The 114,120-nt window shown below is 70.5% G+C and carries 106 protein-coding genes and 1 riboswitch (2 of these 107 cut by a window edge); of the genes, 45 read left to right on the top strand and 61 right to left on the bottom strand.

The window, feature by feature from the left end:
• Positions 1–723, bottom strand: the 5' portion of a protein-coding gene (locus OHA77_RS34395; protein ID WP_406313475.1) for a CaiB/BaiF CoA transferase family protein. The gene continues 435 nt to the left of window position 1, outside the view; the window shows 723 of its 1,158 coding nt (coding positions 1–723); it begins with the start codon at positions 721–723; the stop codon falls past the left edge of the window.
• 235 nt (positions 724–958) lie between these two features.
• Here OHA77_RS34395 and OHA77_RS34390 point away from each other — a divergent pair, with 235 nt between their 5' ends.
• On the top strand, positions 959–1,531 hold the full coding sequence (locus OHA77_RS34390) for a uridine kinase (protein WP_406313474.1): 573 nt from the start codon (positions 959–961) through the stop codon (positions 1,529–1,531).
• Here the strand turns inward: OHA77_RS34390 and OHA77_RS34385 are convergent.
• The 5 genes from OHA77_RS34385 to OHA77_RS34365 form a co-directional block, all read right to left on the bottom strand.
• Positions 1,521–3,677, bottom strand: a complete 2,157-nt coding sequence (locus OHA77_RS34385) for a hypothetical protein (RefSeq protein ID WP_406313473.1) — start codon at positions 3,675–3,677, stop codon at positions 1,521–1,523. The two genes, OHA77_RS34390 and OHA77_RS34385, sit on opposite strands and share 11 nt — an antisense overlap.
• Before the next feature lie 84 nt (positions 3,678–3,761).
• On the bottom strand, positions 3,762–4,415 hold the full coding sequence (locus tag OHA77_RS34380; protein WP_406313472.1) for a histidine phosphatase family protein: 654 nt from the start codon (positions 4,413–4,415) through the stop codon (positions 3,762–3,764).
• Between the two features lie 42 nt (positions 4,416–4,457).
• Complete coding sequence (locus OHA77_RS34375; RefSeq protein WP_406313471.1) at positions 4,458–6,314, bottom strand: hydantoinase B/oxoprolinase family protein; 1,857 nt, start codon at positions 6,312–6,314, stop codon at positions 4,458–4,460.
• Positions 6,315–6,553: 239 nt separating this feature from the next.
• Entirely contained in the window at positions 6,554–8,590 is a 2,037-nt protein-coding gene (locus OHA77_RS34370; RefSeq protein WP_406313470.1) for a hydantoinase/oxoprolinase family protein, read from the bottom strand.
• Between the two features lie 157 nt (positions 8,591–8,747).
• Positions 8,748–9,194 (bottom strand): hypothetical protein, encoded by a 447-nt coding sequence (locus OHA77_RS34365; protein WP_326824047.1) that lies wholly within the window; start codon positions 9,192–9,194, stop codon positions 8,748–8,750.
• 146 nt (positions 9,195–9,340) lie between these two features.
• Here OHA77_RS34365 and OHA77_RS34360 point away from each other — a divergent pair, with 146 nt between their 5' ends.
• Entirely contained in the window at positions 9,341–9,970 is a 630-nt protein-coding gene (locus tag OHA77_RS34360) for a thymidine kinase (RefSeq protein ID WP_406313469.1), read from the top strand.
• On the opposite strand, the gene OHA77_RS34355 is transcribed toward OHA77_RS34360, so the two are convergent.
• Positions 9,940–10,617, bottom strand: coding sequence for a DsbA family protein (locus tag OHA77_RS34355; RefSeq protein ID WP_406313468.1), 678 nt, complete (start codon positions 10,615–10,617; stop codon positions 9,940–9,942). The genes OHA77_RS34360 and OHA77_RS34355 overlap by 31 nt on opposite strands.
• A 101-nt stretch (positions 10,618–10,718) precedes the next feature.
• Entirely contained in the window at positions 10,719–11,873 is a 1,155-nt protein-coding gene (locus tag OHA77_RS34350) for an RNA-guided endonuclease InsQ/TnpB family protein (protein ID WP_406313467.1), read from the bottom strand.
• Between the two features lie 25 nt (positions 11,874–11,898).
• On the opposite strand from OHA77_RS34350, the gene tnpA reads away from it, so the two are divergent.
• Complete coding sequence (gene tnpA, locus OHA77_RS34345) at positions 11,899–12,327, top strand: IS200/IS605 family transposase (protein ID WP_406313466.1); 429 nt, start codon at positions 11,899–11,901, stop codon at positions 12,325–12,327.
• Between the two features lie 63 nt (positions 12,328–12,390).
• Here the strand turns inward: tnpA and OHA77_RS34340 are convergent, their stop codons facing one another.
• The 16 genes from OHA77_RS34340 to OHA77_RS34265 form a co-directional block, all read right to left on the bottom strand.
• Positions 12,391–13,695: an ISAs1 family transposase gene (locus OHA77_RS34340; protein WP_406311517.1), complete on the bottom strand. Its 1,305-nt coding sequence runs from the start codon at positions 13,693–13,695 to the stop codon at positions 12,391–12,393.
• Positions 13,696–13,992: 297 nt separating this feature from the next.
• Complete coding sequence (locus OHA77_RS34335; protein WP_406313465.1) at positions 13,993–14,655, bottom strand: 2'-5' RNA ligase family protein; 663 nt, start codon at positions 14,653–14,655, stop codon at positions 13,993–13,995.
• Positions 14,652–15,011, bottom strand: a complete 360-nt coding sequence (locus OHA77_RS34330; RefSeq protein ID WP_406313464.1) for a hypothetical protein — start codon at positions 15,009–15,011, stop codon at positions 14,652–14,654. Before OHA77_RS34330 ends, OHA77_RS34335 begins: the two co-directional genes overlap by 4 nt.
• 468 nt (positions 15,012–15,479) lie before the next feature.
• Complete coding sequence (locus tag OHA77_RS34325; RefSeq protein WP_406313463.1) at positions 15,480–15,713, bottom strand: DUF2283 domain-containing protein; 234 nt, start codon at positions 15,711–15,713, stop codon at positions 15,480–15,482.
• Between the two features lie 531 nt (positions 15,714–16,244).
• Entirely contained in the window at positions 16,245–16,571 is a 327-nt protein-coding gene (locus OHA77_RS34320) for a hypothetical protein (RefSeq protein ID WP_406313462.1), read from the bottom strand.
• Positions 16,572–16,733: 162 nt separating this feature from the next.
• Positions 16,734–17,630, bottom strand: a complete 897-nt coding sequence (locus OHA77_RS34315) for a hypothetical protein (protein WP_406313461.1) — start codon at positions 17,628–17,630, stop codon at positions 16,734–16,736.
• 165 nt (positions 17,631–17,795) lie between these two features.
• Positions 17,796–18,125, bottom strand: coding sequence for a monovalent cation/H(+) antiporter subunit G (gene mnhG, locus OHA77_RS34310; RefSeq protein ID WP_406313460.1), 330 nt, complete (start codon positions 18,123–18,125; stop codon positions 17,796–17,798).
• A gap of 133 nt (positions 18,126–18,258) precedes the next feature.
• Complete coding sequence (locus OHA77_RS34305) at positions 18,259–18,519, bottom strand: monovalent cation/H+ antiporter complex subunit F (protein WP_326824054.1); 261 nt, start codon at positions 18,517–18,519, stop codon at positions 18,259–18,261.
• 26 nt (positions 18,520–18,545) lie between these two features.
• Positions 18,546–19,100 (bottom strand): Na+/H+ antiporter subunit E, encoded by a 555-nt coding sequence (locus OHA77_RS34300; protein ID WP_406313459.1) that lies wholly within the window; start codon positions 19,098–19,100, stop codon positions 18,546–18,548.
• A complete protein-coding gene (locus OHA77_RS34295; RefSeq protein ID WP_406313458.1) occupies positions 19,097–20,686 on the bottom strand; it encodes a Na+/H+ antiporter subunit D in 1,590 nt (529 codons plus the stop codon). Before OHA77_RS34295 ends, OHA77_RS34300 begins: the two co-directional genes overlap by 4 nt.
• 160 nt (positions 20,687–20,846) lie before the next feature.
• On the bottom strand, positions 20,847–21,665 hold the full coding sequence (locus OHA77_RS34290) for a Na(+)/H(+) antiporter subunit C (protein WP_406313457.1): 819 nt from the start codon (positions 21,663–21,665) through the stop codon (positions 20,847–20,849).
• Positions 21,662–24,451 carry a Na+/H+ antiporter subunit A gene (locus OHA77_RS34285; RefSeq protein WP_406313456.1) on the bottom strand — a complete coding sequence of 930 codons (2,790 nt, stop codon included), beginning with the start codon at positions 24,449–24,451 and terminating at the stop codon, positions 21,662–21,664. Before OHA77_RS34285 ends, OHA77_RS34290 begins: the two co-directional genes overlap by 4 nt.
• Before the next feature lie 141 nt (positions 24,452–24,592).
• Complete coding sequence (locus tag OHA77_RS34280) at positions 24,593–25,294, bottom strand: carbon monoxide dehydrogenase subunit G (RefSeq protein ID WP_406313455.1); 702 nt, start codon at positions 25,292–25,294, stop codon at positions 24,593–24,595.
• A 287-nt stretch (positions 25,295–25,581) separates the two neighbouring features.
• Positions 25,582–26,643, bottom strand: coding sequence for an acyl-CoA desaturase (locus OHA77_RS34275; protein WP_326824060.1), 1,062 nt, complete (start codon positions 26,641–26,643; stop codon positions 25,582–25,584).
• 284 nt (positions 26,644–26,927) lie between these two features.
• Positions 26,928–27,314 carry a VOC family protein gene (locus OHA77_RS34270; protein ID WP_406313454.1) on the bottom strand — a complete coding sequence of 129 codons (387 nt, stop codon included), beginning with the start codon at positions 27,312–27,314 and terminating at the stop codon, positions 26,928–26,930.
• 144 nt (positions 27,315–27,458) lie between these two features.
• A complete protein-coding gene (locus tag OHA77_RS34265) occupies positions 27,459–27,644 on the bottom strand; it encodes a hypothetical protein (protein WP_406313453.1) in 186 nt (61 codons plus the stop codon).
• A gap of 186 nt (positions 27,645–27,830) precedes the next feature.
• Between OHA77_RS34265 and OHA77_RS34260 the strand changes: the two genes are divergently transcribed.
• The 4 genes from OHA77_RS34260 (at position 27,831) to OHA77_RS34245 (ending at position 32,601) form a co-directional block, all read left to right on the top strand.
• Positions 27,831–28,697 carry a polysaccharide deacetylase family protein gene (locus OHA77_RS34260; RefSeq protein WP_406313452.1) on the top strand — a complete coding sequence of 289 codons (867 nt, stop codon included), beginning with the start codon at positions 27,831–27,833 and terminating at the stop codon, positions 28,695–28,697.
• 174 nt (positions 28,698–28,871) lie between these two features.
• A complete protein-coding gene (locus OHA77_RS34255) occupies positions 28,872–30,305 on the top strand; it encodes a cytochrome ubiquinol oxidase subunit I (protein WP_406313451.1) in 1,434 nt (477 codons plus the stop codon).
• A gap of 10 nt (positions 30,306–30,315) precedes the next feature.
• Positions 30,316–31,257 carry a cytochrome d ubiquinol oxidase subunit II gene (gene cydB, locus OHA77_RS34250; RefSeq protein ID WP_406313450.1) on the top strand — a complete coding sequence of 314 codons (942 nt, stop codon included), beginning with the start codon at positions 30,316–30,318 and terminating at the stop codon, positions 31,255–31,257.
• Between the two features lie 156 nt (positions 31,258–31,413).
• On the top strand, positions 31,414–32,601 hold the full coding sequence (locus tag OHA77_RS34245) for an MFS transporter (RefSeq protein WP_406313449.1): 1,188 nt from the start codon (positions 31,414–31,416) through the stop codon (positions 32,599–32,601).
• A gap of 57 nt (positions 32,602–32,658) precedes the next feature.
• Here the strand turns inward: OHA77_RS34245 and OHA77_RS34240 are convergent, their stop codons facing one another.
• Positions 32,659–33,828, bottom strand: a complete 1,170-nt coding sequence (locus OHA77_RS34240; RefSeq protein WP_406313448.1) for a hypothetical protein — start codon at positions 33,826–33,828, stop codon at positions 32,659–32,661.
• A 301-nt stretch (positions 33,829–34,129) separates the two neighbouring features.
• Between OHA77_RS34240 and OHA77_RS34235 the strand changes: the two genes are divergently transcribed.
• The 3 genes from OHA77_RS34235 to OHA77_RS34225 all read left to right on the top strand — a co-directional run bounded on the left by OHA77_RS34235 (position 34,130) and on the right by OHA77_RS34225 (position 38,646).
• Positions 34,130–35,188, top strand: a complete 1,059-nt coding sequence (locus tag OHA77_RS34235) for a LacI family DNA-binding transcriptional regulator (RefSeq protein ID WP_406313447.1) — start codon at positions 34,130–34,132, stop codon at positions 35,186–35,188.
• 453 nt (positions 35,189–35,641) lie between these two features.
• Positions 35,642–37,507, top strand: coding sequence for a PQQ-dependent sugar dehydrogenase (locus OHA77_RS34230; protein WP_406313446.1), 1,866 nt, complete (start codon positions 35,642–35,644; stop codon positions 37,505–37,507).
• A gap of 89 nt (positions 37,508–37,596) precedes the next feature.
• Positions 37,597–38,646, top strand: a complete 1,050-nt coding sequence (locus OHA77_RS34225; RefSeq protein WP_406313445.1) for a hypothetical protein — start codon at positions 37,597–37,599, stop codon at positions 38,644–38,646.
• A gap of 104 nt (positions 38,647–38,750) precedes the next feature.
• Here the strand turns inward: OHA77_RS34225 and cutA are convergent, their stop codons facing one another.
• From cutA to OHA77_RS34195, 6 genes are all read right to left on the bottom strand, one after another.
• Positions 38,751–41,138, bottom strand: coding sequence for an aerobic carbon-monoxide dehydrogenase large subunit (gene cutA, locus OHA77_RS34220; protein ID WP_406313444.1), 2,388 nt, complete (start codon positions 41,136–41,138; stop codon positions 38,751–38,753).
• 148 nt (positions 41,139–41,286) lie between these two features.
• Positions 41,287–41,760: a (2Fe-2S)-binding protein gene (locus OHA77_RS34215; RefSeq protein ID WP_406319920.1), complete on the bottom strand. Its 474-nt coding sequence runs from the start codon at positions 41,758–41,760 to the stop codon at positions 41,287–41,289.
• A 132-nt stretch (positions 41,761–41,892) separates the two neighbouring features.
• Positions 41,893–42,762 carry an FAD binding domain-containing protein gene (locus tag OHA77_RS34210; RefSeq protein WP_406313443.1) on the bottom strand — a complete coding sequence of 290 codons (870 nt, stop codon included), beginning with the start codon at positions 42,760–42,762 and terminating at the stop codon, positions 41,893–41,895.
• The gene (locus OHA77_RS34205) at positions 42,759–44,162 is read right to left on the bottom strand and encodes a uracil-xanthine permease family protein (protein ID WP_406313441.1); all 1,404 of its coding nucleotides are present in this window, start codon (positions 44,160–44,162) and stop codon (positions 42,759–42,761) included. The genes OHA77_RS34210 and OHA77_RS34205 overlap by 4 nt, the downstream gene beginning before the upstream one ends.
• Before the next feature lie 193 nt (positions 44,163–44,355).
• A complete protein-coding gene (locus OHA77_RS34200) occupies positions 44,356–44,577 on the bottom strand; it encodes an RNA-binding S4 domain-containing protein (protein WP_326824076.1) in 222 nt (73 codons plus the stop codon).
• Positions 44,578–44,588: 11 nt separating this feature from the next.
• Positions 44,589–46,151 carry a PucR family transcriptional regulator gene (locus tag OHA77_RS34195; RefSeq protein ID WP_406313440.1) on the bottom strand — a complete coding sequence of 521 codons (1,563 nt, stop codon included), beginning with the start codon at positions 46,149–46,151 and terminating at the stop codon, positions 44,589–44,591.
• A 201-nt stretch (positions 46,152–46,352) separates the two neighbouring features.
• Between OHA77_RS34195 and OHA77_RS34190 the strand changes: the two genes are divergently transcribed.
• The 5 genes from OHA77_RS34190 to OHA77_RS34170 all read left to right on the top strand — a co-directional run bounded on the left by OHA77_RS34190 (position 46,353) and on the right by OHA77_RS34170 (position 53,710).
• Complete coding sequence (locus OHA77_RS34190) at positions 46,353–47,243, top strand: DUF2877 domain-containing protein (protein WP_406313439.1); 891 nt, start codon at positions 46,353–46,355, stop codon at positions 47,241–47,243.
• A complete protein-coding gene (locus OHA77_RS34185) occupies positions 47,233–48,645 on the top strand; it encodes an FdrA family protein (RefSeq protein ID WP_406313437.1) in 1,413 nt (470 codons plus the stop codon). Before OHA77_RS34190 ends, OHA77_RS34185 begins: the two co-directional genes overlap by 11 nt.
• A gap of 64 nt (positions 48,646–48,709) precedes the next feature.
• The gene (locus tag OHA77_RS34180) at positions 48,710–50,119 is read left to right on the top strand and encodes a DUF1116 domain-containing protein (RefSeq protein WP_406313436.1); all 1,410 of its coding nucleotides are present in this window, start codon (positions 48,710–48,712) and stop codon (positions 50,117–50,119) included.
• Between the two features lie 229 nt (positions 50,120–50,348).
• The gene (locus tag OHA77_RS34175; RefSeq protein ID WP_406313434.1) at positions 50,349–52,379 is read left to right on the top strand and encodes a protein kinase domain-containing protein; all 2,031 of its coding nucleotides are present in this window, start codon (positions 50,349–50,351) and stop codon (positions 52,377–52,379) included.
• Between the two features lie 89 nt (positions 52,380–52,468).
• A complete protein-coding gene (locus OHA77_RS34170; RefSeq protein ID WP_406313432.1) occupies positions 52,469–53,710 on the top strand; it encodes an MFS transporter in 1,242 nt (413 codons plus the stop codon).
• 93 nt (positions 53,711–53,803) lie between these two features.
• On the opposite strand, the gene OHA77_RS34165 is transcribed toward OHA77_RS34170, so the two are convergent.
• The 3 genes from OHA77_RS34165 to OHA77_RS34155 all read right to left on the bottom strand — a co-directional run bounded on the left by OHA77_RS34165 (position 53,804) and on the right by OHA77_RS34155 (position 58,725).
• Complete coding sequence (locus OHA77_RS34165) at positions 53,804–55,399, bottom strand: bifunctional 3'-5' exonuclease/DNA polymerase (RefSeq protein ID WP_406313430.1); 1,596 nt, start codon at positions 55,397–55,399, stop codon at positions 53,804–53,806.
• 35 nt (positions 55,400–55,434) lie between these two features.
• The gene (locus OHA77_RS34160) at positions 55,435–56,943 is read right to left on the bottom strand and encodes a metallophosphoesterase family protein (RefSeq protein WP_406313428.1); all 1,509 of its coding nucleotides are present in this window, start codon (positions 56,941–56,943) and stop codon (positions 55,435–55,437) included.
• Positions 56,944–57,156: 213 nt separating this feature from the next.
• Complete coding sequence (locus OHA77_RS34155) at positions 57,157–58,725, bottom strand: FAD-binding oxidoreductase (RefSeq protein ID WP_406319919.1); 1,569 nt, start codon at positions 58,723–58,725, stop codon at positions 57,157–57,159.
• A 46-nt stretch (positions 58,726–58,771) separates the two neighbouring features.
• On the opposite strand from OHA77_RS34155, the gene OHA77_RS34150 reads away from it, so the two are divergent.
• The 4 genes from OHA77_RS34150 to OHA77_RS34135 all read left to right on the top strand — a co-directional run bounded on the left by OHA77_RS34150 (position 58,772) and on the right by OHA77_RS34135 (position 62,374).
• Positions 58,772–59,338, top strand: coding sequence for a TetR/AcrR family transcriptional regulator (locus tag OHA77_RS34150; protein WP_406313426.1), 567 nt, complete (start codon positions 58,772–58,774; stop codon positions 59,336–59,338).
• Positions 59,335–60,831, top strand: coding sequence for a glycerol-3-phosphate dehydrogenase/oxidase (locus OHA77_RS34145; protein ID WP_406313425.1), 1,497 nt, complete (start codon positions 59,335–59,337; stop codon positions 60,829–60,831). Before OHA77_RS34150 ends, OHA77_RS34145 begins: the two co-directional genes overlap by 4 nt.
• A 186-nt stretch (positions 60,832–61,017) precedes the next feature.
• Positions 61,018–61,956, top strand: a complete 939-nt coding sequence (locus tag OHA77_RS34140) for a sucrase ferredoxin (RefSeq protein WP_406313424.1) — start codon at positions 61,018–61,020, stop codon at positions 61,954–61,956.
• A 103-nt stretch (positions 61,957–62,059) separates the two neighbouring features.
• On the top strand, positions 62,060–62,374 hold the full coding sequence (locus tag OHA77_RS34135) for a WhiB family transcriptional regulator (RefSeq protein WP_012893126.1): 315 nt from the start codon (positions 62,060–62,062) through the stop codon (positions 62,372–62,374).
• Positions 62,375–62,557: 183 nt separating this feature from the next.
• Here the strand turns inward: OHA77_RS34135 and OHA77_RS34130 are convergent, their stop codons facing one another.
• From OHA77_RS34130 to OHA77_RS34105, 6 genes are all read right to left on the bottom strand, one after another.
• Positions 62,558–62,824, bottom strand: coding sequence for a hypothetical protein (locus OHA77_RS34130; protein WP_326824091.1), 267 nt, complete (start codon positions 62,822–62,824; stop codon positions 62,558–62,560).
• A gap of 51 nt (positions 62,825–62,875) precedes the next feature.
• Positions 62,876–63,250 carry a hypothetical protein gene (locus OHA77_RS34125; RefSeq protein WP_326824092.1) on the bottom strand — a complete coding sequence of 125 codons (375 nt, stop codon included), beginning with the start codon at positions 63,248–63,250 and terminating at the stop codon, positions 62,876–62,878.
• A 161-nt stretch (positions 63,251–63,411) separates the two neighbouring features.
• Positions 63,412–64,530, bottom strand: coding sequence for a ribosome small subunit-dependent GTPase A (gene rsgA, locus OHA77_RS34120; protein WP_406313423.1), 1,119 nt, complete (start codon positions 64,528–64,530; stop codon positions 63,412–63,414).
• Between the two features lie 340 nt (positions 64,531–64,870).
• Positions 64,871–66,127: a serine hydroxymethyltransferase gene (gene glyA / locus OHA77_RS34115; RefSeq protein ID WP_406313422.1), complete on the bottom strand. Its 1,257-nt coding sequence runs from the start codon at positions 66,125–66,127 to the stop codon at positions 64,871–64,873.
• A 34-nt stretch (positions 66,128–66,161) separates the two neighbouring features.
• Positions 66,162–66,243: riboswitch (ZMP/ZTP riboswitch) on the bottom strand.
• Positions 66,244–66,261: 18 nt separating this feature from the next.
• Positions 66,262–67,227, bottom strand: coding sequence for a YihY/virulence factor BrkB family protein (locus OHA77_RS34110; RefSeq protein ID WP_326824095.1), 966 nt, complete (start codon positions 67,225–67,227; stop codon positions 66,262–66,264).
• Between the two features lie 79 nt (positions 67,228–67,306).
• Positions 67,307–67,705, bottom strand: coding sequence for a YccF domain-containing protein (locus OHA77_RS34105; protein ID WP_326824096.1), 399 nt, complete (start codon positions 67,703–67,705; stop codon positions 67,307–67,309).
• 105 nt (positions 67,706–67,810) lie between these two features.
• On the opposite strand from OHA77_RS34105, the gene OHA77_RS34100 reads away from it, so the two are divergent.
• The 5 genes from OHA77_RS34100 (at position 67,811) to OHA77_RS34080 (ending at position 71,657) form a co-directional block, all read left to right on the top strand.
• Entirely contained in the window at positions 67,811–67,936 is a 126-nt protein-coding gene (locus OHA77_RS34100; protein WP_326824097.1) for a hypothetical protein, read from the top strand.
• A gap of 86 nt (positions 67,937–68,022) precedes the next feature.
• On the top strand, positions 68,023–68,106 hold the full coding sequence (locus OHA77_RS34095) for a putative leader peptide (protein ID WP_350917820.1): 84 nt from the start codon (positions 68,023–68,025) through the stop codon (positions 68,104–68,106).
• Between the two features lie 148 nt (positions 68,107–68,254).
• Positions 68,255–69,937 (top strand): nitrite/sulfite reductase, encoded by a 1,683-nt coding sequence (locus OHA77_RS34090; RefSeq protein WP_326824098.1) that lies wholly within the window; start codon positions 68,255–68,257, stop codon positions 69,935–69,937.
• Between the two features lie 174 nt (positions 69,938–70,111).
• Entirely contained in the window at positions 70,112–70,840 is a 729-nt protein-coding gene (locus OHA77_RS34085; RefSeq protein WP_406313421.1) for a phosphoadenylyl-sulfate reductase, read from the top strand.
• A gap of 61 nt (positions 70,841–70,901) precedes the next feature.
• The gene (locus OHA77_RS34080) at positions 70,902–71,657 is read left to right on the top strand and encodes a sirohydrochlorin chelatase (protein ID WP_406313420.1); all 756 of its coding nucleotides are present in this window, start codon (positions 70,902–70,904) and stop codon (positions 71,655–71,657) included.
• A gap of 32 nt (positions 71,658–71,689) precedes the next feature.
• On the opposite strand, the gene ehuA is transcribed toward OHA77_RS34080, so the two are convergent.
• The 5 genes from ehuA to OHA77_RS34055 form a co-directional block, all read right to left on the bottom strand.
• Positions 71,690–72,454 (bottom strand): ectoine/hydroxyectoine ABC transporter ATP-binding protein EhuA, encoded by a 765-nt coding sequence (gene ehuA, locus OHA77_RS34075; protein WP_326826868.1) that lies wholly within the window; start codon positions 72,452–72,454, stop codon positions 71,690–71,692.
• 25 nt (positions 72,455–72,479) lie between these two features.
• The gene (gene ehuD / locus OHA77_RS34070; protein WP_326824103.1) at positions 72,480–73,136 is read right to left on the bottom strand and encodes an ectoine/hydroxyectoine ABC transporter permease subunit EhuD; all 657 of its coding nucleotides are present in this window, start codon (positions 73,134–73,136) and stop codon (positions 72,480–72,482) included.
• The gene (gene ehuC, locus OHA77_RS34065; protein WP_406313419.1) at positions 73,133–73,891 is read right to left on the bottom strand and encodes an ectoine/hydroxyectoine ABC transporter permease subunit EhuC; all 759 of its coding nucleotides are present in this window, start codon (positions 73,889–73,891) and stop codon (positions 73,133–73,135) included. Before ehuC ends, ehuD begins: the two co-directional genes overlap by 4 nt.
• A 14-nt stretch (positions 73,892–73,905) precedes the next feature.
• Positions 73,906–74,844, bottom strand: coding sequence for an ectoine/hydroxyectoine ABC transporter substrate-binding protein EhuB (gene ehuB / locus OHA77_RS34060; protein WP_406313418.1), 939 nt, complete (start codon positions 74,842–74,844; stop codon positions 73,906–73,908).
• A gap of 398 nt (positions 74,845–75,242) precedes the next feature.
• Positions 75,243–75,938, bottom strand: coding sequence for a DUF1707 domain-containing protein (locus OHA77_RS34055; RefSeq protein ID WP_406313416.1), 696 nt, complete (start codon positions 75,936–75,938; stop codon positions 75,243–75,245).
• A gap of 253 nt (positions 75,939–76,191) precedes the next feature.
• Between OHA77_RS34055 and OHA77_RS34050 the strand changes: the two genes are divergently transcribed.
• Positions 76,192–77,640 (top strand): ankyrin repeat domain-containing protein, encoded by a 1,449-nt coding sequence (locus OHA77_RS34050; protein WP_406313415.1) that lies wholly within the window; start codon positions 76,192–76,194, stop codon positions 77,638–77,640.
• Between the two features lie 102 nt (positions 77,641–77,742).
• Here OHA77_RS34050 and OHA77_RS34045 read toward each other — a convergent pair whose 3' ends face one another.
• Entirely contained in the window at positions 77,743–78,351 is a 609-nt protein-coding gene (locus OHA77_RS34045) for a hypothetical protein (RefSeq protein WP_326824108.1), read from the bottom strand.
• A 203-nt stretch (positions 78,352–78,554) separates the two neighbouring features.
• Here OHA77_RS34045 and OHA77_RS34040 point away from each other — a divergent pair, with 203 nt between their 5' ends.
• Positions 78,555–79,115: a hypothetical protein gene (locus OHA77_RS34040; RefSeq protein WP_326824109.1), complete on the top strand. Its 561-nt coding sequence runs from the start codon at positions 78,555–78,557 to the stop codon at positions 79,113–79,115.
• A gap of 66 nt (positions 79,116–79,181) precedes the next feature.
• Here the strand turns inward: OHA77_RS34040 and OHA77_RS34035 are convergent, their stop codons facing one another.
• Both OHA77_RS34035 and OHA77_RS34030 read right to left on the bottom strand, forming a co-directional pair.
• On the bottom strand, positions 79,182–80,351 hold the full coding sequence (locus OHA77_RS34035; protein ID WP_406313414.1) for a hypothetical protein: 1,170 nt from the start codon (positions 80,349–80,351) through the stop codon (positions 79,182–79,184).
• A complete protein-coding gene (locus tag OHA77_RS34030) occupies positions 80,348–80,881 on the bottom strand; it encodes a sigma-70 family RNA polymerase sigma factor (protein ID WP_326824111.1) in 534 nt (177 codons plus the stop codon). Before OHA77_RS34030 ends, OHA77_RS34035 begins: the two co-directional genes overlap by 4 nt.
• Before the next feature lie 221 nt (positions 80,882–81,102).
• On the opposite strand from OHA77_RS34030, the gene OHA77_RS34025 reads away from it, so the two are divergent.
• Both OHA77_RS34025 and glgX read left to right on the top strand, forming a co-directional pair.
• Positions 81,103–81,531 (top strand): OsmC family protein, encoded by a 429-nt coding sequence (locus OHA77_RS34025; protein WP_406313413.1) that lies wholly within the window; start codon positions 81,103–81,105, stop codon positions 81,529–81,531.
• A 437-nt stretch (positions 81,532–81,968) separates the two neighbouring features.
• Entirely contained in the window at positions 81,969–84,089 is a 2,121-nt protein-coding gene (gene glgX, locus OHA77_RS34020) for a glycogen debranching protein GlgX (protein WP_406313412.1), read from the top strand.
• On the opposite strand, the gene OHA77_RS34015 is transcribed toward glgX, so the two are convergent.
• Positions 84,086–84,472 carry a hypothetical protein gene (locus OHA77_RS34015; protein WP_406313411.1) on the bottom strand — a complete coding sequence of 129 codons (387 nt, stop codon included), beginning with the start codon at positions 84,470–84,472 and terminating at the stop codon, positions 84,086–84,088. The genes glgX and OHA77_RS34015 overlap by 4 nt on opposite strands.
• A gap of 156 nt (positions 84,473–84,628) precedes the next feature.
• Here OHA77_RS34015 and OHA77_RS34010 point away from each other — a divergent pair, with 156 nt between their 5' ends.
• The 3 genes from OHA77_RS34010 (at position 84,629) to OHA77_RS34000 (ending at position 86,889) form a co-directional block, all read left to right on the top strand.
• Complete coding sequence (locus tag OHA77_RS34010) at positions 84,629–85,363, top strand: pyrimidine reductase family protein (RefSeq protein WP_406313410.1); 735 nt, start codon at positions 84,629–84,631, stop codon at positions 85,361–85,363.
• An 87-nt stretch (positions 85,364–85,450) separates the two neighbouring features.
• A complete protein-coding gene (locus OHA77_RS34005) occupies positions 85,451–86,488 on the top strand; it encodes an ATP-dependent DNA ligase (RefSeq protein WP_406313408.1) in 1,038 nt (345 codons plus the stop codon).
• A 47-nt stretch (positions 86,489–86,535) separates the two neighbouring features.
• Positions 86,536–86,889 (top strand): hypothetical protein, encoded by a 354-nt coding sequence (locus OHA77_RS34000; protein WP_326824117.1) that lies wholly within the window; start codon positions 86,536–86,538, stop codon positions 86,887–86,889.
• A gap of 27 nt (positions 86,890–86,916) precedes the next feature.
• Here the strand turns inward: OHA77_RS34000 and ligD are convergent, their stop codons facing one another.
• A complete protein-coding gene (gene ligD / locus OHA77_RS33995) occupies positions 86,917–87,918 on the bottom strand; it encodes a non-homologous end-joining DNA ligase (protein WP_326824118.1) in 1,002 nt (333 codons plus the stop codon).
• A 344-nt stretch (positions 87,919–88,262) separates the two neighbouring features.
• On the opposite strand from ligD, the gene msrB reads away from it, so the two are divergent.
• Entirely contained in the window at positions 88,263–88,664 is a 402-nt protein-coding gene (msrB, locus tag OHA77_RS33990) for a peptide-methionine (R)-S-oxide reductase MsrB (RefSeq protein ID WP_326824119.1), read from the top strand.
• Positions 88,665–88,916: 252 nt separating this feature from the next.
• Here the strand turns inward: msrB and OHA77_RS33985 are convergent, their stop codons facing one another.
• The 3 genes from OHA77_RS33985 to hemG form a co-directional block, all read right to left on the bottom strand.
• Positions 88,917–89,546: a hypothetical protein gene (locus OHA77_RS33985; RefSeq protein WP_406313406.1), complete on the bottom strand. Its 630-nt coding sequence runs from the start codon at positions 89,544–89,546 to the stop codon at positions 88,917–88,919.
• 174 nt (positions 89,547–89,720) lie between these two features.
• Complete coding sequence (gene hemQ, locus OHA77_RS33980; RefSeq protein ID WP_326826869.1) at positions 89,721–90,362, bottom strand: hydrogen peroxide-dependent heme synthase; 642 nt, start codon at positions 90,360–90,362, stop codon at positions 89,721–89,723.
• Between the two features lie 73 nt (positions 90,363–90,435).
• Positions 90,436–91,884: a protoporphyrinogen oxidase gene (gene hemG / locus OHA77_RS33975; RefSeq protein ID WP_406313405.1), complete on the bottom strand. Its 1,449-nt coding sequence runs from the start codon at positions 91,882–91,884 to the stop codon at positions 90,436–90,438.
• Between the two features lie 150 nt (positions 91,885–92,034).
• Between hemG and OHA77_RS33970 the strand changes: the two genes are divergently transcribed.
• The gene (locus OHA77_RS33970; RefSeq protein WP_406313404.1) at positions 92,035–93,042 is read left to right on the top strand and encodes a DUF4349 domain-containing protein; all 1,008 of its coding nucleotides are present in this window, start codon (positions 92,035–92,037) and stop codon (positions 93,040–93,042) included.
• Between the two features lie 103 nt (positions 93,043–93,145).
• On the opposite strand, the gene hemE is transcribed toward OHA77_RS33970, so the two are convergent.
• The gene (gene hemE / locus OHA77_RS33965; protein ID WP_326824123.1) at positions 93,146–94,183 is read right to left on the bottom strand and encodes a uroporphyrinogen decarboxylase; all 1,038 of its coding nucleotides are present in this window, start codon (positions 94,181–94,183) and stop codon (positions 93,146–93,148) included.
• Positions 94,184–94,888: 705 nt separating this feature from the next.
• On the opposite strand from hemE, the gene OHA77_RS33960 reads away from it, so the two are divergent.
• The 6 genes from OHA77_RS33960 to OHA77_RS33935 all read left to right on the top strand — a co-directional run bounded on the left by OHA77_RS33960 (position 94,889) and on the right by OHA77_RS33935 (position 100,973).
• Positions 94,889–95,485 carry a DUF3000 domain-containing protein gene (locus OHA77_RS33960; protein WP_326824124.1) on the top strand — a complete coding sequence of 199 codons (597 nt, stop codon included), beginning with the start codon at positions 94,889–94,891 and terminating at the stop codon, positions 95,483–95,485.
• A complete protein-coding gene (locus tag OHA77_RS33955; RefSeq protein WP_406313402.1) occupies positions 95,482–96,708 on the top strand; it encodes an HRDC domain-containing protein in 1,227 nt (408 codons plus the stop codon). Before OHA77_RS33960 ends, OHA77_RS33955 begins: the two co-directional genes overlap by 4 nt.
• A gap of 223 nt (positions 96,709–96,931) precedes the next feature.
• On the top strand, positions 96,932–98,074 hold the full coding sequence (locus OHA77_RS33950) for a Gfo/Idh/MocA family oxidoreductase (protein WP_326824126.1): 1,143 nt from the start codon (positions 96,932–96,934) through the stop codon (positions 98,072–98,074).
• A gap of 52 nt (positions 98,075–98,126) precedes the next feature.
• Positions 98,127–99,257, top strand: a complete 1,131-nt coding sequence (locus OHA77_RS33945; RefSeq protein ID WP_406313401.1) for a dihydrodipicolinate synthase family protein — start codon at positions 98,127–98,129, stop codon at positions 99,255–99,257.
• A gap of 26 nt (positions 99,258–99,283) precedes the next feature.
• Positions 99,284–100,144 (top strand): sugar phosphate isomerase/epimerase family protein, encoded by an 861-nt coding sequence (locus OHA77_RS33940; RefSeq protein ID WP_406313400.1) that lies wholly within the window; start codon positions 99,284–99,286, stop codon positions 100,142–100,144.
• 82 nt (positions 100,145–100,226) lie between these two features.
• Positions 100,227–100,973, top strand: a complete 747-nt coding sequence (locus OHA77_RS33935) for a hypothetical protein (protein ID WP_326824129.1) — start codon at positions 100,227–100,229, stop codon at positions 100,971–100,973.
• 88 nt (positions 100,974–101,061) lie between these two features.
• Here the strand turns inward: OHA77_RS33935 and OHA77_RS33930 are convergent, their stop codons facing one another.
• Positions 101,062–102,360 carry a hypothetical protein gene (locus tag OHA77_RS33930; protein ID WP_406313398.1) on the bottom strand — a complete coding sequence of 433 codons (1,299 nt, stop codon included), beginning with the start codon at positions 102,358–102,360 and terminating at the stop codon, positions 101,062–101,064.
• A gap of 130 nt (positions 102,361–102,490) precedes the next feature.
• Here OHA77_RS33930 and OHA77_RS33925 point away from each other — a divergent pair, with 130 nt between their 5' ends.
• Both OHA77_RS33925 and OHA77_RS33920 read left to right on the top strand, forming a co-directional pair.
• Entirely contained in the window at positions 102,491–103,207 is a 717-nt protein-coding gene (locus OHA77_RS33925) for a TetR/AcrR family transcriptional regulator (protein WP_406313397.1), read from the top strand.
• Positions 103,208–103,440: 233 nt separating this feature from the next.
• Positions 103,441–104,001 carry a cysteine hydrolase family protein gene (locus OHA77_RS33920; RefSeq protein WP_406313396.1) on the top strand — a complete coding sequence of 187 codons (561 nt, stop codon included), beginning with the start codon at positions 103,441–103,443 and terminating at the stop codon, positions 103,999–104,001.
• Positions 104,002–104,246: 245 nt separating this feature from the next.
• On the opposite strand, the gene OHA77_RS33915 is transcribed toward OHA77_RS33920, so the two are convergent.
• On the bottom strand, positions 104,247–105,554 hold the full coding sequence (locus tag OHA77_RS33915) for an aspartate aminotransferase family protein (RefSeq protein ID WP_406313394.1): 1,308 nt from the start codon (positions 105,552–105,554) through the stop codon (positions 104,247–104,249).
• Between the two features lie 19 nt (positions 105,555–105,573).
• Here OHA77_RS33915 and OHA77_RS33910 point away from each other — a divergent pair, with 19 nt between their 5' ends.
• On the top strand, positions 105,574–105,702 hold the full coding sequence (locus OHA77_RS33910) for a hypothetical protein (RefSeq protein ID WP_406313393.1): 129 nt from the start codon (positions 105,574–105,576) through the stop codon (positions 105,700–105,702).
• A 105-nt stretch (positions 105,703–105,807) separates the two neighbouring features.
• Here OHA77_RS33910 and OHA77_RS33905 read toward each other — a convergent pair whose 3' ends face one another.
• A complete protein-coding gene (locus tag OHA77_RS33905) occupies positions 105,808–106,758 on the bottom strand; it encodes an NADP-dependent oxidoreductase (RefSeq protein WP_406313392.1) in 951 nt (316 codons plus the stop codon).
• Positions 106,759–106,806: 48 nt separating this feature from the next.
• On the opposite strand from OHA77_RS33905, the gene OHA77_RS33900 reads away from it, so the two are divergent.
• The 3 genes from OHA77_RS33900 (at position 106,807) to OHA77_RS33890 (ending at position 108,991) form a co-directional block, all read left to right on the top strand.
• The gene (locus tag OHA77_RS33900; RefSeq protein WP_406313390.1) at positions 106,807–107,430 is read left to right on the top strand and encodes a TetR/AcrR family transcriptional regulator; all 624 of its coding nucleotides are present in this window, start codon (positions 106,807–106,809) and stop codon (positions 107,428–107,430) included.
• Between the two features lie 197 nt (positions 107,431–107,627).
• The gene (locus OHA77_RS33895; RefSeq protein WP_406313389.1) at positions 107,628–108,203 is read left to right on the top strand and encodes a PadR family transcriptional regulator; all 576 of its coding nucleotides are present in this window, start codon (positions 107,628–107,630) and stop codon (positions 108,201–108,203) included.
• Positions 108,200–108,991, top strand: coding sequence for an SGNH/GDSL hydrolase family protein (locus tag OHA77_RS33890; RefSeq protein ID WP_406313387.1), 792 nt, complete (start codon positions 108,200–108,202; stop codon positions 108,989–108,991). Before OHA77_RS33895 ends, OHA77_RS33890 begins: the two co-directional genes overlap by 4 nt.
• 65 nt (positions 108,992–109,056) lie before the next feature.
• Here OHA77_RS33890 and OHA77_RS33885 read toward each other — a convergent pair whose 3' ends face one another.
• The 4 genes in view from OHA77_RS33885 to OHA77_RS33870 are tightly spaced (at most 12 nt apart) and all read right to left on the bottom strand, a layout consistent with a single transcriptional unit that may run on beyond the window.
• The gene (locus OHA77_RS33885) at positions 109,057–109,959 is read right to left on the bottom strand and encodes a carbohydrate ABC transporter permease (protein WP_326824138.1); all 903 of its coding nucleotides are present in this window, start codon (positions 109,957–109,959) and stop codon (positions 109,057–109,059) included.
• Positions 109,956–110,855, bottom strand: coding sequence for a sugar ABC transporter permease (locus tag OHA77_RS33880; protein WP_326824139.1), 900 nt, complete (start codon positions 110,853–110,855; stop codon positions 109,956–109,958). Before OHA77_RS33880 ends, OHA77_RS33885 begins: the two co-directional genes overlap by 4 nt.
• Positions 110,855–112,225 (bottom strand): ABC transporter substrate-binding protein, encoded by a 1,371-nt coding sequence (locus tag OHA77_RS33875; protein WP_406313386.1) that lies wholly within the window; start codon positions 112,223–112,225, stop codon positions 110,855–110,857. Before OHA77_RS33875 ends, OHA77_RS33880 begins: the two co-directional genes overlap by 1 nt.
• 12 nt (positions 112,226–112,237) lie before the next feature.
• Positions 112,238–114,120, bottom strand: partial view of a glycoside hydrolase family 127 protein gene (locus tag OHA77_RS33870; protein ID WP_406313385.1) — the 3' portion only. Its footprint extends 13 nt past the window's final position; 1,883 of the gene's 1,896 nt are visible here — the last part of the coding sequence; the start codon falls outside the window, past its right edge; it ends in the stop codon at positions 112,238–112,240.

Here is a 114,120-nt window from a genome sequence, read left to right as displayed (position 1 = left end):
GAACGCCCCGTAGGGGGCGATGGAGGCGTGGTGGTTGCCACCGGCCGCCGGCACCTTGCCGCCGACCGTCCAGGCCGTGCCGTGGTAGGAGTGCACACCGGTCACCGCGGCCAGCAGCGAGGTCCGCACGACCTTGCCCCGGCCGGTGCGCGTCCGCTCGTAGAGGGCGGCGACCACGCCGTAGGCGCCGTGGATGCCGCCGAGCAGGTCGGCGATCGAGGCCCCCACCCGGTAGGGCTCGTCGGCGGACGGGCCGGTGATGCTCATCAGCCCGGCCTCGCCCTGGACGATCTGGTCGTAGCCCGGTCGGCCGCCCTCGGGGCCGTCATGGCCGAACCCGGTGATCGACAGGACGACCAGACGCGGGTTGAGCTCGTGCAGCCGCTCGACGGTGAAGCCCAGCCGGTCGAGCACGCCGGTGCGGAAGTTCTCGATCAGCACGTCGCTCTGCCGTACCAGCCGCTCGATGAGGGCCTTGCCCTCGGCGGACTTGAGGTCCACGGTGATCGACCGCTTGTTGCGGTTGGCCGCGAGGAAGTAGGTGGAGATGTCGGCCTCGGGGCCGACGAACGGCGGCCCCCAGCTCCGGGACTCGTCACCCCCCGCGGGATGTTCCACCTTGATCACATGGGCCCCCAGGTCACCGAGCATCTGTGCGGCGTGCGGTCCCGCCAGCGCGCGCGAGAGGTCGAGGACGACGATGTCGCCGAGGGCTCCGTGCAAGATCAACCTCCAGTGGTGGTCGCGAGCTTAGTCGAACCTGAGCGGAGAAGACGCCTCCCCGCCATCGGCCCGCCGGGCGGCCCGCAGCGTTTCAGGTCCGGGTGCGGCATGTCGGAGATCTTCCCAGACGTGCCCCTTCCCTCTCCAGCCCGTTCCCCCCTGAACCGCTGTGGACACCCTTAAACCTGACGTACGGGTGTCACCTGCCCTCTCTGGAGACTGTCACCATGGGCAGGTGGGAGTAATCGTCTCCGTTGAGGAGCTCGCCGGAGCGGTCCGGCGACTGCCGCCGTCCTGCGGTCCGGTCCGCGTCGTCGCCGTGGACGGGCCGGGCGGCTCGGGCAAGACGACCTTCGCCGACCGGCTGGGCCGGGCACTGGACGCCCAGGTGATCCACAGTGACGACTTCCCGGTGCCGTGGGACGAGCCGCCCGCGGCCTGGTTCACCCACGTGCGGGAGCAGGTGCTGGCCCCGCTGGCGGCGGGCGAGCCGGGCGGATACCGGCGCTACGACTGGGTCCGCGGCGCCTTCGCCGACTGGGTGGACGTGCCGGTCGCGCCGGTGCTGCTCCTCGAAGGGGTGAGCACGGCCCGGCGCACGGCCCCGGCCGCCCTCGCCGTCTGGGTGGAGGCGCCCCGGCCGTTACGGCTGGCCCGTGTCCTGGCCAGGGACGGCGCCGCCCTCGCACCGCAGTGGCAGGCCTGGATGCGCGCCGAGGACGAGTGGTTCGCCGCCGACGGCACCCGCGCCCGTGCCGACCTCCTCCTCGACGGGGCCGCCGTCCCCGGCGAGTTCGTCAGGATCTAGGGTCCGCCGTGCAGGGGGCGTCGCCGCAGACCTCGACCACCAGACCGTCCCGGAGGAAACGGGCCTTCTGCACGCGGGCCTCGATGTCGTTGCGCGGGTCCTCGTGGGGGTCGCGGCCGTACTGCGGGCCGAGCGGCGGGGTGTTGGTCACCGGGGGCACGGGGGTCCCGCTGTCCCAGACGACCAGCGCCGAACCGGCGTACGGCCCACGGGGCAGCGAGCGGAGTCCCCAGTACGGTGCCAGGTCGGGACTGCGCCCGTCGGCGAGCGCGGGCCGGCGGATCCGTGCCCCGATCGTCCGGGCCTCCACCTCGGCCGTCACCGTGGAGACCTGGTGGTCGCCGAAGGCGGCGTGCAGCAGCACCCGGTGGCGGGGGGAGCCGGGCAGCGGGTCGTCGGTCAGGTGCTCGGCGTAACCGTTGGTCTCCGCGCGGTCCCAGAGCATCTGCAGCAGCCCGAAACAGACCTGCTGCGTCATCCGGTCGGGATAGGCGCGGTCCATGAGCTGCTGGAACGGCTGGAAGTCCACGCTGCGGTTGAGCAGCGTGCTGTAGTTCATCCCCGCGACACCGAGCACGGCGTTGCGCACGTCGGGCGAGACGGCGACCAGCGCGCCGCCCGCGATGGCCCCCTGGCTGTTGCCGTCGTAGGCGAGATCGGCCCGCCGGTCGATCAGTGATCCGCCCCGCCCGTCCTGGAAGGCCGGGTGGCCGGCGAACCCGTCCCGGGTGATCATCGCCCGGCCCAGGAGGACGAAGTTCAGCAGGCTCTGCTGGAGCCGGTCGGTGACCGTGCCGAACCGGGAGAGGTCGCCGAACACGCTCGCCACGTGCTGGACGTCCTCGTCCGCCATGCCGATCCACTTCGTCGCGCAGAACATGAAGCCGTGCTCGGCGGCCATCGCCCGCACGTTGCCGGCGCGTACCTCGGTGGCCCTGCCGAGCAGGCCGTGGCCGTACAGGGAGGGCCGCGCGGGCCGGGTGAACGCCGAGCGCGGGATCTCACACTGGTACTGCGCCTTCACCGTGTCGCCGAGCGGGCGCGGCAGCCCGTCGGGGCCCCGGTTGAGGTTCGAGCCGGGAGGGCCGCCCGGACTGTCGAGATAGTTCGGGACCAGGATCTCACCGGCGACCTCACGGGCGATGGAGGAGTCCTGCTCGGGGGTGAGGTCGGTGACGGAGGTGACGGTGAACTTCGGCGAGCGGCCGCCGAGCGCCCGCAGCGTCCGGTCCCGCATGGTCAGCACGGGGCCGGCGATGCCCTGCTCGCTGGCCACGGTGAAGTCCCAGGCCAGCTGGAGTCCCGCGGCGTCCACCCCGGCTCTGGCGAGATCGCCGAGCGTACGGCGGAGCGCGTGCTGCCGCCCGGCGAGCGGGTCACCGGAGGGGAGGCCGTCGCCGAGGAGTCTGGCGAAGGTCGCGGTGACCGGCAGGGTCTCGCCCGCGGCGTCCTTCAGCCCTCTCAGCGCGACGGCGTAGCGGTGTCCCTCGCGGAGATTCCGCGCCGGTCTGACGATCAGCGCCTGGCGGGCCGGGTCGGTGGCGCCCGCGTCGAGTTCCGCCCAGTACGGCCAGCGTTCCCCGGTCCGGGTGTCGACGATCACGATGGGGGCGTCGCGGCGCAGGGACCACCCGACGTCGGTGACGGGCGCGGCCCCTGTCTTGGCCAGATCGAGGCCGGGCACGTGGGCGAGCAGCGCCGAACCCGGGGAGAAGCCGTCGGCCGCGTTCCACTGGGCGGGGTCGATCGGGGTGCCCGCCGCGTTGCGGGGCATGGCCTCGGCGGAGAGGGTGACCCGCAGCCCGGTGCGGGTGCGGGCACCCTTGGTGAACCAGTCGTTGGGGAAGGGCAGCAGGCATTCGGTGCCGGCGATCGGATCGCAGCCGGCGGCGGACGCCGAGGCGGGCGCGGGGGACGTCGGGGCCGGGGACGTCGGGGCCGGGGCCGTCGGGGCCGGGGCCGTCGGGGCCGGGGCCGTCGGTGTCGGGGCCGTCGGTGTCAGGGTCGGGGCCGGTGTCGGTGTCGGGACCGGGGACGCGGCTCCCGCTGGAGGCGCGTCGCCGGTGGCGGGACCGGCCCACGCGGGTAAGGCCGTCACCGAGGTCATGGCCAGCACGGAAACCACCAGCACCACGCGCAGCCGCATGCGCCCCTCCTCGGACCTGAGATGGATCTAGGCGCAGCAGATCCCAGGACGGCACACCCGTCAATGGCTGCACGGCAACCTGCGCTAAAACGTCACGCTTCCCAGATGGCCGACATCGTTGAAAATCTCCGGACGAGTGCCCCTCCAGGCAGAGACCGAGGCGTTGCGGACCGGCAGGAACGCGTCCAGGGAGTTCAGCGGAACCCCCTCGATCACGTGTTTGACCATCAGCACCACCGCGTCGTGCGCGACGATCAGCACCCGCCGGCCGGCGCACTCGGCGTGCAGGTCCGCGAGGACCTCCCGCACCCGGCCGGCGACGTCGGGGATGCTCTCCCCCTCCGGCGCCCGGTAGCTGTACCGCCGGGAGACCAGCGCCTCGGCCTCCTCGGGAAACCGCTCCCTGATCGCCGTCAGGTTCATCCCCGACAGGGTGCCCATCTCCCGGTCCCGCAGCCGCGCCTCCAGCCGGAACTCCGGAGCCATGTCCAACTCGGCCGCGATGAGCTCCCAGGTCTGCACGGCCCGCCGGTACGGAGAGCACCGCACCACCTCGGGCGCTCCCTCGGCGGACAGGCGTCTCCCCAGTTCGGTGGCCTGCCGCCGGCCGAGCGGGCTGAGCGGCGTGCCGTGATCGGGCTCCCCCAGATCGACGGCTGCCCCGGTGGCCGACGCCTCGTCGAAGGCGGCGTTGGACGCGCTCTGGCCGTGCCGTACCGCGATGATCACAGAAGGCATGGTGGCTCCGGCGAATCGTCCCGGTGCTCCACGGGCAAGGCCTCACTCCGCAAAGTCCACCTCCGCGTACGGCAGGCCGCCGGACAGCGTGGGGAAGCCCGGACCCCGGTCGAAGAACGGCGCGTCGGCGGGCAGCAGGGCTCGGAGTTCGGCGCGGCGCAGGGCGGTGGCCTCGCCGTCGACGTGCGGCTCGTCGCCGGAGCCGTACAGGACGACCCCGTAGTCGTCGCGGGCGCCCTCGGCCGAGACCTTGCCGTCCCGGACGTCGGCGGCCACCAGCGCCGGGTCGCGCTCCAGCGGCGAGCCCCAGCCGCCGCCCCCGGTGGTGCGCACCCGGATGACCTCACCGGCGCGGACCGGCGAGTCGTCCACCAGGCCCTCCATCGGCCGCCCCTCGATCTCCACGACGAACGGCATGCCGGCCCGGCCGCCGTTCACCCCCCAGCAGGACAGGATCGAACGGTCGGCGATGGACATGAAGGAGGCGTCGCGCAGCATCCGCAGGTGTTTGTCGTAGCCGAGACCGCCCCGGTAGAGGCCGGGACCGCCGGAGTCACGGGCCAGTCCGAGCCGTTCGACCCGGAACGGCCAGCGGGACTCGGCGAACTCGACGGGGATGTTGCGCGAGTCGGGGACGACGTGGATGGTGTCCTCGCCGTCGGCGTACCACCGGCCGCCGGAACCGCCGCCCAGGACCTCCCTCATCAGGTACGGCGTGCCGTCGGCGTCGACACCGTGGACGCCGGTGTAGCGGATGGTCTCCTGGTCGGCGGGCATCCGGCCGCCGGTGGCCTTGGCCAGCACCCCGGCCAGGACACCGAGCAGCCGCAGGATCACGAACGTCCGGGCGTTCGTGGGGGCCGGGAAGATCGGGGTGAGCAGCGTCCCCTTCTGCGGGAACCGCATCTCGATGAGCGGGACGACGCCCTCGTTGACGTCCAGTTCGGCCATCCGCTCGGGCGTCTCGGCCAGGTTGCGCAGGATCGGCGCGAGCCACTTCTTCAGGAACACCCCGTCGGCGTAGTCGCCCGCGTGGTTGATCGGCCCCTTGGCCTGCGGGGACGTGCCGGTGAAGTCGATGACGAGCGGAGCGGGGGCGGTGTGGTCGACGGTGAGGGTGATCCGCTGGGCGTGCAGCCTGGGCTCGTCCACGCCGTCGTGCTCGGCGTAGTCCTCCCACACGTGGACGCCCTCGGGGATCCGGGCCAGCAGTTCCCGGCGGAACGTCTCGGTGGTCTTGGTGATGATCGCGTCGAAGCACGCCTCGACCGCCTCGCGCCCGTAGCGGTCGAATAGCTCCCCCAGCCGCCGCGCGCCCATCAGGCAGGCCGAGCACTCGGCGTCCAGGTCCCCGGCGAGCGAGTCGGGCATCCGCGAGTTGCGCGTCATGATCGTGAGGGCCGCCCGGTTGGGCACGCCCCGGTCCCACAGCTTGATCGGCGGGACCATGAGCCCCTCCTCGAACACGCTGCGCGCGTGCGAGGGCATCGAGCCCGGGACCGCCCCGCCGATGTCGTCGTGATGGCCGAACGCCTGCACGAAGGCGACCACCGCGCCGTCGTGGAAGACCGGGACCGTCACACACAGGTCGGGCAGGTGCCCGATGCCGCCCTCGGACAGGTAGACGTCGTTGTGGAAGAACACGTCACCGGGGTTCATCTCGGCCACCGGGAAGTCCCTGACCACGGGCTGGACCAGCGCCGAGTAGGACCTGCCGGTCAGCTTGCGCAGCCGTACGTCGTGGATGCCCGCCCGGAAGTCGTGCGCGTCACGGATCATCGGTGAGCGGGCCGTACGCGCGATGGCGGTCTCGACCTCCTTCTCCACCGACGAGAGCGTCCCCTCCACGATCTCCACCAGCACCGGATCGGCACCGCTCGTCGACTGCTCCGCACTCACTGGCCGCTCACCCCTTCCCGCCCGCTCGTCCCTTCCGGACCACTCCACTCGCCCCGCCGGGCCCGTTTCCCGCTCGTCGGCCGCTTCGCGCTCACTGACCGCTCACCCCTTCCCGCCTGCTCCGCAGGCCGCTCGCTCCGCCGGGCCCGCTCCCCTCGTCCCTTCCGGACCACTCGGCTCGCTCTTGCTCGCCCGCTCCCCGCTCATCCCGCCGGGGCCGTTCCCCGCCCGTCGGCCGCTCACCCCTTCTCGCGTCCACGGCGGACCTCCAGGTTTCCGAACGCGTCCACGGTGGCGGTGAAGCCGGGGTGCAGCGGCAGGGTGGAGCCGTACTCCTCGATGACCGCCGGACCGGCGACCACGGCCCCGGCGGCCAGGTCGGTACGGCGGTGGATCGGCGCCGGACCCCACGCGTCGTAGAAGACCTCACGGACCGTCACCGGCCGCGGATCCGCCGTGCCGTACGGCCGGCGCCCGATGGCCGGGCGGGTGATGGGGCCGATGCCGGAGACGCGGAGGTTGACCCACTCGACACCGTGCCGGGGGTCGTCGCGGTAGCCGTAGCCGTAGAGCCGGTGGTGCGCCCGGTGGAAGCGGTCCAGCACCTCGGCGCGCCAGGCCTCGTCCAGCGGGCCGGCCGGGGCGGGCACCCGCACCTCGTAGGCCTGCCCGTAGTAGCGCAGGTCGGCGCTGCGCGCGTAGACGTGCCGGTCGGCGGTGAACCCCTCACGGTCGAGTGCCTCGGCGGCCTGTCCCTCCAGCTCCCCGAAGATCTCCGCGGCGGCGTCGAGGGAGAGGTCGCGGGTGACGAAGGTACGCACGTAGTCGTTCTTGACGTCCACGGTGAGCAGGCCGAACGCCGACACGTTGCCCGGGTCGGGCGGGACGGTCACCGACGGCAGGCCGAGGATGTCGATCAGCCGGCAGACCAGCAGCGGGCCCGAGCCGCCGAAGGCGACCATCGGGAAGTCGCGCACGTCCAGGCCGCGCTTGACGGTGAGCCGGCGGATCGCGTTGGACTGGTTGAATGCGCTGATCTCCAGGATGCCGGCCGCGGTCCGCTCGGGGCTCAGCCCGAGCTTGCCGGCCAGCGTCTCGATCCCCTGCCTGGCCGCCTCCGCCTCCAGCGGGATCTCCCCGCCGAGCAGGTGCGGGGGCACCCGGCCGAGGAAGACGTGCGCGTCGGTGACGGTGACCTCGGTGCCGCCCCGGCCGTAGCAGAGCGGGCCGGGATCGGCGCCGGCCGACTTCGGGCCGACCTTCAGCGTGCCCTCCGGGGAGATCCACGCGACGGACCCGCCGCCCGCCCCCACGGTCACGATGTCGATCATGGGGATCTTGCAGGGGTAGCGGCCGACGCTCCCCTCGGTGGTCAGCGACGGCTCCCCGTCGACCACCACCGCGACGTCGGTGGAGGTGCCTCCGCCGTCCAGGGTGATCACCGAAGGGTGCCCGGCGGTGGACGCGATCAGCGCGGCGCCGAGCGCGCCCGCCGCCGGGCCGGACAGCACGGTGGTGATCGGCTGGTTGACCACCTCGGCGGCCGACAGCACGCCGCCGTTGCTCTTCATCACCGAGAACGGCATGCCGAGGCGGTCCGCGAGGCCGGCGATGTAGCGGCGCATGGTCGGCTTGACCGCGGCGTCCACCAGGGTCGTCACCGACCGCTCGTACTCGCGGTACTCGCGCAGCACGTCGCTGGAGATCGAGACGACCGCGCCGGGATGCTCCCGTTCGAGGATCTCGCGCATGCGGAGTTCGTGTGCGGGGTTGGCGTAGGAGTGCAGGAAGCAGACGCCGATCGCGGTGATCCCCCGCTCCCGGAACCACCCGGCCGCGGCCACGGCCGCCTCCTCGTCGAACGGCCGGACCTCGGCGCCGGTGTGGTCGAGACGCCCGCCGACGGTCCTGACCCGGTGCACCGGGACGATCCGAGGTGGTTTGACCCAGAAGTAGGAGTTGCCGTATCCGTCGGGGACACTCTGCCTGGCGATCTCCAGGATGAACTCGAAGCCCTCGGTGGTGACGAAGCCGAGATCGGCGATGCGGTCCTCGAGGAGCTGGTTGGTGGCGACGGTGGTGCCGTGCACGACCGCCGACACGGTCTGCCCGCCCGCCTTCTCCAGGACCTTCCGTACCCCCTCCAGGAACCCGTCAGCCGGATCGGCGGGTGTGGAGGGGGTCTTGGTAGTGGTGATCTCACCGGTCTGCTCGTCCACCGCGACCACGTCGGTGAACGTGCCCCCGGTGTCGACCCCTATACGGACGCTGCGCATGCCCCCGTGTCTACCCAGTTCTGCGGATCAGGTAAATGGGCGGACCCTGCCGAAGCCGGGCCGCCTCCTTGGGCACTGTTGGGGGGTGGGCGTCCGCAGCGGGCCGATCACCGCGGGCACGGCCGGCGGTGCGGGACCGCGGCCGGGCGGGTCACCGTCAGCGGCGGCGGGGGCCCATGGTGGAGCCGATCACCGCGTCGGCGTCGTGCGCGTGCACCTTGGCCGCGAGCCGGATGGCCATCTCGTTGGTACGGCGCAGCTCCGCCTCGACCCGGTCCTTGCCGGACTGGCCGACCTGGACACCGAAGTAGGCGCCGATGATGGCACCCGAGACGCCGACCAGGCCGGCGAAGGGAGCCGCGGACTCGCCGTTGCGGAACGCGATCACCACGAAGGCGATCAGCAGGACGACCAGGCCCGTGACGACGACGTAGAAGCCGTAACGCCAGCGGGCCGCCTCGGCCTGCGCGGCGACGGTCTCGTCCTCGCTCATCATCGCCGCGAGGGCGATGGGCATCTCGGTGGTCTCGGCCGACGACATGGCCGGAGACGTGGGTGCGGGGATCTTGTTGAGAGGTGGACCGGAGTTTTTGGTGGTCGTCACAGGGTCTCCCACTTTCGATAGGCCAAAATTAATCTCCCATGCTTCGATCAATAGCGCCAAGTCAGGCTATGTCACATTGGTTCACCACTCTTACCAGCGCATCGCCTGCCCAAACACTCCCACCAGACCCACTAAGCTGACCCCCCGTGACCGAATCGTCCGCGCTCTCCACCGTCCCCGTCGGGTCCCGCGACGGGGTGCTGCGCTTCTACTTCGGCCCGATGGACTGCGGCAAGTCCACGCTGGCCCTGCAGATGAACTACAACCACGGCCGCCAGGGCAGGCGCGGCCTGGTGCTCACCAAGCACGACCGTTCGGGCGGCCCGCAGGTGACCAGCCGGATAGGCCTGGGCAGCGAGGCCATCGAGGTCGTCGACGACCTCGACCTGGTGGCCCTGGTACGCGGGCACCAGCGCATCGACTACGTGATCTGCGACGAGGCGTGCTTCTACACCGTCGAGCAGATCGAGCAGCTCGCCGACCTCACCGACGACTTCGGCATCGACGTCTACGCCTTCGGCCTCGCGTCGGACTTCCGGTCACAGATGTTCCCCGCCGCCCAGCGGCTGTTCGAGCTGGCCGACGAGATCAACCGCCTGCAGGTGGAGATCCTGTGCTGGTGCGGCCGGCCCGGCCGCCTGAACGCCCGGGTGGTCGGCGGCAAACTGGTGCACACCGGCGAGCAGGTGGTCATCGGGGACACCGGCGCCGACCCGATCCGCTACCAGGTGCTCTGCCGCCGCCACTACCGCTCCGGCAACCTCGGCCAGGCGTGAGCTTCCACCTGGCCCGCGGCCGGGCTCTGGCCGGTCCGCTCGGCGACCTCCTCAAGGGCGGCGAGCAGAGTGTCCTCGGGCTGGGCGCCGGAGACGGCGAACTGGCCCTCGAACAGGAACAGCGGCACCGAGCTGACGCCCAGGGAACGGGCGCGTGACAGCTCCTCCTTCACCGCCGCGGCGCCGTCCTCGCCGTCCAGGTCGGCCCGTACGCCGATCTCGTCGGCCAGCCCGGCGAGCACCTCGCGCGAGCCGACGTCGAGGCCGTCGGTGAAGTGGGCCCGGAAGAGCGCGTACAGCGCCTCCTCCCCCTTGCCCTGCTCCCCGGCGAGCTGGATGAGGCGGTGCGCGTCGAAGGTGTTGGCCTGGATGGAGTGGTCGAAGTCCAGCGCCAGTCCGTCCTCGGCCGCGACCTCGCTCACGTGCCCGAACATCTGCGCGGCCCGCTCGGCCCCGCCGAACTTGGCCGCCGCCCATTTCAGGGTGAGCTCGCCGTTGGACTCCGCATCCGGCGCGAGCTGGAACGGCCGGAACGCGACCTCCACCTCACCCCCCTTGGCCCGGTAGCGCTCGACGGCGCGGGCGAAGCGGGTGTGCCCGATGTAGCACCAGGGACAGACGACGTCTGAGTAAATTTCGACCTTCACAACCCCTGCAACGGGCCCGGAGACCCGGTGATTCCACCAGTCAGCTTCTCGGCCGTAAACGACCGAGCTTGCAACTCCTCGCCGTCGATGGCTTCGACAGTTCAGGCCGCGTCGTCGGCAGCGTGACTCACTGCCCAGCCCGCCACACCGCGTGAGGCGATGTTGCGGGCCGCGTTGACGTCGGCGTGCTCAGCGAAGCCGCACGACGTGCAGAGGAAGGTTTCCTGGTCGGGCCGGTTCTTCCTATCCACATGCCCGCAGGCCGAACACTGCTGGCTGGTATAGGAAGGGTCCACATGGATGACAGCGACCCCGGCCCGGGCCGCCTTGTAGGTGATGAACGCACCGAGCTGGTGAAACGACCACGAGTGCAGCGTGACCCGCTGGGGCTTGCGAAGCCGTACCCGGTCACGGATGTTCTGGAGGTCTTCCAGAGCGATCCCCTGCCCGGTGCGTTCTGCCTCGGTCACGATCTGCTTGGCGATGCGGTGGTTGGTGTCGGCGGCGAACCGTGCTTCCGTACGGCGGCGCTTCTTGAGCAGCCGCTTGGCGGATTTGGTGCCTTTGGCTTGCAAACGGCGGCGCAGTTCGCGCTGTCGATGCCGGACGGCGTTCAGGCCTTTGCCGCTGTGTCGCGCACCGGTACTGGTGGTGGCGATGTTGGCGATGCCCAGGTCCACTCCGACGAACCCGCCCGGAGGGGTGAGCGGGACGTCGGGTAGATCGCAGGTGGCGATGAGGAACCACATGCCGTCGCGGTGCACGAGATCGGATTCGCCCTTGCGGTGAGCCGCCTGGGTTTTCAGCTGCTCGGCTGAGGCGGTGAACGCCACCTTCTTCACCCGGCCGCGCACGGTCCAGATCGACACGGTCGCCACGTCGATCTGCCAGGACAGGCAGCGGTCGTCGTAGGGCTGGGCGGCGTCGGGCCGGAAGGCGATGGGTGTGGACTCTACGCTCCGTCTGCGCGCTGAGCCTGGTTTGCCGAGGTTACCGTTGCGGAGGTTGGCAGGCAGGGTGGTGTAGGCGTCCGCGACCTTCTTGATCACGTGCTGCGCGGCCTGGGCGGCGAGCCCATACCCGGCCTTGATTTCCTCGTAGGCGTGCTTGCGCAGGTCGTAGTTGCGGAAGGTCCGCTGTTGATGCGCCAGCCGGGAGACCTGGCAGGCGGCGGTGTTGACGGCGTTCAGGGTCGCTTCCAGCGCCGCCGCCTGCTCGGGCGTCGGCAGGAGTTTCACCTGCACCACCAGCCTCACGATCGAACACATTACCGTTCAGTCCATGTCACCACGATGGGAACCCAATCCCGTTATTCGGCGGCGCCGTAGCGTGGTCTACAGCCTGCATGCCCATTTGGTCTTCACGCCCAAGTACCGACGCAAGGTGTTCACCGACGAGATCCTGCGCCGCTGCGAAGACATCATGATCGAGGTGTGCGACAGTTTCGGCGCCACACTGGTGGAGTTCAACGGCGAGCACGACCACGTCCACCTGCTGGTGCACTATCCACCCAAGGTGGCACTCTCGACTTTGGTCAACTCCCTCAAGAGCGTCTCGGCCCGGCTGTTGCGTAAGGAGTTCCCGGCCCACATCTGCCGGTATCTGTGGGGCGGCCATTTCTGGTCGCCCAGCTACTTCGCCGCGTCCTGCGGCGGCGCACCCCTGGCGATCATCAAGGAGTACATCGAGAACCAGAAACGGCCGGACTGAGCTACTCACGCAGACCAGCCGTCAGGGCAGGGCCCCGGCAAGTTTGTGATTTGGTCGGTGTGATCACTTCGGTCCGAGGTTGAACAGGTCAAGGACGCGCTGGTGGTCGTAGCCGTAATCGCGGCGGGCATGGGCGATATTGACATGGCCCGCTCGGCGTAGGGTGCCGGTGGCGAGGTTGCGGAAAGCAGCCAAGGCGCGGGGCAAGGTGGCGGTCCGCGCTTGGCAGGCGTCCTCGGCGAAGGTGACGTCGCGGACGTGATGGACGCCGTTTTCGATGGCCTTCCAGTGGCCGCGGACGTAGGCGGCGAGCTGGGCCGGTCCGGCCTGCCGCGGAGTCAGATCGGTGATGCCGTAGCAGACTTCCTTGCTGTGACGTATGCCGTCCAGGCCACCTCGATGGCGCAGGATGCGAAAGACCTGAGCGGCATGGGGGAAATCGATGTCGCCGGCCGGGGCTGTGCGAAGGATGCGGTGCTCGGTGCGGCCGTGTCCGCGGTCGAACTCGCGGTGGGTGACGGTAATGAAGTTGGCGTCAGGGCCGGTCAGTGCGGTGATGGCGGCGGCGCGCAGAGTGGGCTGATTGGCTTTGACGATCATGACGTAGTGCGCGTGATGGTCGTCGATCAGCAGTCGTGCGGAGGCGCGCTGGGTGTGCAGGGCGTCGGCGGTGATGACAGCGCCGGTCAGTTCGGTGTCGGTGGCCTGACGCAGCAGCGCGTCCAGGGCGCTGATCTCGCTGCTTTTGGCGGGGATCTGGCGTTGTGCGTGGACGGTGGCGTCGAGGTGGGCGGCCAGGCTGATCAAGTGAACGCGGCCGCCGCCGGGGTGGTGGGCACCTTTGAGGCGCTTGCCGTCGACGGCGTAGGCCGGCAATAGGCCCGGCGTCTGCGCGGGAGATCGGCGAGCGGCGCGGCGGGCTTCGCGCTCGGTGCGCCGGCTCACCGGTGCTGGGGCGCGCTCGTGCGGTTCGACGGTGGGCGGCTGGCCGAGGAAGGTTGCCAGGCAGGCGTCGAGTTCGTCACCGTCCAAGCCGGCCAGGACGCGGCGGATGGTGCGTTCGCTGGGCGGCTGGTGCAGGCCAGTGAATGGATCGCGCCAGATGTGCAGGTCGGCCAGGACCTGCTGGGGGGCGTTGTCGGCCCACTGTTCGATCGCGGTCAGGCAGTCGCCGCCCACCGCCACGGTGGCACATGCCACGATCGCCAGGATCGAGGCCAGCGAGTGGCGTCGCCCTCGCGCTGAGCGTGGGTCGGAAATCAGGGCGAACCGGTCGGTGAGCTTCAGCCGGGCGGAAGAATCGGTATCCGTTTGCCCAACTTGCTCGCAGCCGACAGCGTTGATCAGCGATGATGGCGCGACAGGCACGGTTTCCTCATTCGATCAGGCGGCTTTAGACACCTCTGATCTTCGGGAGCCGTGCCTTTCCGTCGTTGCGGGCTTGGTATTTCCTTACCCGCCCCTACTTACGCCGCTGGACGAATACGAACGAATCCGTTCAAAACATCAACTTGCCGGGGCCCTGGCCGTCAGGGCACCGTTCGGGCCTGGCGGCCCTCCCGCGCTGTCGTTTCCTCCCGGGCGTAAACGCCCGGGGTTCCACGCCAGATCACGCTGAAACCGTTGCCTCCCACCTCCTCTGTTCCCTCACCGTCACGGGTCGGCTCATCGGTGGGTTCGCTCACACCGCGCGGTGTTCGGGAGTGCCGTCCCCAATGGCACCTCCGCTATCGGACGCCAGTCCCAGGCATACTCCGGGCCGTCCTGAAGAACAAGGCTGATGCCGCGTACGGTGACCTCGCAGTCCGGTAGGCGTCGGCCCAGTGCTGCGATCACCGGAGCCGCAGGCTGCACCGCGCTGCTGTAGGCCACGGTGACATGAGGCGTCCACGGCGTGTGCGCGAGAACACCCTCACGGCCGGTCGCGATGCGCGTCGCGGCCTGTACCGCTTCGCGCATCGGGGTCAAGGCGTCTGCGGGGCGGGCTTCCAGCAAGAGTGCCTCAGGGTGGTACAGCACGCGCCCCAGCGTCACGGTAATGGGCCGTATCCGGGAGAGCAGCCTGTCGGCCTCGACAAGCATCACGTTGACCTGCTCGTCGGTGATCTCATCCTTCAGACCGGCGATGAGCGTTGTCAGGTGCAGCCACTGATGCGGCACCAGATGCAGGCCGGGGAGGCCGGCCAACCGCTGGTGGGCTTCGCGCGCTGTCGCACGGACCTCCGGGTGGTCGTGAAAGAGGACATGCCAGTAGAGCTGCCCCTGTCCCGGTGGGAGCATTCGTCGTCCCTGCCAGCGATCGGCCATCTGCTCCGGTAGTGGGCTCAATCGTCCTCCTCGATGGCACCGTCTGCCGTCAGAGCGGCAGAGGTGAACTCCCGGATCTGGTCCCGCAGATCGGATGCGGTATCAGAGCCATGGAAGCGCCGATCTTTCAAGCGTGCGTCCATTTCTACGAGGTAATTGGTGATGGTTGCCATACGGAGCTCCGTGGGCATGGTCATCACGGGCGCGATCTGGTCGGCTGCGCCGTAGAGGTCGCCCATCATCACGTAGGCGTTGCCCGCGCCGAACCGGATCTGCGCCCATGTCCCGTGCACATACGCCTCCCCTGACGCCCATGCGGCGTCCGCCATCTCCGCGGCCTGTAGCGCCGCCTCCGGATTACCCGATTGCAGGGCCACCGAGAGCGCGTACATAGCTTGGCGGGGCCGGGGACATGACCATGGCGACACGCCTGAGTCCTGCGCCAGCGGACCATTCGCGGTCTCCTCGGCACGCCTCAACGCAGCTCGGGCTCGGTCGATGTCTCCGAGAAAGCCCGCGGCGTTGGCCTCTTGGCCGGCGAGCAGAATCCGCAGGGGTGTCGGCGGACTGCACTCATACCCTCGTCGTGCCAGGTCGGCGTATCGGCGTATCGGCGACGCCATCGTTCGGTCTTTGCCTGTGCGCTGAGCAGGAACCGTCTGGATGAGTTCGGCGCCGGAACCTCCGGTTACTGACCTACCGTTCAGCAGACCGTCCGCAAAGGAACTTGCTAAGAATCCTACTTTCGCCGAACCTCGCTGAAACCGATCCGCTCAATCAGCGGAGGTGCCTCGTTAATGCCAGGATTTGTTCCGAATCATTCGAGGCCCAAATCCCAAGCCTTATTACTCCAGTATCTCTGCAGACTCCAGAATATATTCGGAAAGCATTGAATTTGCCGCCAGCACCTCAACTCCTATGAGATGGTCATTTTCATCGAAATCCATATTGATCATACCCCTGGCTTCGATTGGATCGCACGCATACATGCGAGTTACACGTCTGGACTCCTTGGGATCAGTTAGATAGAGGTAAGCTGCGTTTACTTTCGGATCGTACGTGACTCGTATCGCTTTCATCTTCTTCCTTCTTTCCAAAGTCCGCGAACATACAATTTGGAAATGTCAACCATCATCGTGTGGATATTTCCATCGATAGCATTTGCAATGAATACTTTCCGCCTCGGATCATAACAGCTCATATTCCACTTTCCCCATGGAATCAAAAGAACGACTCTCCGTTGAGCACCGACGGCGCCTGCGCTTCACTCACACCACGTTCCCAGAGTTGCTGCGCCGAGTGCCCCGTAAACCATCCACCAACATTATGAGCAAGAACAGTTTTGTCGCTGCCGACTGCCGCATGGTAGGCATGGATGCCTCTACCGTCAGATTGTAGACCCGCTGATCGTCCTGAAGGTATCGGCGAACGCCGAGTAGCTCCACATTGTCATCTTCGGCGGAGCACAGTCGCACCCCAGCCATGAGGTCGCCCGTATCAACCCAACGGTTTTGATCGATCACCCAGACAGAGTGCCCCGTCGTTGCTGCGATTCTCTGACCTTATTACCCTCACCGTCGTCTACATCAACACGAATTTCGACAAGGCACTCAGCACCAAACCCTATGATCAGCGCAGCTGACGATCCGCGATTCGCTCTTTCCTGTTTCGGGATCGGTTGCGATTATATGGTCGCCACCTTCGACTTCTTCAATATACTTCTGAGTCCCGTCAGCCACGAGGACTTCACGTGCGGCGCCGGAGCGGTGAGCGACCTCGCTGAATGGGTCGTAGGCGGTCGAGTCGACAAGGGCGGTGCCGGAGAAGGCGCCGACCATGTCGCCGTGCAGGTCGAACATGACGCCCAAGATGGGGTCGCCGCCTTCTTGGAGGCTGAGCAGATCGAGCGCCTCAGCGTGCAGCGCGGGGTCTGTCACCGTCTTGCGGCCGAGCCTCCGCCTGGCCAGGGCTGCGAGGCCGTGCTCTGGATCATCCCCTGTGAGGCAAGCAGGCCGGGACCGTCCGGCGCGGAAGGGGGTGGCACCCTTCCGCACGAGGGCACGGCAGAACATCGAGAAAGGTCGGGAAACCAGAGAGAGTCAGGGTGCGGCGGCGATGTCCTCCAGGCGGGCGGTGAGCCGGTCGGCTTCGCCGTCGGCCAGCGCGGCCACGGCACGCCACCAGGCGAACCACTCGCCACTGCGCCACATCCAGTCGACGCGCTCGATCGCGGCGATGACGTCGCCCCTGGTCTGCCACGGCTCGCCGGCCTGCTCCGCCGAGGCGCCGTGCCGCAGGGCCCAGGCGCGCAGGGTCTCGGCGGCGGCACCCACCGGCTGCGCGTAGGGGTCGGGGTCCTCCTCCATGGGGTGCGGGCCGAGACCGGCCGCCACGCTCCAGCTCCACTGGGCCTCGGCCGGACGGGAGTAGCGCAGCGAGTCGAAGTCCAGGTTGGAGCCGAGAGTGTCGTCAGGCCGTCTGATCACCACGGCGTCGAGCCGGCCACCCGCGTCGAAGGAGACCACGATCCGCTGTCCGGGGGCGGCGTCCTCGGGCAGTTCGATGCGGTCCTCGGCCTGCCAGGAATTCAGGTCGGCCACCCCTGCCGGACGGCCCCACACCTCGTCGGCGACGTCGTCGGCGACCCAGACGGCGAGCGTCTCCAGCACCGTCAGGTCCGTCCAGGGCTCGATCGCGGTCGCGGTGCCGAGCAGCTCGTCCGGTGTGGGCAGCTTGCCGCCACGGGACCGCTGCCACCACTCTTCACCCAGGTCGCGGGTGCCGACCAGCAGCCCGGCCAGGGCCGCGAGCTCGGTGGACCTGCGGGTCAGCGGGGCGCCTCGGGCCAGTTCGGCGCAGCGCGCGACACGGGCCGCGCCGAGGGCGGCCTCCGCCTCACGGAGCAGGACACCGGAGTCGGGGCGCTCCTCGCCCAGTAGGTCACGGATCAGTCGTCTGGCTTCGGTTCGGGCGTCCTCCGCACGTGCCTCGCGCATACGGGCCACGTTACGCCCGACGATCCCCCCGCGCGAGGGCCGACGGCCGCGCCGTCCCTACTATGACGTCCGTCCGGCGCTCCTGCCAGGGAGGAATCAGCCGCCGCAGCATCTGTACGACGACGGTCCGCCGTGCTCCCCGCACGCGGGATGCGGAACGGCCTCTCAGCTGTCGGAGCCGAGCGGCGGAACGGCCGTGCCGTCGTCGTCCGGCGATCCGGCCCGGTAGGCCGCCCGCCCCACCATGTAGGCGGCCACCGTCGCCGTGACCACCTGGAAGAGCCCGACCAGCAGCAGTGTTCCCGCCGTCGCCCAGGTGGGGTGGCGCAGCCACATGGCCAGCAGGATCAGGTGCAGCCCGAACACCTGGGGCTTGGTCGCCGGGTGCATGCGCGACAGGGTGCCGGGGAACCTCACCATCCCCACCCCCGCCGCGAACGCGAACCCGGAGCCCAGCAGCAGGCACCCGGCGACCGCCACCTCCAGCGCGTTCAACGGCTCCTCCCGGAGAAACGACCCCTCCCGAGGAAACGGCCCCGCCCGAGGACACGACTCTTCCCGAGGAAACGGCCCCGCCCGGAGAACAGGACCGATGGAACCGGCCCGGCGGACCCCGCCACCGGCGGGGTCACCGGGTCCTCCCCGAGAAGAACCTGGCCAGCGAGACCGACCCGACGAACCCCACCAGGGCGAGCACCAGCAGCACCGGCAGCGCCGAGTACTCGTCGAGCGCCGTCGCCGCCGTGCCGATCCCGCACATGACCACGGCGGTGAACACGTCCAGCGCGACGGCCCGGTCCAGCATGGAGGGGCCGCGCACCAGCCGGTGGAGCGTCAGGGCCGCCGCGCAGCCGAGCAGCGCCAGCGCCGTCAGATATACCGCCGTCATCGCAGCTCCTCCCTGGTACACCGCCGTCATCGCAGCTCCTCCTGGTCGGACCGGGTGCCGAAGGCCGCCAGGATGCGGCTCTCCAGCCGTGTCACGTCCGCCTGGACGACGGCCGGCACGTCCCCGGTGATGCCGAGAACGTGCAGGACCAGCGCTCTCTCCACGGGGTGCACCTCCAGCACCAGGCTGCCCGGAAGCGCCGACAGCGCCACCGTGATGAACACGGTCATGACCTCCGACGACGTGCGCAGCCGTACTTCGACGATCTCGACCGGTGGCAGCGTGCCCAGGCGCAGCGCCCAGAACGCGACCCGGAAGCTGGAGAGCACCAGCTCCGCCGCGAAGACGACCAGGAAGACGGCCGCCGCGACGGGGTGGATCCGGACACCGGTGTCCACTACCGGCAGCGGGAGCAGCCAGACGATGAGCAGCCCGCCCAGCAGGCCGCCGAGAACGTTGCCCACGCTGAGGTCGCCCCAGAGCAGCAGCCAGACCAGGGTGAGCCAGGCCACCTGGGAGAGCGGCACCGGCCTGCCCAGCAGCCGGGGGACGCGCCGCGATCCGCTGCTCCGCCCGGTCATCGCCGGTCTCCGAGCACCGCGGAGATGTACGGCTCACGGACCATCAGCTCACCGGCGGTCCGCCGGGCGAGGGCGGACAGCGGCCCGGCCAGCACGGTGAACGACAGGGCCAGCGCCACCAGGGCCGTGGTGGCGCCGAGCATGGGAGGGGGGATGGTCGCGCTGGTGACGATCTCGCGGCCGGTGATCCCCTCGGTGCCGGACGCCCGGATGACGGGCGTCTCCTCGCCCTCCAGCACGGTCCCCACCTTTTTGATCATCCCGGGTGGCGGGGTCCGCCAGAACGCCTTGCCCCACGTCCTGGCCACGGCGTACAGGGTGAGCAGGCTCGTCATCAGTCCCCCCGTCACCAGGACGAGCGCCATGGGCCTGCCGTCCGCCACCCCGGCCTGGATCAGCGTCAGCTTGCCGAGGAAGCCCGACATCGGCGGGATGCCCGCCAGGTTCATCGCGGGGACGAAGAAGAGCACCGCGATCAGGGGCGCCAGTTTCATCAGGCCTCCCAGCCGGTCGAGCGAGGTGGTGCCGGTGCGGCGTTCGATCAGCCCGGTCACCAGGAACAGGCTGGTCTGCACGGTGATGTGGTGGACGACGTAGAACACCGCTCCGGCCAGGCCCAGGGTCGAGGAGAGCGCGACCCCGAACACCATGTAGCCGATGTGGCTGACGAGGGTGAAGGAGAGCATCCGCTTGATATCGGTCTGGGCGACGGCGCCGAGCACTCCGACCAGCATGGTCAGCAGCGCCGCCCACATCAGCAGGCCGCTGACCGGACCGCCGGGGAACAGCAGCGCCTCCAGCCGGATGATCGCGTAGATGCCGACCTTGGTGAGCAGCCCGGCGAAGAGCGCCGTCGCGGGGGCCGGGGCGGTGGGGTAGGAGTCGGGTAGCCACGCCGACATCGGGAAGATCGCGGCCTTGACCACGAAGACCAGCAGAAGCGTCAGTTCGACCAGCAGCTTCATGTGCTCGGGCAGCAGGGCGAAACGCTGGGCGAGCTGCGCCATCGACACGGTGCCCGTCGCGCCGTAGGTGACCGCGATCCCGACGAGGAAGAACATCGACGAGATCAGTCCCATCACCACATAAGTGGCGCCCGCCCGGATGCGGGACTCGGTCCCGCCGAAGGTGAGCAGCACGTAGGACCCACTGAGCAGCATCTCGAACGCCACGAAGAGGTTGAACAGGTCACCGGCCAGGAAGGCGTCCGACACCCCCGCGACCATGATGAGGTAGGCCGGATGGAAGATCGACAGGGGGGCGATGCGCTCCTGGTCGGCATAGGCCTGCGAGAGGGAGAAGACCATCACGCACAGCGTCACCGCCGAGGAGACCACCAGCATCAGCGTGGCGAGCCGGTCAGCGACCAGGGGGATTCCGATGGGCGCGTCCCAGCCCCCGACGTAGGTCGCCAGCGGGCCGCCGGTGTCGGCCGCCACCAGCAGGACGACCGACACCACCAGCACCACCGTGAGCGTGAACACGCTGATGAGCGCCTGCAGCCTGCTCAGCCGCCCGCCGATGGACAGTTTGAGTCCGGCGGCCAGCAGCGGCAGCACCACCGGAATCGGGATCAGCGCCTCCACGGGAGTTCCCCCCGCGTCACGGGTACGCGATGCCGTCCCTGCTCCCGGCTGTCCGGGTGGCATCCGGTGGGCCGCCCCCGCAGCCGACCCCACGGCCGCCCACCGGCGTCCCGTACGGCGGGCGCTCCGGGCGGTTCCCCCACGGCCTGCGGAGCCGTCGTCATTCGTCCCCCTCCAGATCCGGGTCCTGCGCCCTGGCCTGCCTCTCCCGGTCGGCCCGGATGGCCGCCCGCATCTCCTTGCGCGCCTCGCGCTGGCGGATCCGGAACTGCCTGCGGATCTCCCGCTCCCGCTCGGCCTGTTCCCGCTCCCTGCGGGCGAAGTCCGCGCGCAGCCTGTCGAGCCGTTGCTGCCGGCTCTCCTTGGACGCCTCCTCTGCACGCCGGGCTTCGGCGAGCCGCTCCTCGACCTGCTCGCTGGACAGGCCGGCGTCCTTGTGCGCCTGGAGCCAGCGGCCCAGGCCCACGTTGACGTCCAGGATCTGCCGTTCCAGCTCCTGGGCCTCCCGCTGTTCCCGTTCGCGTCGCGCGTTCTCCAGCCGGGTGAGTTCCGCGCGCTGGTCCCGGACCAGCTTCCGGTAGGCCTCCTGTTTGGCGAGCACGGCCTGGGTGAGCTCCCCGCGTCGGGCGCGCAGCCGTACCCTGCGGTCCTCGGTGTCGTCCTGGACCTCGTCGTCGCCGGTGAGCTGCCAGGAACGGTGGACCATGGCGAGCAGGAACGCGGTGACGCCCAGGGTGATCACGATGGCGGTGAGGATCATCGCCTGCGGCAGCGGGTCGGCCATCCGCTGCGGGGCGGACCGGCCGAGGATCGGCGGCTCCCCGGCGGGCCCGCCGACGGTGAGGATGAGCAGGTTCACCCCGTTGCCGATCAGGATGACACCGACCAGCAGCCGGACCAGGCTCCGTTCCAGCAGCAGCGTCACCCCGGCGGCCACCAGCGTCCCCGACGCCACCAGGGGCAGCAGCGATACGGTCACCGGCCCTCCTCGTCGTCGATCTGCCGGTCCAGTTCGGCGCCGAGGCTGCGCAGGATGTCCTGCGCCATGCCGATCACCGTGAGGTATACCCCCACGTCGAACAGCAGCACGGTGGACAGATGGAGACCGCCGATCAGCGGCACCGTCAGGTCGGCGGAGAGCATGGTCAGCGGTGCGCCACTGGCCGCCAGCCCCCAGAAGGCGGTGACCGTGGACAGCAGGAGCCCCAGGCCGATCAGGATCCCGGCGTTCACCGGCGCCGCGGCGGCCAGCTCGTAACGGCCCCCGGCGAGGTAGCGGACGACCAGCGCGAGCCCGGCCACGATGCCCCCGGCGAACCCGCCGCCCACCGAGCTGTGCCCGGTGAACAGCAGGAAGACCGAGATGAGGACCACCGTGTGGAAGATCAGCCGGGCCACGATCTCCAGGACGACCGCCTGCTGCCCGGCGGGCAGGGTCGCTGCGAGCCAGCGCGTCCGATCCCCCTTCGGCAGCTTGCCCGACGGGCGTTCCAGCGCGTACGTCCGGCGGCGCAGGAAGACGAGGCTGGTCACCCCGAGGGTGAGGACGACCAGCACGGAGCTCTCCCCCATGGTGTCCCACGCCCGGATGTCGACCAGCAGCGCGCTGACGATGTTCGCGGCTCCGGCTCTTTCGGCTGCGGCGGCCATCAGCCTGCCGACCGGCTCCGCCGTGCGGGCGCTCGCCGCCAGCATCCCGGCCCCGACCACCACGGCCCCGATCGCCGCCCCGAGGATAAGGCGACCACCGAAGGGCACCCGGGGTCCGCGCTCCCTCGACCCCACCGGCAGCCTGCGGAGCACCAGCACGAACACCACCAGGCTCAGCGTCTCGGCGAGGAACTGCGTCAGTGCCAGGTCGGGCGAGCCGTGGACGAGGAACAGCAGCGCCACACCGTATCCGGTCAGCCCTCCCAGCAGGGCGAGCACGATGTGCGAACGCACCCGCGGCGCGACCAGGGCCATGGCGATCAGCAGAGCGCCGATGACGGGCTGCTCGACGCGCTCCCACGGCACCACGGCCAGCCGGACGTTTCGGACGGGCCCGTACAGCAGGGAGAAACCCGTGACGCCGACCAGGGAGACAAGGGCGATCATGAGGTAGTCAGGGAGCGAGCCGCGCTGCACGACGCCGGTCAGCTGGAGGGCGGTGCGATCCAGCCCCCGCATGAAGCTCCAGTAGGCGTGGCCGGAGTCGGCCAGATGCAGGATGCGTCCCACCCGCGCCACCACTCCCCCGGACAGGAAGAGGAGCACGCCCGCCGCCAGGGCGGTGGCCGACAGCAGCAGCGGCACGGGCGCGCCGGCCCACAGTGCGAGGTGGGTGCCGTGACCGGGTCCGGCGAAGGTGGGGGTGTAGCTCTCCATGGCGTGGCCGTACCGGCCGGCGAACGGGGCGGCGACCAGGCCGAGTACGGCCAGCAGCGCGGACGGCAGGAACATCGCGGCGGCGATGCGGCGCACGGGGGTCGGTTCCAGGCCGGGACGGTCGCCGAAGGCCCCCCATAGGAACCGCAGGGTGTAGGCGACGGTGAGCGCCGAGCCGGCGACCACTCCCACCAGCGTCCCGGTGTCGGCGGGCCGCCCGGTCAGCAGCGACTCGAACGCGGCCTCCTTGCCGACGAACCCCATGAAGAACGGGATTCCCGCCATCGATGCCCCCGCGGCCACGGACGCCGCGCAGAGCCAGGGCGCCGAACGCCGCAGGCCGCTCAGCTCGCGCAGGTCGCGGGTGCCGGCGCAGTGGTCGACGATGCCGACGACCAGGAACAGCGATGCCTTGAACAGGGCGTGCGCGAGCAGCATGGCGACGCCCGCGAGCGCGGTGTCCCGGGTGGCCGCGCCGAACAGCAGGGTCAGGAACCCGAGCTGGCTCACCGTGCCGTAGGCCAGCAGCCTCTTGAGGTCGTACTCGCGCAGGGCCCGCCAGCCGCCCAGCACCATGGTGAGCAGGCCGAGCGGCACGGTGATCAGCTGCCAGACCGGCAGGTCGCCGAAGGCCGGGCCGAGCCTGGCGACCAGGTAGATTCCCGCCTTCACCATGGCGGCGGCGTGCAGATAGGCCGAGACCGGGGTCGGTGCGGCCATCGCGGCGGGCAGCCACATGCTGAACGGGAAGATCGCCGACTTCGACAGCGCGCCGACGAGGATCAGCGCCAGCGCCACCGCGACCGCCCCGCCGGTCGGCGGGGCGGCGACGATCCGCGAGATCCGGTAGGTGCCGGCCGCCTCACCTAGCACGACCAGGCCGCCCAGCATCGCCAGCCCGCCGAAGGTGGTGACGGTCAGCGCCTGTATCGCCGCCCGGCGGGCCACCCTGCTCGCGGGGTCGTGGCCGATCAACAGATAGGAGAAGACCGTGGTCAGCTCCCAGAAGACGTACAGCAGCAGGAGGTTGTCGGCGACCACCAGCCCGAGCATCGACCCGGCGAAGGCGACCAGCACGCCGCCGAACCGGCCGAGCCCCTTCTCCCCCGCGTCGAAGTAGCGCGCGCAGTACAGCAGGACCAGCATGCCCACGCCGGTGACCAGGAACGTCATGAGCAGGGCCAGTGCGTCGACGCGGAAGGACAACCCCAGCCCCAGCGTGGGAGCCCAATCGTGGTGGGACGCGACCGGCACGCCCCTCAGCGCCACCCACAGCGCGTAGCCGAGCCCGCACGCGGGCGGAACGGCGAGCACGGGGAAGGCGTCACGGCCGAGACGACGCGCCAGCGCCGGGGCGCACACCGCCGCGACGGCGTGCAGGATCAGCAGCGGCTCCATGTTCCCCCGGGCCCGTCGTCGGCCGACTCACCCGAAAGTGCCATGAGAGGCGCGTTTCACCACTGGAACGCGCCGACTGCTTGACGTGAAAAGCCCCCGTTCTTCACCAGCGCATGATCGATTGTCCTGCCGGGTACGGCCTCAGCCCCTCCTGCCGGTGCGGCCGAGCAGCCAGCCGATCACGGCGCTGCCGAGCGCGATGCCCGCGCCCATGCCGAACGCGGCGAGGATCGGCCATGCGGGGGCGCCCGTCGCGGGCCGACCGGCGGGACGCTCGAAGACCCGCCGATCCGGCTCCCGGACGGCGGCGACCCCGGATGCGGTCACCACCGGAGCGGTTCCGGCCGGAGCGGTCACAGCCGGAGCGGTCCCGACCGGGGACGTCGCGGCGGGGGCGGCGGCCGTACCGGAGGAGAGGTGGCTCTCGACGGCGGAGAAGAACTCCCCCGCGGTCCTCTTGGCCACCGAGCTGAGCATGCGCTGGCCGACTCCGCCGATCATGCCGCCGATCACCGCGTCGGCGTCGTAGTCGACCCGGGTGCCGCCCTCGATCTCGCTGAGGCGGATCTCCACCGTGGCCTCCACGGTGCCGGGCGCGCCCTGGCCCCTGGCCTTGAGCACGAAGCGCTGCGGGGCGTCGGGCTCGGACAGCGCGACCTCCCCCTGGTAGACGCCCTTGATCGAGGCCACTCCGGCGGTGACCGTCATCCGGTAGGTGTCGGGCCCCGTCTCCTCCAGGCGTTCGCAGCCCGGGATCGTGCGCACGAGCACGGCCGGGTTCTGGAGCGCGGACCACACACGGTCTCTGTCGATGCCGAGCACGGCACTGCCTGCGAGCTTCACATCACGAACCCTAGGCAATCTCCCGCCGTACGGATAACAGCAACATCTGCCCGCCGGCGTGGCGCGTGATTGGCAGAGAGAAGTACGGCGGGTGACCGTCCGGCGCGGTTGCGCCCCGTGGGCCCTGCCGTGCGGGCCGGTAGAGAGGTAGACCGTCCGGCGTAGCTGCGCCTCGTAGGCCCCGCCGCCGTACGGACCGGCCCGGCCACTCGGCCGCGGGTCTCCGGTCCCCGGTCATCGGGCGGCTGCGGCACCGACCGGTGCCGCAGCCGATCACCCCGGGGTGTCTAGACCGTGGAGCCGCGGGCCCGCAGCGGCGCCCCCACCTCGTGCAGGTGACGCAGCGCCTGGGCGTAGGAGCTGACCAGCCCGCTCTCGAGATAGTCGACGCCCAGCTCCTCGCAGTACGCCCGCACGATCGGCTGGGCACGGCGCAGGTTCGGCATCGGCATGCTGGGGAAGAGATGGTGCTCGATCTGGTAGTTGAGCCCGCCCAGCACCGTGTCCACCACCCGCCCGCCGCGCACGTTGCGCGAGGTCAGCACCTGACGCCGGAGGAAGTCGAGTCGCTCCTCGCCCCGCAGCATCGGCATGCCCTTGTGGTTGGGTGCGAATGTGCAGCCCAGGTAGACGCCGAAGATGGCCTGGTGCAGCAGGAGGAACACCACGGCCTTGCCGGGCGACAGCACCGCGAACAGCGCGCCAAGGTAGGCGATCACGTGTACGGCCAGCAGTGCCGCCTCCAGCCCGCGGCGCCGCAGCGACGGGCGCGTCAGGGCCCGGAAGCTGGACACGTGCAGGTTGAAGCCCTCCAGGGTGAGCAGCGGGAAGAACAGGAACGCCTGCCTGGGGCCCAGGAATCTCGCCAGGCCCCGGCTGGCGACGGCCTGCTCGACCGACCAGATCAGGACGTCGGGTGCGACGTCGGGGTCGTGGTCCTCGTGGTTGGGGTTGGCGTGGTGGCGGGTGTGCTTGTCCATCCACCAGCCGTAACTCATGCCGATGCTGAGGTTGCCGGCCACCAGACCGGCGATCTCGCTGGCACTCCGGGTGCGGAAGACCTGCCGGTGGGCGAGGTCATGGGCGACCAGCGCGATCTGGGCGAAGACCAGTGCGAGGAAGGCCGCCACCAGCAGCTGATACCAGGAGTCACCCACTGCGAAGAAGGCGGCCCAGCCGCCGACGAAACAGACGGCGACGACGCTGAGCCGTAGGGCGTAGTAGCCGTGACGCCGCTCCAGCAGCCCCGCCTCGGCGATCCGGCGTGAAAGCCGGGCGAAGTCGCTGCCCCGCTCTTGGTCTCTCCCGTCTACTGTGCCGGCGGCATCGATCGCGAGCGATTCGGTCACGGTTCTCCTCAGGGGGTCGGAATACCAGACATGTTTAGTTAGCTATTAGCACCATAAATCGGCGTAAAAACCGACCTGCCCAGGATTTCGTAACTATCGGGATCACGAACCCCCGCACCCACCCGGACTTGTGGTAGTGCTGACCCTACCTTGGCGCCCGGCAGAGCTATGGGTGGTAATCAAAGCTTTCCGTAGCGTAAGAAACAGCCCCCGGACAAGCGCCGAACCCGCGAGGACGAGCGGAGGGCCGGGGTCCGCTCGCCGATCCGGTGACAGGACGGCGATCACCGCTGGTCACGGCGGAGGGGATGATCGCCGGGGATCTCGACCAGAACGATGGGCAGGCCGTCGGGATCCTCGATCCACATCTCGATCAGCCCCCACGGCTCACGTCGGGGAGGACGGACCACCTCGACCCCCGCGGCGCGCAACCGTTCGTGTTCGGCGGACAGATCACGGACCTGGAGCCAGAGCGCGGACGTCTCCGCAGCCGCCCCGCCGGACCGGCCGGAGAGCTCGAGGAATCCCTGCCCGAGGAAGAAGACCAGACCCGGGTCGTCGGGAGGTCCGAACTCACGGTAGATCGCCAGCCCCAGGACGTCACGGTAGAACCGGCGGCTGCGCTCGGGGTCGGCGGGGCGCACGAGGATGCGGCTGCTCAGCACCTCCATGCGCCGACCGGCCTCTCACTCCTCCGGGCGCCGACCGGCCTCCCGCGGGCCGGCCCGGTGGCCGGACTCACGGCCACCGGACTCACAGCCGCCGGACTCACGGCCGCCGGGAGGCCGGCACTCCGGAGGTCCCCGTCGGCGACGTCACGCCTCGGTGGGCTTGTCATACCCCTCGTCCTCCCCATGAACGTGATCGTCCGGATCGCCTTCGGGCTGGTTGGCGGGATCGGTGGGAGACGGGGCGAACTCCTCGGCGAAGTCCGGCTCGTCATGATCTTCCGGATTGTCCCGGCGGTCGGCGAGCGGCCGGTTCTCAGCAGGCTGCGACATGTGTCCTCCTTCCCCTCGCCGGGCAGTCTCCCCCCAACGAACCCATCCATGCCTTGCCGCGCCCGCCCCGAAGGCTCGTGCCCCGCTCTGACGGCGGCTCGGCCCGTTGCGGCGCGGTGGACGGGCATCGGGGCCGGGTGTTCGGAAGGTCATCGCGAACTCCGGGCGCTGGCAGGATGGTGGCCCATGACATCGGGGACATGGGGGACATCATGGGCGACCAGATCGGCGGCGGCGTTCATGGCCCTGGTCGCGACCACGGGCTGCGCCGCCGACACCACCGGCGCCCCTCGGGCGGGCGGCGGCCGTACCTCCTCCCCGTCCGCCAGCGCCTCCCCCGCCCCGCCTCCGGGGCCCCCGGGGGCGCTGCCCAGGCCGGGTGAGGTGGGCCGGATCCCCCGGTCCGCCGACGGGCTGCCGCCGGTGATCAGCTCCGTCCCCACCAGGAGGAAGGTGGTCTTCCTCACCATCGACGACGGCTGGGAGCAGGACCCGGGCTTCCTCGCCCAGGTCAGGGACCGGCGGATCCCCATCGCGGCCTTCCTCACCCGTGACGCCGTGGAGGCCAGGGGCACCACCGACCCGACCGCCCAGGGTGGCAGATTCATCGGCGCCGGCAAGTGGGACTACATGCGCGACCTGCGCGACGCGGGGGCGACGATCGAAAACCACACGCTGACCCATCCGAATCTCGTGACACTCGGCTACGACGGGCAGAAGGCCGAGATCTGCGGCACCTCCACGCTGATCCGCAAACACCTCGGCGAGCGGCCGGCGCTGTTCCGGCCGCCGTTCGGCAACCACAACACCCTGACCCGCAGGGCCGCCAAGGCCTGTGGCATCGACGCGCTCCTGCTCTGGACCGCGACCGTGCAGCCCGGCGGGAAGATCGCCTACCAGGTGCCCGACAAGAAGCTCCGCCCCGGCGACGTGCTGCTGCTGCACTTCCGGCCGAACCTGTCGCGGGACTTCCGCATCCTGGTCAACAAGATCAAGCGCCGGGGGTTCGAGCTCGGCAACCTGGACACCTACCTGAAGGCGGCCCTCCGGTGAACGCGGCCCCGGCCAGTACGGCGAGGCGGCGCGTGCCCGGTCCCGCCTCCGCCACCGGGGCCGTGTGACGAAGATCGCAGTGGTTCACGGCGCCGACCCGCCCCATTGCTCTACGGCTTGTAGTACTACTTTTAGTAGAACTACAAGCTGTAGAGCTTTGACGGCGAGGGGAAGATGGACGCACTGGACCTGGCGCGGTGGCAGTTCGGGGTCACCACCGTTTACCACTTTCTGTTCGTGCCCCTGACGATCGGCCTCGGCGTCTTCGTGGCCGGCCTGCAGACCGCCTGGCACCGCACGGGCAAGGAGCACTACCTCAGGCTCACCAGGTTCTTCGGGAAGATCTTTCTGATCAACTTCGCGATGGGCGTGGTGACCGGCATCGTGCAGGAGTTCCAGTTCGGCATGAACTGGAGCGACTACTCGGTCTTCGTCGGTGACGTCTTCGGCGCCCCGCTGGCCCTGGAGGCGCTGCTCGCCTTCTTCCTGGAGTCGACGTTCCTGGGGTTGTGGATCTTCGGCTGGGACAAGCTGCCGAAACGTGTCCACCTAGCCACGATCTGGGCGGCGGTCATCGGCTCCAACCTGTCGGCGTACTTCATCCTCGCCGCCAACGCCTGGATGAAGCACCCGGTCGGCTACGAGGTGGTCGACGGCAGGGCGCGGATGACGGACCTGTGGGCGGTGCTCACCAACTCCAGCGCGCTCGCGCAGGTGCCCCACGTGGTGGGCGCGGCCTTCGTCGTCGCGGGCGGATTCGTGCTGGCGGTCTGCGGCTACCAGGTCCTGCGGGAGCGGCGCGCCGACCCCGCCCCGGCCACGCCGGCCCGGCGGGGTGCGGGCGTCTGGCGGACGCCGATGCGGGCCGCGCTGGTCATGACGGCGATCGCCGGGGTCGTGGTCGCGGGCAGCGGGGACACCTCCGCCAGGCTGCTGTACGAGCAGCAGCCGATGAAGCTGGCCGCCGCCGAAGGACTGCGGCACGACACGGCGGGCGCGCCGTTCTCCCTGGCGCCGGGGGTGGAGGTGCCCCGGTTGCTCAGCCTCCTGGCCGCCCACGACCCGGACGCGGTCGTCCAGGGCACCGAGGACCTGCAGGCCCGGTACACCGAGGAGTTCGGCCCGGCCGACTACCGCCCCAACCTGCCCGTGATCTTCTGGTCCTTCCGGGTGATGATCGTCTTCGGGATGGCCACCGTGGCCCTGTCGGTCCTCGGCCTCTGGCTGACCCGCCGGCGCCGCCGCGTCCCCGGCCCACCGCGCGCGGTCCCCGCGTGGTTCGCCCGCATCTGCCTGCTGGCGCTGCCGCTGCCGACCGTCGCGATGGTCTCGGGCTGGCTGCTCAGCGAGATCGGCCGCCAGCCCTGGACCGTCCAGGGCGAGTTGCTCACGGCGGCGAGCGTGTCGCCCGGCGTCAGCCTCACCGAGGTGGCCGTCTCACTGGCGGTCTTCACCGCCCTGTACGGCGTGCTCGCGGTGGCGGAGGCCGTACTGATCGTCCGCCACGTCAAGGCGGGTCCCGAGCCCGTCTCCCCCGCTCCCCTGGCGCCACCCTCACCCGACGACGAGGACGCGGCCGCCAGGCTCCAGCCGTCCCTGATGTACTGAAGGCGGAAAAATGGAACTCACCACCTTCTGGTTCGTGGTCATCGCGTTCCTGTGGACCGGATACTTCGTCCTGGAGGGCTTCGACTTCGGTGTGGGCCTGCTGGCCCCGGCGCTGTCGCGGAACGAGGCCGAACGCAAGCAGGTCCTCGGCACGATCGGCCCGGTCTGGGACGGCAACGAGGTCTGGCTGATCACCGCGGTCGGCGCGATGTTCGCCGCGTTCCCGGCCTGGTACGCCGGCCTGCTCAGCGGGTTCTACCTGCCGATCGCGCTGGTCCTCGTCGGGCTGATCGTGCGCGGGATCGGCCTGGAGTGGCGGGGCAAGGTCCACCGCCCGTCCGACCTCGCCCGGTGCGATCTGGGCATCCTGGTCGGCAGCGCGCTCCCGGCCTTCCTGTGGGGTGCGATCTTCGCCCATCTGCTGCGGGGAAGCATGACGGCCGCGCTGGTCGGCGGGGTGTTCTCCCTCTCGCTGTGCGTGCTGCACGGCGCCGTCTTCGTCGCTCTCAAGACGTCCGGACCGGTGCGCGTCCGGGCCCGCCGGGCCGCGATGGCCGCTTCCGCGGTGGCGCTGCCCGCCGCGGTGGTGGCGCTGCCCGCCATCCCCGCCGCCGGTACGGCCGTCGCCGGCTGGGCCGCGGACCCCTGGCTGTGGGCGGCCGCGCTGGCCTCGGTGGCGGCGCTGTCCGCCGGGGCCGCACTGACCTGGCGCGGCCGGGACGGCTGGGCGTTCACCGCCACCGCCTCGTCCATCGCGCTGGGCTCCGCCGCCCTGTTCGGTGCCCTCCGGCCTGCTCCGCTGCCCGGCCTCACCATCGCCGAGGCCGCCTCCGGCCCCTACACGCTGGGCATGCTGACTTGGATCGGCCTGGTCGCGCTGCCGTTCGTGCTCGGCTACCAGATCTGGTCCTACTGGGTGTTCCGCAAGCGCCTGGTCGCCGAGGTAGCCTGACCCCCGCCACCATAACGATCTCGCGTTCCGACTCCCGATGTCGCAGTTTGTAAAGGGAATGGGTTGATTTTTCAGGAAAGCTTCTAAAACAATCCTCCCATGACATCCCCCAGCCTATTCCGACAACGGAACTTCGCGCTCCTGTTCGGTGCAGATATGATCAGCCAGGCGGGCACGCAGATCAGCGTGCTCGCCCTTCCGCTGGTCGCGGTAATCACGCTGAAGGCGAGCGAGCTGGACACCGGCCTGTTGTTCGCCGCGCAGACCGCGGCGTTCCTCCTGGTGGGCCTGCCCGCCGGGGTGTGGGTCGACCGGATGCGCAGGCGGCGGATCCTGGTGAGCGCGGACCTGGTGCGGGGCGCGCTGCTGGCCTCGGTGCCGATCGCCTGGTGGCTCGGCGTGCTGACCCTCCCCCAGCTGTACGTTGTGGCACTCGGCATGGGCCTGGCCACGGTCTTCTTCGACATCGCCTACCAGAGCTACCTGCCGAGCCTGATCGACAAGGACCGGCTGATGGACGGCAACGCCAAACTGGAGATCGTCCGGTCGACGGCGGGCGTGGCCGGGCCGGGCCTGGGCGGCGGCCTGGTCCAGCTGATCAGCGCACCGATCGCGGTCCTCGTGGACGCCGTCAGCTTCATCGGCTCGGCCCTGTTCCTGTGGCGGATCGACACCACCGAGAACGTGCCGGACCGCGCGGCGCGGCAGGGACTGCTCAAGGAGATCGGTGAGGGACTGCGCTACGTGGCCGGTCACCGCATCCTGCGGATGATCGCCGCCTCCACCGCCATCGCCAACCTCACGAACGGCATGCTCGCCGCCGTTGAGATGATCTTCCTGACCCGGGTGGTGGGCCTCTCCCCCGGCGTGATCGGTCTGCTGTTCACCGTGGGATCCTTCGGCGCGCTCCTCGGCGCGATCCTGGTGGGCAGGGTGAGCCGCCTGATCGGCTCGGCTCGGATCATCTGGCTGTCCCCCCTGCTGACCGCCCCGTTCATGTTCCTGGTGCCGCTCACCACGACCGGCTGGCGAACGGGGCTGTACCCGGTGGCCATGTTCATGCAGAGCATCGGCGTGGTGCTCTACAACGTCGGGCAGGTCAGTTTCCGCCAGAGCGTGACCCCCGAGAACATGCTGGGCCGGATGAACGCCACCATGCGTTTCGTGGTCTGGGGCGTCCTTCCCCTCGGCGGCCTGATCGGAGGAGGGCTGGGCGAGGTCCTCGGAGCCCGCACCACACTGTGGATCAGCGCCGCACTGGCCCTGCTGGCCGTGGTCCCGCTCCTGCTCTCCCCGCTGCGCACGATGCGCGACCTGCCCGCCCCGGACGAGGTCCGCGCCTGACGGACGGCAGCCGCAGCCGCGGAGCCGGCGCCTGAGCGCCCGCGAAGGGGTGCGGAGTCAGCGCCTGACCGCCCGGAAGACGGTGACGAGCACCGCGGCGGTCAGGCCGATCACCGGCGCGGCCGGCACCCCGGCCAGGGCGAGCGCGGTGGCCAGGACGGCGGCCGGGACCCAGGACCAGACGGAGATCAGGCGAGGCGTGCCGCCACGACGGCGACGCCACGCCTCGGCCACCATCGGCACCACGAGCGGCGGCAGGGCCGCGGCGAGCACCGACAGCCAGGGCAGGAGGTAGAGGTCGAAGCGGAGGACGGCGAGCAGCGTGCCGGGAACCGCGACGGCGAGCAGGGCCGCCGCCCTGGACAGGCCCGGCCAGACCGACTGGATCGCCAGAGCGCCGGAGTAGGTGGTGGTCAGACTCGGGGCGAAGACCGCCGCGGTGACGAAGAGATTGCCGAACGCGGCCACGCCGCCGGCACCCGCCAGCGTCGCGACCACGTCGGGTGACCCGGTGCGCAGCCACACGCCGGCTCCGGCCACGGCCGCCAGCGACGCCGGCACCACCAACAGGGCCACGCACACCAGCAGATCCCGCCGGCCGGCGAGGCCGCGGCTGAAGTCCGGGGCCCGCAGCGCGAAGACCGCGACGTATCCGACGAGGACCGCGACGTCGGGCAGGATCCCGTGAACGTCCGCGGTGACCGGCGGCGCCGGAGGACTCAGCCTGGCCACGCAGAGGGCGACCAGAGCCAGCGCCGCCAGCGTGGTGACGACCGAGATCCGGTTACCCAGCCGGCCCGACGCGTAGGAGGCGGCCAGCACCCCGGCCGCCAGCAGGACGGCTCCCACCGGTCCCGGCAGGGAGGTCACGGTCCCGAGCGAGGCCCCGCCGAGCCCCACGTTGAAGCCGTTCCAGCCGATCATGGCCAGCGCGAGCAGGACGCCGACCACGGTGCGGGCCACCGGGGGAAGGTAACCGGGCGCGACCTCCGCCAGCGTCCCGCCCTCCCCGTGGGGCGGGCGCAGGCCGAGCAGGCCCTGGCCGTACAGGAGGGCGGCCATGAGCGCGGCGCCGAGCACGATGGCGACGACGGGGACCGCCCCGCCGTGCCGGTCGGCCATCGCGGCCCCCATGGTGAGCGTCGCGGGGGCGGCGCCCAGCCCGAGCCAGGCTCCGGCCACGCCGGTCCATCGCCGCCCGTCCCGATCCGCCGCTGTGGCCGTCATGCCGGACCGGTCCCCGCGCGCCCGATCGGGGCCGGATCACCAGGGGCGTACCGACCAGGATCGGCAGGACCGTACCGGCCGGGATCGGCAGGGCCGTACGGGAAGATCGGCTTGGCGCCGTCGCAGGCCCGAAGGCCTGGACGGCACCTCGTGACGGAGGCCAGACTTCTCAGGGCGAGGGGAGCCCTTGCCATGCCGAACCCTTCGGAACACGGGTCGTCGCGGATATCGAAAGCGCTTACGTAAGCGCTTTCGATTACGATGGCACGTATCGCGGGGATGTGACAAGGGGGCCCTTGCGGTGGAAACGCGCTCATCCCTCCCACGACTGGTGGACGTCGCCCAGGCCGCGGGAGTCTCCCTGGCGACCGCCTCCCGCGCGATGACGGGGAGCAGCGGGGTCAGTCCCGCCCTCGCCGCGCACGTCCAGGCCGTCGCCGCCCAGGTGGGCTACGTGCCCAACAGCCACGCCCGCGCCCTGGCCGGCGGCCAGGCGTCCATGATCGGTCTGATCGTTCACGACGTCGGGGATCCCTACTTCGCCGAGATCGCCCGGAGCGTGCTGCGCGAGACCGAGAGCCGCGGCTACATGGCGATGATCAGTCAGACCGAACGCGATCCGCGTGCGGAGCTGTCCCGGATCCGGACGCTGCGGGCCCACCGGGTGAACTCGATCGTGCTGGCCGGCTCCGGCTACGTCACGGCGAGCGCGGAGGCCGACACCGCCGCCGAAGTGCGCTCCTTCACCGCCGCCGGAGGCCGCGTCGCGGTGATCGGCCGCCACCACCTGCCGGTCGACGCGGTACTGCCGGACAACCGCAGAGGCGCGGAGAGCGTCATGCGCCACCTGCTGGATCTCGGGCACCGCCGCATCGGCGTGGTCGGCGGCCCGGCGAACATCACCTCGGCGGAGGACCGGCTGGCCGGACTGCGCGACGTGGCCCGAGCCCGGGGGCTGGACTGGGAGTCGGTCCCGGTGGTCCACGGTGACTTCACCCGGGAGGGCGGGGCCGCCTCGACCTCGCGGCTGATGAGGGAGCACCCCTCTCTGACGGCCGTCGTGGCGCTCAACGACCAGATGGCCGTCGGTGCCCTCTTCTGGCTGCTGCGGCAGAGCCGCCTGGTGCCCGGGGAGGTCTCGGTCGCGGGCTTCGACGACATCCCGGTCGCGGCCGACGTCCACCCGGGGCTGACCACGGTGCGCCTGCCTCTGATCGACATGGGCAGGCAGGCGCTGGAGCTCGTGCTCAGCCCATCGGCCGCCCGGCCCCGGCGCCGCCGTACCGGCCACGAACTGATCGTCCGCGCCTCCACCGGCCCCGCGCCGGAACGGTCCGGAGCCACCGGACGCACCCGCTGACCCGCCCTCGCCGTCTCACATCGTGGATACGACAGCGGAATCACGGAGCGTGATCCTCCGCTGCGTACCGAGCCTTCCGCATTCCGACGGCCGCCGTCTTTTCGACCCTTGCGAGAGTTAATTTCGGTCATGTCGTAACAAGTTGTTGACGTTGGTGTAATCGTCTCGTACCTTCGGGGAAGCGCTTTCCCAGCGCTCTCCCCGAGCTTTTAGGTGGGCGGGATGCTGAAGACCAGATGGTTTCTCCCGACAGTCGTCATCGCACTCACAAGCCTTCTCCCAACGCCACAAGCAGCGGCTTTACCCATACGGCAGACAGCCGCGCACGCCGACGAACCGATCACCGACCCCATTCCCGACGATCCGATCGCATCCGGCCTGGGGCTGACCGTCGAAGAGTTCGCCACATTCCCCAAATCGGAACCGACCCCGGCGCCGACCGATCCACGGTTGATGCGATGGGCCCGAATCAACTACATCGGCGACGTTCCGGATGGCTCCGGACGCAAATTCGTACCCGACCTCAATGGCAAGCTGTACCTGCTCAAGAACGGTGCGCAACAGGTCTACCTTGACGTCGGCGCCACCTTCGCGCCCCAGTTCTTCTCCGGGGCCGGCATGGGGCAGGGCTTCGGCTTCGTCACCTTCCATCCCGAGTTCCAGAAGAACGGCATCTTCTACACGGTCCACACCGAACGGGCCTCGTCCGCGACGAAGCCCACGGACATGCCACCCCAGTCCGGCACCCTCTACCACGGCGTCGTGACCGAGTGGACGGCGGACGACCCGTCGGCGAGCACCTTCCACGGAAGCAGCCGGGAGATCCTCCGGCTCGGGTTCGCGGGTCAGATCCACGGGATCCAGCAGATCGACTTCAACCCGACCGCGAAACGCGGCAGCAAGGACTACGGGCTGCTCTACGTCGCGGTGGGCGACGGCGGCAAAGGCGTCGGCAACACCGAGCCCCAGAACCTGTCGGTACCGTACGGAAAGATCTTCCGGATCGATCCGCGGGCTCGAAACAGCGCCGGCGGCAAATACGGCATCCCGGCCGACAACCCGTTCGTGAGCAGGTCAGGCGCGCTCGGGGAGATCTACGCCTACGGGATGCGCGACCCGCACCGCTTCAGCTGGGACCCCGCCGGGCGGCACCGCATGTTCCTCGGACACATCGGCGAGAAGTCCATCGAGTCGGTCTACGAGGTCACGGCGGGCGCCAACTTCGGATGGAGCGAGCGGGAAGGGAGGTTCGTGTTCGACAAGACGACCTCGGACCCCTGCGACCGCCTTCACCCGCTGCCGGCCGACGACGCGAAGAACGGCTACACCTACCCGGTGGCCGCATACGACCACAACCCTCCGCCGGGCTGGGACTGCACCTCCGACGTCGGGCGCGGGATCTCCGGTGGCTTCGTCTACCGCGGGCACGATGCACCTGAGCTGCGCGGTAAATACCTCTTCGGGGACATCGTCACCGGCCGCGTCTTCTACACCGACGAGCGGGAGATGAAGGTCGGCGCCGAGCCCGCCCAGATCTACGAGCTCATGGTCTACGACCAGACGGGCAAGCGGGTCACGACGCAGGACCTGGCCGGGGACGCCCGGGTCGACTTCCGGTTCGGCCGGGACGACGCCGGCGAGCTCTACATCCTGTCCAAGGCCAACGGCAAGATCTGGAAGGTCACCGGCACCCGCCGGTTCGCCGACTGCGACGCCGGCCACAGCCGGGTGAACAACACGACCCGGGCGCAGGACTGGACCCCGGTCACCCCGGCGAAGTGGCGGTTCCCCGGGAAAGAGGTCGTCCTTGCCGAAGCCGGGCAGTCTCGTCCCGGCCCCCGCCGCCCCTTCGAGTACGCGGTGCTCTCGGCCGGCCCGACGTTCGGCTCGGTCCACGTCGACGGCGAGGTCCGGCTGGACACCCCCGTCGACGTCACCAACCGCGATGTGATCGTCGTGTTCGGCTACCAGAGCGACACGCGGTTCTACTACGCCCACCTGTCGACGGACAACACGATCTATCCGCACAACGGGATCTTCGCCGTGAACGACGCCGACCGGCTGCGGATCGAGGACCAGTGGGACGAGGCGCGTTCGAGAGGCGCCAAGCCCGCCGTCACCGACGAGCAGTGGCACCAGGTCCAGGTGAAGCACTGCACCGATTCAGGGGAGATCGCCGTCTACCTCGACGGTGCGAAAACCCCGCTGATGACCGCCGTCGACACCACCTTCACCTCCGGCCGGGTCGGTTTCGGATCGTTCGACAACATCGGCCGGCTCCGCGATCTCAAGGTCACCGGCACCCGGGTGAACGACTGACCGTACGAACGTGACCACGGCGCTGCCGGGGCGGACGTCCGCCCCGGCAGCGCCCGCAGTGCCCGACGACGACGCACCAGGAGAAGTCAGTGAGAGATCATCACGTGTACGTCAGTCATGATGCCGCGGCACCGGGACGCCACCGGCCACGCGGACTCCCGGCGGCCCTTGTGGCCGTGGCGCTGTGCGGGTCGTTCGCGGCGGCCCCGGAGGCCCAGGCCGTCACCGCCGCGCAGACCGCCCCCACCGGCGCCTCGGCAGCCCACCCGTCCAGACCGAACGTCTTCCCCGGCCTGCGGCGGAACCTGGTCGCCTCCTACGATTTCGAACACCCGGCTCCCGGAAACGCCGCAAAAGAGCGCGACCAGGGGCGTTCAGGGACCGACATCGATCTCGTCAACGGTGGCGGCTCGATGCGCGTGCGGGACGGCGCGCACCCGGGGAGCGGAACCTCGCTGCAGACCCGGCAGATCAACCCCACCCTCTCCGGCAACGACGACTGGAAGGCCGGCACCTACTCGGAGACCGGTGTGAATACCCTGAGCGCCTTCAACCAGGCGAAACAGGCCACCATCATGGGATGGTTCAAGACGACCGGCCAGAACCCGGGGCTCAACTCCAACACCTCCGCCCCGGACGACCGTTACAACGCGGTCGGACTGGCGGGCGTCCTCACCGGCACCTCCCAGGGCCACGACGTCCGGGCCCTACTCGAAGTCATCAACGTGTCGGGAGAGCTGCGAGTGGTCGCGCTCGGCAGGCGCGTCGACGGCGGCAAGTCCCAGACGTTCGCCGCCAACGAGGACTGGCAGAGCGTGCTGCCGCCCGACGAATGGGTGTTCCTCACCGCCACCTTCGACTTCGACGAGGGCACCATGGCGCTGTACAAGAACGGCCGGCCGCTCGACGGTGCCTACACGCTCACGGACGATCCGTGGGAGGTCGCCGGAGCGCCGGAGCCGGACCTCACCTCGGCGACGGACCCCCGGGGCATCAAGATCGGCGGTAGTTTCCCGCAGAACACCCAGGAGCAGAACCCATGCGACTGCCGGCTTGACGACCTGATGTTCCTCGACCGGGCCGTGACCGGAAAAGAGGTCCTCCAGCAGTACCGCTGGGCCACCAAGAACCACCCCTGACCCGACGGTGGCATGGACCCGGGCGGAGGATGCCAATTCCTTTACAATGTAGATTATTTTCTTGCTCCGGCGAGCCGTCCCTCCTCGTCACGGCCGCCCCGGGCTCAGCCGGCTGAGCGGCGCAGGTCGAACAGCTCCGACGGCGAGATCGGCATCCTGTCGATCCCGATGCCCTCGGCGTCCTCGACGGCCGAGGCGATCACCGCCGACACCGGGATGACCCCGGCCTCGCCGGCCCCCTTGATCCCCAGGGGGTTGAGCGGCGACGGGGTCTCCAGGTGGGCGGTCTCGATGAAGGGCACCTCGGTGGCGTAGGGCATCAGGAAGTCCATGAACGAGGCGTTCAGCAGCTGGCCGTGCTCGTCGTAGACCATCCGCTCGTACAGCGCGCCGCCCACGCCCTGGGCGATGCCGCCGTGGATCTGCCCCTCGACGATCATCGGGTTGATCAGGTGGCCGCAGTCGTGGACGACGGCGTACCGCAGGATACGGATCTCGGCCGTCAGCGGATCGGTCTCGACGATCGCCGCGTGCATGCCGGAGGCGAAGGTCGAGCGGAGCGGCGAGTAGTAGTCGCGCCCCTCCAGCCCCGGCTCCTCCCCCTCCTCGACCGGCGGCCGTTCGAAGGACGACGCCCCCGCGAACTGGGTCGCCCGGGCCGCCTCGGCGTCGAAGGCGTAGCGCAGAGGATTGGACAGCACCGCCACGGTCGCCAGCGGGATCGAGGCGCCGGGCGAGCCCACCACCCGCACCTCACCGCCGACGATCTCCAGGTCGCCGGGATCGGCCTCCAGCGCGTCGGCGGCGATCCGCAGGGCCTTCTCCTTGACCTTGCGGCACGCCAGCGCGATCGCGTTCCCGCTCATCACCGCGGCCCGCGAGGCGAACGTGCCGACCGCGTAGCCGAACCTTCGGGTGTCGCCGGTCACCACCGAGACCCGTTCCAGAGGCACGCCGAGCTCGGTCGCGGCTATCTGGGCGAACACGGTCTCATGGCCCTGCCCCTGGGAGGTGAGCCCGGTGGAGACGTGCACCCGGCCGTCGGAGGTGACCTGGACGTGGCCGCCCTCGTACGGCCCGACACCGGTGCCCTCGACGTAGCAGCCGATGCCGATGCCGATGCTGCGCCCCTCAGCCGCCGCCTGGGCCTTCAGCGCGGGGAAGGAGTCCCAGCCGATGAGTTCCTTGAGCATCCGCAGCGATTCGGGGTAGTCGCCGCTGTCGTAGATCAGCGGGCGGCCGTCCTGGAAGATCAGCCCCTGGTCGTAGGGGAACTCGTCGGGCTGGATGAAGTTGACCGCGCGCACCGCCGTACGGTCGGCTCCCAGATATGCGGCGATGCGGTCCATCGTCCGCTCCATGCAGAAGACGGCCTGCGGGCGGCCGGCTCCCCGGTAGGGCGTGACCTGCACGGTGTTGGTGTAGATCGAGGAGAACTCGACCCGGTAGGCGCCGAGCCGGTAGGGGCCCGGGAGCTGGGTGGAGGTGATGATCGGCACGATGATCCCGTACGGGGTGTAGGCACCGTGATCGTGCAGGATGGTCACATCCAGGCCGAGCACCCGGCCGTCGTCGTCGAAACCGACCCGGACGGTGTGCACCTGGGCCCGTTCGTGCGCCGAGGAGACGAAGTGCTCACGGCGGTCCTCGGTCCACTTGACCTCACGCCCCAGCGCGATGGCCGCCCAGGGGACCAGCAGCTCCTCCGGCCACGGGTGCACGATCTTGACTCCGAAACCGCCGCCCACATCGGGCGCGATCACCTCGACCTTGGGCAGCGGCAGGCCGAGCCTGGCCGCGACGGCCATCCGGACACTGGTGGAGGTCTGGGTGCTGGAGTACACGCGCAGGGACTCGTCGTCGGCGTCCCATCGGGCGTATACGCCCCGCCCTTCGAGCGGCATCGACGCGCTGCGCTCGATGTCGAGCCGGAAGGACAGCGTGTGCGGCGCCGCCTCGATCGTCTCCCGTGCGCCGAGCCCGGCCGCCGACGGCACCTCCTGGACCAGGTGCGCACCGACGTTGCCCGGCACGTCCTCGTGGACGAGCCGCGCGGACTGCACCGCCTCCTCCACCCCGACCACCGGCTTGAGGACCTCGTAGTCGACCCGGATGAGCGCGCAGGCGTCCTCGGCGAGGTAGCGGTCGCGGGCGACGACCATCACGACGGGCTCACCCACATGCCTGACCAGGTCACGGGCGAGCGGATGGGCGGTGCGGCCGTGGGTCAGCGCCGGGTGCGGGATGAGCAGCGGCAGCGGCTGGGCGAGCAGGTCGGGCAGATCCTCCCAGGTGTAGATCGCCACCAGCCCGTCCACGTCGAGCGCGGCCGACACGTCGACGTCGCGGATCCGGGCGTGCGCGTGCGGGGACCGGACGAACGCCGCCTCCAGCGCGTGCGCGCCGAGATCGTCCAGGAAGCGTCCCTGACCGGTGAGCAGCCGGGGATCCTCCCGCCGGCGCACCGGCTCGCCGAACAGCTTCGTCGTCATGCCGCCCCCACCCGGCGCCTCACCGGAACGTGACGGCCTGACGTGCCGAGCCTCCCGGCCCGCTCACGTCCGCGAACACCACCGAGCCTCCCGGCCCGCTCACATCCATGAACACCACCGAGCCTCCCGGCCCGCTCGCTTCGCTCGTTCACGACTCCTCCGCCATGATCTCGGCCGCGCGGTGAACGGACTTGACGATGTTCTGGTACCCCGTACACCGGCACAGGTTGCCGGAGATGCCCTCCAGCACCTCCTCACCGGTCGGCGACGGGTTGTCCCGCAGCAGAGCGGTGACGGTGCACAGGAAACCCGGCGTGCAGAACCCGCACTGCAGGCCGTGGCACTCGGTGAAGGCCCGCTGCACCGGCGACATCGCACCGTCGGGGGCGGCGAGCCCCTCCACCGTGGTGATGTCGTGCCCGTCCACGGTGACCGCGAACGTCAGGCAGGACCGGACCGGCTCGCCGTCCAGCAGCACCGTGCAGCACCCGCACACCCCGTGCTCACATCCGACGTGCGTGCCGGTCAGACCCAGATCGTGCCGGAGACAGTCCGACAGCAACCGCCGTCCCGGCACCTCGACCTGCCGGACCACGCCGTTCACGGTCAGTGTGATCGCGATGTCCGCCACCGGCCGGCCCCTTCCCGTCCGCCGTCTCCACGGCCTCGCCCCCTGGCCCGTCCCACCCCGGCCGGTCCCACACCGGCCGGTGGTCTCACCCCTGCCCGTCTCACCCCGGCCCGCCGGTCCCGCTCACCCATCGAGGGCCGCCCGCGCCGCTTCCCGCAGGGCCTGCCCGGCGAGGACCCCGATGAGGTGGCGCCGGTAGTCGGCACTCGCGTGGATGTCGGCCTCCGGCTCGATCCGCTCCTGTACGGCCCGCGCCGCCGAGTCCCAGTCCGCCGAGGCCGGCGGACGGTGGCCGCAGGCCCCGGTGACGTCGACGAGCACCGGGACGGGGCCCGCGCTCACGCAGGCCACCCGGGCTGCGGTGATCCGCAGGTCGTCGTCCAGCCGGACCAGTGCCGCGATCCCCGCCAGGGCGTAGTCGCCGTGCCGCCTGGCCACCTCGCGGAACGCCGTGCCCGAACGCGCCGGAAGCAGGGGGAAGAACGCGGAGACGGCCAGTTCCCCGGGGCCGGTGGCCGACTCCAGGGGGCCGGTGAAGAAGGCGGCGGCGGGAACCTCACGGGTGGCGCCGCGCCGGGCCAGCCGTACCGAGCCGCCGAGGAGCGCGAGCACGGCGGGCAGCTCGGCGGCCGGGTCGGCGTGCACCAGGCTGCCGACCACCGTGCCCCGATTGCGGATCACCGGGTGGGCGACCAGCCGGAGCGCCTGGCGCAGCAGCGGCTGAGCGGCGGCGACCCGCTCGGAACGCTCCACCTGCGCGTGCCTGGCCAACGCGCCGACCCGGACGCCGCCGGGCTCCACGTCGAGGGTGGCCAGCTCGGTGAGGCGGTTGATGTCGACGAGGTGGGCGGGTGCGGCCAGCCGCATGTTGAGCATCGGGATCAGGCTCTGGCCGCCCGCGAGCACCTTCCCGTCCGCCCCGGCCCCGGCGAGGTCGTCGAGCGCCTCGCCGAGGGAGCGCGGAGCGTGGTAGTCGAAGGGAGCCGGCTTCACCCGGACGCCTCTCCCCGGTGCTCGCCCCCGCCGCCGGGGCCGCTGCCGGACCCGGCGAACTCCGTGGTCCCGGCCCGGCCGGACAGCGCCCTCAGCAGGTGGTAACCGCCCACCACCACGATGGTGCCGAGCGCGATGCCCTCCAGGGTGAACTCCGAGCCGATCATGTGCCGGACCGGCCCGATGGCGAGGATGATGCCCGCCCCGATCGGGATCATGTTGATCGGGTTGGAGAAGTCGACCCGGTTCTCGATCCAGATCTTCGCGCCGAGCAGGCCGATCATGCCGTAGAGGATCACCGTGATGCCGCCGAGCACCCCGTTGGGGGTGGCCGCGACCAGCGCGCCGAACTTGGGGCACAGCCCGAAGAGGATCGCGATGACGGCCGCGATGTAGTAGGCCGCCGTAGAGTAGACCCTCGTGGCGGCCATGACCCCGATGTTCTCGGCGTAGGTGGTGGTCGGAGAGCCGCCGAAGGCACTGGCGACCGCGGTGGCGGCGCCGTCGCCGATGATCGCCCGGCCCAGGTAGGGGTCGACGTCGGTGCCGGTCATCTCACCGACCGCCTTGACATGGCCCACGTTCTCCGCGATCAGCGCGATCAGCGCCGGAAGCACCAGCAGCACCGCGGAGAACCTGATGTCGGGCAGGTGCATGTCGGGCAGGCCGATCCAGTCCGCCTCCGCCACGCCGGCGAAACTCACCCGCGGATGCGTGTCGACCGCCCCGGTCGCGGCGTTGTAGGCGGTGATGTCCCCGAAGACCCGGTCGGCCGCCCAGGAGAGGGCGAACCCGATGATCAGCCCCAGCAGGATGCCGATCCGGCCGACGAACCCCTTGAACAGCACGATGATCAGAAAGGTGACGAACATGGTGATCAGGGCGATCCACTGGTCACTGGGCCAGTAGACGTCGGCGACCACGTAGGCCAGGCCGAACCCGATCAGCATGACGACCGCACCGGTGACGACGGGCGGGAACACCCGGTTGATGACCTGCACCCCGAGAAAATGGATCGCCACGCCCACCAGGGCGAGCACCAGGCCGACGACGAGGATCGCCCCGGTGACGATCGCGTCCGCCGCGGGCGTGTCGCCGCCGAAGATCGCCCGGATGGCCAGCACCCCACCCACGAACGAGGCGCTCGTCCCGAGGTAGCTGGGGATCCTCCCCTTCACGATGAGCAGGAACATGATCGTCGCGATGCCGGAGAACATGATGGCGACGTTCGGGCTCAGCCCCATGACCAGCGGGAAGACGAAGGTCGCACCGAACATGGCGATGACGTGCTGCGCGCCGAACCCGACCATGCGCGGCCACGACAGCCGCTCGTCCGGTCTGACCACCTCCCCTGGAGCCAGGGTCCTGCCATCACCGTGCCTGGTCCAACCTGCAACCATCAAGCCCCACCTTTCACCGGGCCGTCGGTCGGTGGCCACCCCCGCAGGCATACCTCCGGCGAATCCCCATGCTGTCGTTGCGGGCACATTAGGCCCGCGGCCCTGCCCTTACACTGTCATGATCTGCCAAAACTGATCCCCTGACCAGGGGTCGACTCGCGCACAGTGTGATCGACGGCGAGGTGAGACGGGGTCAGGCCCGGGTGCCGACGACCCGGATCTCGAAGCCGTCGCCGGCGACGACCTGCCCGGCGCGGATCTTGCAGGTCTTGCGGAGCTCGATCTCGCCGTCCACCATGACGTTCCCCTCCGCGATGAAGTGCTTGGCCTGACCGCCGGTGTCGGTGACGGCACAGTACTTCAGCAGGTCGCACAGCGGGATGTAGTCGGTCTCCAGCTCAAAGGTCTCGTTCACGGTCCACGAGTTTAGATGCCGCGCATCCGCAGGACGTGCAGGGCGAGGGTGAGATTCAGCCGCAGGTGGGCGTCCTCGGTGAAGTTGCCGAGCATCCGTTCCAGCTTGCCGATGCGGTAGCGCAGCGTGTTGTAGTGGAAGTGCAGCCGGCGGGCCGTCTCGGCGACGTTGAGGTTGGTGTCGAGCAGCACCTGCAGGGTCTGGCGGAGGTCGGCGTTCTCGGCGTCGTCGTCGGCGGCCAGCGGGCCGAGGGCCTCGCGGACGAAGGCGTGCAGTTCGGCGGTGTCGTCGACCAGGGACAGCAGGCGGTAGACGCCGAGCTGGTCGAAGTGGGCGACCGCGGCGGGGCCGTGGAGCTGACGGCCGACCTTGGCCGCCTTCACCGCCTGGCCGTACGCCTCGGGAAGGGCGTCGGCTCCGGCGGCGGTACGGCTGGCCCCGGTGGAGAAGGTCGCGGACAGTCCCTCGGCGAAGGCCGCGGCGGCGTCCTTGGCCAGGCGGACGGTGTCGACGGCCGCGTCCACGACGGTGACGACCTCGTGGGAGAAGCCGGCCACCGCACCGCGCGGGTCGTGCCGGCGCATCGCGGCGGTCCAGGAGGTGACCAGGCGGTCCTGGGCGACGCGCTCATCCCGCTCCGGGTCGAGCTGGGCCACCAGCACGGTGACCGGACGCTCCAGATCCCAGCCGAAGGCCCTGGCCCGCGAGGTGACCCGCTCGGCGCCCCCGGCCCGGCCGGCGAGCACGTCGCGCAGGAAGTCGGCGCGGTATTTGCTCTCGACCGCGTTGACGGCCTCCTGCCTGGTCACCACGAGCGCGGCGACGGTGGCGGCACGTTCCAGGATTCCCACGTCGCTGTCCGAGACCGACCCGACAGGACCGCGGGCGAGGATCCGGCCGTGGTGGTGGCCGCCCGCGACGACCGGGACCGAGGTGTGGTCCCCGTCGGGGACGTCGCACAGCACCGCCAGGTGATCGGCGGGCCCGGCGGAGGCCAGCACCTGGCCCGTCCCGTCCAGCACCGCCACGGCCACGTCGAGCAGCCCGGCCACCTCGGCCGCCACCTCGCGCAGCCCACCCCCGGCCAGCACGACCTGGACCAGCGCCCGGTGTGCCTCCTCGGCTCGGGCCAGCACGGCGGCCTGCCGGTTGAGGACGTCGGTGAGCACCTGGTTGAGGATGTCGTCGAAACCGACGTCGTCAGGGAGCTGGATCAGCGGGAAGCCCAGCCGGTCGGCCTGCTCCACCATCTCCTCGGGTAGCCGGTCCACGTAACGGCCGAGCTTGATGGCCAGCGCGGCCAGGCCGCGTTCGTCGAGGTCGGCCACCAGCCGGTCGAGCGACTGGGGGGTGTTGCGCAGCGGGTAACCGGTGGTGAGCAGCAGTTCGTGCGGCTTCACCCAGGCGAGGACGTCGGGAACCTCCATGACGTTGAGCCGCTGCACGATCCTGCCCAGGCCCCGCTCCCCCGCGAGCAGCCGGGCCCCTGCCAGGGTCGAGACTCCGAGGACCTCGCTGACGGCGATGCCGTGAATAATCGTGCCGGTGCTTGCCAGACGCACGGGAGGTTCCATGCTGCGATTGTGACCGATGAAGACGTCTGTCAGGAAGAGCCAACCTTTGGGCCGACTGTTGGCACCTTTCTCCGTACGGCGTTGATCGGAGACCGTTCTACGGTCGGCTTCAATGGATCAATGGATGGGGGAATCCGTGATCGAGATCAGCGAGTGGACCGGCGGTCGCCGCACCGCCACGGGGCCGCCCGGGGGGACCGGATGACCGTTGCGACGCGCCCGGGGGCCCGGCGGGCCCATGCGCGGACAGACGCGACCGGCGCGGCCAGCACGGCCCTGCGCCAGGTGCTGGAGTCGCCCCGCCGCCCCGCGAGGGTGCTGGCGGCCTTCCCTTCCGGGATCTATCTGGAGGTCCGTACGGAGCTGGAACCGCACGTGGTCGCGGTGGTGACGGGGAGCGCCACCAGACTGCCCAACGCGATGGTGGTCACCGGTCCGATACCGCGGGCCGCCGTCGGGGACGAGGCGCACGTGGGCGACGGATCGATCGAGGTCGGGCGGCTCAGCCTGCGGGCGGGCCGCTGGTGGAATCCCGCCCCGGTGCTCGGTCCGGTGGATCCGGTACGGCTGGCGGCCGCCCTGCCCGTGATGACGGAGCTGTGCGACCGGTCGGCGCGGCGTCCGGGGCTGGAGGGCCACGGCGCCGCCGGGCTGCTGGCCGAGGGCTGCGCGCAGGCGTCCCTGGTGCGAGGCGTGATGGCCGCCGAGCAGCTCGTCGGGCTGGGTCCGGGACTCACTCCCAGCGGTGACGACATGCTCGCCGGGCTGCTGGTGGCGTTGCGGCACCTGGGTACGGCGGCGGGGGCGCCGCGGGCCGGCTGGCTGGCCGGCTGGCTGGCCGCCGCGGTCACCTTCGACGCGCGCGGCCGGACCACTCCCATCTCCGCGACGCTGTTGCACTGCGCGGCCCGGGGCGAGGCCAGCGGCGAGGCGCTGGCCGTACTGCGGGGCCTGGCGGGACGGCAGGCGCTGGAGCCGGCGCTGCACCGGCTGCTCCAGCTCGGCCACACGTCGGGGGCGGACCTCGCCTGGGGGATGCGCATCGGCCTCGCCGCCGTCGTCACCCTGGGGGGCGGGACCGGTGAGCGCTGACCTGGTCCGGATCCGCACGGGGGTGTACCACGACTCGGTGAGCCTGATGAGGGTCAGCCAGGCCGTCACCGCGCTGCCCGGTGTGGAGGTCGCGATGGTGGCGATGGCCACCGAGCTCAACCTCGGGATGGCCGCCGAACTGGGCTTCGATCTCCCCGAGGCGGGCCCGGCCGACCTGCTGATCGCCCTGCGGAGCGGTGCGGCGGACACGCTGGAGACGGCCGCCGCCGAGCTGGACCGGCTGCTGGCCGCCCTCACCGGCGCCGCGGCGGGGCCCGCGGCAGCCGCGCACCCGCCGCGCACCGTGCGCACCGCCGCGCGCGATCACGCCTGCACGCTGGCCCTGGTCTCGGTGCCGGGACCGTACGCGTTCGCCGAGGCGATGGACGCGATCGAGGCCGGTCTGTCGGTGATGGTCTTCAGTGACAACGTGCCGGTCGAGCAGGAGGTGCTGCTCAAGAGGCGTGCCGATGAGCTGGACGTGCTGGTCATGGGGCCCGACTGCGGCACCTCGGTGATCGGCGGGGCGGGTCTCGGCTTCGCGAACGTGCTCCGGCCGGGTCCGGTCGGGGTGGTGGCCGCCTCGGGGACCGGCGCCCAGCAGGTGACCTGCCTGCTGGATTCGGCGGGTGTGGGGGTCAGCCACGTGCTGGGCGTGGGGGGCAGGGACCTGTCGGAGGAGGTGGGCGGGCGGTCCACGCTCCGCGCGCTCCAGGCGCTCGACGCCGATCCGGCGACCGAACTGATCGTGCTGATCTCCAAACCGCCCGCTCCCGGGGTCGCGCACGCCGTGCGGGAGGCCGTCGCCATGTTGGGGACCCCCGTGGTGAGCGCGCTGCTCGGCACCGACGCCGGCGATCTGACGGCGGCGGCCGAGGCCGCCCTGCGCGCGCTCGGGGCGCCGGTTCCCGTGTGGCGGTCGTGGCCCGCGCCGTCCGCGCCGTCCGCGACGTCCGCGACGACGTGCGCGCACGGGCCCGCGGGGACGTTGCGGGGTGTCTACTCGGGCGGGACACTGTGCGCCGAGGCCAGGCTGGTCGCCGGGACCGGGGAGTTCACCGACTTCGGCGACGACGCCTACACCCGCGGCCGGGCCCACCCGATGATCGACTCCACGTTCCGCCTGGAGGCGCTGGCCGAGGTGCCGCCGGGCGACGTCGCCCTGCTCGACGTGGTTCTCGGGCACGGCGCCGACCCCGACCCCTCGGCACGGCTCGCCCCGGGGATCGCCGCCGCGGTCGGCAGGGGTGTGCCGGTGGTCGTCGCGCTGATCGGTTCCGCGGGCGATCCCCAGCAGCCGGACGTCCAGGCGGAGGCGTTGCGCTCGGCGGGAGCCGCGGTGTTCGCCTCCAACGCCCAGGCCGCCCGGCACGCGTCCGGCCTGCTCGCGAGCCCCCGTTGACGCGCGCCGGCGGCCGAAGGAACGGCCCCGCCGCACGTCGCCGTCCTTCGCCCGGGAGACACCGATGACACTGCCCATGCTCTCCGGAGAGCCCCAGGTGATCACGGTCGGGGCCGAGCTCCTCGGCGAGGCCCTGGACGCGCAGGCGGTGCCCAGGGTGGGGGTGGACTGGCGTCCGCCGATGCCCGGTACCACAGGCGACCTGGCCCGGGTGCTCGCCGACCCGCGCAGGGTTCGCGCCAACGCCACGGCCGTGGGCCGCCTGGTGTCCGCACGGCCCCAGCTCGTCGCGGTACGGCCCGCACACGAGGTGCTGGACCTGCCCAGGGGCACGTTCCTGCACGCGGGGCCGCCGATCGACTGGGAACGGGCGTCGGGCCCGATGCGCGGCGCGCTCGTCGGGGCGATGCTGCTGGAGGGGTTGGCCGCCGACGCGGAGGAGGCCGGCGGGCTGCTGGCGGCCGGCGGCGCCCGGCTGGAGCCCTGTCACCATCACCGGACGGTGGGCCCGATGGCGGGCGTGGTCAGCCCGTCGATGTGGATGTTCGAGGTCCGTGACGCCGAGCACGGCGGCACCGCCTACTGCTCGCTCAACGAGGGCCTGGGCAAGGTCCTGCGCTACGGCGCCTACGGCCCGGAGGTGCTGGCGCGGCTGCGCTGGATGGGCGAGGTGCTCGGCCCCGTCCTGCGGGCCACCCTGGAGCGGACCGGCCCGCTGGATCTCAGGGCGCTGACCGCGCAGGCCCTGCAGATGGGCGACGAACTGCACAACCGCAACCGGGCCGCCACCTCGCTGCTGGTGCGGGAGCTGGCACCGGGGATCGTGGACGCCGCCCCCGGCCACGCGGCCGAGGTGCTGCGTTTCGTCAACGGCAACGACCACTTCTTCCTCAACGCGGGCATGGCCGCGTGCAAGGTGAGCGCGGACGCGGCCAGGGACGTGCCCGGCTCCACCATGGTCGTCGCGATGGCCCGCAACGGCACGGACTTCGGCGTTCAGGTCTCCGGACTGGGTGACCGCTGGTTCACCGGTCCGGCGGGCGTGCCGGACGGTCTCTATCTCGGCGCGTACGGCCCCGCGGACGCCAATCCCGACATCGGCGACTCCACGATCACCGAGACCGCGGGGCTGGGCGGGTTCGCGATGGCCGCGGCCCCGGCGATCGTCAGGTTCGTCGGCGGCGACGTGTCCGACGCGACGGCGGCGACCCGGTCCATGTACGAGATCACCCTCGCCGAGCATCCCGCCTACCAGATTCCGGCCCTCGACTTCCGGGGCACACCGGTCGGCGTCGACGTCACGCTGGTCACCAGGACGGGGCTGCTGCCCACCGTGAACACCGGGATCGCGGGCCGGGTCGCGGGCACGGGACAGGTCGGCGCGGGGCTGGTGAGCCCGCCCGCCTCGGCCTTCACCGCCGCCCTGACCGCGCTGGCCGAGGCCGCCGACCCCGGCGGCGAATCGCGTAAGTAATCCTTTTCCCGGCAACCACCGCCCGAAATTCATGATCGAACCATGGAGGCGCGGCGGCGTATCACGGCTTGGCATCGGCTCTCGGGCGGCAGGTCAGCAAGGCTGCTGAGTGACACTTCCGGCATTCGGCGCTATGCGCTTTCGGGCGCACCAACTTCCATTTCCGAATGTGATCCCGATATCGTGGCCCGTCTTAGAAATAAGATTGATCGTGGGGGGACGGGGTACGATGACCGATCATTTGCTCGGCAGGGCCCCGAGGGGATCGGCGGACGAGAGCACCGGCGCGGCCACGCCGGCGGCGCAGGGCAGGCTGGTGGGCAGGCGATACCGCCTGATGTCACCGGTCGGCCGGGGCGGCATGGGCATGGTGTGGCAGGCGCACGACGTCCTGCTCGACCGGGACGTCGCGGTCAAGGAGCTGATCCTCCCCCACGGGCTGGACCACGCGGGCAAGCAGGTGGCGCACCGGCGCATGCTGCGTGAGGCCCATTCGGCGGCGCGGCTCAACCACCCCGGGATCGTCACCGTGCACGACGTCGTCGAGGAGGACGGCCGTCCCTGGATCGTGATGGAGCTGGTCCGCGCCTGGTCCCTGGAGCAGGCCGTACGGCAGAGCGGGCCGCTGCCCGTGGCGCAGGCCGCCGAGATCGGCGTCCGGGTGCTCGACGCGCTCCGCCACGCCCACGCCGCCGGAATCCTGCACCGCGACGTCAAACCCGGCAACGTGCTGCTCACCTCCGACCGGGTGGTGCTCACCGACTTCGGCATCGCCGCGATAGAGGGTGACATGGCGATCACCCAGACCGGTCAGCTGATGGGCTCCCCCGCCTATCTCCCGCCGGAGCGGCTGTCCGGCGGGCCGCTCACCCACGCCGCCGACCTCTGGTCCTTCGGCGCCACGCTGTACGCGGCCGTCGAGGGCCGCCCTCCGTACGAGGGTTCCGACTCGGTGGCCGTGCTGGGCGCGATCCTCACCCAGGAGCACAGGAGGCCGCAGCGGGCCGGAGCGCTGGTCGCCGTCATCGAGGGCCTGCTCCGCAAGGACCCGGCCGACCGGATGACCGCCGCCCAGGCGTCGGACCTGCTGGACCGGGTGCTGCGCAGCCACGGCTCCGCTCCCCCGGAACGCGGGCCCGCCCTGCCGTTCCCCCCGGCGTCGTTCCCGGACGGTCCCATGCCGGCGCACCTCATGTCGCCGCCGGACGCGCCCTCCGGGCCGATGCCCTCGCGGATCATCGAGACGCCCTCCGGCCCGGTGCGGGTGCCCTACGAGCCCTCGGCCGACGCGCCGGGCGGTTACGCGACGCCGCGCGACGCGCTGTCCGGCCCCTCCGGGACGCACCGCACCGGCCTGCCCCCCATCCCCGGGTGGCCCCCGGCCGAGGCCGCCGGTCACCAGCGCGGCTACGCGGCACTGCGCAGTCCGTCGGCCGACCTCGGCCGTTCCCCGGCGCCCGACGCACCGGCCGGTACCACCGGCGAGGCGGCGCCCGTCCCACGGCAGAGCTCCTCCGGAGCCGGGATGTGGCCCCTCGCGACCGCGGCCGGCCGGAGCACCCGCGACGCCGCGCAGGACTCCCGGTCCGTGACGGCGCCCAGCCGGTCGGAAGGTCGCAGGAGCTCCCGCCGGCGGGCCAGGGGAGGCGACGGCTGGATGCGCGAGGGGCGGCCGACACCGCGCCTGCTGCTGGCCGGTGGAGCCGTGGCACTGGTCGTGCTGGCCGCGCTGCTCGTCCTGCTCCCCGGCGACGACCCGGGCCCGGCGGAGACCCCGGCCCCGGCGACCTCCGCCCCCGCCGATCAGGCGTCGCAGGCGCCCGGTGCGGTCCCCGAGGGGTTCAGGACGCTGAGCGGGGCAGGCGTCTCCGGCGCGGTGGCCAAGGGGTGGACGGTGAAGACGGAGGAGAACGGTTCGGTCACCTTCTCCGCCCCTAAGGGCGGCGAGCAGAGCATCGTCGTCACCAAGGTTCCGGTGGCCGACCCGGTGACCGCGCTCCACCGGGCGAGCAAGAAGGGGCTGGACGAATACCTCGAGGTCGGGGTGGCGCCGGTCCGGTACGGCAGGTGGCAGGCCGCCGACTGGGAGTACACCTATGTCCGGCCCGGGAGCGTCGTCCCCATGCGCGGGCTGACCCGCTACGTGGCGCTCGACGACCGGACCGCCTACCAGATCACGTTCGCGATGCAGGACCTGGCCTGGGAGAAGAGCGTCCCGCTCCGGCAGGCCTTCCTCGACACCTTCGCCCAGGTCGGCTGAACTCCGGCGACCGTCTCCCGGAGAAACGTCACGAGTGATGACAGACTTCGCTCGTGACCGAAACCACCACAAATAGTGATATTTCCCCTATGGATAGGGGGGAGATCGTCACCGTTCAGCGGCGGACGCTCGCCGTCCTGTCCCTCGCCCAGATCACCAGCGGCGCCGGGGTCGCCGTGGCGCTCGCCCTCAGCTCGCTGGTGGTCGGCAAGCTCTCCGGCTCCGTGGCGATCAGCGGACTGGCCGGAACCGCGAGCGTGCTCGGCGCCGCCCTGCTGGCCCTGCCCACCGCCAGAGCCTCCGGCAGAGGGGGACGGCGGGCCGGGCTGACCCTGGCCTACGGCTCGGCCCTGCTCGGCTGCCTGATCGCGGTGATCGCCATCACGGCGGGCTCGTGGTCGCTGCTCCTCGCCGGGCTGGTGCTCTTCGGCGGGGCGAGTGCGGGCAACCTGGCCTCCCGTTACTCCGCGACCGACCTGTCCGCCCCGGGGCACTCGGCCCGGCACCTGTCGTGGGTGGTGTGGGCCGTCACCATCGGCTCGGTCGCCGGTCCGAACCTCGTGGAACCGGCCGACCGGCTCGCCCGCCGGGCCGGGCTCGTCCCGGACGCCGGCCCGTTCGTGCTCTCCCTGCTGACCTTCGCGATCGCGCTGGGCATCCTCATGGCCGGGCTGCGCCCCGACCCGCTGCTGCTGGCCCGCTCGGTCGCTCCCGCGACGTCCGCGGTCTCCCCGGCGGCGGCCCGGACCGGGGGCACACTGCGCGCCGCCTGGCAGGTCCTGCGCACGACACCGGCCGCGTCACGGGCACTGGTCGCGATCGCGGTCAGCCACACCGCGATGGTGTCGGTCATGTCCATGACGCCCATCCATCTCGACCACAACGGCGCCACCTATTCGGTCATCGGCATCGTGATCAGCACGCACATCGCGGGTATGTACGCCCTCTCACCGGTGGTCGGCTGGCTGGCCGACCGGATCGGCCGGGTCCGGGTGCTGGTGCTCGGCATGGTCCTGCTGCTGGCGGCCGCGGTCCTCGCCGGTACGGCCGGGCCGCACGGCGTCGCGCAGGTGTCGGCCGCCCTGGCCCTGCTGGGCGTCGGCTGGTCGTGCGGCCTGATCTCCGGCTCGGCGATGCTCAGCGAGGCCGTGCCGCTGGAGCGCCGTCCCGCCGTACAGGGCCTGTCCGACCTGCTGATGAACGTCTGCGGCGCGACCGGCACCCTGGTGGCCGGCGCGATCGTGGGCACCCTGTCCTACGGCGCGCTCGGCACCGTGGTGGCCGTCATGGTGACGATCACCGGCGGGTGGCTGGCCCTGCGGCAGACGTGAGGATCCCGCCACCGGCCCGGCCCCGCGCGCCGTCCGAACCCGCACCGTCCGAATCCAGGCCGGGCGAACCGGCGCGGGCCGGCCGGCTCCAGCTCACTTGGCGTCGGCGTAGCACCGCACCGCGAGGGCCTGCATCGGGAAACGCACCGGCGTCGGGCCGAACAGCAGCCGGGTCGCCTCCCCGGCGGCCGTCCCGACCGCCGCGACGACCTCCTCGGCCAGCTCCGCCGGACAGTGCACCATCACCTCGTCGTGCTGGAAGAACACCAGCCTGGCCGGGTCGGGCAACAGCCCGCGCAGCACGGCCATGAGCGCGAGCGCCCACTCCGCCGCGGTGGCCTGCACCACGAAGTTGCGGGTGAACCGGCCCCTGTCCCGGACCGCCCGGCTCCCCTCGGGCCCGGAGACCAGCTCCCGCCACCGGGCCGACGGCGGCGGGCAGGTGCGGCCGAGCCAGGAACGGACCAGGTGGCCTTCCTCCCCCCTCCGCGCGGCGTCCTCCACGAACCGGTAGGCCCTGGGGAAGCGCTGCCGCATCACGGCCAGCAGCCTGGACGCGTCCCCACTGGTCCCGCCGTACATCGCCGACAGCATGGCGAGCTTGGCGTTGTCGCGCTCACCGCCGAACGACTGGGCCAGCGCCTGGTAGAGGTCGATCTGCCCGGCCGCCCCGGCCAGGCCGCCGTCGCCGGCCATCGCGGCCAGGACCCGGGGTTCGAGCTGGGCCGCGTCGGCGACGACCAGGGTCCAGCCCTCGTCGGCGACCACAACCCTGCGCATCACCTTGGGGATCTGCAGCGCGCCGCCGCCGCTCGTGGCCCACCGGCCCGACACCACGCCGCCCACCACGTATTCGGGCCGGAAACGGTGGTCGCGGACCCACTGGTCGGCCCAGCTCCAGCCGTGGAAGCTGTAGATCCTGGCCAGCTCCTTGTAGGCCAGCAGGGGCGCGACGCCGGGGTGGTCGATCTCCTTGATCTCGCGGGCCCGGGTGGAGGCGACGGGCACGCCCGCCGCCTTGAACGCCCTGACGATCTGCTGCGGGGAGTCGGGGTTGAACGACGCGCCGAAGGCCGCCGCGACCTCGTCGGCCAGGGCCTGGAGCTTGGCGGGCCGCATGCCGTGCACCGGGCGCGGACCGAGCAGTCCGGTCAGGAGGGTGTCGTGCGCGTCCTCCCGCCAGGGCATGCCCTCGTGACCCATCTCCGCCGCGATGAGCGCCCCGGCGGACTCGGCGGCGACCAGCAGCCGGAAGCGTCCCGGATCCTCGACGGCCTCGATCCGCCTGAGCTGGTCGGCGTGGACCTGGGCGACCAGGCCGGCGTCGGGCGGGGCCGGCTCCTCCTCGAACAGGGTGGCCTGCCGCGCCTGCGGCCCGTGGTGGTCCTCCGGCACCGGGAGGCCGTGCAGGCGCGCGTGGGCGGCCTGGGCCGAGTGGGGCTCGCCGTAACGCCCTTCGTATCCCAGCAGCAGGCCCTCGGTCAGCGTCAGGTCGTGACAGCGGGTCAGCCGCACACCGGCGGCGAGCAGCGCGGGGTAGACCTCCCGGGTGTCCGTCCAGACCCAGCGCGGCCGGCCGGCCTCCAGCTCCCGCACGGCCCCCGCCAGATCGGCGACGACCCGTACGGGCTCCCCGTCCGGGCGCAGGACCCCTCCACCGCCGGGACCTGCGGCGACCACCACGTTCATACGCCCAGCCTGCCACGGAGGGCCGACATTTCCGATCAGAGGAGCGAGATCTCGACCTCGTCTTCGAGCGGGGGTTCGATCTCCTGCGGCAGGCAGCCGGTGGCGGCGAAGCACCGGATCCGCAACGCCTGCGGGGTCACGGAGATGTGCAGGAAACTCTTGAAGAAGGGCGGGGTGTCCCAGTCGGACAGCTCCGACAGGTAGCGGTGGAAGATCCGGCCCACGGGCAGCCGGAACGGCATCGGCCAGCCGCCGAGGATCCGTGCCGCCCACCGCATCCGCCGGGTGACGCGGACGGGCGGGCCGTCCCTGACCGGGGTGACGCCGATCCGCCGGGACATCAGCGCCGCGCTCTCCGCCGGGGTGAGATAGAGCCAGCGCATGCGCAGCCGTTCGCTGTAGAGCTTGCTGTAGAACGACAGCGAGTCGCCGCGCAGGGGGTAGCACCGGTAGTCGCCCTCGTCGATCCCGCCGACGGTGACCCTGGGGGTGGTGTGGGTGGCGTGCATGAAGGCCCCGGAGCCGCCCGCGACGATGTACTGAATCGTCCGGCCGCCGGCCGTGATCGGAAAGCGCTGGTAATTGTGCACGTCCCCGCCGATCGCGGCGACGTAGTTGTGCGCGGGGTCGGTGACGATGTCGTCGATCGTGCCGCCGTCCTCGAGCGCGGAAGGCTTGTACTCGTTACGGGTGTAGATGGGTTTGCCGGTGATCAGCACCTTGGGCCGGGGGTCGCGCGAGACCTCGCGCAGCCATCCGGCCTGCTCCCGGTCGATCGTGCCGCGGATGCCGGTGTCGACTCCCACGATGAGCAGACCGGGTGTCTCCATCGCCCAGTACGGCGCGGGCTGCACGGCCTGCTGCTCGGGCAGTGCCCGGCGCTCGCGCGCCCCGGCCAGCCCGGCCTCGTCGATCTTCTCCGGTCTGCGCCAGAGCAGCCCGCGCAGCCCGGCGGGCGACAGCCGGAACCCCTCGCGCTCGGCCTTGAGCGCGGGGGCGTCGCAGAAGACGCGCATGAAACCGCCGAGCCCGTCGTACCAGTCGTGGTTGCCGGGGACCGCGTAAATCGGCGCCCGATAGTCCTGGTAGGGGCGGAAGAACTTGTCGTCGTACTCGTTCCCCGATCCGGTGGGGTAGATCACGTCGCTGGCGATGACGGCGAAATCGGTGTCCGCGCCGAGCTTGAGCATGCCGGGGACCACGGCGTACTGCGAGGCGTCGCCCTCACCGGTGTCGCCGAGAACGAGGAAGGAGAACTCGGGCCCGACGTCCATCGGGATCCGGAAGGCGGAGTCGACGCCCCGCTCGCGCTGTGCGGCCACCCAGCGCGCACGGACCTGGCCCGAGGGGTCGCCGAACAGGCCCGCGAGGACCTCGTTCCTCGACCTCCAGACGGTGCGCGGGCTGAGCCAGGTGAAGGTCTCGGCGTTGGGCCGCAGCTCCTTGAACGTACCGATCTGGGCGCAGGCCCAGCCCGCGCCCTCCTCCGAGATCCGGGAGGAGAGCTCACGCCCGCGCTCCGCCGCGCGTCCTACATCGACCATGACCGTATTTTGGCGGTGATCTTACGAAGTCGCACCCGGATCAGGGAAGGCGGCCGATCTCGAAGTCGTCGAAGTAGGCGCGGGCGGGGGTCGAGGATCCGCCCTCCTGCCAGGCGGTCAGCCCGGACCGTCGGCGGTGGAAGGCTCCCGGTACGGCACGTCGGCGAATGTCTTTTCCCCTGAGAAAACGCATCAGAAACGGCCGGAAAGGATTCACGCCATCAGCACCCCGGGGTTGAGGACGCCCTCGGGGTCGAGCCGCTCCTTGACGCCGCGCAGGATCTCCACGCCCAGGTCGCCGATCTCGGCGGCGTAGGCCTCGCGGTGGTCGCGGCCGACGCCGTGATGGTGGGAGATCGTCCCCCCGGCCGTGACGATCGCCTCGCTGGCCGACCGCTTGGCCGTCTCCCACTGGGCGAGGGGGTCGCCGCTCTGGGCGGTGACGACGGTGAAGTAGAGCGAGGCGCCCGTGCCGTACACATGGGAGACATGGCACATGACCAGCGGCGAGCCGAGCGAGGCGTGCAGCGAGAGCCGTACGGCGTCGTAGAGCCGCGGGAGGTTGGACCAGAACCCGGCCGTCTCCAGCGTCTCCACGGTGGCTCCCGCCGCCAGCAGGGAGTCGCGCAGGTAGGGCGCCGAGTAGCGGCCGTGGACCCAGGACTCGCCGGGGCCGGTGCCCAGGGGGACGCCGCCGAGCCCGGACAGCACCGCCGCCGCGCCCTCCCGCCGGAGTGCCACCTCGGCGGGGTCGCCCTCGTAGCCCGCGATGGCCAGGCAGCCCGCGTCGGCCGCCAGGCCGCCGAGCTCGTCCGGCCGGGCCAGGCCGACCATCGTCTCGGTCTCGTCGGAGAGCCGGAGCACGGTGGGCAGGGGACCGTCCTGGGCGAGCCGCCGCAGCGCGGCCGAACCCGCCGCGAACGACGCGAACCGCCATCCCTCGTAGACCCGCTCGGCGGGGGCCCGCCGCACGCGGAGTCTCAGGGAGGTGATCACCCCGAAGGTGCCCTCCGAGCCGAGGATCACCTGACGCAGGTCGGGCCCCGCGGCGGACTTGGGGGCGCGGCCGAGTTCGAGGGTGCCGCGCGGGGTGGCCACGGTCAGGCCGACGACCATGTCGTCGAACCGGCCGTAGCCCGCCGAGGCCTGGCCGCTGGAGCGGGCCGCGGCGAAACCGCCCAGCGTGGCGTACTCGAACGACTGGGGGAAGTGCCCCAGGGTGAGCCCGTGTCCGGCGAGGAGCCGCTCGGCCTGGGGCGCCCGCAGCCCCGGCTCCAGCTCGGCCGTCATCGACTCGGCGTCCACCGAGATCAGCCTGTTCAGCCGGGCCAGGTCGAGGGCGACGACCCCGGCGAAGCCGTGCCGCGCGGCCACCAGACCACCGACGACCGAGGTGCCCCCGCCGAACGGGACCACCGCGACCCGGTGCGCGGCGCAGAGCCGCAGCAGCTCCAGCACCTCGGCGTGCGAGCCGGGCAGCACCACGGCGTCGGGGGCGTCGGAGCCGTCTCCCGCGCGCATGCGCATCAGGTCGGGGGTGGACTTGCCCCGGGTGTGCCGGATCCGGGCGTCGTCGTCGGAGCGGACGTGGTCGGCGCCGACGATGCCGCCCAGCTCGGCCAGGACCGTCGAGGAGAGCGCCACCGGAGGCAGCCGCACGTCGCCGAAACGCGCCGCCGGGGTCGCCGGCGCGTGTACGCCCAGCATGTCCTGGAGCAGCCCGCGGATCGGACCTGGCAGTTCGGCGGCTTTGGCGGGGTCGCCCCAGCCCGACCAGAGCATGGGTTCGGCGGCGGTCGTCGGAGTTTCCACCTCTACACTGTGACATATGACGTCTATTCGTCACAATACGACTATGGACAAGGACGATCCGGTCCTCGACGCCGCCCGCGAGATGGTGCTCGCGGTCGGAGTGCGACGGACCACCCTCACCGACGTGGCCCGCCGGGCCGGACTGTCCCGGATGACGATCTACCGCCGCTGGCCCGACGTGCGCAGCCTCGTCGCCGACCTGATGACCCGTGAGTGGGGGCGTGCCGCGGGCCGGTTCGCCACCGAGGACCCGGTCACCGCGGCGGTCGGAACGGTCCGGGCGCTGCGCGGCCATCCGCTCTGGCGCAAGATCGTCGAAGTGGACCCCGAGCTGCTCCTGCCGTACCTGCTCCAGCGCAGAGGCGCCAGCCACGAGGCCATGCTCACGCTCGTGGAGTCGGCGATCACGCGGGGCCAGCACCGGGGCACCGTACGGCCGGGCGCCCCGGTGGCCCTGGCCAGGGCGGTGCTGCTGACCGCGCAGTCGTTCCTGCTGTCCGGCCCGACCATGCTCGATCCCCTCACCCAGGACGACCTGGACACCGAGCTGACCACGCTTCTGGAGAGGTACCTCCGGCCATGAACTCCTCCCTCAACGCCGCCCGCCGCTCGCGTGAACTCGCCGAGGTCCGCGACCTCGCGGTGGACGTGCTGGTGGTCGGACTCGGTGCCACCGGCGCCGGGGCGGCGCTCGACGCGGCCTCCCGCGGCCTCTCGGTGGCCGCGATCGACGCCCACGACCTGGCGTTCGGCACCTCCCGATGGAGCTCCAAGATGATCCACGGAGGGCTCCGCTACCTGGCCAGGGGCCAGGTGGCGGTGGCGCACGAGAGCGCGGTGGAGCGCGGCGTCCTCCTCCGCCGCACCGCCCCGCATCTGGTCAGGGCCGCGCCGTACCTCCTGCCGCTGACTCCGGCGGTCTCCGGCGGGCGGGCCGCGACGGTGATGGCCGGCTACCGGCTCGGCGACGGGCTGCGGGCTGCGGCGCGCACGCCCCGCCGGCTGCTCCCCGGCCCTTCACGGATCTCCGCCGGGCGGGCGCTCGACCTCGCCGCGCCGCTGAACCCGGACGGCCTGCGCGGCGCGCTGCTCTCCTGGGACGGGCGGCTGGTCGACGATGCCCGGCTGGTGGTGGCACTGGCCAGGACGGCCGCCGCGCACGGGGCCAGGATCCTGACCCGCTGCCGGGCACTGGAGCTGGCCGGGGACGGCGCCCAGGTCCGTGACGAGCTCACCGGGGACACCTTCGCGATCCGGGCCAGGGCCGTGATCAACGCCGCCGGGGTCTGGGCCGCCCAGCTCGACCCGGGCATCCGGCTGCGTCCCTCACGCGGCACCCACCTGGTGCTCCGGCCGGAGACCCTTCCCGGGCTGCGGGCCGGACTGCACGTGCCGATCCCGGGCGAGAGCAACCGGTTCGCGCTGGTGCTCCCCCAGGCTGACGGCCGGGTCTACGTGGGACTCACCGACGAGCCGGTGGAGGGGCCGATCCCCGACGTCCCGCAGGCACCCGAGGAGGATGTGACATTCCTGCTCGGGGTGCTCAACTCGGTCCTGGCCGTGGCGATCGGGCGGGAGGAGGTGGCCGGGACCTACGCCGGGCTGCGCCCGCTGCTCGCCGCCGAGGGACGCACCGCCGACGTGTCCAGGAAGCACGCGCTGCTGACCTCGCAGGACGGGGTCGTCACGGTCGTGGGCGGCAAGCTGACCACCTACCGGCGGATGGCCCAGGACGCGGTCGACCGGGCGGTGTGGTCGCGCGGCCTGGACGCGGGCGAGAGCCGTACGGCGCGACTGCCCCTGGTGGGGTCCGCCCCCGGGGACGCCGGCCCGCCGGGACGGCTGGCGGGACGTCACGGGAGCGAGGCGGCGTCCCTGCGGGCCCTCATGGCGGAGGATCCCGCGCTGGCCGAGCCGCTGCCGACCGGGGTCACCGGGGCCGAGCTCGTCTGGGCGGTCCGGCACGAGGGCGCGCTGGACGTCGACGACCTGCTCGACCGCCGCACCCGCATCGGTCTGGTCCCGGAGGACAGGGCGGCCGCCCTGTCCGCGGCTCGGGCCGCCCTGGAATATTGACCCGCACTGTTTTCCGCGCAGCTATTGACAACAGAGCATTGACACCAGTTGATATCACCCTCTTGACGCGGGGGCCTTGGAGGCCGTAAGGCCCCGTCCGCACCAGTCATCTCAGGCATTCCCTGCGCCACGCCCGTAAGGACGTTAGGTTAGTCTTACCTAAGTGTCTTGACAGGGGGAGTGCACGTGACCAGCAGGAGCGTTCCGGACCGGGCGGCCAAGGGGTGCGCGCACCACCGGGAGTCCCATACGGACGCCATGCCGGTTCTCGCCAGCGCGACCGTGGGGGCACGGTTCTGGCTGCTCATCGAGCACTCCGGCCCCTGGGCCTCGCATCTGGAGGACTGCTTCCTCCCCGAGGACGTGCACAGTCTTATCAAACGGGCCACGAGCCTCGGCATCCGGCCCCAGCTCATCCGCCGCCCCGGCCGGCGGAGCCACAGAGGCCCCGGAATCCACGTCATGGTCGCCGACTCCACGGCCGCCGAACCATGGCTCGCAGAGGGTGTCATCGCAGGTCCAGACGATCTTGACATGGATGCCTTGGTGGCCGGAGTGGTCCCGGAGTCCTGCATACTTGTGAGTGAGCCGGTATTTCTGGTCTGCACGCATGCCAAGCGCAACGCGTGCTGCGCCCGCATTGGACTGCCCCTCGCTCGTGCTCTGGCAGAAATATTGCCAGACAGAATATGGGAAACATCACATGTCGGCGGCGATCGCTACGCCGCCAACCTCGTGTGCTTGCCACACGGGCTTTACTACGGCAGCATGTCTCAGGCTGCTGCGATCGCGGCAGCCGACGCGTACCGGTCCGGTGAGGTCATCCTCGACCGTTTCCGGGGACGCGCGGGTATCCCTGAGCCATTGCAAGCTGCCGAGCATTTCGTCCGCTCCCATACGGGCGAGCTCTCGGTCAGCGGAGTGGCCGTGGAATCCTCCAGGTCGGACGGCGACACCACCGAGGCGTTCGTGCGCGGTAGTGACGCTCGTTTTCGGGTAGTGGTGGAACCCATGACGTTGACAACGCCATGCGGTATGGCTTGCGCCGACACGATCACTACCTATCGGCTGGTTTCGCTGGACAGGGTCACACCTGTGCGGTATGCCACGTCCGCCCTCACCTGACCTGAGGGAACATCACGGCCAAACCAGGCGTTGGAATCAGGGACGTCATAAACGTCCAATGCGGCATCAAACCGAAATACCCTCACTAAAAGGTGGTTTTCTCATGTCTCAGGTACGTCGGCAGACCGCTCGTCCTCGGCCCAGCTGGGGCTGGCAGGATGACGCCGCGTGCCGGGGTGAGGACCTCGTGCTCTTCTTCGGTCCCGACGGCGAGCGTCAGCCCGAGCGTGACATTCGCGAGCGTAAGGCCAAGGCCATCTGCGCCCAGTGCCCCGTGCGCGCCGAGTGCCTTGACTACGCGCTGTCCCGCCCGGAGAAGTACGGCACCTGGGGCGGCCTGAACGAGGACGAGCGCGCCTCCGAGCGTCGCCGTCGCATGCGCCGCGCCGCCAGCGCCGGCATCAGCGCCGTCGCCTGAGCAGCACCTCCCACCCGGCTTCCCCCGCGTGTGATCTCGCTGATTCCCCTGCGAGATCACACGTTGTTGTGTACGGTCGGGGTGTTGAGCGCCCCGACCGCGCCGAGTAACCCCAAGAGACAGGCCATCGGGGCCGTCGCATTCGCAGCCCCGATCCCCGGCAGCCCCTCTCACACTAAGCCATCATCGCTCCCCCTCAGACGCTCGATCCCCCGAGGGAGTCTTCCGGGCGTCTCGCCGGCCGCGTGACGGCAACGGCTTGACCTGGGGCGCCGAGCAGTTGGGGCAGTTCCGGTCCACCCACGGCGCCGTGGTGACGAATCCCCGCCTGCGCCATCCGACCGGGCGCCCGTCGTCGGCTTGCAGGGTCTCGTAGACGTCCTCCCATACGTGCAGGCAGCGCAGGCACTGGAAGTCCCAGGCCTCGGTGACCGCGTCGATCTCCTTCACGAACTCTCTCCTCGCATACGCTGTGCTGATCCGGACGGCGAACCGTCGGACCTATATGCGAGAGACACTCAGCAGAATCAGCCGATCGGCCGGAGCCCGGGGCGCGGCGGGGAGTTCCCCGGCGTCCGCGCTCCGGGCCGGCGGACCTCCGGCGGGCTGCGCCACGGCCGAGAGACGCGGGATGACGGACACCCTGGCCTGCGCGCGTGGATCACGCCTGCTCTGGCCGTAGCGGACGACGGGTTCGGCGGGCGGCTCGTCGGCGGGCTGCCCGTCGCTCACGACGGTCGCGACGAGCGCCCCTTCGGACGGCCCCGTAACGTCCGGGTGCCAGGCCAGACAGAGCCCGAGGCAGACGAGGACCGCGAGCCACGGCGCCGCCCGGCGGCGCCGTGGGGACGCGCATCCGTGCGGACCGGCGATCACACTTGAAACGTTGCCTACGGAGAGTAGCCAAAACTCCACACCCGGTAATAACAGGTGTTCCGCCGGGAACGCAACCATCGCCGGGCCGGTGAAACGGTAAAGACGTCGGCGGACCGGGGCCGGGTGCACCCCGGCCCCGGTCCGCCGTCAGGCTCAGGAGGTCATGGACGGCTCCGGCCGGGCTTCCGCATCTCCTTGTGGATGACCTTCCACCGGTTCTGCAGTTCCTTACGGAGCCGCGCGTCGCTCCTGGACGCCATCCAGGCGGCCTCACGCTGGAGCTTGTTCCAGCTCTCCAGCCGACGTTCGGGCAGCGTGCCGTCCTCGATCGCGGCGATCACGGCGCAGCCGGGCTCGCTGTCGTGCACGCAGTCGGCGAACCGGCACCGTTCGGAGAGGTCCTCGATGTCGGAGAAGACCATGTCGACGCCCTCGCCCATGTCGTACAGGCCGATGCGGCGGATACCGGGCGTGTCGATGATGAGGCCGCCGCCCGCGAGCGGGATGAGCTCGCGGTGCACCGTGGTGTGGCGGCCCCGGCCGTCGCCGGCCCTGACCTGCTGGGTCTCCATCACCGGTTCCCCGGCAAGGGCGTTGACCAGTGTGGACTTACCCGCGCCCGAAGCGCCGAGCACCACCGCGGTGCGCGTCCCTTCCAGGTAGCCGCGCACGATCTCGACGCCCTCGCCGGTGACGGAGCAGACCGCGTGCACATCCACCCCGGGAGCCGCCGTGCCGACCTCCCGCATCAGGTGGTCGAGACCATCGCCGATGAGGTCGGACTTGGTGACGAGCACCACCGGCTGTCCCCCACTCTCCCAGGCCAGCGCGAGCAACCGCTCGATCCGGCCCAGGTCGGCGGTGTCGGTCGAGTGCAGGGCGGGTTCGGCGACGAACACGACATCGACGTTCGCCGCGAGCACCTGTCCCTGGGAGTCGCCGGACAGGCCGCCCCGGGAGACTCTGCCGACGCCGCCGCGCACGAACGCGGTGCGGCGGGGCAGGAGCGCCTCCAGTTCGAAGCGGCCCTCGGGCAGCCTCCGGAGCGCGGCCCAGTCCCCCACGCAGGGCAGGGCGACCGGATCGGCGGCGGCGGACCGCCGTACGTGGGCACTGTAGTGGGCCTGTGCGTGACCGTCGGCGGACAGCACCTCGGCGGCGCCGCGGTCCACCCGGGCCACCCGGGCCGGAATCAGACCGGCGGGAAGCTCGGCGGCGAGAGAGTCGTTCCAGCCGAGCGAGAAGAGAACGGAAGAACCAGAGGAAACTGGCGAAGACAACGTGGGTACACCCTTTGGAGAAGCCGGGCGCCCCTGCGTGAGCTGGGCTAGGCGGGCACCCGGAGGTTGACGGACGGCAGGCTCATCAGAACAACCCGCATAGTCCTCACCTCCAACGTCTGTGGCCACACGCCTTGCGGCACGGCTCCGTGACAGGAGATTAGCGCAGACCCACCCTGTCCGCGCAAGCCGTTAACGGCGTGTCCACCGGCGGCGCCGCCACGGCCGGCCGCCGTACCGGAGCCGCGCCGTACGGCGGAGCCGCGCCGTACGGCGGAGCGCACGTGAGAAGGCCCCGGCGCCTCCGTCCGGAGGTGCCGGGGCCTTCCACCGGATCAGGTCACAGCCCAGGGGCCGGGAACTGCGAGGTCAGCTCGGTGACCTCGCCGTGCACCCGGGTGATGACGTGCTCGGCCTCGTCCTCGTCCTTGGCCAGCGCGGTGACGACCTGGTCGATCCAGGCGCCGATCTGCCGCATCTCGGTCGCACCCATACCCCGGCTGGTCACTCCGGCGGTGCCGATGCGGATGCCCGACGGGTCGAACGGCTTGCGCGTGTCGAAGGGCACGGTGTTGTAGTTGGTCTCCAGGCCGGCCCTGTCCAGCGCCTTCGCGGCGGGCTTGCCACCGATGCCCTTGGGGGTCAGATCGAACAGGATGAGGTGGTTGTCGGTGCCGCCGGAGACCAGGTCGAAGCCGCGCCCCTTGAGCTCCTCGGCCAGCGCCTGGGCGTTCAGGACGACCTGACGGGCGTAGTCCCTGAACTCGTCGGTCGCCGCCTCCTTCAGCGCCACCGCGATGGCCGCGGTGGTGTGGTTGTGCGGGCCGCCCTGCAGACCCGGGAAGACGGCCTTGTTGAGCGCGGTGGCGTGCTCGTCGGAGGTGGCCATGAGCATCGCGCCGCGGGGACCCCGCAGGGTCTTGTGGGTGGTGGTGGAGATGACGTCCGCGTGGCCGACCGGCGACGGGTGGGCGCCACCGGCCACCAGGCCGGCGATGTGCGCGATGTCGGCGGCGAGCACCGCGCCGACCTCCCGGGCGATCTCGGCGAAGGCCGGGAAGTCGATCGTGCGCGGGATCGCGGTGCCACCGCAGAAGATCAGCTTGGGCCGCTCGCGGAGGGCGATCTCGCGGACCTCGTCCATGTCGACCCGGCCGGTGTCCTGGCGCACGCCGTAGCGGACCGGGTTGAACCACTTGCCGGTGGCGGAGACGGACCAGCCGTGGGTGAGGTGGCCGCCGAACGGCAGGCCCATCCCCATCACGGTGTCGCCCGGCTGCAGGAAGGCCAGGTAGATGGCGAGGTTGGCGGGCGAGCCCGAGTAGGGCTGGACGTTGGCGTGGTTCACCCCGAACAGGGACTTGGCCCGCTCGATGGCGAGCGTCTCGACCTGGTCGATGACCTGCTGGCCCTCGTAGTAACGCTTGCCGGCGTATCCCTCGGAGTATTTGTTGGTGAGAACGGTGCCGGTCGCCTCGAGGACGGCCTTGGAGACATAGTTCTCCGAGGCGATGAGCTTGACGGTGTCGGCCTGACGGCGCTCCTCCGCCTTGATCAGCTCGGCGATCTGCGGATCGACGCTGGAAAGAGAACTCATGGCGCCTTCACTCCCTGTGTCATCGTTGACGTCGTGCGAAGACCCAGGCGCACGGCCTTCGCCATTCCGCTCCCCGGTGGTCTCTCCCACCCAATGCGCCAGTCGCGCTTTAGACGATAGCGGACCGGCCGGCCCTACCCGGCACGGCTGATCCGACCCGCCCCGTCCACCGGCCAGAGCCGGTCCACCTCGGCGTTGAGGGTGGCCCCGATGAGCACGGCCAGTGCGGTGATGTAGAGCCAGAGCAGCACCGCGACCGGGGCGGCGAGCGAACCGTAGATCGAGACCGGGGAGAACCAGGCGGCGAGCACCTCGCGCAGCACCGCGGCACAGGCGATCCAGATGACGAGGGCGAGCAGCGCTCCCGGCAGCTCACGCCACCAGCGCGTCCGCACCGGCACGCTCACGTGGTAGAGCAGGGTGAGGAAGAACACCGAACCGACGACGACCACCGGCCAGTAGAGGCTGTCCACCAGCGAGGCGTAGTCGGGGGGCAGGGCGCCGCGCAGCGCCGCGGGACCGAGGACGAGGACCGGCATGACGAGCAGACCTATCAGCAGGCCGGCGAGATAGAGCCCGAAGGACATCAGCCGGGTCCGGATGATGCCGCGTTCCTCGCCGAGCCCGTAGGCGACCGAGATCAGGTCCACGTAGACGAACAGCGCCCGCGAGCCCGACCACAGTGCCAGCAGGAAGCCCAGCGAGATCAGCGAGACCTGGTTCTCGGGCTTCAGCACGTCGTCGACCAGCGGCGTGACGACGGTGTCCACGGCGTTGTCGGTGAACAGCAGGTGCGCCTGCGCGTCGATCCAGGCCGTGACGTTCTGCAGTGTCTCCGGGCCGAACACCCAGGTGAGCTGACCGAGCACACCGATCAGCCCGAGCGTGAACGGCGGCAGCGACAGCAGCGCGAAGAAGGCCGCCTCACCGGCCAGACCGGTGACCCGGTAGGCGACGCCCGCGTTGGTGGTGGCGACGGCCAGTGCCCACAGGCCCGTTCCGCGGACCCAGGAGAGCCCGGCGCGGAGCCTGGCCCGGCGCCCTTGCGGCGAGCGCCGGTCGGGCCCGGGCCGGTGCGCCGGAGCGTCGGTGGGCGTCATGGCACCCAACGGTATTTCCTGGGGGCGCTTGATCACGAATCTGGCGGGCAACGATCGAATCTCGTGTCAACCACCCGCGTTACCTGCGGTGAAACGCCTCCGCGTCGTTCACGTCCACGATCCGGGCGCCCAGCGGCAGCAGCGACACCGGGATCAGCTTGATGTTCGCGATCCCCAGCGGGATGCCGATGATCGACAGGAAGAGCGGGATCGAGGTCAGCAGGTGCCCGATCGCCAGCCAGACGCCGGCCACGACGAACCAGATCACGTTGCCGACGGTGGACAGCACACCCGCGTCGGGGTCGCGCACCACGGTCCGCCCGAAGGGCCACAGCGCGTAGGCGGCGATCCGGAACGACGCGATGCCGAAGGGAATGGTGATGATCAGAACGCAGCAGATGACACCCGCGATGACATAGCCGATCGCCAGCCAGATCCCCGCGAACACCAGCCAGATGACGTTCAGTAGAGTCCGCATGATCTGAGCATCTCAGGCGGAATCGGACCGGTTCCATCCGGCATGCCCCTGAGAAACCCCTGATCCGGGCCGTGCTTCGGAGGGCGCAGCCTCCACAATGGAGAGATGATCTGCGAACAGTGCAAGGACCGTCGTCACGCCGAGTGCCGGGGCGGCTCGTGGTGCGACTGCCAGCACCAGGAGGCCGTGCGGCCCGCCGAGTCACCCCTGGACTGGCCCCGCCAGGGGTGAGCCGGGTGCCAAGGTTGGGCCTGCGAAGCGTCCAGAGTGTGGACCCGACATTGGACATCTCGGACGGTCAGGGTATCGTCTGAGACATGCCAGCGGACCCATTGCTCGTCGTGCGACGCCACGTCGACCTCCTGCGTGTCCGCAGTGCCATCTGTTGTGACGTCCGTTGACCGTCGCCCTCCGCTGATTTCACCCAGCTCGGGCGCGCGACAGGCGTCCTCTCCTTGTGAGTGAGCGACTCCCCGGCCTCGACGGCGAGGCGGCGGATGTTTCCTGTGCGTGTCCGGAAATCACTCCATCGATCCAAAGGACGCGCACATGACGACCCCGGCCAGGCCGGCTAACCGCCACCACAAGCGCCCGCGCGGCGAAGGTCAGTGGGCTCTCGGATACCGCGAACCGCTGAACAAGAACGAGGAGAACAAGAAGAGCGACGACGGCCTCAACGTCCGTCAGCGGATCATCGACATCTACTCCAAGCGCGGCTTCGACTCCATCGATCCGGCCGACCTGCGGGGCCGGATGCGCTGGTACGGGCTCTACACCCAGCGCAAGCCCGGGATCGACGGCGGCAAGACCGCGATCCTGGAGCCGGAGGAGCTCGACGACCGCTACTTCATGCTCCGGGTCCGGATCGACGGCGGCCGGCTCAGCGTCGAGCAGCTGCGCGTGATCGCCGACATCTCCAACATCTACGGCCGGGGCACCGCCGACGTCACCGACCGGCAGAACATCCAGCTCCACTGGATCGAGATCGAGGCCGTCCCCGACATCTGGAAGCGGCTGGAGGCCGTGGGCCTGTCGACCACCGAGGCCTGCGGCGACACCCCTCGCGTCATCCTGGGCTGCCCGCTCGCCGGGATCGACACCGAAGAGGTCCTCGACGGCACCGCGCAGATCAACGAGATCTACGACACCTACATCGGCGACCCGGCCTTCTCCAACCTGCCCCGCAAGTTCAAGACCGCGGTGAGCGGCTGCCCGGCGCACTGCACCGTGCACGAGATCAACGACATCGCCTTCGTGGGTGTCGTCAACGAGCAGGGCGAGAAGGGCTACGACCTGTGGGTGGGCGGCGGCCTGTCGACCAACCCGATGCTGGCCAAGCGGCTGGGCGTGTTCATCTCCCCTGAGCAGGTCACCCCGGTCTGGGGCGGCGTGATCGGCATCTTCCGCGACTACGGCTACCGTCGCCTGCGGCACCGGGCCCGGATCAAGTTCCTGGTCAACGACTGGGGGCCGGAGAAGTTCAGAGAAGTCCTCGAAACCGAATACCTCGGCCACGCGCTGCCCGACGGCCCCGCGCCCGAGCAGCCGCGTGGCGGGCGCCGGGACCACGTGGGCGTCTTCCCGCAGAAGGACGGCAACTTCTACGTCGGCTTCGCCCCCAAGGTGGGCCGCCTCGACGGTGACCGGCTGCACCTCATCGCCGACATCGCCGAGCGGCACGGCTCGGACCGGGTGCACACCACGGTCGAGCAGAAGATGGTCATCCTCGACGTCGCCCCCGACCGGGTGGACAGCCTCGTCGCCGAACTGGAGGCCAACGACCTGCGGGTCAACCCCTCCACCTTCCGCCGTCAGACGATGGCCTGCACCGGCATCGAGTTCTGCAAGCTGGCGATCGTCGAGACCAAGGCCACCGCCTCCGACCTGATCGACGAGCTGGAGCAGCGCCTTCCCGACTTCAAGGAGCCGCTGACCATCAACGTCAACGGCTGCCCGAACTCCTGTGCGCGCATCCAGGTGGCCGACATCGGCCTCAAGGGCCAGCTCGTGGTCAACGACAAGGGTGAGCAGGTCGAGGGCTTCCAGATCCACCTGGGCGGTTCCCTCGGCGTCAACCCGGGCTTCGGGCGCAAGGTCCGCGGCCTGAAGGCCACCGCCGAGGAGCTTCCCGACTACGTGGAGCGCGTCGTGCGCAACTTCGAGAAGCAGAAGAACGAGGGCGAGACCTTCTCCGGTTGGGTCCAGCGCGCCGACGAGGCGGACCTCAAGTGAACCGTCCGGCGGCCCGCGGGGAGAGGAGGGGCCGATGAGCGAGCGAGCGGTCCCCTTCCACTGCCCCTACTGCGGTGAAGAGGACCTCGAACCCTACGAGGGCGACGGTGGCTGGTACTGCCGCTCCTGCGCCCGCGCATTCAAGCTGAAATTTCTTGGAATCGGAGTGCGGTCATGACACTGGTGGACATCGAAGTCGGATTACGTGAACAGCGCGGTGTGCTCGACCTGCAGGGCATCGTGGAGTCGGCCGCGAAGTTCCTGGAGGACGCCTCCGCCCTGGAGATCATCCGATGGGCGGCGGCCACGTTCGGAGACCGTCTCTGCCTGACCTCCTCGATGAGCGACGCACTGCTGATCGACCTGGTCAGCCGGGTCAAGCCGGGGGTCGACGTGTTGTTCATCGACACCGGTTACCACTTCGCGGAGACGGTCGGCACCCGCGACGCCGTACGGCAGGTCTATGACGTCAATGTGATCGATGTGAAGCCGTCGCGGACGGTGGCCGAGCAGGAGCGCGACCTCGGCCCGCGCCTGTTCGGCCGCAACCCCGACCTCTGCTGCTATCTGCGCAAGGTGGAGCCGCTCAACCGGGCGCTGGAGCCGTACCTCGCCTGGGTCTCCGGCATCCGCCGCGACGAGGCGGTCACCCGCGCCGACGTCAAGGTGGTGGAGTGGGACGCCAAGCGCCAGATGGTCAAGATCAACCCGATCGCCCGGTGGACGCAGGACGACGTCGACAACTACATGACCGACAACGGCGTGCTGATCAACCCGCTGCACTACGACAACTACCCTTCGATCGGCTGCGCCCCCTGCACCCGTCAGGTCGCTCCGGGTGAGGACCCGCGCAGCGGCCGCTGGGCTGGGATGGCCAAGACGGAATGCGGGCTGCATCTTTGACCCCCTCCTCACGGCTGAGGTCCCGGGCCGGAGCCCGGGGCCCGCACGCCGGAGGCCTCCGATGACGTGGCACGGGCGCGAGACCGCGGTCCCGCTGGTCGCGGTGGCGCACGGGTCCCGCGATCCGCGCGCCGCCGCGACGGTGGAGGACGTTCTCGCGCTGGTACGGCGGGCACGCCCGGACCTTCCGGTGCGCGCCGCCTACCTCGACCACACCGCTCCGACGCTCGCCGGGGCGCTGGCGGAGCTGACCGAGGCGGCGGTCGTACCGCTGCTGCTCACCGAGGCCTACCACAGCCGGGTGGACATCCCCGGCGTGCTGGCCGAGCTGACGGCCCGCAGGCCGCTGCTGCGGGTGCATCGGGGCGCCACCTTGGGTCCGCACCCCCTGCTGGTCACCGCCCTGGAGCGGCGGCTGGCCGAGGCCGGGGTGCGGGCCGGTGACCCGCGCACCGCCGTGGTGCTGGTCTCGGCCGGCTCCAGCGACCGGCGGGCCAACGCGACGGTCTCGGGGATCGCCGGGGAGTGGGCCGGTCGGCGCGGCTGGTGGTCGGTGACCGCGGCCTACGCCTCGGCCGCCGAACCCACTCCCGGGCAGGAGGTCCGGCGGCTCCTCGACGCCGGTGCGCCGCGCGTGGTCGTGGCCCCCTACCTGCTGGCCCCCGGCCACTTCGCCGAGGGGATCCGCCGTGACGCGCTGGCCGCCGGCGCCGAGGTCGTCGCCGACGTGCTCGGCGCCGCTCCGGAGCTCGCGGCGGTGCTGATCGAACGCTACGAGCGGGCCGTGCGGGCGACCGCCGGTTCGGCCACCGCCTGAGAGTTGCACGCGGCCGGAGGTCTCCGCGAGCCTCAGGTGGCCCCGATCACGGCCTGCAGGAAGTCGCGGGTGCGCTGTTCCTGCGGATCGTCGCAGACCTGGGCGGGAGGGCCGTCCTCGACGATGCGCCCCTGGTCGAACATCAGCACCCGGTCGGAGAACTCCTTGGCGAAGTGCATCTCGTGGGTGACGCACAGGATGGTCAGGTCGGACTCGTGGGCGATGTCACGGAGCAGGCTCTGCACCCCGGCGACCAGTTCGGGGTCGAGCGCCGAGGTGACCTCGTCCAGCAGCAGGATCTCCGGCTCCATCGCCAGCGCGCGGGCGATGGCCACCCGCTGCTGCTGACCGCCCGAGAGCTTCATGGGGTGCTCTCCGGCCTTGTCGGAGAGCCCGACCATCTCCAGCAGTTCGGCGCCTTTGGCCTCCGCCTCCTCCCGGGACTTGCCGAGCACCCGGACGGGCGCCTCGGTGAGGTTGCGCATGACGTCCATGTTCGGGAACAGGTTGAACTGCTGGAAGACCATGCCGATCTTCTTGCGGATGCCGCTGACGTACTTCTCGTCGGCGGGCACGAGCCTGCCGCCCCTGTTCATGTGGCTGAACGGCTCGCCCTGGATCTCGATCAGGCCGCTGGACACCTTCTCCAGCGTCATCAGCAGCCGCAGGATCGTGGTCTTGCCCGAACCGCTCGGCCCGATCAGGGTGACCCTCTCGCGTGGGCGGACGTGGAAGTCCAGCTGGTCCAGGACCGTGAGGTCGCCGAACTGCTTCACCACCTTGTCGAAGCGGATCATCCAGTCGTTCGGGGTGGGATGCGTGTCACTGGGCAAGGCGGCGCTCCAGACGGCGGACGATGATGGACGCGGGGACCGCCACGATCAGGAAGAACAGGCCCGCGATGGTGATGGGTTCCAGATACCGGTAGCTTTCGGACGCGAGGATCCTGCCCGTGCCCAGCACGTCCACCACCGTGATGAGCGTGAGCTGCGGGGTCTCCTTGAAGATGACGATCAGGTAGTTCCCCAGCACGGGCAGTGCCCGCCGTACGGCCTGCGGCAGGATGACGCTGGTCCAGACGCGGAACCGGGGCAGGTTGAGCGCGACGGCCGCCTCCCACTGCCCCTTCGGCACCCCGTCGATCCCGGCCCGGTAGACCTCCGCCGTGTAACACGAATAGTGGACGCCCAGGACGATGATCCCGGTGGTGAGGGCGGACATCGTGATCCCGAGCGCGCTGGGGAAGACGAAGAAGACGAAGAAGAGCTGCGCCACCAGCGGGGTGCTCCGGACGAACTCGACGAACAACCGCGTCGGCAGGCTGACCCAGCGGCGTCCGGACCGCAGCAGCATCGCCAGCAGGAGCCCCAGCACGAAGGCCAGCACCGCTCCGGCGAGGGTGGCCTGCACAGTGACGATCAGCCCCTGGCTGAGCATCTCGGGAGCGATCTCCAGCGCGTAGTCCCAGTCCCAGTTCACGAGAGCCCCCCGGCGGACGGCGCCGTCTTGACGGAGCCGTCACCGCGGCGCGTCCGGAAGACGGGTGCGACATCCCGGCCGACTCTCCTGGCTGCGCGGCGTTCCAGGAACCTCATGATCGTTGTGATGGCCAGGGCGAGCACCAGATAGACGACCATGACCATGGTCATCACGATCAGAGGGCTGTAGCCGCTGTTGCGCAGGGTGTTGCTCTCCGCGATGAGGTCGGCCACCGAGATCACCGAGACCAGGGAGGTGACCTTGAGCAGTTCGATCCAGTTGTTGTTCAGTGCCGGGACCATCCCGACCCATGCCTGCGGCAGGATGACGCGGACCATGCACTGGAAGGGGCTGAAGTTCAGCGCGACCGCCGCCTCCCACTGCGGCCGGGGGACGGCCGCGATCGCGCCGCGGACCACCTCCGATCCGTAGGCGCCCATGTGGAGCCCGACCGCGACGATTCCGGCGAGGATCGGGTCCAGCCGGTAACCGGTGAGCGCCGGCATGGCGAAGAAGATCCAGTACATCTGGACGATCACCGAGGTTCCGCGGAACAGCTCCAGGTAGACGCGGACGACTCCGCGGATCCAGACATGCCGCGATCTCGACAGGAGACCGACGACGAAGGCCAGGACCAGGGCGACCGGGGTCGCCCCGAGGGCGACCAGGACGGTGACCCGGGCTCCGTCCATCAGATAGGGCCATATTTCGGTGACCGTACCGAGCGCCGGCGCGGCGGCGTAGGGAATCATCATGGTGGGGGGCCGCCTCAGGAGGCGGCGCAGAGCTGCTCCGCGGTCAGCTCTGCGGCCTTGGAGACCTCGGTCTCCCCGAATCCGAACGGCTTCACGACCGGCAGGACGCCATTGCCGTCCTGCAGCTTCTTCAGCTCGGCGTTGAACGCCGCCAGCAGGTCGGTGTCACCCTTGCGGAAGCCGTAACCGCCGGCGCCGAGCTGCTCCTTCCCGTCGATCTTCGGGATGAATCCCTCGGTCACCTCCAGTTCGGCGGCGTAGTCGGGGTTCTCCTTCAGCGCCCAGCGCAGGGTGACCGCGGTGAGCGCCACCGCGTCGATCCTGCCGTCGGTCAGCCCGCGGATGGCGTCGTCGGCCTTCTGGAAGACCTGTACCCGGCCGGTCTCGACGCCCGCCTTCCTGGCGTACTGCTGCTCGGCCGCGCCCTCCAGCACCGCGATCTTGGAGCCGGACGACGCCACGGTCTCGAAGGTGGTGATCCCCTTGGGGTTGCCCTTCTTGACCATGAAGGCGTTCGCACCGGCGTAGTCGGGGTTGGAGAAGGCGATCTGGCCGCACCGTTCGGGGGTGACGAACATTCCGGCCGCGATGATGTCGTACTGGCCGGCGTTCAGCCCGGGGATCAGCGCGCCGAAGGAGTCGACCAGCACGGGCTCCAGCTTGATGTCGCCCAGGTTCTTCAGGATGGCCCGGGCGAGCTCGGGGGCCTCGCCGGTGAGGTTGCCGTCCTTGTCGCGGAAGCCGTACGGGGACTCGTTGGCGAAACCGACCTTGATCTTGCCGGCGGATTTGACCCGGTCGAGCAGCCCTCCCTTCCCCGTCTTCGGGTCGGCGGTCGTCGTACCGTTGTCGACCGCCGTACAGCCTGCGACCAGTGCGGGAACGGCCAGGGCGGCGACACCGACGCCGGTGCGCCGGAAGAAGTCGCGTCGGGTCAACGGGCTGTGCGTCATCGGGGGAAACTCCTCGTCGGTGCCTGCTACATACGCGTTCGTGACTGCTACTCATCAGGTGGGTCAAGCTCTGGCCAGGCTAATCGGCGCTCGCCGGTGAGCTCTCCGGCCATGACCGGAGAGCGGTTTGCCCCGTTTTGAGGCGCCCGATACTTCAGGCGCGAAAACACCGGATATGGCCTGCCCGATATGGGCTATCCCAACTCAAGTAGCACTTGGTAGCATTTGGCACTGAGTGACGATTTTTGCCGCACTGTGATGAAATCGTGTTCATCCAGCACCGCAGCACACCGGGAATAGGCATCCGGCGGATGCGTCCCGGCGAAGCCGGGCCGGTCGGGCGACGGGATGAACGGTCGGCCCGGCCTCCGAACCCGCCTCTCCGTGATCGCGCCCCGCTACGGCCGGTGCTGGGAGTCCGGCGGCGGGAGCCGCCGGTACGGCTCGCCCGTGAGTTCGCCGTGCAGCTCACGCCAGTGCTCGCGCCAGGCGGCCCACGGTTTCTTGACGGGCTTGACCCTGGAGTCGCCGATCACCTTGACGTCGCCCATGAGCACGTAGGCCTTGACCCGGATGAGCGGCACGTTCGCCCCCGGAGGTGCCTCAAGGACCTGGACCTTCTTGTCCCCCATGATCGCGATGCCTTCGAGGTCGACGTCGACACCGTCCGGAACGATGATCTTCACGTCGCCCATGACCGCGGTGGCCACGATGTCCACCACCCCGGTGCGGACCTCGGCCTCGCGCAGGTCGAGCAGCACGTCGCCCATGACGGCGACCGCCCCGATCCCCTGGTCGATCCGCCACTTCCCCCGGCGCTTGGAGTCGCCCATGACGGCCACGAACCAGCGCCGCGCCCGGCCGTCCCGCGTCTCCGGGGCCGGCGCGTAGGCGGGGGCGTGGGCCTGGCCGACCCCTGGCAGGTCCGAGGTGATGACCGCCAATTCGGCCTGGGTGACGGCGGTGTAGGCCGCCTCCGTACGCTCGGTCAGCTCACCGAGTGTCAGCCGCCCCTCGACGGAGGCGACACGCAACCGTTCGACGACGGCCTCCCGCTCGGCGTCAGAGGCCCGGATCGCGTCGGGTTCGTTCATGATTCACAACATATCGCGAGTTGCCCTCGCAGTGGATCCCTCGGAAGGAGGAACCCTGGGACTACATCCCGGCCGGCGTGCCCGCGGGCGGGCGTGTCCCGACCCGGCCGAGATCCCGGCCGGCGTGAACGGCCGTTACGTACGCATCCGGCACACGGGCACCGAGCAGCCCGACCTCGCCGAGGTGCGGGTCCGGGCCGAGCCGCCACCGGTTGCGACCGGCGGCCCTCCCGGCCACCTATGATCCGGAGGCATGTATGAAGAACTTCTGGAAGCGGTGGCCGGGAACGACGCCGAGCGGGTCGAGCGCCTGCTCCAGAGCGGAACCGGCGCCGATCCGGACGGCGCGGGCGAGACGACGGCGCTGTATCGGGCCTCGACGGACGGCCGTACGGCGATCGCGCGGGCGCTGCTGGCCGCCGGAGCCGACCCCAACCGGGCCAGCGGCGGCGAGGACGAGGGGCTGCCCCTGTCCGGGGCCGCGGCCTGGAACCACGCCGAGATCGCGGAGGCACTGCTGGCCGCCGGGGCCGAGGTGTCCGGGCGGGAGAGCGGCGGATGGACCGCCCTGCTCTGGGCCGCCGCCAACGGCCAGCCCGACGTGCTCGCGGTGCTGCTGGCGGCGGGGGCCGACGCCGAAGAGGCCAACGAGAGCGGCGAGACCGCGCTCACCCTGGCCACCCGGCGCGGGGCGCTGGGCGCGGTGCGGGCGCTGCTGGAGGCCGGTGCCGACCCCACCCGCTCGGACGGCGAGGGCGACACGCCGCTGGCCATCGCCTATGACTGGCTGGGCACCCAGCTGGAGAGCGCGCTGCTGGAGCAGCTCACCGACCAGGCCCCGGAGGGCTCCCAGTTCGTCGTGGGCCGCAGCCGCGCCGCCGACGGCACCGACCTGGTGACCGTCGCGGCCGTCGGGCCGGACGGGACGCGCACGGCCGAACTGCAGTGCCAGCGGGGCCACGCGGCCGTCGCGACCCTGCTGGAGGACGCGGCCTCGGAACGGCTGCCCTTCGACGACCTGGTCGAGCGGGCACTGCCGTATCGGGACGTCGACGAGGAGGCCGAGACCTGGTGGACCGTGGCGAGCTCGCTGAGCCGCCGTGGAGACGAGGAGACCTTCGAGTCCGCGGCGCGGCTGTGCGTCAGCGAGGACCCGCGTAAGCGCGAGTTCGCCGTGGACGTGCTCGCGGAGTTCGGCTTCGCCGAGGGCGGCAAGCCCTTCCTCGACCGGACACTGCCGATCCTGCAGCGGATGGCCGCCACCGAGGGCGACGAGCGGGTGCTGCGCTCACTGCTCGGCGCGTTCGGCCACCACGGCGACCCGCGGTCCCTGCCGGAGGTGCTGGAGATCATCACCGCCGACGGCTGGGCCCGCACCCAGGCCGACCCGGCCGCGCTGGCCGCCGTCCTGCCCGCGGGCCACGCCGAAGGGCTCACCCTGCTCATCTCGATGACCCGCGACCCCGACGAGGAGGTCCGCGACTGGGCGACCATGAGCCTTGCGGGGCTGGAGGAGGACACCGACCAGATCCGTGACGCGCTGGCCGAGAGGCTCGACGACAAGGACCTGACCACGGTGGCCGAGGCGACGCGGGGCTTGGCCGCACGGGGCGACGCGCGTGCCCGCAAGGGTGTGGACCGCGTGCTCGCCGAGAGTGACGAGGACGACGACTACATCCGCGATCTCGTCGAGCCCTCCTGAAGCACCGGCCGGGCAACGGGTCCGGCGGCGGCGCCGGGACGGGATGTCACGGCGCCGTCGCCCATCCGGCGGATGAGGCGACCCGGGCCTGGGAACCGGCGGTCAGCGGACCCATCCCTGACGTCTCTGGTGGTAGGCCGCCACGGCCGCGGCGGCCTGGCCGTCGTCGGCCAGCAACCGGGTGAGCCGGTCGAACCTGCGGCTCGCACAGAGCGCGTAGGTCTCGGCCCACCACTCGGACGGGCAGTCCCGGTAGCGGTCCAGGACGAGCAGCGGACGGCAGAACCTCATGATCCACCGCCACTCCGGGGTCTCGTCCATCTCGTCCAGATCGCACAACGCGTGCCCGATCATGTGATGGACCAGCGCGCCGGACGAGTGCGCCCCGCCGGTGATGACGACCGTCCGCCCCAGGTAGACCCCGGCCAGGTCCGCCGCGACCCGGGCGTCGCAGGATTCGTCCGGTTCCGGCTGCTCGGCGAGCATGTCCGTACCGAGCCAGATTCCGTCGAGATCCTCGGCCAGCCGGGTGGCGAGGTGGACCGGAAGTCCGGCCAGCTCGTCGACCACGTCCACCAACTCCTTGCGCGCTCTGCCGGACCAGTGCCGGTGGATCACCCGCTCCAGCACCCCGCAGTCACGGGTGCCGTCTCGCGGCAGTGGCTCGCGATGACCCGCGTGGCCCGTCTGGTTCGAAGGGGGAGTCCTCATCCGGAGTGCTCCGTTCTGCCGGGAAGTGTTTCCGGTGGTAAACGTCCGCTGCGGGGCCGTTCATTACAGGTTGATGCACGGATATTCGGTGCGGAAAGAATGCGATCCTTCCCCGGCACGCCCGCATTCACCGGTCTACTCTCGGCCTCGAAAGCCGGTCGGACATGACCGCCGTCCCTGATCACCCCCAAAAAGGATTACCGATGAGAACAAGCCTCAAGGGCCCGGGTGCGGCGTGCGCCGTCGCGCTCTCCAGCGTGCTCGCCGCCCTCCCCGGCGCGGTCGCCGCCCATGCGTCCGGTCCGAGGCCGTCGTCCCGGTGCGAGACCGACATCGCCCGGGCGGTCGCCGCGCAGCTCCAGCGGGCCCCGGCCGGTCGGCCCACCTCCCCGGACACGCTCTCTTACGACAACGGCGCGGAAGTGATCACCTTCCGGCCGCCGTCCTGCGGCGCCGCCCGCCGGAACACGGCGCACGACTGCGACGAGGACGGCGTCCCCGACAATGCGGTCTGCCTCTACGACCGCAGAGCCTTCGAGGGCTCCCGGCAGGCCATCAAGGTAACGGGGACCAGAAAGCTAAATGGTTCAATCGTCATCATGTCCATCAAAAATGACCGGCCTTTCATTTTCCTCGTCAAAAGGACACCGACCGACCGTGGAACCTGTTTCTCCCCGGGTGAGGGATACGGTGACACGGACCAGGTCGCCGGGCAGCGCTGGGTGAACGCCCACCCCGGCCTGCGCGGCTGCGGCGACCTCTGAGCGCCCGCACCGGACGGGGGCACTCACTCCCGGCGGCTCCCGCGCCACAGGTCACGGGTCCGACGGTCACGACGTCCTCCCCGCACCTTTCACCCAGGCACTGACGGCGTAGGTCCGATACTCCTCCACGACGGGTCGCGGGTCGCCGAGGCCGCCCGCGACCCTGATGAGCTCGGTCGCCAGGAGGCCGCCGGTCACCGGACTGACGACGAACACCCCGAGCAGCGGCCCGTCCTCGAACCCGAACGCCTGTCCCGGCCTCCCCGCCCGGTCCCTGATCCGTCCCAGCGACCTCAGATCGCCCTGGCCCGCGAAGACCCGCCACAACACCGCCGCCAGGGCCGGCTCGACCACGTCGTAGGAGTGCAGGTTCTCCATCGCCCGGACGAGGCGGCGCGTCTCCGTCATCGTGGTCTGCGGCTCGGTGCCGAGGAGTTGCCCACGTAACCGCGTCCACGACCTCGACAGCGTGGCCGCCCTCGGTTCCAGCTCTTCCGCCCGGCCTCCGCCTCGGGCGGACCCGGGAACCGAGGGCGGTCCTCCAGGCGGGGCCCCCGCCCAGCCGCCGCCTCCGAACGGCCTGCCCGGCTTCCTCATCGTGTGGTACGTCCCCTCCCCGCTCACCGGCGTCCACCGGCTGACCACCCACGGCACGGTCGCCGAATCCGTGCCGTCCGGCCCGACGGTGGTGGCGAGCAGCCACTCCTCGGTCCTGACGTAACTCCACGGGCCGGTCGCGGGACGCGGCCGGCCCGCCGCGAGCACGGCCAGTTCCAGCAGTCGTGCCGAGGCCGGCGGGAAGGACGCCATCGGGCGGGGCGGGGTTTCCCGTCGCGGTTCGGTGATGGAGATGCGGGTGATCTTCGCCAGGTCCTGCGGGATCGCCGGGCCGGCGAGACGGGGCACCGGCGAGGCGGTGGGAGGGGGCTCCGGCGGGGCGGTGGCGGGCGGCGGGACCGGCGGGGCGGTGGCGGGCGCCGGGGCCTGCCGGGGTTCCGGTGGTATCCGGAAGGGGATCACCATCGCCACGGCGACCCCGAGAGCCGTGACGGCGAGGGCGGGCCCCCGCCCTCGCAGCCATCCTCCCCGCGGCCGCCCGGAGGCGCCCTCGCGCAGGATCCGGCCGAGGATCTCCTCCTCGTCTCCAGGGCCGACGCCCGCGCTCACCTCGTGCGGGGGGATCGGGTTGTGCCTGACCATCAGCTCGCGGATCTCGTCGTGCCCTTCCCCGGTCACCGCTCCCCCTCCCCGCACTCCAGGCGTGTCCCGCGCAGCAGATCGCCCAGCCGCAGGCGGGCCCGGCTGAGCCGTACACGGACCGCGTTGGGGGTCAGGCCGAGGATCGCGCCGATCTCCTCGACCGTGAGGTCCTCCCAGTAGTGCAGGCGGAGGATCTCTCCGTCCTTGGGGCGCAGCCGCGCCATGGCCGTCTCCATCGCGGTCCGGAACTCCTCCTCGTCATGGGAGCCGCCCGCCGGCAGGTCGGGTGGCAGTTGTCTCAGCAGTCCGGCCAGGCGCTGCCTGCGACGCTCGCCCCGGGTCGCGTTCCGCACATGCCCCCAGGCCACGCGGTACAGCCAGGCGACGACGGCCCTGTCATCACCCCTGGGGAGCCGTTGTCTCTTCCGCCAGGCCGTGTGGAAGGTGCAGGAGGCGATGTCGTCGGCCACCGCGCGGTCGACACGGCGCGCCGCGTACGCCCACACGGGCCCGTAGAAGGTGCGGAACATCCAGTCGAACCATTTCTCCTCGTCGTCCTCCGACACGGCCGCCCCTTCCCAACATGCCGTCACCGTTCCTACGTCCAGCACGGGGGGTTCGATTACAGATCTCACACAGAAGCAAACGGAAAGTCACGCACCGTACTGCTTTCCGGCAAGGGCGTGGCGCGGGCGCGAGCAGGAACGGGCGCTCCGGCGACGACCACGGTGATCTCGGCGAGTAGGGTCGTTGGTGGCTAACGCATCGTGATCGAAAGGACATCGCCATGGCGACGACACGTACCGCCACGACTCAGTGGAAGGGCGCCCTGCTCGACGGTTCGGGCACCGTCTCGCTCGACACCTCCGGGGTGGGCACCTTCGACGTGTCCTGGCCCTCGCGGGCCGAGCAGGCCAATGGCAAGACCTCGCCGGAGGAGCTCATCGCGGCCGCGCACTCCTCCTGCTTCTCGATGGCCCTGTCCCACGGTCTGGCGCAGGCGGGGACCCCGCCGCAGACGGTGAGCACCACGGCGGACGTGACCTTCCAGCCGGGTGAGGGCATCACCGGGATCGTCCTGTCGGTCCGTGCCCAGGTTCCGGGCCTGTCCGCCGAGGAGTTCCAGCAGGCGGCCGAGACGGCCAAGGCGAACTGCCCGGTGAGCAAGGCCCTCGCGGGCACGACGATCAGCCTCAAGGCCGAACTGCTGAGCTGACCGTCCCTCCCGTGGCCGTCACGCGCTCCGTCCGGGACGCGCGACGGCCACGGGCGACGGACAGGCGAGGGTCACGGACGGACGACGGCCACGGACAGGCGACGGTCACGGACGCGCGACGGTCACGGACGGACGCCGTGAATCCGGCGTCCGGATCACTGTCAGGAGGCACATAAACTCGGGCATCCCCCGCCGGGCTCATCCATGGAGACCGGGGGATCCGGCCCCTCCGCCCCCGGTCCCGGCCGGCCGGCCGAGAACCGGCCGGTCCGGCCCGACGATGATCCGGCCGGGAAGGACCTGCGGCTCCGTGAGCCTTCGACGCTCCCGCACGAGGGGCCGCGCGGTCCGGCCGTCTGTGCCCTCCCGCCACATAAGGGTGACAAGAACGACAACACCCTGCACAGGAGGGCCTAACTGGAGGAGAATAGGGCCGCATGCGCGAAGTCTGGCCTGGAGAGCCGTATCCACTCGGTGGCACCTGGGATGGCGTGGGCACCAACTTTTCGGTGTTCTCCGAGGTGGCCGAGCGGATTGAGCTGTGCTTTTTCGGAGACGACGGGCGAGAGGAACGGGTCGACCTGCCTGAGGTCGACGGGTTCGTCTGGCACGGCTATTTCCCGGGGATCATGCCGGGACAGCGGTACGGCTACCGCGTCCACGGTCCCCACGCACCCTCCCACGGGCACCGGTGCAACCCCTCGAAGCTGCTCCTGGACCCCTATGCCAAGGCGGTCGAGGGCGACGTGGCCTGGAACTCGTCCCTCTTCTCCTATCCGTTCACCGATCCGGCCGGCCGCAACGAGGAGGACAGCGCCCCCTTCATGCCGAAGAACGTGGTGGTCAACCCGTTCTTCGACTGGGGCGACGACCGGCTCCCCCGCACGCCGTACCACCAGACCGTCATCTACGAGGCACACGTGCGCGGGCTCACCATGCGCCACCCGGCGGTGCCCGAGGAGCAGCGCGGCAGCTACGCGGCGCTGAGCCATCCGGCGGTCATCGAGCACCTGCTGAGCATGGGCGTCACCGCGGTCGAGCTGATGCCGGTGCACCAGTTCGTGCCCGAGCACGCGATGGTCGCCCGCGGGCTGACCAACTACTGGGGCTACAACACGATCGCCTACCTGGCTCCGCACAACGCCTACTCCAGCTCGGGTCAGCGCGGCGAGCAGGTGCTGGAGTTCAAGGCGATGGTGCGGGCACTGCACGAGGCCGGGATCGAGGTCATCCTCGACGTCGTCTACAACCACACCGCCGAGGGTGACCACATGGGGCCCACCCTGGGTTTCCGGGGCATCGACAACACGGCCTACTACCGGCTGCACGACGGGGACCGGCGTTTCTACCTCGACTACACCGGTTGCGGAAACTCCCTCAACGTCCGCTCCCCGCACGCGCTGCAGCTCATCATGGACTCGCTGCGCTACTGGGTCCTGGAGATGCACGTGGACGGCTTCCGGTTCGACCTGGCCGCCGCCCTGGCCCGCGAGCTGCACGACGTGGACCGGCTGAGCGCCTTCTTCGACCTGATCCAGCAGGACCCGGTGATCTCCCAGGTGAAGCTGATCGCCGAGCCGTGGGACGTGGGCCCCGGTGGCTACCAGGTCGGCAACTTCCCGCCCCTGTGGACGGAGTGGAACGGCAAATACCGTGACAGCGTGCGCGACTTCTGGCGCGGGAGCGGGTCCGCGATGCCCGAGTTCGCCTCCCGGCTGACCGGCTCCGCCGACCTCTACGCCACCTCCGGCCGCCGCCCGGTGGCCTCCATCAACTTCGTCACCTGCCACGACGGATTCACCCTGACCGACCTGGTCTCCTACGACCGCAAGCACAACGAGGCCAACGAGGAGAACAACCGCGACGGCACCGACGACAACCGGTCGTGGAACTGCGGCATCGAGGGGCCGACGGAGGATCCGGAGATCGCCACTCTGCGCCGCCGTCAGCGGCGCAACTACCTGGCCACCCTGTTCATCTCCCAGGGCGTGCCGATGCTCCTGGCGGGCGACGAGTTCGGCCGGACCCAGGGCGGCAACAACAACGCCTACTGCCAGGACAACGAGATCTCCTGGGTCGACTGGTCGCTGGCCACCGGCGAGAAGGACCTGCTGGGCTTCGTCAGGAGCCTGTCGGAGCTGCGCCGCGGGCACCCCGTCTTCCAGCGGCGCAGATTCTTCCACGGCCGCAAGGACGGCAACGGCACCCGCGACATCGTCTGGCTCACCCCTGCGGGTGAGGAGATGTCCGGCGCAGACTGGCACACCGGGTACGCCAAGTCCCTGACCGTCTTCCTGAACGGCGACGCCATCACCGAGCCGGGCCCGCGCGGCGAGCCGATCCTGGACGACTCGTTCCTCCTGCTGATCAACGGACACCACGAGGACATGGACTTCACCGTCCCCGACGCGAAGTACGGGGTGGGGTGGCGGACCGTGCTGGACACCGCCGTCGACGGGCGGAGGGACAGACGCTCCGCCAAGGATCTCTGGACGCCGGAGTCCGTGATCCCGGTGACCTCTCGCTCCGTGCAGATCCTGCGCTGCCCCAGGGCCTAGAGTCCGGCCGCGACCGCGGCGGTGAGCAGCACCAGGACGAACGTGGTCAGCCCGGCCAGGCCGTGCACCGCGACGGCGAGCACGGGGAGACGCTGTCCGGCGCCGCGCGCGTGACGGCCGCCGCCCAGCCAGCGGGTGAACATGGTGAAGCCGAGCAGCGCGGAGGCCGCGAGCACCCCGAACGACACCCACGCCAGGATCCGCTCGGCGGTGAGCACATAGGCGACCCAGCACCCCAGGGCGGAGACCGCCAGGCCAGGGTGGGCGAAGACCAGCACGGCGGGGAACCGGGTCACCTTCGTCCGCTGCCGGCGCAAACCCCCACCGGAGAGCCAGAGATACAACAGGTAGATCCCGACCATCGCGGTGATCAACCATGTCACTATCGCGGCCAACCCCACGAAACCTCCCAGAACTCCCAGAGTGCATCATGTAACGGGAGTCAGCCGAAGTCACCAGGATCGTCGGATCCGTTATCGACCGTGAGGGTGACGTGCGGGGGTGACGGCCCCGATCCGCCGCTGTGCCAAGGTAGGAGGATGCGCCTCATCCATCCCGCCGCTTCGGACGACGTCGATCTCGCCCGGGTCTACGCCTACCCGGCCGGCCCGTGTGTCCGGGTGAACATGGTGGCCAGCGCCGACGGCGGGAGCTGGCTGGACGGACGGTCGGGCGGGCTGTCGGGCCAGGGTGACCGGCGGATCTTCGGGGTGCTCCGCGGACTGGCCGACGTCGTCCTGGCGGGAGCGGCGACCGTGCGGACCGAGGGGTACGGCCCCGCCCGGCCGAGGGAGTCGTGGCGCCCGCTGCGCGAGGGCCGCCCGGCGGCTCCCCCGATCGCCGTGGTGACCCGGCGGCTCGACCTCGACCTGTCGGGCGCGCTGTTCGCCGAGGCCGAGCCCGGCGCGCGGACGATCATCATCACCTGTGACGCCGCCCCCGAGGAGCGCCGGAAGAAGGCCGCTGAACACGCCGAGGTGATCGTGGCCGGGCACGACGGAGTGGACCTGGCGGCAGCGGTCGAGGAGCTCGGCGAGCGCGGCCTGGGCAGGGTGCTGTGTGAGGGCGGCCCCAACCTCAATGCCCAGCTCGCCGAGGCCGGTCTGATCGACGAACTCTGCCTCACGCTGAGTCCGGCACTGGTCGGCGGGGACGCCGCCCGGATCCTGAACGGCCCCGCCTCGCTCACCCCGCTCCGTCTGGCGCACGTTCTGGAGGAGGAGGGTTTCCTCTTCACCCGATATATTCGGACCTCCGGTGAACCGATCAGCTGAGTTCACCTCCGGGCACGACGACACACGTTCGGAGCCGCGGTGGACGGGCGGGTTCGCCGGACGCCGCAGCCGGACGGGAGGCCTGAGTTGAACCTGCCGATAGCGCCGCCGCTCGCGCCGATGCTGGCCAAGCCCGTCAAGGGCCTGCCGCCGCAGGACGGCACCCTGTTCTACGAACCCAAGTGGGACGGTTTCCGGTGCGTGGTGTTCCGGGACGGGGACGAGGTCTATCTCGGCAGCCGCAACGAGCGGCCGTTCACCCGTTACTTCCCCGAACTGGTCGAGGCGGTGCGGGCGGAGCTGCCCGACCGGGTGGTGGTGGACGGGGAGATCGTCGTCCGCGCCGGCCAGATCCTTGACTTCGAGGCCCTGCAGCAGCGCATCCACCCGGCCGCCTCCCGGGTGAGGCTGCTGGCCGAGCAGACGCCCGCATCGTTCATCGCCTTCGACCTGCTGGCCCTGGGCGAGGAGTCCCTGCTGGAGACCCCGTTCTCCGCCCGCCGGGCGAGGCTGGAGTCGATCTTCGACCGGGCGGGGAGAGCAGTACGGCTGACCCCGGTCACCACCTCCCGGGAGAAGGCGGTCGAATGGTTCGACGCCTTCGAGGGCGCCGGGCTGGACGGCATCGTGGTCAAGCCGGGCGGCCTGCCGTACCAGCCGGACAAGCGGGTTATGTCGAAGGTCAAGCACGAGCGGACGGCCGACGTGGTGGTGGCCGGATACCGGGAGCACAAGTCGGGACCGGTGGTCGGCTCCCTGCTCCTGGGGCTGTACGACCCCGAGGGGGTGCTCCACCATGTCGGTGTGGCGGCCTCCTTCACGATGAAGCGCCGGGCCGAGCTGATCGAGGAGCTCGCCCCGTACGTGAGCGCGGACGCCCATCCCTGGAGCGCCGCGTCGCTGCCCGGTGCGATCTCCAAGTGGAGTGCCACCAAGGACCTGTCGTTCGTTCCCCTGCGGTCGGAGCTGGTGCTGGAGGTCGCCTACGACCATATGGAGGGGCGCCGGTTCCGGCACACCGCCCAGTTCCGCCGCTGGCGGCCCGACCGCACCCCCGAGTCGTGCACCTACGAGCAGCTCGAACGGCCGGTCTCCTACGACCTGGACGACATCATGGCCGGATAGCGGCCGTCCAGGTGGACATGAAGGCCAATAAACGATATATCTCGACCATGGCCAGATCATCCTCCTCTGACGACGACCTCAGAGCCGCCGTGGCGGCCCGCCGCGACCTCGGTCCCGAGTACGAAGACTCCCTGGTGGAGGGCTTCCTGGACAAGATGGACCAGGAGATCGACCGGCGGGTGGACGACCGGGTCGCCGCCCGCTCCCGCAAGGAGGCCCCCGCGGTCCGCCCGTCGGTGGACGCCGGTCAGCGCCTGGCGCTGTCGATCGTCTCCGTCGTGCTCGGCGTGATCAGCACGGTGGCCCTCGCCGTCACGGACACGGAATCCTATGTGATGGTGCTCGTCTGGCTCGGCATCGTCAGCGTGAACGTGGCCTTCGCCCTCGGCCGGCGCCGGTAGGCCGTTCGGCCCCGGCGCCGGCCGCCGTCACGAGTCGCCGCGCGCCTTGCTGGGCTGCACCCGCTTCGGCTCGCCCGGCATCTTCGGGTAGTTCGGCGGGTAGGGCAGGTCCTCGTGCCCGTCGCGCTCGAACCACTCCAGGAGGGGCTCGATCGAGAAGGCCCGCTCGTCGATCGCGGCGTGCACGTCGCCGAGTTTCGCGAACCGGGCCGGGACCGTCCGGATGTCGAAGTCGCGTGGGTCGGCGTCGGCCAGTTCGGCCCAGGTGAGCGGGGTGGAGACGGGGGCGTGCGGTCTGGCCCGCACCGAGTAGGCGGAGGCCACGGTCCGGTCGCGGGCGTTCTGGTTGTAGTCGATGAAGATCCGCTCCCCGCGCTCCTCCTTCCACCACGCGGTGGTGGCCAGGCCGGGCATCCGGCGCTCCATCTCCCGGGCGAAGGCGATCCCGGCATAGCGCACCTGGGTGAAGTCCCAGCGCGGCTCGATCCGCACACTGATGTGGATGCCCCGGTTGCCGGAGGTCTTGGGGAAACCGATCATGCCGAGCTCCCCGAGGATCTCCTCGGCCGCGAAGGCCACCGTGCGCGCCTCCTCGAAGCCGGTGCCGGGCTGGGGGTCGATGTCGAGGCGCAACTCGTCGGGATGGTCGGTGTCCGAGGCGCGGACCGGCCAGGGGTGGAAGTCGATGGTTCCCAGGTTCGCGCAGTAGGCGATGGCGGCGACCTCGGTCACCCGGAGCGAGTCGGCGGTGCGCCCGCTGGGGAAGCGGACCGTGACCGTCTGCAGCCACTCGGGATGCTTGGGGGGCATGCGCTTCTGGTAGATGGCCTCGGTCTCGACCCCGTCAGGATGGCGCTTGAGATGGGTGGGGCGGTCGTACAGGGCGCGCAGCGCCCCCTCGCCCACACTCACGTAGTACTCGACCAGCTCGCGCTTGGTCGCCCCGATCTCCGGAAAGTAGACTTTGTCGGGATTTGTGACCTTGACGACCCGGTCCCCGACGGTGAGTTCGATATACGGCGACGCCATAGATCGAACCGTACTCCATGAGAGGTGGGTCCGCCCCGGAGTCGCCGCGGCGGCGGGACCGGGCTCTCGACGGGACGGACCGCATGATCACCTGTCCCGCACTCCGGTTCCGGGCGCTGGCGCGCCACCCGGCCGGTGGCATCCGGCCGTTCAGTTGATCGTTGAACGGCCCGACAGATGGTCTCACCCTTAACCAGGGGGGCGGAAACCCCCCATATACCTATAGACGCAAAACGGTACATAAATGGATGCTTCGCCTATAAGGTTTTTTTCGGGCATCCGTCGTGGCCGCCGCTCCGGCCCACCCTCACTGGAGACATCCGGGGACCGCATAGGCTGGAGGGATGGACAAGGTGGTCAAGAGCGACGCCGAGTGGCGCGTCCAGCTCTCTCCCGAGGAGTTTCACGTTCTCCGCCAGGCGGGCACCGAGCGCCCCTTCACCGGAGAATACGTCGACACCAAGACCGAAGGCGTCTACAGCTGCCGCGCCTGCGGCGCCGAGCTGTTCCGGTCGGACACCAAGTTCGACAGCCATTGCGGCTGGCCGAGCTTCTACGAGCCGTCGAAGTCGGAGGCGGTCACCCTGATCGAGGATCGCTCGCTCGGCATGACCCGCGTCGAGGTCCGCTGCGCGGCCTGCGACTCGCACCTGGGCCATGTCTTCCACGGCGAGGGTTACGGCACGCCCACCGACGACCGCTACTGCATCAACTCCGTGTCGCTCCGGATGGAGCCCACCGACTGACCATCGACCCTACCCGGGCCGGAACGCACGACACTCGGACCTCCTCGGAGGGTGAGGACGCCCGGAAGCCGGGTAGAGCGAGATCACGCATCGTATGCGGATGCCTCCGCAAAGTGATCCTTCTCAGGGAGTCGCCGTGCACATCCGGCACAGGTGGGAGGTCATCGAGAGCATCGGCCGGGTGGTCACCCAGCGCTGCGTGCTCTGTGGCAGGACCCGGGTCAGGGTGATCTGAACGGCCGGAGCGCTCCGCTACTTCCCGGGCTTGGGGTGGGTGACACGGCAGTCGGAGTCGCCGCCCCCGAGGACGTTGGCCAGCACCGGGTTGCCGTTCTCCCCGAACTTCGCCTGGACGAAGACCACCGGGCTGGACGTACCGAGCTCCCCGACGAGGTAGTCCACCCCGGTCCGACACAGCTTCAGTGCCTGTTTCGAGTTGCTCGCCGACTCCGGAAGATCCGTATATATCCGGAGATAGCCACCGACGATGCGGATGTCCTTGACGCGCTTGGTCGCCTGGTGGCTCGCGAAGTAGGCGAGTGCCTTCTGGTCACTGAGCTTGGACGGACCGGCCGCCTCGTCCTCGGCCCGCCGGCCTGCGTCCGATCTGACCGCCGGAACCGGGCCGCCCCCCGCGGAGGCCGCCTTGGGGGCCGCCGGCACCGCCTTCTGCGCATACGCCTGCGCCTGCGGCGCCGGCTGTCCCTGGACTGCTCCGGACCGCGCCTGCGGGCTCCGGAGCAGGGACCCGCCCAGCGCCAGCCCCGCGACCGCCAGCGCGGTCACCCCCACCGAGACCTCGAGGACCCGAGCCCTGGCCTTCCTTCTCCGGCGGCCGTGCTCGCGCCGTGTGGACCGTGCCAGCTCCTGACCCCTGTTCACCCTTGACCCCCAGAAAGAGGTGGTTTTCCCCGAGTATGCCAAACGGCGAGGGGATATCGAACGTTTCTGCGGATCCGTCGATGACCATCCGCGTCCGCCCGGCGGCGTCCGCACCGCCCGGGACGCCTGGAAGGCGGCATCGGGCGGTGCGGCCTTCCGCAGGCGAACCTCCGGCTACGGCAACGCGGCGACCAGCTCGCTGACCGGCTTGCGGATTCCCGTGTAGAAGGGGGTCTCCTCCCGGGTGTGCCGCCGGGCCTCGGCGGCACGCAGGGTGCGCATCAGGTCGACGATGCGGTGCAGGTCGTCGGCCTCGAAGGCGAGCATCCACTCGTAGTCGTTCAGCGAGAAGCAGGCCACGGTGTTGGCCCGCACGTCCGGATAGTCGCGGGCCATCTTGCCGTGCTCGGCGAGCATCCGGCGGCGGTCGGCGTCGTCCAGGAGATACCACTCAAGGGAGCGGACGAACGGATAGACGCTGACGTACCGGCGCGCCTCCTCCTCGGCCAGGAAGGCCGGGATGTGCGACTTGTTGAACTCGGCGGGGCGGTGCAGCGCCATCGCCGACCAGACCGGTTCGGTCAGCACTCCGAGGCCGGTGCGGCGGAAACGGGCGTAGGTCTCCTGCAGGTCCTCGGCGGTCGGCGCGTGCCACCAGAACATGAAGTCGGCGTCGGCCCGGAAACCGGCCACGTCGTACAGGCCGCGGGTGACCACGTCCTTCTCGGCCATCTGGGCCAGCAGACCCTCGACCTCGGCCGCCATGCCCTCACGGTTGCCCGGGCAGCGCTCGGTCAGCCTGAAGACCGACCACATCGTGTAGCGGATCACCTGGTTCAGGTCGCGCGCCTTGGGCCGCGGGTTCCCGTCCGTCGTCCTCACCCCTCCGTCAGCTACGCCGGCCCGTCAGCGGACCGGCCTTCTCGTCCCATTCTCCCGTGAGATCCAGGTGGTCCAGAATCCGGGCCGCCGCGGTGCGGGCGGTGGAGACACAGGCCGGGATGCCGAGGCCGTCGTAGGCCGCGCCGCACAGGGCCAGACCGGGCTGGGTCGCGACGGCCGCGCGGATGCGGGCGACCCTGTCGAGATGGCCCACGTCGTACTGGGGCAGCGCGCCGCCCCAGCGGACCACCCTGGAGTCGCGCGGCAGCCCGCGCACACCCATGACCTCCACCATCTCGGCCATCGCCAGGGCCACCAGCTCGGCGTCGTCGCGCTGGAGCACCGCCTCTTCGCCGATGCGGCCGATCGAGCACCTCAGCAGGATCAGATTGGGGTCGGCCTCGGCCAGGTGCGGCCACTTGACCGAGCTGAACGTGACGGCCTTGATCGGACGTCCGTCGACGGGCGGGACGAGGTAACCGCTGCCGGCCGGCGGCCGGGGGAACGCCTCTCGCGGGTAGGCGAGCGTGACGATGGCCATGCTGGCATAGTCGATCCTGGCCAGCTCCGCGGCGGCCTGGGGCACCTCGCCGGCGAGCAGCCGGCTCGCCGAGGGGCCGGGGGTGGCGACGATCACCGCGTCGGCCTCGATGACCTCGGGCTCGGGCACCGGCCCGGCGATCAGCTGCCATCCGGTCGCGGTCCGGCGTATCTCCCGGACCGTGACCCCGGTCCTGATCTCGGCGCCGGACGCGGCGGCCACGGCCTCGGGCAGGGCGCCCATCCCCTGCCGCAACGTGGTGAAGACGGGCCCCGCGTCCTTGGGCGCGTTCGCGGCGACCCCCTGGGCCGCGGCGAGCAGCGACCGTTCCGAGCGCGCGGCGACGGCGATCTGAGGCATCGTCGCATCCAGCGAGAGCCGGTCGGCCTGGCCCGCGTAGACACCGCCGAGGAGCGGCTCGATCAGACGCTCGACCACCTCGTCGCCCACCCGGGCGCGGATGTAGGAGGCCACCGACACGTCGGTGCTGACCCGGGTGGCCGGGAGGATCCGGTCCAGCGGCACGCGGGCGAGACCCGCCGGACTGAGAATCCCCGACCCGGCCAGCGCGGCCAGGTCGGATGGGACGCCCATGACATGCCCCTTGGGCATGGACCTCAGCACGCCCCGGGACAGGATGGCCGCCTGGGTGGTGCCGGGATGCCGTAACTCCTCGCCCAGGCCGACCAGCCGGGCCAGATCCTTGCCCTCGGGCCTTCGCGCGAGCATCGCCTCGGCCCCGGCGTCGGCCGAGACCCCCGCGACCTCGGTGGCGTACAGCTTTCCGCCGATCCGCCGGGCGCCGTCGAGCACGGTCACCCGGACGCCTTCGCCGCCCTGGCGCAGGTACCACGCGGCGGCCAGCCCCGCGATCCCGCCGCCGACGACCACCACATGGCACCGGTTGCCTTCCATGACTCCTGACCGTACCGTCCCCCATGTCCGGTCGTGCGCCCCGCCACCCCGCCGTTCCGCCACCCCCCGGTGACCCGGAGGCCGTGAGAACGTGACGGCATCGTGACGCCCTCCGCCAAACCTCACCCGCGCCCTCGCCGTCAACAGGACATGAGCAGATTCCGGTACGGCTCCCGCCTGGCGGTCACCCTGGCGGGGATGGTTTTGTTGACGTCGGCCTGCGGGGGCGGGATGGCGACCATGGAGTCCGCGCCCGCCCCGGCGGCGGATCGGAACATGACGGCGGAGGGGGGCTCCGACACGAGTGCCCGCGCCTCCCGGCCGCAGAAATCGGCCGCGGCCGGTCAGGCGGGACAGCAGGTGAAGCTGGTCCCGCAGGATCGGGCGATCGTCTACACAGCGGAGATGACGGTCCGGGCCAAGGACGTCACCGCGGCCGCCGACAGGGCCCGGCAGATCGTCACCACCGCCGGCGGCTACCTGTCGATGGAGAAGTCGGACGCCTACTCCGGCGGCGAGGGCTCCGCGCAGCTGGTTTTCAAGCTCCCTCCCCAGGGCTATCCGGGCATCCTGGGACGGCTGGGCAAGGAACTCGGCACGCGCGAGTCGCTCCAGCAGAACACCGAGGACGTCACCGAGCAGGTCGCCGACGTGGAGAGCCGGCTGAGGTCGGCGACGTCGGCGCTCGACTCGCTGCGCACGCTGCTGAAGAAGGCGGACACGATCGGCGAGGTGCTGGACGTCGAACGGGAGATCTCCGGCCGCGAGGCCGACCTGGAGTCGCTTCAGGCGCGGCAGAAGACGCTCACCTCGCAGACGAGCATGGCGACGCTCACCCTGAACCTGGTGGGCCCGGCGACCGTGGTCGCCGAGCCCGACGACGAGCCCTCCGGTTTCCTCGGCGGACTGCGGTCGGGCTGGAACGGCTTCGTCACGGCCGTGAAGATCGGACTGACCGTCCTGGGCGTGCTGCTCCCCTGGATGATCGTGATCGTGCCGCTCTGGCTGGTGGTCCTCCGGCTCCGCCGTACCAGAGGCGGCGCCCGCCGGACCGTGTCCGCGCCGCTCGCCGCCGAACCGGGCGAGGACGGCCCGGGACCGGCGTCCGGCGGCTCCGGCGACTCCGGCGAGGAGGAGCCCGCCCCCTCGCGGCCGTAGGGCCTGCGCGCCGCCGATCGCCCGGGGGCGCTCCCCGTCCGGCGGCGCGGGGAGCGCCGCCCACGGGCGCGAAGGCGCAGCCCGGCGTCCGCCGGCGGCACCGTCAGCGGGTGGACGCCTCGTGCACGAAGTCGGTGAGGCGGGCGAGCTGGTCGGGGTCGGCATTGGGCGGCACGCCGTGACCCAGGTTGAAGACGTGCCCCTCGGCCTTGGCACCGCAGGCGAGGACGTCGCCCGCGCGGCGCTCGACGACCTCCCAGGGGGCGAACAGCGTCGCCGGGTCCAGGTTGCCCTGGAGCGCCTTGCCCGGGCCGACCCGCCTGGCGGCCTCGTCGAGCGGGACCCGCCAGTCGACGCCGACCACGTCGGCTCCCGCCTCGCCGAGCAGACCGAGCAGTTCGCCGGTGCCGACGCCGAAGTGGATGCGGGGGATGTCCAGGTCGGCCAGGCCGGCGAAGATGCGGCTGGTGTAGGGGAGGACGAACTCGCGGTAGTCCTCGGGGGCGACGGCGCCGACCCAGGAGTCGAAGAGCTGGACGGCCGAAGCTCCGGCGGCGGCCTGGATCCGCAGGAAGCCGAGGGTGATCCCGGTCAGCCGCTCCATCAGGGCGTGCCACAGGTGCGGCTCGCCGTACATCATCGCCTTGGTGTGGTCGTGGTTCTTGGAGGGGCCTCCCTCGATGAGGTAGGACGCCAGGGTGAACGGCGCGCCCGCGAAGCCGATCAGCGGGGTCGGGCCGAGCTCCCCGGTCAGCGCCCGGACGGCCTCGGTGACGTAGGAGACGTCGCCGGGCTCGATCGGGCGCAGCCTCTCGACCGCGGCGGCGTCCCTGATCGGCTCGGCCACCACCGGGCCGACGCCGGGCTTGATGTCCAGATCGATCCCGATCGCCTTGAGCGGCACCACGATGTCGCTGAAGAAGATGGCCGCGTCCACGCCGTACCGGCGGACCGGCTGCATGGTGATCTCCACGATCAGCTCGGGGGTGGCGCACGCGGTGAGCATCGGCACCGTTCCGCGCACGGCCCGGTATTCAGGCAGGGCACGGCCGGCCTGGCGCATGAACCACACGGGCGTGTGGGAGACGGGCAGACGGCGGCAGGCACGCAGGAACGGAGAGTCGGCAAGCTCGGAAGTCACTCTTCCAGGGTGCCATGCCAGGGGTGCGGTCCGCTCATCCCAGGGTGCGGTCTGCTCATCAGGTCCATTGACGGGGGTTCTCGCTATGAAATCACCAGTTATTCAATGAGATCGCAGCCAACAACGCCCAGATAGTTTCAAGTCATGACGACGATCGGGTTCTGACCGTTTCGAGTGCTTCGTCCATCAAAAACCGATGTCGGCACGCGCCCGGCGGCGCCGGGCGGAGCGAAGCGATCATGTTTCCGGGTACAGTTCCTCCCATTGACGGATCAGGCGCAGCCCCCGGCTGAACCAAAAGTCCGTCAAGTCACCGCGCGGCATCGATTCCGGCATCACTTTCGGGACACGCCGAGCACGTTGCGCGGAATTGTCGGCGCGACGTGCCAACGTCGGACCACGACCCGACGAAAGGCCCGTGCGATGTCCACGATGTGGAGTTCAACCGAACGCCGCGGTGAGCACTGTGCTGTCTGTGCCGCCGAGCGGGTTTTCGAGCAGCCTCCCTGTTCCGACGGCCACGAGCCGGGCCGGTGCCCGGAATGGGCCTGTGTCGAGTGCGGCCACGCGCTGTCCCTCGGGATCACCGACGGCGAGGGCGTTCCCGCTCTCCGCCCGGCGATGGCAGTAGTTTGATCGGCTCCGATGGCTCCTACACCCACCCCGATGGTCCCCATGCGTTCAGTTCCGACCTACTCTTCCGATATGACCCTCGGTGAGGCACCGCCCGCTCCCGCCGTCTTCCGGCGTGCGGCGGCCACTCTGCGCCCTGCCGAGGTCAGACCGGAGATCGAGCTGGAGGACATCCCCGCGCCCCAACGGCTGGCCCCCTACTCGGCGGCCATCGGCGCGTCGGTCTACCGCGACGACGACGAGCTGGCGGTCGGCCGCCTCATCATGCTCTTCGACCCGGACGGCCAGCGCGGCTGGGACGGGCAGTTCCGGCTGGTCGCCTACGTCCGGGCGGACATGGAGCCGGAGATCACCGAAGATCCCCTGCTCGGGCCCGTCGCGTGGAGCTGGCTCACCGAGTCGCTCGACGCGCACGGTGCCGGTTACACCGCGGCCGGGGGGACCGTCACCCGGGCCGTCTCCGAGGGCTTCGGCAACAAGGCCGAGGACCCGGTCACCACGGAGCTGGAGCTGCGCGCCTCCTGGTCTCCGCTGGAGGAAGACCTTTCCAGCCATGTCGCCGCCTGGTGCGATCTGATGTGCCTTGCGGCGGGTATACCACCCCTGCCACCCGACGTGGCGTCTCTGCCGCCACGCCGTCGCGAAGATCCGGAGCCCTTCCGAACGTGACCGACGAGACAACCATCGTTCCGCTGCTGGAGCCGCGAGAGGGAATCCCACCCGTCGTCGAGGACGCAGCCGCCCTTGCCCGAGTCGTACGCGCCTTCGCCGAGGGCACCGGCCCGGTCGCGGTGGACGCCGAGCGCGCCTCGGGCTACCGCTACAGCGGCCGCGCCTACCTGGTGCAGCTGCGACGCTCCGGTGCCGGCAGCGCGCTGATCGACCCGATCCACTGCCCGGACCTGTCGGAGCTCGACACGGCGCTGGCCGACGCGGAAGTGGTGCTGCACGCGGCCTCCCAGGACCTTCCCTGCCTGGCGGAGCTGGGCTTCCACCCCCGCAGGCTGTTCGACACCGAGCTGGCCGGACGGCTGCTCGGCTACGAGCGGGTCGGCCTCGGCATGATGGTGGAGAACGTCCTCGGCTTCAAGCTGGAGAAGGGCCACTCGGCGGCCGACTGGTCCACCCGCCCGCTGCCGGAAGACTGGCTGCGTTACGCGGCGCTCGACGTCGAGGTCCTGGTCGAGTTACGCGACGTCCTCCACGAGGAGCTGGAGTCGAGCGGCAAGCTGGCGTGGGCGCGCGAGGAGTTCGCCTCGGTGCTGGCCTACCGGAGCCCGGCACCGCGGTCGGATCCGTGGCGGCGCACCTCCGGGATCCACAAGGTCCGCTCGCTGCGCGGGCTGGCCGTGGTCCGGGAGCTGTGGACGCTCCGCGACGGCTTCGCCAGCGAGGCGGACCTGGCTCCCGGCCGGGTCCTTCCCGACTCCGCGATCGTCACGGCCGCGCTGGACCAGCCCCGCACCACCAAGGCGCTCACCGAGATCCCGCCGTTCACCGGCCGCAGCGCCCGCCGGCACCTGCGCGAGTGGCTGGCCGCGATCGGCAGGGCACGTGCGCTTCCGGAGTCGGAGCTCCCTCAGCCCAGCACCCAGGGTGACGGGCCGCCGCCCGCCAACCGGTGGATGGACCGCGACCCGGTCGCCGCGCGGCGGCTGGCCGCCGCCAGGGCCGTGGTGGCGGCGCTCGCCGACGAGCACCACATGCCGACGGAGAACCTCCTGCAGCCCGACGCCGTGCGCCGGCTGACCTGGGAGCCGCCCGCCGACATCTCCGAGGAGACGATCTCCGCCCGGCTGCGGGAGCTGGGCGCCCGGAACTGGCAGATCGAGCTGACCGCCCACCCGGTGGCCAAATCCCTGATCCGCCTGGAGACCAAGGGCGAGATCTGACCGGCCCCCGCCTCCCGGCGTCACCGGGACGGCACGCGGGGCCGGCGCTCTGCACCCCCGGCACGACTTTCCCCAGGTAGGGCGGGACCACCCCGGGTGGATCCCGCCGCTGAACCTCCTCCTTCCCTCCCTCGGCCCGGGCCGAGGGAGGGAAGCGCTTGCCCAACATGTCAGGCTGCCGTACGGTGTGTTGGAAAGCGCTTTCCATAGGAGGCTCAAGAAGATGTCCCCGCGAAGCATCGGCGTCGTGATGAACGGCGTCACCGGCCGCATGGGTTACCGGCAGCACCTGGTCCGCTCGGTCCTGGCGATCAACGACCAGGGCGGCGTGGCACTGTCCGACGGCAGCCGGGTGACGCTCCGGCCGGTCCTGGTGGGCCGGAATGCCGAGAAGCTGGAGAAGCTGGCGGACGACCACGGCATCACCGGCTGGACCACCGACCTCGACGCGGCCCTGGCCGACGACGACAACCTGATCTACTTCGACGCCCAGGTCACCCAGGCCCGGGTGAAGGCCGTGCTCAAGGCGATCGACGCGGGCAAGCACATCTACGCCGAGAAGCCGACCGCCGAGACCTTCGAGGACGCGCTGGCGCTGGCCGAGGCCGCGACCGCCAAGGGCGTGAAGAACGGCGTCGTGCAGGACAAGCTCTTCCTGCCGGGGCTCCTCAAGCTCAAGCGCCTCATCGACGGCGGCTTCTTCGGCCGGATCCTGTCGGTGCGCGGCGAGTTCGGCTACTGGGTCTTCGAGGGCGACTGGCAGGCCGCGCAGCGCCCGTCGTGGAACTACCGCGCCGAGGACGGCGGCGGCATCGTCCTGGACATGTTCCCGCACTGGGCCTATGTGCTGGAGAACCTGTTCGGCCGGGTCCGCTCGGTCTACGCGCAGGCCGCCACCCACATCCCCGAGCGGGTGGACGAGCAGGGCCGGACCTACCCGGCCACCGCCGACGACGCCGCCTACGGCATCTTCGAACTCGACAACGGCGTCGTGGCCCAGATCAACTCTTCCTGGAACGTCCGGGTGAACCGGGACGAACTGGTGGAGTTCCAGGTGGACGGCACGCACGGCAGCGCCGTCGCGGGACTGCGCAACTGCCGCGTCCAGCACCGCGCCACCACTCCCAAGCCGGTCTGGAACCCCGACCTCGCAGTCACCGCGCGCTTCCGGGACGACTGGCAGGAGGTCCCCGACAACGACGAGTTCGACAACGGTTTCAAGATCCAGTGGGAGATGTTCGTCCGCCACGTGGTCGAGGACGCGCCGTTCCCCCACGACTTCACCTCCGGCGCCCGGGGCGTCCGCCTCGCCGAACTGGGCCTGCGCTCCTCCGCCGAGGGCCGCCGCCTGCCGGTGGAGCCGTGACGGCCTTCCGCCGGCTCCCCGCGCCGGAGGCCCGAACCCCCGAGGAGTCCCGATGAGGATCACGCTGCCCGGCGGCGAGCACACGCTGCGCGCGCCGACGGCCTGGGCGAGGCCCGCCGGTCCCGCGAAGAGCCGCATCGTCTACGCGGCCGCTCACGTCGTCGCCGACCCGCTGGGCGACAACACCCCCGGCTCCCCCGCCGCCGTCGACTGGGAGGCCACTCTGCGCTTCCGCAGGCACCTGTGGTCGTACGGCCTGCGGATCGCCGACGCCATGGACACCGCGCAGCGCAACATGGGCCTGGACTGGGCGGCCACCCGCGAGCTGATCCGGCGCAGCGCCGCCGAGGCCGCGGAATTCGGCGACCCGGCCGCACTGGTGGCCTGTGGCGCCGGCACCGACCACGCACCGGACGCCGGGACGCTGGAGGAGGTGGTGGCCGCCTACACCGAGCAGATCGAGACCGTCCGGGACGCGGGCGCCGGTGTCATCGTCATGGCCAGCCGCCAGCTCGCCCGGCTCGCGCGGGGTCCCGAGGACTACCACGCGGTCTACGGCAAGCTGCTCTCCCAGACCGACCGGCCGGTGATCCTGCACTGGCTGGGCGAGATGTTCGACCCCCAGCTGGCGGGCTACTGGGGCTCGGCGGACGTGGGTGAGGCCACCGCCGCGTTCCTGGCGCTGATCCGCGAGCACGCGCCGATGGTGGACGGCGTCAAGGTCTCGCTGCTGGACGCCGACCACGAGATCGGGCTGCGGGCGGCACTGCCGGAAGGCGTCAGGCTCTACACCGGCGACGACTTCAACTACCCCGAGCTGATCAAGTCGGGCAGCCACGCGCTGCTGGGCATCTTCGACCCGATCGCCCCGGCCGCCGCCGCGGCCCTGCAGGCACTCGACGAGGGCGACCTCGGCCGCTACGACGAGATCATGACCCCCACGGTCGCCCTGTCACGGAAGATCTTCGAGCGGCCGACCTACAACTACAAGACCGGCATCGTCTTCCTGGCCTGGCTCAACGGCCACCAGGACGCCTTCAGCATGGTCAACGGCGCCCAGGCGGCCCGGTCGCTCCCGCACCTGGCCGAGGTGTTCCGGCTGGCCGACCGCGCCGGGCTGCTGGCCGACCCCGGACTGGCCGTCCACCGGATGCGGTCGCTGCTGGCGGTGCACGGGCTTTGAACGGACCGATCGGGAAAGGACGGACCGTGGACGAGCGGGCCACCAGCACGCGGGAGGCGGCGAGCCGTTTCTCGCTGAACCAGTGGACCACGAAACGGTGGTCGGTGGCCGAGGCCGTCGACGGGTGCGTACGGCACGGCGTCGAAGCCATCGGCCTGTGGCGGCAGAACGTCGCCGAGCAGGGGCTGGACGAGACCGTGAAACTGGTCGCGGACGCCGGGCTGCGGGTGTCGTCCCTGTGCCGGGGCGGCTTCCTGACCTCCCAGGACGCGCTCGACGACAACCGCAGGGCGATCGACGAGGCGGCCGCGCTGAACGCCGCCTGCCTGGTCATGGTCGTCGGCGGCCTGCCGGGGGTGGCTCCCGGCGAGCCCCTGGGCGCCTTCGACCGGGATCTCGCCGGGGCGAGGGAACGGGTGGCCGAGGCGCTGGCCGTGCTCGCCCCCTACGCCGGTGAGCGCGGGGTCAGGCTCGCCCTGGAACCGCTGCACCCGATGTACTGCGCCGACCGGGCCGTGCTGTCCACCCTCGGGCAGGCGCTCGACCTCGCGGAGCCGTACCCCGCCGAGCAGGTCGGGGTGGTCGTCGACACCTTTCACGTCTGGTGGGACCCGCAGGTCTTCCAGCAGATCGCCAGGGCCGGGGACCGGATCGCGAGCTACCAGGTGTGTGACTTCCTTCACCCGCTCCCCGCCGACGCGCTGCTCGGCCGGGGTGTGATGGGCGACGGTGTGATCGACTTTGCGCCGCTGACCAGGGCCGTGACCGAGGCGGGCTACACCGGGGACGTCGAGGTGGAGATCTTCAACGCCGACGTGTGGGCCGCCGATCCGGACGAGGTCCTGACCCGGGTGAAGACCCGGTTCGGCGAACTCATCGAGGCCTGATACCCGTGTTCGGACCTGTTTACTCGACCCGGATAAGGGATTCACGTTGGAGTGATGCGGAAGGTAATCGTACGGTGGTGTCATGACGACCGCAGAGAGCGAAACCCGTCCCGCCATACAGCGGCCGCCGGAACATGTCAGGGCCGTACTGGAAACGATCAAAGAGTGGGAGGCCGCCAATCCGGACTCGGCACCGTCCGGACACGGGGAGGCGATCCTGTGGGCCCTCGGCGAGCGTGAGCAGGCGCCGATCAGCGGCCGCCCGACCTCAGGAGCCCTGCCCACCCTCGCGGACGCACGAGCGGAGATCGACGCCTCCGAGCGGGTCCCCCGCGAGGGCCGGGTCGTCCCGGCCGATGGAGTGGTAAGCACCCTGAACTGGTTGATCGGCGCCAAGGACGGGTTGCCGATCCCCGGACGCCGCTCCTCCGAAGGCTGGGGCCACCTGGTCGGTGGCCGTGGGGTGATCCTGCGTACCGAGGCCGAGATCGGCCGGGTCGCCGAGTTGGCGCGCGAAGGCAAGCCGAGCGCGTCGAACGACTGGGAGCGGGAATGGTGCTCCGGAACGATCGCGGTGTGCGAATGGGTGCTCGGCACCCGCTCGAAATCGCCCGTCCGGAACACCCAGCGCCCCATTCACGGACCGACCGGGCTCAACCTCGGAATGGAGGAGACCGCAGCCGAGGACGTGTCCCGGCAGCTCGGCCGGGGCCGCCAGCACTCCCCCGGCTACGGTGACGGAGTCATGCGCACGATCCGCTGGCTGCGTGGGCAGGTCACCGTCCCGCCCGTGAACGAACAAGGACGACCGACGGTCAGCAACCGCTGAACGCCCCCTACGACGTGATCGGCCCGGGCACCCGCGGGTGTCCGGGCCGATTGCTGTGCCGGGCCGGTCGCCGTGCCGGGCTCCGGTGTCACTCCCCGTCGATCTTCTGGAAGTTCCCGAGGAGGGTGAAGTCACTGCCCGCTCCCGCCGGTACCGGGCCGATTTCCACCGGGTCGGCGGGGGACGTCAGGCTGGCGCGGTAGAGCTTCGCCGTACCGGCTTGGGCGTCCTCGCCCGCGGCGATGATCAAGGACTGGCGGTCCCGGGAAACGGCGATCGACACGATCGTGGTCTCGGTCGCGGGGGCGATCTCAGCCTTGACCCCCACCTCGGTCGTCTCCGCGTATTCGAGGTCGGCCCGCGCGGCCGCGGGGTCGATCCGCACGGTGTAGAAGTCGTTGCTCGAACCCGCGCAGAGCAGGTCCGTGGCGTTGACCCAGGCCACCGGGGTGCAGTCACGCAGCTCGCCGTCGTCGCGCACGGCGACCTGAACACTGAACGGGCTGTGGATGGGGCCGTCGGCGAACCGGTCGACCCTGTCCGCCAGGACGTCCAGCTCGAACCCGGCGACCGAGGAGAATCTCACCGCGACGTTCCTGGGGTCGGCCGCGAACGTCCCGGACGGGTGGACGGTCCCCGGGCACATGACGGCGGCCGACTTCACCGGGCGGTAGAAGGTCTCCTCGTTCGTGTTGCGGAAACAGGCCAGGCTGATCTGGTGAGTGGAGAGACGGCCGTTCACGTCCGCGGAGAGGAACTCCTGGGAGTCGCGCAGGAACCAGAACGACCCGTCCGGGGCGAATCCGGGCTGCTCGTCGGAGAACGTCTCCTTGACATAGCCTCTCTTCGTCGACCTCTCCGTGATGTCGGTGAAGGCCCCGGTGCCGAGGTCGAGCCATCCCACGTGCGTCGGGGTGCCGCTGTCCGGGAAGTCCACCTGGACGGCGACACGTCGCCCGTCCGGCGAGACCGGGCTGATGCCGGCGTCCCCCTCATCGCCGCACAGGTCGCGCACGAACGCCCGCTCCCCTCCCGCCTGCTGGGCGATCTCGGTCAACTGGGCGGAGAGTGCGTCGACGGAGAAGGCGGCGACGCGGGTGCGGAACGTGTCGTCATAGGCCGTGGCCTGCCAGCCGCCGTCGCTCGACGAGCAGATGATCTGCCCGGGGGACGAGATCAGGCCGGCAAGATTCCGCGCCGCCGCGGCGAGCGCGGTCTTCTTGGCATCCGCCCCGTCGGCGCTGCTCCGGTGCTTCTCCGGCAGGTCGGGGGGTTGGGCGGCCTTCCCGCAGGCGGTGGTCACCAGGAGGACCGCGACCGCCGCCGCCGCGAGCCGGCCGCCTCTGCGGGTACGCGGCGTCTTCCTCGGCTCGTCCGCCGTGCTCATCGAATCTCCTTAACGCAGCAGTTATGGACCATCAAAAAGTGAATACTATTAACCATGTATCGCCCATTCACCGCAAGTAGCGCCGGCCGCCGGGGAGGCGATCGCGGCCGAGACCGGCGAAGATGGGTGGGTGACAGCGTTGACGCGACGGGAACGACTGCGGGCGGAGCTCGAACGAGAGGCCAAGACCGCCGCTCGGAGGATCACTGCCGAAGAGGGCGTCGAGGGCCTCACCGTCGCCGCCGTGGCCCGCAGCGTGGGAGTGACGCCACCGGCCCTCTACCGCTACTTCAACGGCAGGGCGGGGCTCGTCCGCGTCCTGTACGACGACGTCACCGCGGAGTTCATGGCCACCGTGGCCCAGGCCGTGGAGCGCCAGGACCCTGACGACATCAGCGCCCGGCTGCACGCGGCCACCCGTGCCGCGCTGGACTGGTCACTGGCCAACAAGGCCGAGTTCGACCTGCTCATGGGGGCCGGCTATGCCAGGGTCGCCGCGTCGGAAGAGGGCATCCCGAAGGTCATCTCGCGCGAGCTCGGCGGCCTGTTCGGGCTGCTCTTCGTGCGGCTGTGGCGCGAAGATCGGCTGACCTACCCCGCGGACGAGCAGATCGACCCCGACCTGGCGCGGCAGCTGCGGATCTACCGCGAGGCCATCGGACTCGAGGTCCCCCTCGGCGTGGCCCTGCTGATGATCACCTGCTGGCGGCAGATCTACGGCCTGATCTGCATGGCCGTCTACGGCCACCTCGCGTTCTCCTTCGAGGACCACCTGCCGCTGTTCGAGCACATGATGGACCGGCTTCTCGGTCTGCTCGGACTCAGCCGGAGCCCCAACCTGCGCTGACCTGCCCCGACGGCTCCGCCGTCCACGGGTGGAGCACCGCCCCTGGGCGACGGCCGAACGCGGCGGCCTGTGACAGCGCTCCAGCTTGCGGTTCGGACCCCCGTGGGTTCAGCGCCGGCGAAGGTCTTCACAAGGGAATCCACCGCTATCGTCGTACTGGATCGACGACAACGACGCCAAAGATACGACCGTGGAGGATGGCCGATGACGCGCCGTACAGACAGGGAAACGGTATGACCACCACCGCGCTCATCGTCGGCGACCTGCAGGCGGGCATCGTGGACAACTACCCCTTCGCCGCCGGCGTGCTTCCCGTGCTGGAAAGGGTTCTCCCCGCGGCCAGAGCCTCCGGGATTCCGGTGATCTTCATACGTTTCGGGCTCCGGGCCTCAGGCCTTGATGTGGCAGCGGGAAACCCGCTGATCAGCGCCCTACACGGGGCGGGGACGCTGTTCCACGAAGAATCCCCCGAGACGCTCGTGCACCCGCGCATCGAGCCGTTGCCCGGTGAGGCCGTCGTCCTCAAGCACCGCGCCAGCGCGTTCGCGGCGACCGATCTCGATCTGATCCTGCGCGCCCAGCGCATCGACTCGCTCGTGCTGACCGGTGTCGCGACCGGGGCGATGGTCGCCGCCACGTTCTACGACGCCGCCGACCGCGACTACCGGCTGACCGTGCTCAGTGACGCCTGCGCCGACGGGGAACCGGACGTGCACGACTTCCTGGTCAACCGCGTCTTCCCGGCCAGAGGTGCCGAGGTTCTCACGGGCCGCGAGTGGATCGCCCGGCTGTGACCGGCCGTCGGCATCGACGGCCTGGGCCATGCCCGCGATGAGACGGCGCACTTGACCGCTCAGCCTTCGATGACAGGCGCCCGAGGTCCGGTCACGTGAGTCGACGCTTCGGCACCCTCGGCAGGGCGCTCCGATACGACGGGACCGAGCCCGCGCTCATCCGGTGGCGGAGTCTGGAAGACATCCTTCGTCGACTCCTGGATCAGCCGTCGAGCCGGCGCTCACCCGGCACCGGAGGCCCGTGGTCACCTGGCGTCCCCGGAGACGACCGCTCGCAGAGCGGCCTCGAGGATGTCCAGTCCGGCGTGCAAGTCCGAGTCGCTGATCGTGAGCGGCGGTGCGATCCGGAAGATTCCCCCCATTCCTGGCAACTGGACGATGTTGATGTGCAGCCCGCGCTCCAGGCATGCCATGGTCACGGCATTTCCGAGCGTGTCCGCCGGAGACTTGCTCAGCTTGTCCGTCACCAGTTCCAGGCCCTGCAGAAGCCCGCGCCCGCGGACATCGCCGACCACCTCGAAGCGGTCACGCAGGTCCAGCAGCCGCTCGTTGAGTTGCTTGCCCAGAAGCGCGGCCCGTGCCGCGAGACCGTCGCGTTCGATGACGTCGAGCACGGTCACCGCGACGGAGGCCGCAAGTGGGTCCGAGACGTGGGTCGTGAAGAACAGGAACCCGCGTTCGTGACAGACCTCCTCGATCTTCGGCGACGTGACGACGACCGCCACCGGCAGGCCCGCACCCAAGGTCTTGGAAAGCGTCAGGAGATCCGGGACGATGCCGTCGCGTTCGAAGGCATACATCTCGCCGGTGCGTCCGAGTCCGGTCTGGGCCTCGTCCACGATCATCAGCATCCCGCGTTCGGCGCACATCGCTTTCAACCGCCGCAGATATCCGACCGGAGGCTCGATGATCCCACCGGAGGACAGGATCGGCTCGACCACGCACGCGGCCAGACTTCCGGACGACTGCTGGTCGACGAGACCGAATCCGTACGCAAGCTCGGCCTCCCAGTCATAGGACCCGTCCGTACGGCGGAAAGGAGAGCGATACGCGTTCGGCGACGGGAGCGTGAGGTTGCCCGGCATCGGCGGGCCATACCCTCTTCGGCCGGCCGAGAAGGTGGCGGAGGACGCACCCGACGTCATGCCGTGCCACGACCGGTCGAACGAGACGATCTCATACTTGCCCGTGTAGAGCTTGGCCATCTTGATCGCGGCTTCATTGGACTCCGCGCCGGTACTCAGCAGCAGCGTCTTGCTCAAGTCACCGGGAAGTGTCGACGCGAGCCGATTGGCCAGATCGACGACGGGCCGGCTCAGCATGCCGCTGTACAGGTGATCCAGCGATGAGATCGACCGCGAGACCGCCGCAACCACATCGGGGTGGGAGTGCCCGAGGATCGAGCTCATCTGGCCCGAGGTGAAGTCGAGGATCGCCGTCCCGGCGTCGTCGTACACGTACGACCCCGCCGCCCGTTCGATGATCCTTGGAGTGAACGCCGCGCCGTATCGGATCAGATGAGATTCCACATTGTTCCAAAATGAGGCATTCATCATATTTTCTCCTGCTCATATGGGTATGGCCATCTATCCGCAGATTGTCGCCCAGCCGACGTTCATGATCAAGACAGCGCGACCGGCTGACGGCGAACGTCTCGACCCGGTGCTCGGGCCGCCGTCACCAGGGGCGAAGCAGCAATGATTGACGAATGACCTCTGCCGGACGACACGGGACCGCGGACGGCCCCGGCTCGCCGAGCAGCATCGGGTCCGTGACCGGTCGCCGTGACCGGCCACGGGCGTTCGATCAGCTCACCAGCACGATCTTTCCGCGGGCATGGCGGCTTTCGCTCAGTTCGTGCGCGGCCTCGGCCTCGGCGAGCGGGAACGCCGCCGCGACCGGCACCCGCAGCCGGCCCTCGCCGGCGAGCGTGACCGCGATCGCGAGGCCATGCAGCGCCAGTGGGTCGGCAGGGGCTCCCACCGCCGAGCCCGTGGCGCCGGCCGGCGCTCCGTGCGACATGTGTACGCCGTGGGCCGCCGCGGCGAGGTCGGCGATCGTCACCACGCGCGCCGTGTCGCCGACGATGGCGATGAGGTCTGGCAGCGCCCCTCCGGCGCAGTCGAACACCGCGTCCACTCCGGCCGGTACCAGCGCGCGGATCCGTTCGACGAGCCCCGTCCCGTATGTCGTCGGCTCCGCGCCGAGGGAACGCAGGAAGTCGTGGTTGTGCTCGCTCGCCGTACCGATGACGGTGGCGCCGCGGGCGACCGCGAGCTGGACGGCGATGGTGCCCACCCCTCCGGCCGCGCCCTGCACGAGTACGGTGTGCCCGGCTCCGACCGCGAGCCGGTCGAGGACCCGGGTGGCCGTCTCGACGCTGCCTGCGGCGCCGCCCGCCTCCTCCCAGCTCCACGCGTCCGGTTTGGGCGCCCAGGCGGCCAGGACGGCGAAGTCGGCATTGGCGCCGCGCGCGGTCATCGTGGTCATGCCGAACACCGCGTCGCCGATGTCCACGCCCGTGACGCCGTCGCCGACCTCGTCCACCACGCCCGCGGCGTCGAATCCGGTCCGATACGGGAACGTCAAGGGCACCACGTCACGCATCTCCCCGGAACGGATGCGCATCTCCCCGGGCGAGACTCCGGAGGCCCGTACGTTGATGCGGATCTCGCTCGGTCCGGCGTGCGGCGCCGCCACTTCGGCGACGTGCACAACGTCGGGCGGGCCGTACTCGGTGAACTGAACTGCTCTCATCCGGCGACCGTAACGGAGCGCCCCGTCCGTTTGGCTAAAGTGAGAGCGGTGACGGCCCAAGTGGTAACGAAGCTCCGCTCGGACGCCCGCGACAACCGCGAGCGCATCCTCGCGGTCGCCCGCGCGGCCTTCGCCGCCGAGGGCCTCGACGTGCCGATCCGGGAGATCGCCCGGCGCGCCGAGGTCGGTGTCGCGACCGTCTACCGGCACTTCCAGACCAAGGAAGCACTGCTGACCGAAGCCTTCGCCGAGCAGCTGGCCTCCTGCTCGGCGGTCGTGAAGGAGGGTCTGGCGGCGGGCGACCCGTGGAGCGGGTTCTGCCTGGTGATCGAGAAGCTCATGGAGATGCATGCCCTCGACCGCGGCTTCGCCCGCGCATTCACCTCGCGGCTTCCCCAAGCGGTCGACTTCGCCGCGGAACGCGATCGCACACTGCGCCTGCTGCTCGAACTGGTGCGACGCGCGAAGGAGGCGGGTCCCCTGCGGGGGGATTTCGTGCTGGAGGACATCAGCCTGGCGCTGATGGCGAACGAAGGCATCCGCGCCGAGTCACCCGAGCTGAGGGTGGCGGCGTCGCGCCGCTTCGCGGCCCTCATGATCCAGTCGTTCCGGGCGGACCCCGGCCTGACACCGCTTCCGCCGGCCGTCCGGCTGCCTCTCTCCAGACGCTAGTGCTACGGTGCGAAATTCGTGATCATGCTGTGGGCTGCCAGGTGAAGGTTGGAGTCGGTTGCGCTGAGCCGCCCGGGCCTCGATGCGCTCGCTGCGATGTGGTTTCCTGCCCTTGTCCACCTCGATCGGCCGCCCCTGCGAACCTTCCAAACCTAAATTTCTTGACTAATCATGAAATTGAATAGATAGTCCTTTTCATGGCATTACGGCATGCGGTACTGGCGGCGATGCTGGACGGCGAGTTCACCGGCTACCAGCTCGCCAAGATCTTCGACGTGGGTGTGTCCAACTTCTGGTACGCCTCACCGCAGCAGCTCTACACCGAGCTGGCGAAGCTGGAGAAGGCCAGGATGATCTCCGGGCGACAGGTCGTCCAGCTCGACCGTCCGAACAAGCGGGTCTTCACGGTCACCGGGGCGGGCCTGGACGAGCTCGCCGCCTTCGCCGCCACCGCGTCCAAACCGCTGTCCATCCGCGACGATCTGGCGGTGAAGGTCCAGGCCGTCGACCACCTCGACCCCTCCCCCGTGCTGGCCCAGCTCGACGAACGGGTCGCCGAAGCCACCGCCAAACTGGCCCTGTTCGAACAGGGCATGCGACGGCTGCGCGGCGACCTCGACGAGGAGGAGTTCCTCCGCTCGGCCGAGCGGATCGGCCCGTACCTGACCTACCTGGCCGGATGCCGCCTGGAGCGGGAGATGCGCGACTGGTGCCTGAGCACCGCCGCCCTGCTCCGCTCCCGTACGGCCGGCCACCCCGAGGAGGACCGATGACCCAGGCCAGGACCTTCACCCGGTACGTCGCGCTGGGCGACAGCCAGACGGAAGGCCTCGGCGACGGCGACGAACTGCGCGGCTATCGCGGCTTGGCGGACCGGTTCGCCGAGCACCTCGCCGCGGCGTCCCCGGACATCCACTACGCCAACCTGGGCGTACGGGGACGGCTGGCCGCGCAGGTCCTCACCGAGCAGCTCGCCCCGGCGCTGCGGCTGCAGCCCGACCTGGCCACCGTGATAGCCGGGATGAACGACCTGATCAGGCCCGGCTTCGACGCCACCGCGATCGCGGCGAGCCTGGAGGAGATGTTCGCCGCGCTCACCGCGTCGGGCGCGCACGTTCTGACGGTGACCTTTCCCGACATCGGCGAGATCGCGCCGCTGGCCCGGCCGCTGCTGCCCCGCGTGCTCGCACTCAACGAACGGATCCGCGAGGCCGCGGCCCGCCATGGCGTCACCGTGATCGACACCTTCCCGCACGCCTTCGCCACCGACGCCAGGATGTGGAGTCCCGACCGCCTGCACGCCAGCCCCTTGGGCCACGCCAGGATCGCCGCGGCCCTCGCCCACGCCCTCGGGCTCCCGGGCAGCGACGACACCTGGTCGGCCCCGCTGGCACCGCTCGCCCCGCGCGGCCCCCTGCGCACCGCGGGAACGGAGTTCCGCTGGATCGCCGGCTTCGCCGGGCCATGGATCTACCGCCGTATGCGCGGCAGGTCCTCCGGCGACGGCCGCACCGCCAAGCGCCCCGATCTCGTGCCCGTACTGCTCTCCCCCGAGGAGTGAGCCGCGGCGGCGCGGAGCCCTCAGAGGAGGCGGGGACGGCGATGGCCGCCTTCTTCGTGGGTGCCTCAGTTCTTGATGCCGGTGAGGGTGACGCCTTCGATGAAGTAGCGCTGCAGGAAGAAGAAGAGCGCGATGATCGGGGCGATGACGGCGGCGGAGGCCGCCATGAGATATCCCCACTGGGTGATGTACATGCTCTGGAAGGAGGCCAGGCCGAGGGAGAGGGTGTAGTTCTCCTCGTTCTGGAGGTAGAGCAGCGGGCCGAGGAAGTCGTTCCAGGTGCCGATGAAGGTGAAGATGGTGACCACGATGACCGCGGGTCTAGACAGCGGCATGACGATCGTCCAGAACACCCGCCAGGGCGAGGCCCCGTCGATGTAGGCGGCCTCGTCCAGCTCGAAGGGGATGGTCAGGAAGAACTGCCTGAGCAGGAACACGTTGAACACCCCGCCGCCCGCGCCGGCGAACCAGCTGGGCACGGTGAGGGGCAGGATCGTGTCGAGCGCGCCGAGTTCCTGCCACATCACGAAGGTGGGAATGAGGGTGACCGCGTAGGGCAGCATGACGCTGCTGAGCAGGACCGCGAAGACGATGTTGCGGCCGCGCCAGCGGAGCCTGGAGAAGCTGAAGGCGGCGATCGAGCAGGTGAGCACGGTGCCGAGGACGCTGACCACGGCGATGACGACGGTGTTGAGGAGGTAGCGGCCGAAGGGCTGGGCGGTGAGCGCGCCGCTGAAGTTGCCCCATTCGAAGGGATCGGGAATCCATTGGGGCGGCGCGACGAACATCTGGCCGTCCTGCATGAGGGCGCTGCGGACCAGCCAGACGAACGGCAGCAGGGTGGGGACGGCACCGGCGAGGAGGGCCAGGTAGATCAGCGCCTTGCCGTACCTCCTGGGCCTGCGCAGCCCGGCGGTCGGCGCCACCATCCCGACGCGGGACTTGTCCGGGGTGGTCAGCGTGGTCATCGGGCACCTGCCATCTCGTAGTAGACCCATCGGCGGGCGTTACGGAACAGCAGGAAGGTGACCACCATAATGATCATGAAAAGCACCCAGGCCAGGGCGCTGGCGTAACCCATCTCGCTCTCGGTGAACGCCTTGCGGAACAGGTAGTAGACGTAGAAGAGGGTGGACTGGTTGGGGCCGCCCTCGGTCATCACGTAGGCCTGGCTGAAGACCTGGAAGGTGCCGACGACGCCGACCACGAGGTTGTAGAAGATGGTCGGCGTCATCATCGGCAGCGTCACGTGCCAGAAGCGGCGCAGCGGCCCGCCGCCGTCGATGGACACCGCCTCGTACAGGTGCCTGGGCACGCCCTGGAGCCCGGCCAGGAAGATCACCATGGTGTTGCCGAACCCCCAGGTGCTCATGATGATCAGCGAGGGGATGGCGGTGCCCTCGTCGTAGATCCACTGGGAGCCGGGCAGGCCGGCCTGGCGGAGCACCGAGTTGAGCAGTCCGAAGTCCGGATTGAAGATCCAGATCCAGAGGACCACGTTGGCGATCGCCGGGACCAGCGTCGGCAGGTAGAAGATCGTCCGCCACAGCGACAGGCCGCGCACCTTCTGGTTGAGCAGCATGGCCACGGCGAAGCTGACGATCAAGACGAGCGGGACGGCGCCGAGGGTGTAGTAGGTGGTGGCGCTCAGCGACTTCCAGAACAGCTCGTCGTCGAGCATCGAGGTGTAGTTGTCCACTCCGACGAAGGAGGGGGTGCCGCCGATCTGCCAGTCGGTCAGGCTGAGGAACAGCGATGCGATCATGGGGCCGACGGTGAAGACGGCGAAACCGAGGACCGCCGGGATCGCCATGAGGAGTCCCCAGCGCCGTTCGAGTCTGCGCTGGCCGGAGAGCCGGGTCATCACAGGTCCTGGGTGTGGTGCCAGCCCTGGAGCATGCTGGTGATCTTGGGGGCGGCCTCCTTGAGCACCTCGCCCGCCGGGCGCCTGCCGGACTCGATCTCCTGCAGGGCGGGGGTGAGCACGTCACTCGAGATCGCCGACAGGTTCTTGACCCGGTTGCGGATGTCGGGCACACCGTGCTCGCGCGTGTAGTCGACGACCGCCGTCCTGAACTCCGGCGGGTGCAGCTCGTTCTTGGTCCAGGCGTCGATGGCCGCTTGGTCCTCGTAGTACTTCTTCTCCTGCGGCATCCACAGGCCCTGCTTGAACAGGTCGACGTAGCGCGGGTCGTTGTGGAAGGCGAACAGCTCCACCGCCTCCGCCACGTGCCGGGTGCCCGCGAAGATCGCCGAGGCGCCCGCGACCTGGGTCGTGGTGAACGCCTCCCCGTACTTGGGGAGCACGCCGATGCCGTAGTCGACCTTGCTCTCGTTCATGTCGAGCAGGCTCCAGTGGCCGTCGACGACCATCGCGACGCGCTTGGTCTTCAGCAGGATGTTGGTGCCGGGCACGTCGTCGCCGGTCGCGGCGAGCTGGCCGGGGCCGGGCGCGACGCGGTGCTTGTGGATGAGGTCCTGCAGGTTCTGGAACACCTCGATGGCCTCGGGGCTGTCGAGCAGGCACCTGGTGCCGGCCGCGTCGGCGAAGTCGGCGCCGTTGCTGCGCAGGAAGGGATACCAGGCGGCGCTGTAGGTGATGCTGCTGGAGACACCGAACTGCTTGACCTGCCCGGGGTCGAAGCCGGTCTCGTCGGGGTGTTTGCCGCCCTGGTCGATGGTGAGCTTGTAGGCGTTCTGCACCATCTCATCCCACGACCAGGCGTCGGCGGCCCGCAGCGGCGGGGTGATCCCGGCCTCCGTGACGGCCGCCTTGCTGAACCACAGCAGCTCGACCTCGTTGGCCGTGGCCAGGCCGTGCAGCCTGTCCTGGCCGTACCAGAGGTAGGCATCAGGCAGATAGCCGGCCAGCTGCGGATACTTCTCCAGGTAGGGGAAGAGGTTGACCAGCTTGCCCTGCTCGGCCAGGCGGAAGGACATCGACATCGGCACGTATCCGGCGTCGGGCATCCGGCCGGCGGCGACCAGGGTGTTGAGCTTCACGTCGTACTCGTCCGGGGTGTAGAGCGGGTTGACCTTCACCCCGGCGTGCCGCCGCTCGTAGGCCTTGAGCATCTTGTCGATGGCCTGCTTCTCGAATGTCGATCCCCAGTACATGAACTGCAGCCGGACCTTCCCCGCCGAACCCGATCCGCTGCCGCCACTGCTGCAGGCCCCGGCGGCGGCGCCGAGGGCGGCCAGGCCGCCCATCCTGAACAGGTCTCGTCTTCTCATGATCGTTTTCCTTTACGCGAGGGGGAGCCAGACCCGCATCGCGCCGCCGTCACGGTTGTCCCACTGGAAGTAGGGGACGGCCGTGGCGGTCACGTGCGCACTGGTCGCGAGGTGGTCGGAAGGAGTGGTCAGGTACGGCAGGCCGGCGCCGGGCTGGGCGATCGCGAGGGCGTCGGCCTCGACGAGCACGGTCCTGCCGACCCCGGGCAGGTCGTCCTTGTCGAGAACGCGTAGCCCGGCCTCCGGGCTCAGCGCGAGCTCCTCGACGTCGGCGCCCTGGTCGGTCTGCTCGAAGCAGTAGACGAGCGGCCCCCGCTCGACGGCGACGCTCCCCCGTACCGCGTCGATCCGCCGGTGCGGGTGGACCAGGCGCGGCGTCAGGTCCAGTTCGAGCTCGACCGTGTCGCCCGGCCGCCAGGTGCGCTCCAGGGCGACGTACCCGTTGCCGTCCGGGGCGGCGGGCCGCCCGTCCACGGTGGTGGCGGCGCTCCACGCGGGAACGCGGAGGCTGAGCGTCCACTCTCGCTCCGGCGCCCGCTCGACGGTGAAGGTGACCCTGCCGTCCCACGGGAAGTCGGTGGCGACGGACACCGCGAACTCGCCGGAGCGGATGGCTCCCGGCACGTACTGGTGCACGACGAGCGCCCGGTCGTCGGTGGTGGCGACGTAGTGGCCCAGGGAGGAGATCGTACGCATGATGTTGGGCGGGCAGCAGGCACAGGCGAACCAGTCCCGCCGCCGCCCGAGATAGGCGTCCTCGACCAGGTCGCTTCTGCGCTGGAGCGGGTTGACGTAGAAGAACCGGACGCCGTCGGCCGAGGTGGAGGCGGCCAGCGCGTTGTAGAGGGTGCGTTCGATCAGGTCGGCGTAGCGCCCCTGGCCGGTGGCCAGCAGCAGTCGCCAGTTCCAGTAGACGCCGGCGATCGCCGCGCAGCTCTCGTTGTAGGCGCGGTCCGGCGGCAGCTCGTAGCGCTCGCCGAACGCCTCGCCGTCGTGGCGGGAGCCCACTCCGCCGGTGAGGTAGGTCTTGGTGGCGACCATGTCCTCCCAGCGCCGCACCGAGCACGCCAGCAGCGACTCATCACCCGTCTCCAGGTAGACGTCGACGATCCCGGCCTCCAGGTAGAGCTGGCGCACCGCGTGCCCCACCGGGGTGTCGGCCTCCCTGACCGGCAGGTGGTCCTGGGCGTAGAGGGGGCCCATGCCGCTGTCCTTGATCAGCCCCTTCCCCCGGTTGTCGATCAGCTTCCTGACCAGTTCCAGGTAGGAACCCTCCCCCGTCAGCCGGTAGAGCTCCACCAGCGCGGACTCGACCTCGGCGTGCCCGTCGATGCCGTCGTCGCCGCCCCGCAGGAACACCTCGACCAGGTGATCGGCGAACCTCCTGGCGACGGCGACCAGCTCCTCACCCACACCGACGCGGGCTGCGGCCACCGCCGCCTGGAACAGGTGGCCCGCGCAGTACATCTCGTGGCTGTACTCGAGCTCGGCGTAGATCCTGTCCGGCTTGACCACCTGGTAGTGGGAGTTGAGGTAGCCGTCGGCGCGCTGCGCCGCGGCGAGCACCCGCGCCGCCTGGTCGATGAACTCCACGTACTCGGCGGCGGGCGCCCTGCCGTGCTCCCAGGCCACCGCCTCCAGCTGCTTGTAGAGGTCGGAGTCCTGGAAGCGGTAACCCTGGAACTCCCCGCCCGCCGCACCGGCGGCGCGCCTGAGGTTGGGCAGGCTGCCCGCCTGTTCCATCTGGACCAGCCCGAGCGGGATGCTGGCCGCGCGGTTGATCTCCTGCCAGCGGCCCAGCGGCCCGCCGGTGATCGTCACCTCGCCGATCCCCAGCGGGCGCTGCACCGCCCGGGACACCGGTGTCGGTACGGCGGGACCGCGGACCTGTTCGT

The organism is Streptosporangium sp. NBC_01639, assembly GCF_045209755.1.
GTDB lineage: Bacteria > Actinomycetota > Actinomycetes > Streptosporangiales > Streptosporangiaceae > Streptosporangium.
This window is presented reverse-complemented; position numbering and strand designations above follow the sequence as displayed.

Bases quoted from the DNA above. Each gene is read 5' to 3' on its own strand.
- OHA77_RS33875 (WP_406313386.1), bottom strand. From the start codon at position 112,225: ATGAGAAGACGAGACCTGTTCAGGATGGGCGGCCTGGCCGCCCTCGGC.
- ligD (WP_326824118.1), bottom strand. From the start codon at position 87,918: ATGGCGTCGCCGTATATCGAACTCACCGTCGGGGACCGGGTCGTCAAG.
- OHA77_RS34085 (WP_406313421.1), top strand. From the start codon at position 70,112: ATGACACTGGTGGACATCGAAGTCGGATTACGTGAACAGCGCGGTGTG.
- OHA77_RS34080 (WP_406313420.1), top strand. From the start codon at position 70,902: ATGACGTGGCACGGGCGCGAGACCGCGGTCCCGCTGGTCGCGGTGGCG.
- OHA77_RS34100 (WP_326824097.1), top strand. From the start codon at position 67,811: ATGATCTGCGAACAGTGCAAGGACCGTCGTCACGCCGAGTGCCGGGGC.
- hemQ (WP_326826869.1), bottom strand. From the start codon at position 90,362: ATGTGGTCGGTCTTCAGGCTGACCGAGCGCTGCCCGGGCAACCGTGAG.
- OHA77_RS34195 (WP_406313440.1), bottom strand. From the start codon at position 46,151: ATGGAACCTCCCGTGCGTCTGGCAAGCACCGGCACGATTATTCACGGC.
- OHA77_RS34180 (WP_406313436.1), top strand. From the start codon at position 48,710: ATGACACTGCCCATGCTCTCCGGAGAGCCCCAGGTGATCACGGTCGGG.
- glgX (WP_406313412.1), top strand. From the start codon at position 81,969: ATGCGCGAAGTCTGGCCTGGAGAGCCGTATCCACTCGGTGGCACCTGG.
- OHA77_RS33910 (WP_406313393.1), top strand. From the start codon at position 105,574: ATGGGTATGGCCATCTATCCGCAGATTGTCGCCCAGCCGACGTTCATG.
- OHA77_RS34245 (WP_406313449.1), top strand. From the start codon at position 31,414: ATGATCAGCCAGGCGGGCACGCAGATCAGCGTGCTCGCCCTTCCGCTG.
- msrB (WP_326824119.1), top strand. From the start codon at position 88,263: ATGGACAAGGTGGTCAAGAGCGACGCCGAGTGGCGCGTCCAGCTCTCT.
- OHA77_RS34160 (WP_406313428.1), bottom strand. From the start codon at position 56,943: ATGGTCGATGTAGGACGCGCGGCGGAGCGCGGGCGTGAGCTCTCCTCC.
- OHA77_RS34300 (WP_406313459.1), bottom strand. From the start codon at position 19,100: ATGACCGGGCGGAGCAGCGGATCGCGGCGCGTCCCCCGGCTGCTGGGC.
- OHA77_RS34045 (WP_326824108.1), bottom strand. From the start codon at position 78,351: ATGAGGACTCCCCCTTCGAACCAGACGGGCCACGCGGGTCATCGCGAG.
- OHA77_RS34305 (WP_326824054.1), bottom strand. From the start codon at position 18,519: ATGACGGCGGTATATCTGACGGCGCTGGCGCTGCTCGGCTGCGCGGCG.
- OHA77_RS34285 (WP_406313456.1), bottom strand. From the start codon at position 24,451: ATGGAGCCGCTGCTGATCCTGCACGCCGTCGCGGCGGTGTGCGCCCCG.
- OHA77_RS33905 (WP_406313392.1), bottom strand. From the start codon at position 106,758: ATGAGAGCAGTTCAGTTCACCGAGTACGGCCCGCCCGACGTTGTGCAC.
- OHA77_RS34150 (WP_406313426.1), top strand. From the start codon at position 58,772: ATGACGTCTATTCGTCACAATACGACTATGGACAAGGACGATCCGGTC.
- OHA77_RS33950 (WP_326824126.1), top strand. From the start codon at position 96,932: ATGTCCCCGCGAAGCATCGGCGTCGTGATGAACGGCGTCACCGGCCGC.
- OHA77_RS34025 (WP_406313413.1), top strand. From the start codon at position 81,103: ATGGCGACGACACGTACCGCCACGACTCAGTGGAAGGGCGCCCTGCTC.
- ehuA (WP_326826868.1), bottom strand. From the start codon at position 72,454: ATGATCCGCTTCGACAAGGTGGTGAAGCAGTTCGGCGACCTCACGGTC.
- OHA77_RS33945 (WP_406313401.1), top strand. From the start codon at position 98,127: ATGAGGATCACGCTGCCCGGCGGCGAGCACACGCTGCGCGCGCCGACG.
- OHA77_RS34010 (WP_406313410.1), top strand. From the start codon at position 84,629: ATGCGCCTCATCCATCCCGCCGCTTCGGACGACGTCGATCTCGCCCGG.
- OHA77_RS34135 (WP_012893126.1), top strand. From the start codon at position 62,060: ATGTCTCAGGTACGTCGGCAGACCGCTCGTCCTCGGCCCAGCTGGGGC.
- OHA77_RS34240 (WP_406313448.1), bottom strand. From the start codon at position 33,828: ATGACGGCCACAGCGGCGGATCGGGACGGGCGGCGATGGACCGGCGTG.
- OHA77_RS33890 (WP_406313387.1), top strand. From the start codon at position 108,200: ATGACCCAGGCCAGGACCTTCACCCGGTACGTCGCGCTGGGCGACAGC.
- OHA77_RS33915 (WP_406313394.1), bottom strand. From the start codon at position 105,554: ATGAATGCCTCATTTTGGAACAATGTGGAATCTCATCTGATCCGATAC.
- OHA77_RS34050 (WP_406313415.1), top strand. From the start codon at position 76,192: ATGTATGAAGAACTTCTGGAAGCGGTGGCCGGGAACGACGCCGAGCGG.
- OHA77_RS34155 (WP_406319919.1), bottom strand. From the start codon at position 58,725: ATGCTCTGGTCGGGCTGGGGCGACCCCGCCAAAGCCGCCGAACTGCCA.
- OHA77_RS34170 (WP_406313432.1), top strand. From the start codon at position 52,469: ATGGATAGGGGGGAGATCGTCACCGTTCAGCGGCGGACGCTCGCCGTC.
- OHA77_RS34105 (WP_326824096.1), bottom strand. From the start codon at position 67,705: ATGCGGACTCTACTGAACGTCATCTGGCTGGTGTTCGCGGGGATCTGG.
- OHA77_RS34190 (WP_406313439.1), top strand. From the start codon at position 46,353: ATGACCGTTGCGACGCGCCCGGGGGCCCGGCGGGCCCATGCGCGGACA.
- OHA77_RS34265 (WP_406313453.1), bottom strand. From the start codon at position 27,644: ATGTCGCAGCCTGCTGAGAACCGGCCGCTCGCCGACCGCCGGGACAAT.
- OHA77_RS33885 (WP_326824138.1), bottom strand. From the start codon at position 109,959: ATGACCACGCTGACCACCCCGGACAAGTCCCGCGTCGGGATGGTGGCG.
- OHA77_RS34175 (WP_406313434.1), top strand. From the start codon at position 50,349: ATGACCGATCATTTGCTCGGCAGGGCCCCGAGGGGATCGGCGGACGAG.
- OHA77_RS34165 (WP_406313430.1), bottom strand. From the start codon at position 55,399: ATGAACGTGGTGGTCGCCGCAGGTCCCGGCGGTGGAGGGGTCCTGCGC.
- cutA (WP_406313444.1), bottom strand. From the start codon at position 41,138: ATGACGACGAAGCTGTTCGGCGAGCCGGTGCGCCGGCGGGAGGATCCC.
- ehuC (WP_406313419.1), bottom strand. From the start codon at position 73,891: ATGATGATTCCCTACGCCGCCGCGCCGGCGCTCGGTACGGTCACCGAA.
- OHA77_RS34040 (WP_326824109.1), top strand. From the start codon at position 78,555: ATGAGAACAAGCCTCAAGGGCCCGGGTGCGGCGTGCGCCGTCGCGCTC.
- hemG (WP_406313405.1), bottom strand. From the start codon at position 91,884: ATGGAAGGCAACCGGTGCCATGTGGTGGTCGTCGGCGGCGGGATCGCG.
- OHA77_RS33970 (WP_406313404.1), top strand. From the start codon at position 92,035: ATGAGCAGATTCCGGTACGGCTCCCGCCTGGCGGTCACCCTGGCGGGG.
- OHA77_RS34145 (WP_406313425.1), top strand. From the start codon at position 59,335: ATGAACTCCTCCCTCAACGCCGCCCGCCGCTCGCGTGAACTCGCCGAG.
- cydB (WP_406313450.1), top strand. From the start codon at position 30,316: ATGGAACTCACCACCTTCTGGTTCGTGGTCATCGCGTTCCTGTGGACC.
- OHA77_RS34110 (WP_326824095.1), bottom strand. From the start codon at position 67,227: ATGACGCCCACCGACGCTCCGGCGCACCGGCCCGGGCCCGACCGGCGC.
- glyA (WP_406313422.1), bottom strand. From the start codon at position 66,127: ATGAGTTCTCTTTCCAGCGTCGATCCGCAGATCGCCGAGCTGATCAAG.
- OHA77_RS34380 (WP_406313472.1), bottom strand. From the start codon at position 4,415: ATGCCTTCTGTGATCATCGCGGTACGGCACGGCCAGAGCGCGTCCAAC.
- OHA77_RS34270 (WP_406313454.1), bottom strand. From the start codon at position 27,314: ATGGAGGTGCTGAGCAGCCGCATCCTCGTGCGCCCCGCCGACCCCGAG.
- tnpA (WP_406313466.1), top strand. From the start codon at position 11,899: ATGTCACCACGATGGGAACCCAATCCCGTTATTCGGCGGCGCCGTAGC.
- OHA77_RS34000 (WP_326824117.1), top strand. From the start codon at position 86,536: ATGGCCAGATCATCCTCCTCTGACGACGACCTCAGAGCCGCCGTGGCG.
- OHA77_RS33930 (WP_406313398.1), bottom strand. From the start codon at position 102,360: ATGAGCACGGCGGACGAGCCGAGGAAGACGCCGCGTACCCGCAGAGGC.
- OHA77_RS33920 (WP_406313396.1), top strand. From the start codon at position 103,441: ATGACCACCACCGCGCTCATCGTCGGCGACCTGCAGGCGGGCATCGTG.
- ehuB (WP_406313418.1), bottom strand. From the start codon at position 74,844: ATGACGCACAGCCCGTTGACCCGACGCGACTTCTTCCGGCGCACCGGC.
- OHA77_RS34090 (WP_326824098.1), top strand. From the start codon at position 68,255: ATGACGACCCCGGCCAGGCCGGCTAACCGCCACCACAAGCGCCCGCGC.
- OHA77_RS34385 (WP_406313473.1), bottom strand. From the start codon at position 3,677: ATGCGGCTGCGCGTGGTGCTGGTGGTTTCCGTGCTGGCCATGACCTCG.
- OHA77_RS34315 (WP_406313461.1), bottom strand. From the start codon at position 17,630: ATGCGCGAGGCACGTGCGGAGGACGCCCGAACCGAAGCCAGACGACTG.
- OHA77_RS34255 (WP_406313451.1), top strand. From the start codon at position 28,872: ATGGACGCACTGGACCTGGCGCGGTGGCAGTTCGGGGTCACCACCGTT.
- OHA77_RS34260 (WP_406313452.1), top strand. From the start codon at position 27,831: ATGACATCGGGGACATGGGGGACATCATGGGCGACCAGATCGGCGGCG.
- OHA77_RS34325 (WP_406313463.1), bottom strand. From the start codon at position 15,713: ATGAAAGCGATACGAGTCACGTACGATCCGAAAGTAAACGCAGCTTAC.
- OHA77_RS33960 (WP_326824124.1), top strand. From the start codon at position 94,889: ATGACCCTCGGTGAGGCACCGCCCGCTCCCGCCGTCTTCCGGCGTGCG.
- OHA77_RS34230 (WP_406313446.1), top strand. From the start codon at position 35,642: ATGCGATGGGCCCGAATCAACTACATCGGCGACGTTCCGGATGGCTCC.
- OHA77_RS34055 (WP_406313416.1), bottom strand. From the start codon at position 75,938: ATGAACGAACCCGACGCGATCCGGGCCTCTGACGCCGAGCGGGAGGCC.
- OHA77_RS34205 (WP_406313441.1), bottom strand. From the start codon at position 44,162: ATGGTTGCAGGTTGGACCAGGCACGGTGATGGCAGGACCCTGGCTCCA.
- OHA77_RS34095 (WP_350917820.1), top strand. From the start codon at position 68,023: ATGCCAGCGGACCCATTGCTCGTCGTGCGACGCCACGTCGACCTCCTG.
- OHA77_RS33935 (WP_326824129.1), top strand. From the start codon at position 100,227: ATGACGACCGCAGAGAGCGAAACCCGTCCCGCCATACAGCGGCCGCCG.
- OHA77_RS33895 (WP_406313389.1), top strand. From the start codon at position 107,628: ATGGCATTACGGCATGCGGTACTGGCGGCGATGCTGGACGGCGAGTTC.
- OHA77_RS34370 (WP_406313470.1), bottom strand. From the start codon at position 8,590: ATGCGCAGCGTCCGTATAGGGGTCGACACCGGGGGCACGTTCACCGAC.
- OHA77_RS33880 (WP_326824139.1), bottom strand. From the start codon at position 110,855: ATGACCCGGCTCTCCGGCCAGCGCAGACTCGAACGGCGCTGGGGACTC.